The following is a 115343-nucleotide window of genomic DNA, read 5'->3' as shown; positions in this document are numbered from 1 at the left end:
CCACCACTTAAATTTCTTATAAGTTGTTCTTGGCTTGGTGTTTTTATATTTATCTTATCTATATAGCTATTTACTATCTCTTTTTCTTTTTGCTTATTTATTTTAAATAAAGATGATATAGTATTTAATGAAGATATGGTCATATTTTCTCTTATAGATAAATCTAAGATTAATCCATCCCCTTTTCTATCTTCACTAACATAAGCTATTTTATTTTTTAAACCGTCTTTTGAGCTTCTGTTAAATATCTCTTTTTTATTTACATATATACTTCCACTTTCTTTTTTTATATGTCCATATATAGTTTTTGCAAGTTCCGTTCTACCTGCCCCCATAAGTCCTGATATACCGACTATTTCTCCACCTTTTACATCAAAACTTACATTATCTACAAATTTATTTTTTAGATTTTTAACCTCTAGTATAGGCTCTCCTTTTTCACATTCAATTCTAGGGAATTGGTCTGTAAGCTTTCTACCTACCATCATCTCTATCATTTTATCTTCGTCTATATCTTTTATTTCTTCTTGACCTACATATTTTCCATCTCTTAGTACAGTTATATAATCACATATTTCAAATATTTCTTTTAGTCTATGTGATATATATACAATTGCTTTTCCTTCTTCTTTTAACTCATTTATAACCTTAAATAAACTCTCAGTTTCCTTATCTGTTAGTGCATCTGTTGGCTCGTCCATTATTATTATCTTTGCATCTAATGATAAAGCTTTTGCAATTTCGATCATTTGCTTTTGACCTATGCTTAAGTTTTTTACAAGACATTTTGAACTAGTCTCTACATTTAACTTTTGAAGTAACTTTTGACTATCACTATGTAGTTTATTAAAGTCTATTTTAAGTCCATTTTTAGGTTCTCTTCCTAAAAATATATTTTCGCCTATGCTTAAATCATTTACTAAGTTAAGCTCTTGATGTATTATTGCAATTCCTTTATCAGCTGCATCTTTAGGCCCTTTTATATCTTCTTCTTTTCCATTATAGTAAATTTGGCCTTTTGTCTTTTTATATACACCACTTAATATTTTCATAAGTGTAGATTTTCCCGCTCCATTTTCTCCCATCAAAGCCATAACTTTTCCTTCATAAAGCTCTAGATTAACCCCGTCTAGTGCCTTAACTCCTGGAAATTCTTTTACTATATTTGTCATTTTCAAAATAGGTGTTTTCATGTTAAAATACAACTCCTGATTTTAATATTATATTAGCATAAGGACTGCACTCCCCAGTTCTAACAAAAGCTTTACTGTTATTAGTCATCATTTTAAATTCTTCATGACTAACTTCCGTAACTTTTACATTTTCAAATCGTTTTAATATTTCTTTATATATTTTTTCGTTTCTTTCTTTAATTTCACTAGCTATTATTATCTCCTCAACACATAATTCTTCTAGTACTACATCTAAAGTATCTATAAAACTTGGTACTCCATGAGTTAATGCTAGATCTATCTTTTTAACATCATCACTTATCGGAAGTCCACAATCTCCTATAGTTAAACTATCAGTATGACCCATTTTAGATATAGTATATGATATTTCACTATTTATCAGTTTAGTTTTTTTCATAATTTACCCCCTAAAGTTCTCAACTTCTATTAATGTTGGTAGGCTACTTTGAGCACCTTCTTTCATAACTGATAATGCTCCAACCTTTGAAGCAAAATCCATAGCATATTCCATATCTTTGCCAATTGATATTGCCACAGCTAAAGCTCCAGTATAGCTATCACCTGCTGCTGTAGTATCTATAGCTTCAACTTTATATGCCTTTTTAAACATTGATGTTTCTTTATTTATATATAAACTTCCCTTAGAACCTAAAGTTACTATAAGTTCTTTTACACCTTTGTTTATCATTATTTGTGCACATTCATTTATATCATCTTCATTACTTATTGATTTTTGGCTTATTATTTCAAGTTCAGTTTCATTTGGAGTTAATAAATCTACATTTTCTATTATCTCATCTTCTAAAACTACTGCTGGTGCTGGGTTTAATATAGTATACTTACCTAATTCCTTAGCTTTTTTAAGAGCATATTTTATAGTTTCTAATGGAGTTTCAAGTTGAACTACTACTATATCACTATTCTTTATCGCATCTATATTTTTATCTATATCTTCTTTAGTTAATTTATAATTAGCTCCTGGTGCTACTACTATAGAGTTTTGTGCATTCTTATCTACCGTTATAAGTGCTACACCACTTGGACCTTTTTCTACTTGTATGTAATCAGTATTTACATTATCTTTTTTTAATGAGTTTACTAAAGTTTCTCCAAAGCTATCATTTCCAACTTTACCAATCATAGTTACATTTCCATTTAACCTAGCCATAGCTACCGCTTGGTTAGCTCCTTTTCCGCCTGGAACTTCTTTGAAATTACTTCCTAATAAAGTTTGTCCTGCTTTTGGCATCTTTTCTACATTTACAACTAAATCCATATTTAGACTACCTATAACGCATATATTCTTCACAATGTTCCTCCTAATTTTTATAATATATATATCATTTCTATTTTAATATTCATTTTATCTTTCCTATAGAGTATCATATTTATTTATTAAGTGCAACATATTTATATATTTATATATATTTTTTTACATTTTATATCAATTACAACTCTAATTTTATATAAAAGTATATAATTATATTTTAATAATATACTCTTATATAAAAAATTCGCTTAGCTTATGTCCGCCAACAAATTTGTCCGTTACTCAAAATATCATTTTTTACATTTTAAACTTATTAGTATATCTTACTTATTATCAATAGTTTTATAACTAATATAATTTCCTTGTATGTAAAAAATTCGCTGCGCTCATGTCGCCAACGACTTCGTCCGTTGCTCAAAATGTCTTTTTTACGCTCATAAAACTAATTAGTATTACTTAATTTCAATAGTTATCCACAATTTATGAAGTATCATAATTCCCTTAAGCGAAAAAAATGAACTAAAACAATTATGTTTTAGTTCATTTTTACTATCACTATATACTTATTTAAAGCTTTATGCCTTTATTAATCTCTAAATATCCCTTTTATATTTCTTTATTTTACTACTATATTCATGAGTTTAGTTAATTCTAAAGCTTGAATAGGTGTAAAAATTCCACCTGAAACATCTTTTATACTTACTTCTAAACTATCTATATTACAAGTAGTTAAATCTACTTTATCAAGAGAACTTCCTCTAAAAACTGATTTTGTTAAATCTGTAGATTCTAAAATTAAACCTTTACTTTCTATTTCCTGAAATACTGAATTTCTAAAATTAGAATCTTTAAAACATATATTTTTTAATTTAGCATATGAAAAATTTGAATATATCCCTATAGTATCCTTAAATACTACATTTTTCATTAAAGAATCATCGAATCTACTGCCTATTAATTTACAGTTTATAAACTCTGTTCTGTATATACTACTATCTGATATATCTATATTAGATAAATCACAGTTTTCAAATATACAATCTACTATATCTATTTTTTTTAAATCGCACTCCTCAAATATTATATTCTTAAAAACACAGGAATTAAAACTAATTCTTATATTATAGATATCACTTATTACAGTATCCTCTATTATTTTATTTTCTATACTTTCCTCATTTATTATAAGTTCTACTATATTGCTACACTCTTGTAGATCACTATATGTTTTTGGCTTTTCTATTTTATACACAACAGACATTTATATCTCCTTTATATCCTCTAATTCTTTTTCTTTCTTATTGTATTTTTTATTTTTACTACAATACCCATATATATTTTTATATTTATTTATAAATAATATAGATATTATTACCGTCAATAGTTCTGCTAATGGGACTGCTAACCACACTCCATTTACATTTAAATATTTAGGTAAAAAAGTTATTCCACATACTATAAATACAAAGGTTCTTAAAAAAGATATAGCTGCAGATATTTTTCCATTTGAAAAAGCTGTAAACATTGCAGAAGTAAATATATTAGTTCCCATAATTAAAAAACCTATAGCAAATAGCCTAAATCCATTATAAGCAATATTAAAAACATTACTTTTAGATTCTGAGAATAATCCTACTATTATTGGAGATGCTAATATCGCTACTGTAAATAATATCACAGAACTTAACAATATAAATATTATACTATACTTTATTATCTTTTTAAGCTCATGCTCATTTTTATTCCCATAATTGTAGCTTATAATAGGTGCAACCCCTGATGAAAATCCTATATATGCAGATGTTATTAAAAACTCACCATATAAAACTATAGTTATAGCGGCTACTCCATCTGATCCTAAAAGTTTCATCATAACTATGTTAAATAACATTGTAGTTACCCCTGCCGATAAATTCGTAACCATTTCAGATGAACCATTTGTTATTGTAGTTAATATAACGTTAATGTCTAGGCTAGGCTTTACAAAATATAAAGAAGCTTTTTTTCTGCTAAAATATATTATTCCAAGTATTGCTGGTATTAAATTTCCCATACCTGTTGCATATGCCGCTCCTGATATTCCCATATCCATAGGAACTATAAATAAATAATCTAATATTATGTTACTAAATCCGCCTATTAAGGTAAATAATAATCCTATATTTGGCTTCCCTGCAGTTATTGTAAGATATTGAAATAATAAATTAATTATAAACGCTGGAACAAATATTAAAGTTGCTGTTAGATAATCTCTACAATACCCATATAATTTATTATTGCCACCAAGTGTATATATTATCTTTTCCAAAAATGTATATCCAATAAATGATATTAAGATTCCTAAAGTAGCCCCTAAAAGTATTATTAATGTAAAATTCTTTTTAGCTTCTTCAGTTTTCCCTTCACCAATTTTTTTAGCTATAACTGCGCTACTTCCAGTTGCTAACATTACACCAACTGCTATTACCACATTTATAAATGGATATACTATATTTACAGATGATAATGCGTCAGTATTTACAAATCTAGATACAAATATTCCATCTATTATTGTATATAAAGACATAAATACAAGCATTACCACCGATGGTATAGTAAATTTTATAAGTGATAAAAAGCTAAAGCTTTTTGCTATTGAATTATCCATTTTATCCTCCTAAATTTTGTATCTTATCATATTATACAATAAAGTATATGGTTACAATACAGTCAATAGATATTTTAGTAATGAATATAATAAAAAACTACTTAGCATAAATTTATACTAAGTAGACTTTTATTATAATATATTTAATTTTATAGCTTCTAAAACTCCATTATCATCATTACTTTTTGCAATAAATCTAGATACTTTCTTTAAATCATCATGAGCATTTTCCATAGCATAACTGTGATAAGCTGCTTCCATCATCTCCAAATCATTTAGATAATCTCCAAATACCATAGTTTCATTAAAATCTATACCCATTTTCTCTTGAAGTGCTTTAATTGCCATTCCTTTATTGGCGCCTTTATTCGTTATATCTAACCATATCTTCCCAGATATAGATACTTGTAAATCATCTCTATAGTCGTCGTAATATTTATTGCTATTTTCTTGAGCCCCATTAAAGTCACATATAGTAACCTTTAATATATCATCTTCTATTTCATTTACATCTTTTACTACTTCATACTTTTCATAGTATTTTTCTACTTCTTTTATAAATTCTTCATCAGTAGATTCTATATATGCAGAATTTTTACCACAAAGTATTACATTTGAATTTTCTATATTTCTTCCTATATTAACTAATTCTTTAGCTATATTTCTATCTAATGAGTTTATAAATATCTCTTCTCCCTTATAAACTACAATTGTTCCATTCTCAGCTATAAACATCATCTTATCTTTAACATCTTCAAATCTTTTTAACAAATTAAAGTATTGTCTTCCACTAGCAGCTGCAAATATTATATCTTTTTCTTGTAGTTTTTCAAATACATCTATAAAATCATGGTGTATTTCATTATTATTATTTAATAGTGTTCCATCCATATCTGTTGCAATAAGCTTTATCATCTGACTCCTCCTTTGATGCTTTATGTATATTATATCAAATGTATTTGCTTATTTTAATTATAAAATCTAGGTTAATAAATGTGAACACTATTATATAATTTATAGGTTATCTAATTCTTCATATATTCTTATAAATGGTATATCGCCAATTACTGCAATATCCTCTGCATTAAAATAGTGCTTTATATTTGAGTCAAATAATATATTAGATGCTGATTCTATTTCATCATCCCCACTCCATAAAATATATATAATATATGTATCATTTAAAAATCTAATTTTATAGGCACTATCTCCCATATTTATTTTACTTGCTCCAATATTTTTCATTACAGATTTAAATTTTTCTACATTTCCTCCAAATTCTTTAGTTAATCTATTTATACTAGTTCTTAAAAATGCCGGATAATATACATGTCCTCCATCAATTTCTTTAAATGTTATATATTTATTAGTTGGTGGTATTGGATTAGCATTGACTAAAAATCTTATTACTAAAATTTCTAAAGCTATTTTATCTAATTTTTCTCCATTTTCTTTATATATATCTCCACTAGGATATTCTACATATAAAGTAAAATCCATACACTTTACATGAAATATACTGGTGCTTTTATCATAGTATGAATTTGATAGCTTTGCCATAAGAATAGGATCTTTTTTACTAAATTCATTTTTAGCATAGTCTAACGGTATATTATAATTTCCAACTTTATTAAATTTCTCCATGATAATTCCCCCAAAATAATTTATATTACTACTTTCTACATAAAGTAGTTTAAAACCTTTTAATTATACTAACATTTCATACTATATTTAATATATTATTAATAATTAGTGTCTACCTAGTAAATTTGATGTTGTTATTTGTATATATTTTTTACTTATGCTAATATTATTAGTTATCAATAAAGTTTTATTTTAATTTGGAGGTTAAGTATGAAAATACTTTTAATACTAACTCTAATTTCATTTTCTATCTTTTTAATCTCTTATAATCTAGATAAAAGAAAACTTTATAATGGCTTTTTATTTAATATTTCATTATTTATGTTTTTATTAACTGCAACATACATAACCTTCTCTACTTCTAATATATTATTGATGGTTATATTTTTTATATTTTTTATTATAGCAATTTTTATTTTAATATTTGGGATTTATATACTCATAATTGGATTATTTATAAATGCACGAATTGTAATAAAAAGGGAGAGTAGAAGCTTATCTAATCTATTAACATTTTTCTTAGGCTTAGCTTTACTTTTTCATGTAATACTAACTATAATTAATCCTGAAAGATTTTTACCTAGTGATATTAATGCATTTATTGGTGGATTTATTCTTATAGAAATATATTTCTTATTTAGTGTTTTTAACTTCTTAATGATTTCACTATTATATCAACTTAATAGACCTAAGTTAAATCAAGATTTTATAATTGTTTTGGGTAGTAGGGTAATTGGAGATAAGGTTCCTCCTTTACTTGCTAGCAGAATAAAAAAAGCAATTGAATTTTATAACAAGCAAGCTAAAGCATCGACACCACCTAAAATAATATTTTCTGGTGGTCAAGGTAAAGATGAGAAAGTTTCTGAAGCATCTGCTATGCAAAAGTATGCTATAGAAAATGGTATACCTATTTCTGATACAATACTTGAAGATAAATCAACAACAACATTTGAAAATATGAGTTTTTCTAAAAATATAATGGATAAAATTAAGCCAAGTGGATACAAAAGTATTTTTATTACTAATAATTATCACCTATTTAGAGCTGGACTTTATGCCAAAAAAGCTAATTTAAAAAGTGATGGCATTGGTGCAAAAACTGCACTTTACTTTATTCCAAATGCTTTAATAAGAGAATATATTGCTATTGTAGTAATGAATAAAAAACGTCATTTTATAGTTATATCATTTATATTAATCTGTAGCTTTATATTAGCCTTAATAAATTATTTTTTAATAGGTTAAAAATAAATAAATAAAAAAGCAGTATACATAAATTTATGTATACTGCTTTTTTATTTATTTTAATACGTCTAAAACCTTATCATAATTTGGTTCTTCAGTTATTTCTTCTAGATATTCTACATATATAATTTTATCATCTTCATCAACTACAAACACTGCTCTTGATAAAAGACCTAATTCATTTATGTATACTCCATAATTTTGCCCAAATTCTCTATCTTTATAATCTGATATAGTCTTTACATTTTCTATACCAGCTGCACCACACCATCTAGCTTGTGCAAATGGTAAATCCATTGATACTGTATATACCGTAACATTATTTAATTTTGAGGCCTCTGTATTAAATCTTCTTACTTCCATATCACAAACTGGTGTATCTATTGATGGAACAGATAAAAATACTCTTTTTCCTTTAGTATCATCTAATTTTAATGGGTTTAATTCATTGTCTATAACTGTAAAGTCAGGAGCTTTATCTCCAACTTTTAATTGTTTTCCTTTTAATGTTAATGGTGCTCCTTGAAATGTTACTTTCATTATAATTACCTCCTAATTATTTATATAAACCTATATTATTTTTAGTATTTGTTAATATATTTATACCTTTATATTAACTATATAAACAACAAAATATAGCTTTTTATAAATATTAAAGTAATACTTATTTATCTATCTTAGGAAAGACTAATATAGATTTAAATAAATCACCATCTATTTCTACACTAAACTTACCACCTTGAAGATTTACTAAATCTTTGCTTATAGCAAGTCCCAGTCCACTACCTTCTGTGTTTCTTGACTCATCTGCTCTTTTAAATCTTTCTGTTATCTCTGTGGCATCAAAGTTAAGTTCATATGAAGATATATTTTTCATAGTAATGATTACACTTTCATCAGACTCTAATAAATCTATATATACTCTTGTACTAGGTAGTGAGTACTTTGATATATTTGATAATAAGTTTTCAAATACTCTATACATTCTTCTACCATCTGCATATATATTAATTTTTTCACTACTCAATTTTAATCTTATATCTAAGTTAGAATTTGTTAATTTTTCTTCCATTTCTCCTATACTTTGTCTAAGTAGCTGTACTATATCTATATTTTCCATATTAAGCTCTAAATTTCCACTACTTGCTTTACTAGCTTCAAACAAATCTTCGATTAATATTTTTAACCTCTTAGACTTTTGGTCTAATACTTTTATATAATCATTTACATGTTCTGGGGTTACGTCTTCTTTTTTTATTAGCTCTATATAATTTATTATAGATGTAAGTGGGGTCTTTAAATCATGACTTACATTAGTTATAAGTTCTGATTTCATTCTCTCACTTCTTAATTGAGTTTCTATTGATTTTTCTAGTCCTTCTCCAATATTATTAATATTTTCTGCTAAATTAGTGAAACTATCATTTCCCAATAAATCTATTTTGTAATCTAATTCTCCATTTTTTATTCTAGAAGTTCCTTCTATTATATCGCTTAAATAAGCTAATTTTTTAACTATATATAAGGTAAATAAAATCATAGACATAGGTATTCCAAATAAAAGCATAACCTCATTATAGATAAGTTCATACAATAAGACTGACACTACCCCACCTATAAATGTTATACCTATTGATACTATTATTATTCTTTTTATTAAAGGTATTTCTTTAGATGCTTTTAACGCACTGATAACAGTATTTTTTAATATTTTATATAGTTTATATACAATAGTTTCTTTTAATATATATATTTTTTTATCATATTTTTTGCTTCTTCTATTTATAGTGTAAGCTGCATATATAAGTAGATATGCTCCTATTACTGCACATATTTTTTCTATCATATACCTATAACCTTGATAATAAGAAAGTGAAAATGGTACATATAATAAAAAGTCTATAGCCATTAACCATAGTATAATATCTATTGGTACTTTGTTTGATAACTTAGTTAATATACCTTCATCATGGTCTTCATTTATTTTTATTTTTTTATATGTAACTGCTGATATAATAAATACAATTATATTTACAATCATTAAAATTAAACATATATACACTTCTTTTATAGTTTGTGTATATTGGTGATACTCATTATATACCTTATCTGAAATTTCTACATTAGATAATAATTTAGGAAAAGACATATGTACTTCTAAATTTTCTTCTGGTGTAGCATCTAATAACTTACCCTCTATATAATGGGTTGGATTTTCTGATACTTTTTTATTTATTGTTTTTATGTAACTTCTATTTGAATTATTTTTGTCTATTTTTATATTTGTATATTCATCTATATTTTTATCAAATTCATCAAATGTTTTATATTCTGTATTAGTATAATACTCATTAGTTTTAGTATTTTTAACCATAAATTTAATATTTTGTATTTGATTTAGCTGGTTTCTACCATAATTAACCTTATTTAAAAGATCATTTTTAGCTTCTTCTTTAGTAGGCTTTCTTTCCTTAGTTTCTATTATTTCATTTCCATATTCATTTAAACCCTTACTGACATCTTCATAATATGTATTTTCATTTATATAATTACTTATATTTGAATCTACATCTGATACACTTTCCCCCATCCAATACAAAATAGGTCTAAGTACATTAAATTCAAATACATTACTTTTATAAAAATCTGTTTCTAGTATTTGCTTATCCTTATGCATATAACTTGTCCATAGTCCCATATTTTGACTATAGATTGAATACGTTGTTGGTATTACTGTAAGTAGTATTGATAATGAAATCATAGATAACATTAAGAATACATTCTTTAATCTATTTTTTTTCAATTTTATCCCTCATCTCAATTTATTTAAATTATTGCCTATAATATAGATAGTTTTCTCATTATTTTGTATATAACAAAATTTATCAGTGATAAATTAGCTAATATCATAAATAAATTTTGGCTAAAAAATTTAAAACATGTTATTATTCCTATTATTTGTGTAACCATAAATATAGTTAGTATAAGTATTAAATTAAACACTAAACTTTTATTTTTTATAATTTTACCTCTACAATTTTTCAACTTTATATCCAACTCCCCACACCACCTTTAAATATTTTGGCTCTCTAGGATTTATTTCTATTTTTTCCCTTATTCTCCTTATATGAACTGCTACGGTATTTTCCGCATTAAAACTTTGTTCCTTCCATACTTTCTCGTATATTTCATCAATTGAAAATACTATTCCCTTATTAGATAATAAAAGCCTTAATATATTAAATTCAATTGGTGTTAGTTTAACATTCTCTCCTTCTACTAAAACTTCCTTTGTCAATAGATTCATAGAAAGTTCTCCGCTTTTTATTACTTCTTTATCTTCATTTTTATAAGTTCCTAAATTAACATACCTTCTAAGACTTGACTTTACTCTAGCTACAAGCTCTAGTAAATTAAATGGTTTTGTTATGTAATCATCTGCACCAATATTAAGTCCAAGTATCTTATCTGTATCTTCACTTTTTGCTGATATTAATATTATAGGTATATTTTTTTCTTCTCTTATTTTTATAGTAGCTTTTATGCCATCTAATTTTGGCATCATTATATCCATTAAAATAAGATGTATTTTTTCATTTGCTATAATATCTAATGCATCTAATCCATTATAAGCTTTGTATATTTTATATCCTTCATTTTTTAGGTATATATCTATTGACTCAACTATTTCTTTATCATCATCCACTACTAATATATTGTACATATAAATTTTCACCTTCTTTATTATTTTCTTTAATATTATACAATAATTTCACATCCTTTAAATATTAATAATATAAATTCATTTCCTATCCTACAAATATATAATAGAGTATAAATCTTAAAAATTTCTTAACCTAATTCTTAAGATTTTATTACAAAATATGTAAACATAGAGATATTCGGCAAATGCTATTTTACTTTGAAGATATAAACATGTAATCTTTGGTTAATATCTACGGTGTCGCTTCTATGGCAGATTTTGATACTTGTTCTAAGGTAGAATCATTTATATTATTTAGTGCTATAAAGTGAGATGGTTACTCTTATAAGCTATACGATATCTTATAGATCGTAAGGATACCTGCTTGATATTTATTTTCTAATTTCTTTGGTTTAAATGTTATATTGATGGGAATTCCTGTTGGTTAGATAATTGAATTTTTTATAAAGCTTGAAACTAGAAGAAAAGACAGTTATTTATAATCAGTATAAATCCATATTAAATTTTGAAATAGTAAATACTTATAATGAAGAATAAATTGAATTTTTGCTCAAATAATATTATTATAAGTTTATGTCTTTCATCTTAGGAGTGTATATATGTCAACAATATTAAAAAAGTACAGACATAAAATAATCGAATATATAAAGTTCAATATAATAGGTATAAGCAATTTTGTAATATCTCAAGGTATATATCTTACTTTGTTTATTTACTTTAAACTTCACTACCTATTAGCCTATACTATAACTAGTGTTATTAGTATAACAGCATCTTATATATTAAATAGTAAATATACTTTTAAAGAAAAGAAATATTCTTATAAAAAATTTTTCTATTCAATCTTAATATATATATTTGAGTATATATTAAATATGGGAGTTATAGTAATACTTGTAAATGTATTTAAACTTGGAGAAATATTATCACCAATAATTGCTCCAGCTTTTACTACTCCCCCAATATTTCTTCTTATGAGGAAAGTAATAAAAAAATAGTTAGCAATATTGCTAACTATTTTTTGTCCTTCTATATTTTCATATAAATTAAATTATATTTTAGATAAAGCAGATACTATAATCTCTTCCTTAAAAGGTTTTACTATAAACCCTTTTGCTCCATATATTATAGCTTCTTTCATTCTTGCCTCTTGTCCTAATGCAGATACCATTACAACTGAGGCAGATGGATCAATTTTCTTTATTTCTCTTAGTGCTTCTAATCCATCCATTTCAGGCATAGTTATATCCATAGTAACAACTTCTGGCTGTAATTCTTTATATTTTTCAATTGCCATTACTCCATTTTCAGCTTCTCCAACTATCTCAAATCCATTATTTTCAAGCATATTACGTATAGACATACGCATAAATGCTGCATCATCAACTATTAATACTCTTTTCATATTTTTTCCTCCAATTACTTGTTATAAATTTTTTCTATATACAGATGGTCTCACTCTTTCAAAGTCAGTTTGTAGATTAGATAAATTTTCTGACATACCTATTATCAGGTATCCTCCTGGTTTTAATGAATCATATAATTTCTTACATAATTTTTGCTTTGTAGGATTATCAAAATAAATCATAACATTTCTACAAAATATGACATCATACTTAGAACGATTCCAGCCTATATTGTCATTTAAGTTAAAGTATTTAAATTCTACTATGTTTCTTACATTATCTGTAATTTTATAATTTCTATCATTTAATTTCCTAAAAAAGCTCTTAATCCATGCTGGTGGTAGTTTAGCTATTTTGTCTTGTGAATAAATCCCCATTTTAGCTTGATTTAAGACATTATTTGATATATCAGATGCAGTTACAGAAACTTTTAACCTAGGATTTTTAGACATCATTTGTTGAGCTAACATGGCTATACAATAAGGTTCTTCTCCAGTAGATGAAGCTGCTGACCAAATTTTAACTCCTCCTATTGGAGGTTTTTTTAAAGCATGTGTTAAAACTTCATCCCTTAAAAATTCATAATGTTGTTCCTCACGCATAAAATATGTAAAGTTTGTAGTTAACTTTTCTACTAAAACTGCTGCTTGTTCTCCACTTTTATCTTGCATTAAATTGTCTATGTAACTCTTAAAATCTCTAAATCCTAATCTTTTTACCATAAGACCTAATCTAGTTTCTATCAGGGTCCTTTTTTTGTCAAGATTTATCCCATAATTATTATACATAAAGTTCTTTAGTCTTATGAAATCTTTATCTGTTAAGTGCATAATCTATATCCTCTACAATTTTTACTAATGAATCACAATCTAGTATTAATTGAACTTCATTATTTATTTCGCTAACTCCCTTTATAAAATTAGGCTTATCATCACTATCATTTGAATCCATTTTCATACTTTGACCATCAGGAATATGAATAACCTCATTTACTGCATCTACAATTAAACCTATTTTTTCATCATTATTTTCAATTATTATTATACAAGTTCTCTCATCATATTCTTTTGGACTAATTCCAAATCTCATTCTTGCATCCATAACAGGTATTATATTACTTCTTAAGTTTATAATTCCTTTTATATATTCAGGTATAAATGGAACTTTAGTTATAGGTAGCATTTCAATAATTTCTGTAATATATTTTGATGATAAAGCATATTTTTGATTATCTATAATAAATACCATACATAAATCATCAATTTTATTATCTATTATTTCATCATTTGTGCTCATATATAAGGCATCCTCCTTTTTAAATGACTTTTTCACCTTTTCCTACACTTTTGATTTTTAGTTTACTTGTTAATACATCAAAGGTAATAGTTCTACCACAGGTTCCTAAAACATCTTCAGATACAATAGGTATATGTAATTTTTTTAATGTTTCTTTACATGCCTTTACATTTTTTTCTCCAATAGTAAATATACTACTTTCTGCATTTTTAAAAGTAAACATATGAGCTCCACCCGCTATTTTAGCTTTTATAAACATTGGATTTGCTCCTGATTTTTTCATTTCTTCATACAGTAAACTTATTCCAGTATCTGCATATTTAGCTTTATTTACAACTTGTCTCTCATTCTTTGAATCTGATAATAAAATATGAACTAAACCTGCTATCTTTTTTGTTTCGTCATATAATACTATTCCACAACATGATCCTAATCCAATAGTCGTAATTTGGTCTGGAGCCTTAACAATATTAAAATCGGCTATACCAACCGTTATATTTTTCATTTTTTATCTCCTAAACATTAAATCCTAGTGATGCTAATAATTTATCACATGATTCAGCCTTTGGTAGGAAATAATATTTTCCTTCTATTTCATGATTTTCCGTGAAAAAGTCTGTTTCTATACAAAGTATAGAATCAAATACAGGCCCATATAATGACATTGGTAAATTCATAATAGCCATTACCATATCTACACTAAAATATGGAATAGAAGGAGTTACATTTAAATTTGTCATATCCGAAATTGCTGTTAAATACGTTCCACAAAGTATATTACAAACTTCACCAATAGAAGATAATGTTTCACAAACTTTATTATAATCATTTCTATCGCAATCTATTTTACTTCCTGAAAGTCTAGATAATAAATTGAATGCAGAATCTACCTTCATTATCACCATAATAAAACCTTCCATATCTCCTGATAGTTGAAGTACCGTTCCAACAACTAACTCCTCTGGTGATTCATAGCTATCTGTTATATCAGAAAAACCTACCATATCACTTTTAGGAATACCTATATCTACTAACTCATTTAACATAACTGCCAATGAATTAGATGCATTTCCTGATCCTATATTACTTATCTCTCGAAATACATTTAATTTATCACATTCAAATTTCATATATATTATCCTCCAACTATCCTTTTACTTTCGATGTTAATTGTCTTCTTTTTAACTGATTTAATATAATATTTGGCATCATATCTAAAGATGCTTCTTTTAGCACTGCTCCAATTTTCTTAGCAACCATAGGCATACCATATACAACACAAGAGTTTTTATCTTGTCCTATAGTATATCCGCCTTCATTCTTTATACTTAAAAGTCCTCTTGCTCCATCTGACCCCATACCCGTTAAAATAACTCCTATTGAATTATCCTTTGCTTGCTTTGCAACGGACATAAATAAATAATCTACTGACGGACAATGACCACTAATCTTTTGGCCTTTTTTTATATCTAAGATATATTTTCCATTTCTTTTTATAATTCCCATCTGTAATGCTCCTGGGGCAATATAAGCATGTCCACTTAATAGCTCTTCCCCATCTTCACCTTCTTTTACTTTTAATACGCACCCTCTATCTAATCTTTCTGCATATTTTTTTGTAAATATTGGTGGCATATGTTGTGTTATTACAATTGGTGGCAATCCTAGTGGTAGTTGTTTTAATAACTTTTCTACTGCCTCAACACCTCCCATAGAAGCTCCTATGGCAATTATATCTTTATCATTTTTTCTTACTATATTATTTTCTAATAACTTACGTTTATTTTGTATAATACTAGATTGAACTTTTGTTTTCTTGTCTAATTTTGCAATAGATGCTTCCTTTATTTTTGTCGATAAATCATCAAAAAACTGGTTCATCGTATCTGCAGTAGGCTTTCCAACAAATCCTACTGCTCCTGCATCTATAGCTTCGAAGCATCTTCCATCTGCTCCACTTATTACAATAGTTGGTACTGGATGTTGTTCCATTAGTATTTTTAAAAACTCAATACCATTTATACCTGGCATTTCTATATCTAAAGTTAATACATCTGGCTTAAGTTGTATTACTTTGTCTTTTGCTTCAAAAGAATCTTTAGCTGTTCCTACAACTTCTATACCTGAATATTCTTGTAATCTAGTTGACACTACTCTTCTAAATACCATAGAGTCATCTATTACTAAAACTTTTATTTTTTTACTACCTTCCATAGATATCTCTCCTTAGATAACTAAATTACTTGTGTATTATTGCATTTACATCAAGTATTAAACTAATTGAGCCATCTTCTAAAATAGAGCATCCTGACATATAAGATTGAACTTTGTCAAATTGAGTAAGTAAAGTCGGTATTGGCTTTATAACTACTTGTTGTTGACCTAAAATTCCATCTACTATGATACACACATTTCCCATTTCAGACTCTACTAATATCATAATACCTTCATCATTTTTCTCAGAGTTAATACCTAATACATTAGAAACCCTTACTATTTCATAGCAATTTCCTCTTATAATGCTATGTTCTTGCCCATTAGGATTTTTAACTATTTCATAGTCTCCTTGTCTAAATACTTCTTTTATACTTAGCGCTGGTATAATATAAATTTGATCCCCTATATTTACCTTCATTCCATCTACTATCGCTAATGTTAAAGGAATTCTAAGTATAAATGTTGTACCATTTCCTGGCTCGCTATCAATACTTATTGAACCTCTTAACTTACGTATATTGGTATATACAACATCCATACCTACTCCTCTTCCAGAGTATTCACTTACTGCTTCTTTTGTTGAAAAGCCTGGTGCCATTATAAAGTTATATGCTTCTTTGTCACTTATTTCATCTATACTTTTAGTTGTTATTCCTTTTTCAATAGCTTTTTTTACTATAGTTTCTTTATTTAAACCTCTACCATCATCTTTAATTATTATTACAACATCTCCACCAGTATTTTTAGCTTCTAATGTCACAGTAGCTCTTTCTGGCTTAGTTGTATTTTTACGTTCTTCCAAAGTTTCAATACCATGATCCATACTATTTCTAATCATGTGCATTAAAGGATCTGAAATATTTTCTAATATGTTTCTATCTACTTCTGTTTGCTCTCCTATTAAAACTAAGTCTACTAATTTTCCAGTTTTTCTACTCATATCTCTTACAACTCTTTGCATTTTAGTAAAGGTTGAAGATATTGGAACCATACGCATAGACATTACAACATCTTGTAATTCATTAGTTAATTGGTGAAGCCTTCTAGCTTGTTTTTCAAAGCTATCTCTGTCAAAGTTTTCTACTTGAGATTGCTTTTCTACCATTGACTCTGTAGTAACTATTTCTCCAACAAGGTTCATTAATGTATCTATTTTATTAATATTTACTGTTAGATAGCTATTTTTACTATGTGTATGACCTTGATTTTGTTCTTCTTTTTTATCTTTCTTTTGAACTTGTGCTTGTTTTTCCTCTATTATATTTGTACTTTGTTCTTTTGACTCTTCTACTAGCTCTGTACTTTCTTCTTTTGGAGCTTCTATTATTTCTTCATTAATATCACAATTTTTTTCTTCCTTTATTTCTTCTTTTGGAGAAATTATTCCAAATACACTTTCTAACTCTTCATCATTTAATTTATGTATTTCGTATCTATCTAAAAACATTGTATCTTTTATAGCTTCTTCTATTAATGATTGTTCCTGGACTGTTCTCATATATAATATAAATCCGTCTTTAATTATTACATCATCACAGTCTGAATCTAAATCTTGTGGTATATGCTTTACTTCAGAGCATAGGCTTTGTAATATTGTGAGTACACCTAAAGCCCTTATACTTTCCATAGCACATCCTTTTTCAAAGAATACTTTTGCACATAAATAATTTTCATTACTATCTTTAACTGTAATTTTTTCTTCTTTATTTTCCGCTAATTCTTGTATATTTTCATTTGATTTATTATCTATATCATCTTCTTTATTTGTTGCACTCTTTAAAAAATTAATTGCCTTATCATGTAGTTCTTCAATACTTGCTTCTGGAAGAAGACCATCTTGAATATTTAACATTTCTTCTTTCAAGAAATCTATACTCGCTAAAACAAGGTCAACAACTTCATCCCACTGATTACTTGAAAGTTCTAATCCATTACGTATTGCATCAAATATGTCTTCTACACTATGAGTTAGTTTTGTTAAACTATCATACCCCATCATTGCAGACGAACCTTTAATAGTATGCATCGCTCGGAAAATTTCTTCTATATGCTCTTTATCTAACTTCCCACTTTCTGATTGACCTGCAAGTAAAATCTCTTCCAATTGTTCTAATAACTGCATATTTTCATGCACATAAAATTCATTTAAAGAATCTACTCCACTCATATTTCTCTCCTTTATTAAATAAGATAACTCCTTTAAAACTAACTTTTAAAAATGGAAGCTAAAAGCTTCCATTTTTTAAATCATAATTTATGATATATTATTTTTTACTAAAACTCATTCATTTCAAAATAGCTAGCTTCGTCAGTATTAAAGTTTATTGATCTATTTGAACTATTTACATCTTTTAATCTAAAGTTTTCAATAAGTGATTTTAACATTTGTGCTTGACCACTTAATTCTTCACTTGCTGCAGCACTTTCTTCTGAAGTTGCTGAATTTGTTTGCACCACTTCAGAAATTTGTTCAACACCTAATGTAACTTGAGCTATAGCAACAGCTTCTTCTTCTGATGTTTTAGCTATATCATTTACTATAACAGTAGTTCTGTTTGTTGTATCTATTATCTTTTGAAGAGATTGTGCTGTATTATCAACTATTTCAGTTCCTTTATTTACAGCTTCCATAGAATTTTCAATTAATGTAGCTGTGTTCTTTGCAGCTTCTGCTGATTTAGCAGCTAGATTTCTTACTTCATCTGCAACTACAGCAAATCCTTTACCTGCAGAACCTGCTCTAGCAGCCTCAACAGCAGCATTAAGTGCTAGTATATTTGTTTGGAATGCTATATCGTCTATAGTTTTTATAATTCTGCTTATTTCGTTAGACGTAAATGATATTTCTTCCATAGCATTTACCATTTGTTTCATTTGTTCATTACCTTCTTGAACTTGTTTTGCAGAACTGTTAGTTAATGAGTTAGCATTTCTTGCATTGTCAGCTGTTTCTTTTATCTTATCTGATATTTCTATTATTGTTGCTGATAATTCTTGTATAGCACTTGCTTGTTCTGTAGCACCTTGAGCTAACATTTGTGATCCACTTGAAACTTGATTTGATGCTGCTTCAACTTCTTCTGCAGCTGCATTTATTTGTGCTATTGTTTCACTTAAATCATTACTTATTCTTGTAACAGACTTTTCTATATCTTTAAATACGCCTATATATTCAACATTAGTTTCAACATTAAAGTTACCTTTAGCAAGTTCTCCTAGTACACAAACAGTGTCATCTACTATTGATTTTACTTCTTTACTCATATGACGCATACTTTCAGATAATAAACCTAATTCATCTTTTGATTCGTATTCTATATTTATATCAAAATCTCCATTTGCCATTTTATTTGAAGCTTCTTCTATTTCTTCAATTGGCTTTGTTAAAGATTTTGTTATATAAATTGATATAGCAAGACCGACAACTATAGTTAATACACTTACGGCTACAGATGCAATTATTGCATTTTTTACTGTTTCATGGATGTTTTTATTAAATTCAATACCTCTTTGGTTAGATCCTTCGTTTAACTTTACAGCAAGATCTACAGCTTTGTTATAATCATTATAAAATGGAGTATTTTCATCACTCATTTCCATAGCTTTTTTGTAATCACCAGTTCTTGCCACATCATAAATATTTTGACACTCTAATTTATAATTATTTACAGCAGTTCTAACCTCTTCAAGATCACTTTTATCTCCTGTAAATGTTTTAGATATTTTATCTATTCTATTGTTTATACTGTCAAAATTTTCTTTTGCCTTTTGGAAGTAAACATCAGGCTTTTGTCTAAGTACGATATTAACTGTATTTCTTCCGGCAGAAACTAAATCCCTACGTATACCCATAGTTTCATTAGTTCCTACATACGGTCCATTAAATAGCTGAGAATTTAACTCTTCCGCTTCTTTTAATTTCGATATTGTATATATACTTGAAAATGTAGCAAGTAGTAATACAATTATAAATGATATTGCAAGTTTTCTACCTATTTTTAAATCTTTAAACTTTCTCATAATCGTCTCCCTATAATTCATATTAGATAATATAGATTTTAAAATTATACATAAGTATATAAACTATTTTAATTCCTTATAAAATTTTGAGCTTTGATTATATTAATATATGATTCTATGTTATTAGTTTATATTTCATTAATATTAATTCTTGAAGTTCGTGCACGCTAAATCCTAAATATACCTTTAATAAACATACCAAATATATTAAATACATTTAACATATATTTTATACGGATACTTAATTTAATACTTTAGATTTTATATATTATGTTTTTAATAATTACATAATATGAATAAATTTTATATTCTATTTATACGGATAAAAAACAAATACTTTATATATTAAATATTTTTTTATATTTAATATATAAAAATAAAGCATATGAAGCTATTTAATATATTTATAATAGACTCATATGCTTTATTTTTATATTTTTTTTATACTGTAGTCTTTAGATCTCTTACTTTTATATTCATTTAAAAGTAAAGTAAGGGTTTGAATTATTTCATATTCACTAGGTAATATTATTGCACGTCTTGAATCTAATACAAACTTAGTTTCCTTGGTTACAAGAGTATTACTAGATACTTTCTTATTTACACTCCCCTTCATATCCATAAGAAGTTTAGTAACTTCACCCTTTGTAATGTTTTTTAGTATAAGTTTTACTTCTTTTTCAGTCAATAAATTTTCATAGCTAACTTTTTCTAATTCTTCATCGAATAATTCCATTATGGATGATGTACTATTTTTTACATATTTTTTCGTGATAAAATTTATACTTTTTATCATAATAAAAGCAACTATAGACATTGTAATAGCATTTAATAATAGATATACTATTTCATTTGAAATATTTTCTCCAAAATTAGTAGCAATCTGTACAATCATAAACCCTAGTAATCCACCTAAAAAACCTAGTGGTAAATCTAAACTTTTAAAAATCTTATGTTTTGGATTTAAATCATTTTCTTCAATTTCATTATCTATACTATAGTTTTTAGATTTATATAGTTCTACATCCATTAGATTTTCTATTGAAAATATACTCTTTGCAAATTTTAAGTACTCAACTTCATCTGAGTCTTCATCTAGAGTTATCCCATATATAAAGTCTTCACCATAAACTTTTATAGACCTAATTACTGCTTTTTCTAAAGCTTCAATCTTACTTTCTCCATTCCAAATAGATAGTGCATACTCTATACTTCCTGATATGCCAAGTATGTGTTCACATTCTACACTTCCATCTATCTCAAAAAAATCTAAACCTTTAATTTTTCCATCTATAGCTAATTCTTTAGCTTGATTATAACTTATAGTACCTCTTTTTAATATTGCTTTAGGATTCATATCCTTTTGAGCTATACCTTCTTTAATCCTATCTTGAAAATCACTTATAGCTTCCTCATATTTATCAAAAGGTATCTCTATATTAACTGGTGATCCATCTTCATTTACATATCTTAGCATCCCATAATTTAAACAAGCATCTACACACCTTTCCCCCGTACTGCTGTATTTACTTTTTAATATTTTTGCCATGTGCTGCTAACCATCCTTTACTATATAGGTTCTTAGCTTAAAGTTTTTACTAATTCTTCTTCTCCTAATATACTTGTTATTCTTATACCGAAATTTCTATCTACTACTACAACTTGTCCATAACCTATTTTTCTTCCATTTACATATATTTCTACTTCTTGATCTTCGAATGTATCTAATTCTATTAAAGATCCTTTAGATAACTCAAATATATCTTTTAAAGACATCTTAGTTCTTCCAAGTATAGCACTAACTTTTAATTCTATATCTAATACTCTATCAAATTTTTCACTCATATCCTACCCTTCCTTTCTTATAGAGTTTGTTATTATAACACCTTTTTTATTTTTTATAAGTCCAGGTTTACACTTAAATGCTTTAGCCCCTGCAACATACAAATCTAAATCTCCTGCTACTTTTGTATCTAGTGATAAAATATCACCAACTTGTAAGTTTAATAAATCCTCAACACTTATATTTGTTTCACCTAGTCTAGCTACTATATCTACATTTGCACCACAAACATTGTTATAAATTGCATTTGTAAATTCAAAATCATACTCTATATTCTTATTTCTAAATAATATCTTCGTTTCTAGTTGATCTAATATTGGTTCCATGCAACTATAAGGGTTGCAAAAGCGCATTTTTCCGATTTCTTTGTCTCCATACATCATTTTCATATGAGCTATAAGTACTGATTCACTTACTGGATACTTTTTACTAGCACCTGCATTTGAATGTACTCTTAATACTTCTCTTGATTTACAAGTCTCAACTATATATAACCTAGTTAACAATTTTGTGCATAAATGAAAAATTAATTGCTTATCAATTTCTGTTAAATCTCTTTCATAATTTTCAAATACTCCATCTCCACCTAGCATTAAATCTATGTATGTTAATGCTACAGATTTATCAATTTGATAAATAAGATCCTTTACTAGTGGTTGTATTGCATGTTCTACGATAACTGATTTTGGACTTATTGAGTTAATAAATTCTTCATAATTTGTTTGTTCTACTTTTTCAACCTTGCAAGTTATATTAGGTCTTTTTAACTCATATGCTAAAAATAAATTTGTATTTTTGCAATAGTCTTCAGATATAACAGATAAAAATCTCATGTTATCAGTTGAATATCTTTGTGGTTTTTTAAAATCATATGTTTTTACATTTTGTTCCATAAACTGTATATATCTAAAATATATAATTATACATTTTAGAATACTAACTCCTTTCTATAAAAATTTATCTACTTTGTAGATTATTTATCATACTCCACATATCATCAGTAGCTTGTAGCCCCTTACTATTAAATTGGAAACTTCTCTGAGCTATGATTAAGTCTGTCATTTCAGTTTCCATATTTACATTAGACATTTCCACATATCCTTGTAGTATATTTGAATTAGTTACTAACTCAATTTTAGCGCCATCTCTTAAATTAAATAAATTATCACCTGCAGGAATAAAATCTTTATCGCCTTGTACTTTATATAAATTTATCTTACCAACTTCTTCTTTATCTACAAATATTTCTCCCAACTTATTTATGCTTACTTCTCCTTTTGATAAATCAACATCATTTCCATTTATAACTTGTATATCTAATTTATTTCCCTTATCATCAACTAAATCACCATTTGAATCTACATTAAATTCTCCATTTCTAGTATAACTAAATGTACCATTTGGATTTATAACTCTAAAAAATCCATCTCCATCTATAGCTAAATTACTTTTTATTCCTGTATCCTTTATTGCTCCTTGGGATAAGTTTCTAAAAGATTGAGATACTTTTACTCCAGTACCAGTATTGTTATTATTATTGTGTGGATAGTAGCTTCTATCTAATGTTTCATTATACAAATCTAAAAAACCAATGTCTAATTTCTTATACCCTGTAGTCTGCACATTCACCATATTATTTGAAGTTACCTCTATTTTCCCTTGACTTGCAGACATTGCAGATACGCTATTTTTCATTATATTGTACATATTTTATCTCCCTTATCTTACTGTTCCAATTTCATTTGCGACTTTACTAAGAGTAGAATCTATCGTTTGAATAACTTTTTGATTTGCTTCAAATAGTTTTACAGTCTCCATTAATGATGACATTGTACCTATACTATCAACATTTGAACCTTCTAAATACCCTTGTTTGATCTTTATATTATTGGTTTTTATTTCATTTTTACCATTATATAGATTATTTCCACTCTTTGTTAAATCATGTTTATTATCAAACTTAACTATATTAAAATCATACATTTTATTACCATCTATGCTTATACTATTATCTGGATTTATAACTAGCTTTCCATGTCCGACATATATAGGCTCTGAATTATTTGTATTTCTGTTTGTTCCAAGTACATAATCCCCTGATTTTGTTACTAAATACCCTTGATTATCAATATTAAAAGATCCGTTTCTCGTATAAAATGTTTTATTATTATGATCTAATACCTTGAAAAATCCATCACCATCTATAGCAAAGTCAGTATTGTTTTCAGTTGAAATATGTGCACCTTGTTTATGATTTGTAGCATTCTCATCTATTCTTGTACCAAAGCTTAATCCACCTAGCTTTTGTTTATGAGCAATTCCATTTATGTAATTGTCATTATTTGATAGCATAATTTCATCAAAACTTTTCTCAACTAAAGTATCTTCTTTATAACCTACAGTATTTACATTGGCTAAATTATTTGTAACAATACTTTGTTTAGCTTCTAATGCCATCATGGCAGATACAGACGTATATAATCCTCTTATCATTTTTTCTCCCTCCAATTAGTCTATATATTTTAACTTTTTCATAGCTAACTTTAAATTCTTTATGGCTCTACTATTTAATTGGGATACTCTAGACTCAGAAACCCCTAATATTAATCCTATTTCTTTTAATGTTAATTCCTCATAATAGTATAAAGATAAAACAAGCCTATCTTTTTCATTAAGGGTATCTATAGCCTTTGCCATTATTTCTTGTAGCTCATCTTTTTCAACTAAATGTGTCGGAGATAACTCTTCTTTTTCTTTTAAAGTATCTATAAGCTTAACTTCATTTTCATCATCAAAAATTACATTATCAAGATATACGTTGTTTAAATCTAACATTTTTACATTTATATCATTAATTTCATTTTTACTAACACCCATATGATTTGCTATTTCATCTATAGTTGGTTTTCTAAAAAATTTATTTTGCAAAATTTCTACAGCCTTATTATATTCTTTTATTTTGCTCATATACATTCTAGATATAGGTGAGTATTTTCTTATTTCATCAATTATATAAGATGATATTCTTATAGATGCATAAGTTGAAAATTTCACTCCTCTACTTTCATCAAACTTATTAGTTGCGTCTATAAGTCCCATGACTCCATAACTAACTAAATCTTCATATTCCATTCCCATTTTGCTCGTATAGTATTTTGATGCAATATGCTTAACAAGAGGCATATTACTAATTATAAGTTCTTCTTGTTGATGTGACTTCATTATTACATTCCTCCATATTATATATTTACTACACCTTGAGCTTTTATCTGAATATCACTTGGAACTTCATTAAGAGATAATACTGAGACATTTGGAAATACAATCTCAACTAATTTTCTAAAAGGTGCTCTTATCTTTGGTGATACCAGTAATACTGGTCTGTTATTCGTAAAGTTAATTTCTTCTATTGTCATTTGTATACTATTAAATATTTTATTAGTAGTGTCTGGGTCTATAGCTGGATATGTTCCATTTACTGACCTTTGAAGATTATTTCCGATTAAATTTTCTATTTCCATAGATAATGTAGCTACTGTAATAGAGTTATCCTCATCTATTAATTCCGAGCATATGCTTCTACTCATTGCCATTCTTACATATTCGGTTAAAAGTTCTATATCTTTAGTATTTCTTGCATTATCTGCCAAAGTTTCTAAAATAGTTACTCTATCTTTTATAGCAATTTTTTCTTTAAGAAGGTTTTTAAATACCTTTTGAATTTCACCTAATGTCATTAAATCCGGAATTAGCTCTTCAACAACAGCACTATATCTTTCTTTTGTTTCATCTATTATTTCTTTAACTTCTTGTCGTCCTAAAAGTTCATGAGACTTCGACTTTATAACTTCTAATAGATGTGTTACTAAAATTGTAGTAGGATCTACAACTGTAAACCCATATAATTCTGCTTCTTCTGCTTTATCTTTATTTATCCATAAAGCATCAAGGCCAAATGTAGGTTCTTTTGTTTGTATACCTTCTATACTTGAATCTATTCCCATTGGATTCATACAAAGTAACATAGATGGCATTAAATCATATGTTGCTACTGCAATTCCTTTTATTTTTATACTATATTGATTTGAATTTAGCTGTAAATTATCTCTTATTCTTATTGGTTGAACTATTATACCCATATCAATAGCACATTGTCTTCTTACTGATACAATTCTTTGTAGTAAGTCTCCTCCATTACTTTCATCTACTAGGGGAATTAGACCATATCCTATTTCTACTTCTATAGGTTCTACATTTATTAACTTAGATACATCTTCTGCGTTTTCTAAACTAGCTTGAGCATCTTCTTCTTTATATTCTAAGTCATAAGATTCTGCTTCTTTTTCTTTTTCTGCTTTATTTAATAAAAACGAAATTCCTACTGCTCCTATACCTAATGAGAAAAATGATAGTTTTGGAAGCCCTGGTAAAAAACCTAATACTATAAGAACTATTCCTGTCATTCCTATAGCTTTTGGTATAGATATTAATTGTTTTCCTAGTAAATTTCCAAAACTTTCATCTGAGCCTGATCTAGTTACTAATATACCTGCTGATGTAGATATTAATAGTGCTGGTATTTGACTAACTAGACCATCTCCTATTGTAAGTCTAATATATGTTTGCACAGATTCTGAAAAACTCATCCCAAGCATTATAACACCTATAATAATTCCACCTAATACATTTATAGTTGTTATTATTATACCTGCTATAGCATCTCCCTTTACGAATTTAGATGCTCCATCCATAGCTCCATAGAAATCTGCTTCTTGTTGTAATTCTCTTCTTCTAATTCTTGCCGTTTTTTCATCTATTGTACCTGAGTTTAAATCAGCATCTATACTCATTTGTTTACCTGGCATGGCATCAAGAGTAAATCTTGCTGAAACTTCAGAGACTCTACTTGAACCATTTGTTATGACTATAAACTGAATAATTATTATAATTAAAAATATTATTACTCCAACTACATAATTGCCACCTACAACGAAACTTCCAAATGATTCTATTACATTTCCTGCATAACCTTGCCCTAATATAAGTCTTGTAGATGATATATTTAGAGCTAGTCTAAATAAGGTTGTAACAAGCAATATAGTAGGAAATATTGATAGTTGTAATATATTAGTTGAAAAAAGTGTAAGTAATAATATTAGTAATGAAAATGCTATATTTAATGTTAGCATTACATCCAATAGAAATGGAGGTAGTGGTATTATTATCATTAAAACAATGCCGATTATTCCAAATCCTACTATTATATCAAATCTTTTCTTCAAATCTAGTTTTTCCATCTATGACCTCTTTTTAACTATTTGTATTTATTTTTAATTTTATAAACAGCCACTAATACTTCTGCTACTGCTTGATACATTTCTTCTGGTATTTCTTGATCTATTTCTACCTCTTTATATATAAGTCTTGCTAGAGGTTTATTTTCTAAAATAGGTATATCATGTTCCTTGGCTATTTCTCTTATTTTAAATGCTACTACATCAGCTCCTTTTGCAACAACTATAGGAGTTGTATCTTTTCCTCTTTCATACCTTATTGCTATAGATATGTGTGTTGGATTTGTTACTATTACGGTAGCTGATGGAACAGCTTGCATCATTCTCTTACTAGCCATTTCTCTTTGTCTTTGTTTTATCTTTCCTTTTATATGAGGATCTCCTTCAACTTGCTTAAATTCCTCTTTTACTTCCTGTTTAGTCATTTTTAGACTTTTTCTGTAACTATACTTTTGATATACAAAATCAATTACTGCTATTATTACTACTGCTAAAACTATATTTATTAGTAAATCTTTTATTATATTTACTATAGTGTATATAAGGTATGGAAGATGTATGTCTCCACTGTTCATTATTAATTCGAAATTTTTTTTCATAAAACTGTATCCTATTTCAAAAAGTACAGCTATTACAACTATACTTTTAATCAACATTCCTACAGATTTCATAGAAAACATATTTTTAAATCCATTTATTGGATTAAGTTTTGAAAATTTTGGCTTAATGCTCTCAAAGTTAAACATAAACCCTGTTTGCATAACATTTCCTATTACAGAAAATACAATTATTATCAATCCTATTGGTAAAAATAACTTCATAAATGAAATTATTAAATTTACTGTCAAAGTGTGTAATATGTTATAATCCATATTAAATTTAAAATTATTACTTAAATAATGTATTATATTATTTTTAAAATCTGATATCATATAATTTGACATTGTACCAATTATAAATAATATGGCTATTAGGGTTATTGCAGTTGTTACTTCTTTACTTTTAGCTACATTACCCTTTTTTCTAGCGTCTTTCTTTTTCTTTGATGTAGGTTCTTCTGTTTTATCACCACTAGAAGATAAAATCATACCTACAGGTCCAATAGAGCTTAACACTCCATGCTTTACTTTTAAAGTTCCATCTAGTATAGATGGTAATTGATTAAATAAGTTATGAATTTCTTTTAGTATAAATGGCATTCCTATAATAAAAACTGCTATTCCTACTAAAAGTTTAATTGGCATTCCTATAACCATTACATTAAATTGTGGAACACTTCTTGATATTAATCCCATTATTATCTCAGTTATTATTAAGCAAAGTACAATAGGAACTGCTATTTTAAAACCAATTGCAAAATATTCAATAAATACATTTATTACGTAATTGAAATTTCCAATTAGTATAGATTTTCCTACAGGTATTATCTCGAAGCTATGTTGTATTCCTTCTATTAAACTATGATGTCCGTTCATAGTAAAAAATACCAAAATACCTATCCAATACATTATATTTTCTATAAGTGTTGATTGATTTTTACTGTTAGGATCATATATGTTTATCATAGATAATCCTAACTGTTGATCTATTAAGCTACCTACAATTTTTAAGCTATTAAAACACAAACTTGTTATAAATCCTAATACTAATCCTGTTACTATTTCAACTACACTGTAATTTATTAATTGTAAAACTGTAGTAATGTGTACATTTACATGTACCGAAAAAGCTATTATTGTAGACATAAATAATGAAAATACTACTTTAAATATATTTGGTGTTCCTGCAGGAAATATTACATTTATGATAGCAAAAAAGGTTATTATTCTAATAAATATAAATATCAATTTTTTATCCTTTTATATTAGCTATTATACTCATTATTTTTGTTGTAAATTTTATAAGTTCCTGCAACATCCAATTTCCACCTAAAGCTAATGTTAATGCTATAACTATCAACTTAGGTACAAAAGTTAATGTTTGTTCTTGAATCTGAGTAGTTGCTTGAAATACACTTACTAGTAGTCCAACAACTAAAGATAGTATAAGAATTGGGCCTCCCACCAACATACTTGTATATAATGCTTCTTTTACTATACTCATTACCATAGTTTCATTCATAATATTCTCCTCATTATTTAAAGCTTAAAAGTAAAGATTTTATTAATAAATTCCATCCATCTACCATAATAAATAATAGTAATTTAAAAGGTAATGAAATCATAACCGGAGGGAGCATAAACATCCCCATAGACATAAGTGTGCTTGATACCACTAAATCTATTAATAAAAATGGTAAATATATTAAAAATCCTATTTGAAAAGCTGTTTTTAATTCACTTATAGCAAATGCTGGGACTAATATATATAATGGAATATCATCTCTTGTGACTTTTTTTCCATCCATATTAGACATTTCTAAAAATAATTTTATATCTTTTTCTCTTGTCTGCTTTAATAAAAATTTTCTTACAGGTACTTCAGCTTTTTCTATAGCTTCTTTAAATTCAACCTTTTTTTCCATATAAGGTTTTATTGCAGTTTTATTTATATCACTTATAGTAGGTGCCATTATAAATATGGTAAGTGCCATGGCTATACCAATTAAAATCTGATTAGGTATAGATTGCTGTGCTCCTAATGCTGATTTTAAAAATGAGAGTGTAATAATTATTCTAACAAAGCTTGTCATCATAAATATTACAGTTGGCAAAAACATTAAAAATGTTAAAACTATAAATAATTTTATTAAAGGAGCTAAATGTTGCTGATTTTTTAACATCATACTAGCGAAATCTTCCATATTTATTCCTCTTTAAGTTTAATTTATCTATCTTGTATTTACTAAGATTTAAATTATTATAATCTGATTTATTTACTTTAAGGCTTTTATATTTTGATTTATTTCCAAAAAAATTAAATTTCTTATATCTTGGAGCAAACTGCCCTAAGTTTATTTCAGAATCATCTTTTATTTTTTCTATTGAATTTATTTCTTCTTTAGTTAAATCCTTAATTTTATCTACTTTAGAAGGTGATGATACTAATACACATCCCTCATCACCTATCTTTAAAACAAATAAATCTATGTCTTTTTTTAAATTTGTAACTTCTAAAACTTTAGTATATTTTTTGCCTGCAATAGTTGACATACTTGCTTTACTTAATCTTAAAGAAACTACTATTAAGATTAAAATTAGTGGTACAAATATCAATAAATTTATTATATATTGCAACATATTATCCATGATGTTTATTATCACTTCTCCTTTTGCTCAACAATTAAAATATCTACTCTCCTATTTGTTGCCCTGTGTTCTGGTGTATCATTTTTAACTAATGGTTTAAATTCTCCATATCCTTTTGCAGAGAATCTAATAGGATCTAGTTTTTGCTCATCTACGAAATATTCAACTACACCTACAGCTCTTGCAGTTGATAGTTCCCAGTTAGAAGCAAACTCTTTATTATGCATAGGAACATCATCTGTATGACCTTCAACTAAAACGTCATTATCAGTGCTTTTTATTATACTCGTTATTCCATCTAGCACTTTTTTTCTATCTTCTTTTAAATTTGCTTTTCCTGGGTCAAATAATATATTTTCTCCTAATTGTAATACTATACCCCTATCTTCTTCTCTAACTTTTATGTCATCTTTAAGACCTTTTTCATCTATTATTTTATTTAATTTTTTAGATAAATCTTCGTATTTTGATGCTAATTTATCTCCATCTTTTTCTATAGCTACCTTTAGCTGGTCTATATTTTTTAAATCAGTTACTTTTGTACTTCCTTGAAGTGAATTTTTTAATGCAGCAGTTAACTCATTAAGTTTTTGAGTATCTACTGCAGACATTGAATATAGCAATATAAAAAATGTAAGAAGTAAAGTTATTGTATCGGCATATGTGTCCATCCACGCATTTGTATTGACATCATCGCCTTTCTTTTTTTTACGCGCCATCTAAATCTGCTACCTTTTCATTTCCTTCTCTTTTATAATATTTTGCTCTTTCTTTTTCATCTAAGAATGCTATTAATTTTTCTTCTATTACTCTTGTACTTTCTCCATTTTGTATACTGCTAATTCCACAAATCATCATTTCCATAAATACAACTTCTTTTTCACCTTTTCCTTCTATATTAAATCCTATAGGGTTTAATACTGCATTTGAGAATAATGCACCGTAAAAAGTAGTTATTAATGCTTTTGACATACCACTTGCTATTACTTCAGGAGAACCCATGTCTGTAAGCATTTGTATTAGACCTATTAGTGTCCCAACCATACCAAATGCTGGTGCATAAGATCCCCATACTTTAAACATTTTAGATCCACCCGAATAAAGTACTTCTTTTTCTGCTATTTCTGTTTCTAATATTTCTTTTATACTTTCAGTGTCCACACCGTCTATTACTAATTCTAATCCTTTTTTTAAAAATTCATCTTCTATCTGCGAAACTTCCTCTTCTATAGCTAGTACTCCATCTTTTCTTATCTTTTTAGAAATTTCTTTAAACTGGTCTACTAAATCCATCTTGTATAAATTGTTTGATGTTGTACATAACTTAAAGTACTTAGGAATCTTTTTTATATCAGCAACCGAAAATGTTACTAATACTGCAGAAAATGATCCTCCTAATGTTATTGCTAAAGAAGGCATATCTATAAATGGTTTGATTCCAGTCCCACCCATAGATATTCCAAACATTACAAGAGCAAAAGCTAGCACTAGTCCTATTGGTGTTAAAATATCAAGCTTTTTCATTTCTTTATCTTTCTCCTCTTTTATCTCTTAAGGTTTATTATCTCTTGTAATAATTCATCACTAGTTGTTATAACTTTACTAGAAGCTTGGAATGCTCTTGTTGTAACTATCATTTCTGTAAATTCTTCTGATAAATCTACGTTAGACATTTCTATGGCTCCTTGGTTAATTTGACCATGAACAGCTGTCTTTAACGGTTGTCCTGAGTTTGCAGATTCTGAATAAAGATTTCCACCTAATAACTTTAATCCTTCTGGATTTTGAAAAACTGCTATTTTAAGTTTTTGCTGTGTTCCTTTAACTATATTTCCATTTTTATCAACTAATGGCATTTTTGTACCATCCTCTAATAAATAAGATATTTTACCTTCCTTATCTATATTAAAAGATAATACCTTTTTAACATTCTTAGCTCCATCTGGTGCTGGATTTCCATTTGCATCTACTGCCTTTGGTATTTCTATAGGATTTCCATCCTCTCCTAATACTTTATAACCATCAGCTGTTACTAAATTACCATTTAAATCTAGACTAAATGATCCATCTCTTGTATATGCATATTGATTAACTCCTGTTTGAACTGTAAAAAAACCATCTCCATCCATAGCTAAATCTGTTGGTCTTCCTGTTGGTTGTATTGGTCCCTGTATCATATTTTTAAAGATACCACTAACTTTAGTACCTATACCAACTTGTCCAGGGTTTACTCCACCAATTACTCCACCTGGAGCACTTGCATATAAAAATGTTTGGTTTAAAGCATCAGAAAATCTTGCAGATTCTTTTTTAAATGCACTTGTTCCAACATTCGCGACATTATTACCAACAACATCCATCTTAGTTTGGTTTGCTTTCATACCGCTTATTCCTGAGTACATTGATCTTAACATAAAACTAATCTCCCTTAACTTCTAATTTTTTTCATTTATTTTCATTAAAGCTGCATATTCAATAGATGCAACTTCGCCTGTATCTTTATCTTTTACGTCCATATATACAGTCCCATCTTTTATATGAACACCTTCTACCATACCTTTTATAGTTTTATTTTCTGACTTTGTGTTATTTGAACTTTCATCTAATTTTGTGGCATTCATTTCGACTTCCTTACCTATTAAAGATGTCGCAGAATTTAATGCTGAATTAGTTAATAACCCACTAGTCATTCCCATCATTTGTTCCATATTATGATTAAGAGTCATTGTCTGTTCTAGCATAGTAAATTGAGATAATTGTGTTACATATTGAGTGGGATCTTGAGGATTAAAAGGATCTTGATTTTGCATTTGAGCAACTAGCATTTTTAAAAATAATTCTTTGTTATTTTCTTCCCCCGGCATTATTATAGGAGTGTTATTTTCTGTTTTTTGACTTTTTTGATTTTTAGATACTTTTTGACTTCCTATTATATCTTGTTTATTCATACTTACTAATCCACTCATTTTGTATTCTCCTATACTAATATATTTAGATTATCTTCTTCTATATTAGAGATTTCATTTATATCTTCTAACATAATATCTCTTATACGTCTTTGGTTATTTTTCTGTCTTTCTTGCTGGCTATTTTTATTATTAAAATTTTGGTTTAGATTATCTGAAAATACATTTTGATTTTCTGAATTTATATTTATTGATACATCTTTTACTTTTATGTTCATATCATTCAAATGTTTAGTTATATCATTTATATTTTTATTTACCAAGTCAAATATATTATTTTTACTAACAGTTATAGATAAACTATTTTCTTCTCCATGCTTTACAAGTTTTATAGTCATCTCTCCTAATTCTATTGGATTAACTTTAATTTTTATTTCTTCATTACCACTTCTTTTTAAGTAGTTTACTGTTTTTATAATATCTTCATTTATAAATGTTTTTCTAATCTCTTTAACTGAGCTATCATTTAAATTATATGTATTTTCATTTTTTAAAATATTATTTGTATTTAGATTTCCTATGCTTCCTTTATTAAGGATGTCTTCTAACTTACTTATTTGTAGATCATTGTTATCTAAACTACTACTTTGATTTAAGTTTTTTTTATTTATTAATGAATTAATTTCTAATTCTCTATACTTAGTTTCCTTTATTAAGTCATTTTTTTTATAATTTTTAGTATCTTCAAAATCATTATTTAATAATTCATTGCTATTTGAAGTTGGTTTTGATTTGATATTATTACTACTTTTGTTTTCGTTTATATCAAATTTTTTTATTATATTTTCTGTATCATTATTTATTTTCTCTAATAAATCATTTAATTTATCTTTATCATTGTTACTTAATAAATTAGACTTAAATTCAATTTCACCTAAAGTATTTTCTAAAGTTTCTAATCCTTCTTTATTATTTATATTTATTTCTAAATTATTTTTATCTATATTCATAGAATCAAAAATAACTTGTATATTATTGATACTTTCATTTAACCCTTCTACATCTTTACCTTCTTTTAACTCATCATTTACGAAATCATATATGTATTTAAGGTTAAATATTATATTTTGAAGGAGATTAAAATCAATGTCTTTTTTATTAGATTCATCTGTATTGAAATTTAAACTCATATCTTCAAGCTTTGATTCTATTTCGCCAAAAAAACAATTGACTATATCTTTACTTCCTTCTGTTTTTTTTAAAGTATTTTCTTTTGCATTAGTCATTGCTTTTATAGACATATTTAAATTCATATTAATTCACCTTTATGATATATTTGTTCTATTTCTTATATATGCATATAATGCAAATTCGTCATTTTTTAATTGTTCTAATCTATCTTCTTCTTTTTTTAATCTATTAAGTTCGTTTTCTTTAAGGGTTTCTAAAGATTTCCTATCTATTTGTTTTTCTATAAAATCTTTTTTTGCTTTAGAAACATTAATTTCTTCTTTTCTCAAATCTTCACTAGTTAATTTTATAGATTGAGTAAGTGCTGCTAAATAATTAATAGTAATTTTTTGACTAATTATATCTTTAGACATTCCTATATCTGAGTATTTTTTATAAGAATTTTCTAAATTCCTTAAATTATTCTCTATTATTCTTTTTTGATTTTGAGCTTGTGTATATCTTAATTTACTTTCTTCCTCATCTTTTACTTTTATATCTAGCAGTTTTTGAAGTTTGAATTTAAACTTACTCACTTACATCAGTCTCCTTTAGTTGAACATATTAATTAATAACTCTTTGCTTTCATTAAATGGTGTACTATCATTAACACCTTGTTTTAAATAATCATTTACTCTGTCTATATATTTAATAGACATATCTATATTTTTATTTGAACCTTCTTCATAAGCTCCAATATTTATTAAATCTTCAGCTTCTTTATAAGTAGCAAGTATATCTCTAGCAAATGATGCAGCTTTATTATGATTATCATCTGCAATTTCTTTCATAAGTCTACTTACACTGTTTAATATATCTATAGCTGGATAATGATTTTTATGTGCTAATTGCCTAGATAAAACAATGTGTCCATCTAGTATTCCTCTTACAGTATCTGCTATTGGTTCATTAAAATCGTCTCCATCAACTAAAACAGTATAAAAAGCTGTTATAGATCCTTTTTCAGACATTCCTGTCCTTTCCATAAGCTTTGGTAACATAGCAAATACGGAAGGAGTATATCCTTTTTGTGCTGGCGGTTCTCCTATAGCTAATCCAACTTCTCTTTGAGCCATAGCAAATCTTGTTACAGAATCCATCATTAATATTACTTTTTTACCTTTATCTCTAAAGTACTCGGCAATAGATGTAGCTGTTAGTGCTCCCTTTAATCTTACTAAGGGTGATTTATCTGATGTAGCGCAAACAACTACCGACTTCTTCATGCCTTCTTCACCTAAATCTCTCTCAATGAAGTCTAAAACTTCCCTTCCTCTTTCTCCAATAAGGGCTATAACATTTACATCTGCTTCTGCCGTTCTTGCCATCATTCCTAAAGTTGTACTTTTACCAACTCCACTACCTGCAAATATTCCTATCCTCTGTCCTTCTCCACAAGTTAAAAATCCATCTATTGCTCTTATTCCTGTTGGCATTATATTTGTTATTCGAGGTCTTCTCATTGGATCTGGTGGTTCATTAAATAAACTATATCTCTCACCTTGTAAAATCATATTTTCATCTATTGGATTACCTATGCCATCAAGTACTTTTCCTAAAAGTTCATCACTACATTTAACACTAAGTGGTACTCCTTGTGCAATTACTTTGCAACCAGGTCCAATTCCTGTTAACTCACCAAGAGGCATAAGTATTACATCTCCATCTCTAAAACCTACAACTTCACAATTTATAGGGGTATTTAAATTATTGTATACAGAGCATAACTCACCTACAAATCCTTTTATACCTTCGACTTCTATTGTAAGACCTATAACTTTTTTTACTTTTCCTTCAGATATAACAGTAGGCATATCCTTTATCCTACTAAGTATTCTTTCAAAATCTATGTCTATCATAATAGCTCCTCTTTAACCTTATCTATTACAGCATCTACACCTACTATTATTCTTCCTTTTACGTTCTCTATAATAGCATTTCCAATATCTATAGATTCATCTTCTAAAACGAATACGTCGCCTTTAAGTTTATTACATTCTTTTAAACTTAATATTTCATTCTTTAAGCTATCTTTATATAAAGGATTTACTTTTATTACTATATTTTCCTTGAGTTCATACTCTTCAATTACCTTAGTTAATAAAGTATTCATAGATGATTCTGATTTGAATTCATCCCTTAGAACTTGTTGAGCTATACTTATACTAATTTTTAGTATTTCTTCTTTATTTAAATTCATATACTCAGCTACTTTATCTTTGGCTTGTATCAATAATTTACTGGCATTATTTACAATTTCTTCAGACTCTTTTTTTGCCTTTTCTATATTTTCTTCATATGATTCTTTGTATCCATCTTCATATCCGTTTTTAAGCCCTTGATTGTATCCTTCTTCATAAGCTTTTTTTTCTATTTTTTCTCTTTCTAACTTACTTTCTTCAATTATCTGACTTGCCTCAGCTTTAGCTTGATCTATAATGTCATCATATTCTTTTTGAGCTTCTTGTAACTTAATATTTATTTCTTCTTTTTTTTCGCTTAATTTTTTTTCTAAGTCTTCTCTAAGCTTTCTTTCTTCTTCACTTTCAATTTGAGAGAGGTTATTTATTGTTTTTACGCCTTTTAAATTAACATTTTTAGCTTTTATTATGTTACTACATGATAAACTCATCATCTGATCCTCTTGTTAAAGTTATTTCACCCATATCTTCAAGTCGTCTTATAACATTAACTATATTTTGTTGTGCTTCCTCTACTTGAGATATTTTTATCTTTCCTAATAAATCAATTTCCTCTTTAAGAGCTTGTGATGCCCTTTGAGATTGATTTCTAAATATGACATTTGATACTTCCTTAGATGCTCCCTTAAGAGCAAATGCAATATCTTTAACATTAACCTCTTTAAGAATTCTCTGAATAGTAGAATTTTCAAGCCTTACAATGTCGTCAAATATAAACATATTGGCCTTTATATCCTCAGCTAATTCATTGTTTCTTTCTTCTATGTAACTTATAATACTTTTTTCTGTTTTTCTATCTACATTACCAAGTATTTCAACCAAGCTATCAATACCACCAGAACTTTCCATTTCTCTTTGTCCAAGTTTTGATAGTTTCATTTCTACAGCTTCATCAATGGCCTTTATTACACTTGGTGATACTGATGATGTTGATCCTATTTTTAGTGAAACTTCATTTTTAATCTTAGGTGGTAACTCACTTAATATCAAAGCTGCTTTGTCTGATTGTATGTGAGATAAGATTATAGCTATAGTTTGTGTACTTTCACCTTGTATACATGCTAATATCTGCTCTGGTTCAGCTTTTCTCGCTGCCATAAACAGTTTTGTATAAGCATCATATCTAATTCCTTCTATTAATTTATTAGCTCTTTGGTTTCCTAAAGCTCCATTAAGCAGTGATTTTGCATAGTCTATACCACCTTTTAACACAAATTCTTTTCCTTTATTTAGTTCTATAAATTCTTGGAGAATTTCTCTTCTTTCTCTTGCGTTGACAGTGTGTATATTAGCTATTTCTACACCGATTCTTTGTATTTTCTTATCAGATAGATTTTTAACTATATCCGCTGAAACGTCAGTCCCTAATGTCATTAAGAGTACTGCTGCCTTTCTAGCACCAGTAACTCTTCTCACTTTAGGTATATCACCTAAATCAAATGCATTTCCTGATTTAGTACTCTCTACTGATTTAGTAACTTCATTTTCCAAAACAAACTACCACCCTTTACTCATTTAACCAATTATTTATTAATTCTGTAACTTCTTCTATATTTTCTGAAGCGTATATCTTAACTTCTTCCTCTAAAGTCATATTATCTTCATCATCTTCTAAATTGTGTAGCCTATGTTTTTCCATTTCTTCTAGCTTTTGATTTATCATATCTATTTCATTAGATTCATCTATTTCATCAATTTCTTTAGATTTATTCTTTTTCTTAATAACAAATATAGCTATAAGTGCTATTACTATAACTAGTAATAATCCGGCTACTATATATCCTGTTGTTTTTAATAACTTAGCCACTTCATCTTCATCACCTAATGCATTTTTTAGATTCTTTTTAGCATTTGCTTCAAAGTCCATAGCAACAACTACTACATCATCGCCTCTATTTTTTTCTACACCAATGGTATTAGATACCATATCTTTAACGTCTTTAATATCTCCCGCATCTAATTTGCCATCTATAGCAACCGAAGCAGTTATTCTATTTAATTCACCTTGAGCCTTAACAGTTTTAATTTCTGTCTTTCCTACTTCATACTTTATATCTTCACTTTTACTTTCAGTAGTTCCATCATTTACATTGCCTTTATTATTCATATTGTTATCAACAGTACCACCTGTATTTACTGGCTCTGTAGATTTATTTTCACTTTTTGACTCACTTACTATAACCTTGTTAGGATCTATTATCGTTTGAGTTTTTTCATTAGTGTCAAAATTCAAATCAGCATTAACAGTTGCTCTTACTTTTCCCTCTCCAAATATAGGTTCAAGTAATCTAACTATATCTCTTTCTAATCCTTTATCTAGATCTCTTTCTGCCTTAGTTGCAATATCAATCCCATTAGAATTATCGCTAGAATTTGATTTTCCATTTTCATCAAATATTCCTTCTGATAATAAGACCATATTTTGGTTGATTACCTCAACATTTTGTTTCGGTATATTTGGTGTACTTGCGGATACTAAAGATATTATAGATTTAACTTGTTCTTGACTTAATTGTTCTCCTACATTTAAATCTACATAAACGGCTGCTTTTCCAGGTATGCTCTCTTTAGCAAATACAGATTCTTCACCTTCTGTTATATGAACTCTTGCATCTTGTACTTGCGGAAAAGTTTTTATAGTTTTTTCTAGTTCACCTTGAATCATTCTTTGTTTTTTTACCTCAAATTCTTCATCTGTAAGACCTAACGATGATCCTTCATCCATAAGTTCAAATCCTTTAGAACCATTTGAAACTTTTCCAGATAGTTCAAGTCTTAACTTATCTACCTGATCTTTAGGTACATATATACTATCGCCCTCTATTTTCGTTTCAATTTTTTCTTTTTCTAGTTCTTTAGTTATAACAGATGCATCATTTGAATCTAAACCCGAGAAAAGAACATCATATTTATTATCATTTTTATACTTAATTCCAAATATTATAGCTAATATAATTGCAATCACTCCAACTATAATGGCTATTTTCTTTTCTTTTCTCATTTCCTTAAATTTTTCTTTTCTTGTTTTTATAAAATCTTTTATTTTTTCTATTATCTCTTTAAAATTCATCTATCTGCTCCTTATTAAGGAATTACAATTGCACTCTATTAATTTCTTGGTAAGCATCATATAACTTATTTCTAATCTCAATCATAAGTTGCACTGACATTTGAGATTCTTGTGCTGATAGCATAACATCATGCATAGAAACATCTTCACCTTTTATAAGCGCTTCTATCTTTTCATTTGAATTTATAATACTATCATTTACCTTACCTATAGCATTCTTTATAACATCTTCAAATTGCTTGTCTGGCTTTTCATTTCCTTTAACTTTATATGTAGTCTTATTATTAATAGCATTAGAGAATATATCAGAATTAATATTTATATTGCTTATTCCTGTCATTTAACCACCTACTTTCTATCTACCTATCTCTAAAGCTTTAGATATCATATTTTTTTGAGCATTTAAAGTATCTACATTAGATTCGTAAGCTCTCGATGCACTTATAAGATCTGACATTTCAGCTAATAAATCTACATTTGGATATTCTACATATCCATCTTTGTCTGCATCAGGATGATTTGGTTCATATATTTTTCTGAGAGGAGATTTATCTTCTTCAATCTTTTTTGTTTTAACACCTAACATCCCTAATTTTTCATCATAATTTTCTTCAAAGCTAGCTACTTTTCTCCTATATGCTCCTCCATTTTTAGTTCTTGTAGTCTGCATATTAGCAACATTCGAAGATATTATATCCATTCTCATACGTTCTGCTGTCAGACCACTTGCACTAATTCTCATACCACTAAAAACACTCATTTATTTACCTCCCAGATATTATACTTTTTGTCATAGCGATTTTTATATTTGTAAGACTTACTAACGCATTATATTCTAATGTCGTAGCTGCTTGATTAACCTTCTCATGTTCAATATCAACGTTATTACCATCTTCTCTGACCACAGATTCCTTATCAACCTTTAACTTTATACTAGGAATTTCTAGTTTATTCTTTAAAGTATCTTCGAAACTAACATACTTTCTTTTATACCCTGGAGTATTTATGTTAGCAATATTTTCTGCAATGGCATTACTCCTTAAATGTGTAGCATCTAATCCCATTTTCATTAAATTATAGATTTCCATATTACTCTCCTCCATTAATTTTATAAATCAAAAAACCACTCTATAAAGAGTAATTTTGTATACTACATAGCATACTATCATTGCTAGAATTTGATTATTTTAGATATAAAATTAAATCAATATATTTATTATTCGTTTTCTTATATTTAATTTTCTTATCATTTTAATTATAAACTTTTACTTATTTTTTTCTATATAATTTATACTATTACATAATTTTTCCTATAATAAAAAATGTAAGATACATAATGAACTTTGATAATATAATTGAATTATTAGATTTATTAAAATATTATTTCTTCAAAAAAAAATAACTCTAAAGAGAGTTATATAATATCAGCGTCGATAAATAGAGATGCATAATTTGGACACAAACAATCAAAATAATTTATATATTATTCATAATTCTCCAAAATTATAAACCTTATATATCGAAAACAAAAACACACAGTTTTTTGCAACTGGCTAGCATAGTTTCTACTTTAGCTCCTATAGTTTTGCGTCACTAGATTTCTCTAGCTTGCCTATTTTGTTTTTTGTTGTTTTTCGTTCTTTTTTTACACTTTTCGACATTTTTTTCCATACACTAAATATTATAGTATAATTACCATTTAATCAAGTTTTTATTTGTATTTTCTTACTATTTTTTTTCAAACTAATATTAAAAATACATTTAAACTTATTTGTTAAATCACAAAGTGTAATTTTATTTTATATTATATTTTATATTGTATTTTATATTATACGGCTGATATAATTAGAACTTTATATTTTTTATTAAAATAATACAAATTATGTATTAGACAATAAATTCTACATCACTAAAAATTTTTAACTTAAACATCCTTATTCAGATTAATTCCTAAATATTATAAATTTAGATAATATTCCTATTTTTTTCAATTATGACTGTAATTTTATTTATAAATTCAAAATATTAAAACCAGAAAATTAAATACATTTATATCTATATTAGTTCCTAAAGATATTTTTGATATAAATATTGATTTAACACTCAATTATATTAATAAAATTTCTTATGATACTTATCTACCTTATTAATAAATCAAAGCTTATTATACTAATAAAATGTATAGTAAAGTTAGTTTTTACTTAGATAAATTTTATAACATTTGCAATATTAAAATTTATTCTTTCTTTAAAGAAAATTTAATATTGTGTTCATATAATATTATAAAAATTCATGATTTTGAAAAATGATTAAAGACTTTAGTAGTAATTTAACTACTTTTAATTTAGATTTATTTTATGAACTTATCGGGATATGTATAAAACTATTAATTATTATAAATACTCTTATAGTTAAAATTATATACCTGTATTAATTAATACTTAATATTTTTAATAATAAAATACAAAAAGTCTTGTAAAAATAGTTACTTAATATAATAAGTTATTCATGACTTTTTGTATTTAATATCATTGTGAAATTTTAAAAATAATTATTTTCAATACACTGCTTTATATGTTTGTGAACTTGTTCTCCACAACTACCATCAATATTTGAAAGAACAGTATTTAGTGCATTAATTCTATTATCTTTTTTGTAATCTTTTTTATTGACTACTAAATCTATAAATTTATCTACAGTCATTTCATCTTCACCAACTATATAATTAGAAAATATATCAAATACTTTTTCATGATAGTATTCTCTGTTTAATTCTATGTCATATATTAAAACAGGTTTTCCTGTAGCCATATATTCAATTAATACAGAAGACCTATCTGTTATTAGTGCATCAGATATTTGAAAAGCTTCGTAATAACTAGGTGAATTATCAATAATTATATTTTCTGTATTTTTTGCTGAGCTTAATAACTCTTTATATCTTTTATAGCATTCTGGGGCTCTTGATTTAACATATGACAGCTCCAGTGGGTGAGGTCTATATATTAATCCATAGTTTAAATCATTTCTAATTTTATTAAAGACTTCTTCAACTTCATCTAATACTTTATCTCTTCCATTTATAACTTTCATTAAGTTTGTAGTCCATAAAAATACCTTTTTACCTTTAAATTTATTTTTATAATATTCATTTGTAGTATTTGATTTTAGACTACTAACTAAAGCATCAAATTTAGGTGACCCAAGAGGCAATAATTTCTCTCTAGCTACCCCACTATATTCTGCAATGTCTGCAAATGCATGAGATTGTACAACAACTTTATCAAATTCTCTTGTTCCTATAAATGAGTAAAAATCTTTATAAAATGAAATTGGATAAGTACCTAATATTCCATAAGTAACATATACTAGCATATCTGTATATTTTTTTAAATTATAAGAAAAATAGTTGCTATCTACTCTAGTAGCATTATTATATTCATCATATTGATTGTGTATATATATAACATCTGGACTAATTTTTTCTAAATCAAATGTTTTATAATCAGTAATAGGTACATATTTAGGCAACATATCACCTTCATATGTAAATATAGCGTCCATATTCCCATTTCTATTATAAATTAACTTATAATATGGAATTGGTACTACATAACAATTACAATTTTCATCTTCTTTAGCTTCTTTCCAAATACTTTCAAGGCTATTCCACATAGATGCATTGTATGGCATAAAAACAATATTATATTTTTCCTTAATATTTTTATTTATAATATCTATCATATCATTTATCATATTAATAATTTCTTGGCAATCATAAAGTGTATCTGTATCTTTTGTTTTATTTAAATCTTTTAATTTTTCTAATATACTATTTGATAGATTATAAAGTCTACCGTCACATTTTTTAGCATTTTCAAAGCTATTTTTAACTGTATTAATAGCTTGTATACAAATTTCAGACATAAACTCATAGTCTGTATTTAAATTTTTAATTATATAAGAAATCCCTTCTATTGAGGTTTTTAAAATTTCTATTATTCTTTGTTTTTCATTCATTTTTAATCACACTACTTTCTATAAATCCAAGATTTAAATTGTAACTTTAGTTATAAGTTTATTGTTTAACCTCTATTTAAAATAAAATAGTGTCTCTCAGTTTCTTTGTATTGTTTTTTATCAGTTAGAAACATTTCATTTTCTATAATCTTAAATCCATTATTTATAAGAACTTTAAAAACATCTATGTATTCATCAATTGTTCTATATATAACATTATATTCACTATTTAATTCATTAGAGTAAAAATCACCTAGGGTTAATCTTTCTTTTGTAGCAATTGGTGATGCTATATATATCATAGCCTCTTTATCTAAGACTTTAAGTAAATTTTCAAAGCATATGTTAAATTCTTCATCATTTATATACATTATAAGACCTGCTAAAATTACTTTATTAAACGGGGCATTACTTTTTACAACCTCATTATCATATATATTTATAAAATCACATATTTGAAAATCATAACTATTATTACAACCTATTCTTTTTCTCGCTATATTAAGTAAATCTTCTGCAAAATCAGTACCTAAATAGTATTTACTATTTAATACTATCATTTCTGCTAATCTTCCTACTCCACAACCTATATCTAAAACTTTAGAATTTTTATCTATTTTTAATTTAGGTATTATAACCTCTTTTTCATACTCATCTAATAATTTTGCATATTCAGAATCATTATCGTTACATTTTACAGCTTTATAAGGATTATCTTCTGTGTACTTTTCTGCTCTTTTATCCCAAAATAGTTTTACACTTTTTTATTTATATTTATGTTTTCTTTATATACCCTTGTATTTTTTTTCGTCATCCCATTTCTCCTAGTTAAGGTTTGATTATAAATTCATATTTAACCGATTTTATTTGTATCCATTTTTATACCAATCTAAAGCTTTTTTATATTCATTCATATTATCTATTTCCTTTAAATTTACATGAACTACTTTTAAAGGTAAATTAGGTGTTATCATTTTATATACATGGTCATTTCCGCTATTAAGTTTATGTGCATATATTTTAAACAACCCAGTCCATTCATACTTTCCATGTTGTCTTGAAAAACTAACTGCATGTTCAGTTCCATCTATAAATTCAGTATCTATATATACTGGTTCATTAGTATATGGAGAACAAACACCTATTGCTTCTTCATCATCTTCTAATATAAATCTTTCGAGGTCTTCAGGTTTAAATAATACATCTCCATCTAATGATATAATCATCTCATTAGAATGTTTTTTCCCTAGTGATAAACTAGCAGCAGTTTTTGTATTAGTATAATCATGATTAAACACAAAAGTAATATCTTTTCTATATGAGCAAACTACGTCAATAACTTCTTGGGCTTGATATCCTACAACAATTCTTATATCATCAAACTTGTCTAAACATTCTAATTGTCTTATTATTAATGGTTTTCCATCAATATCAATTAATGATTTATTAGTATTTAGACCTAATCTAGTTCCCATTCCTGCGCAACTTATAATAATCGTTTTAGAAACTGACATAATTTCTCCTCCTCATAAAACGCATAGTCACAAACATTTAATACACTCGGAGCTATTGGTCTAACAGCACCAAATCCAATTCCTATATCAGCATACTCTATCATTTTTGAGTCATTACTTCCATCTCCAATAGCTACTACTGGTCCATCTATTTCTTTTATTATATCTTCCTTTTTTATAACATTTACAACTGATTTAATATATTGACCATCCGTTAAAGCCTTTGATGAATAATATATATCATTTAAACCTAACATATCCATGAGTTCACAAATCCAGATATCTAGATTACCAGTTATTATAATACATCTATCTATATTCTCTAAAATAAATTTAATTAATTCTTCATTTAATGTTATATTTTTAACTATATTACGTACTTTTTTTATAGGTATCTCTTTTAATATTTCAATTCGTTTTAGAAAACTTTCTTCAAAAGACAACTTACCTAACATAGTATCTTCTGTTATTTTGCTAATACTTTCATGACATCCAATATACTTTGCCATTTCAGGAAGTATTTCCTGTTTTGTTAATGTTGAATCTAGGTCAAATACAAATTTATATTTACTCAAATTTGAGCCTCCTCTTATGACATAATTTTTGTATATTTTAATTTATAATCATAATTTTTTCTTTTGATTCTAGAACTATGTTTTCGTCTTCACAGTTTTTTACTATTAATTCAAAATATTTAGTGGCATCTTCATATTGTCCTAATATTTCTTTTATGCACCCTATATTAAAAACCACATTATAATTGTATCTATCTAATAAATATGAATTTTTAAACATTTTATCAGATTCTTCGAACTTTCCTTCTAACATTTTTATAATTGCTTTTAAATTTAGTATCTCTGCCTCTTCTTCTTCAAATATACTTTCATATTCATATATATTTTCTTTAGCTCCAATAATATTTCCTACCTCTATGTCATTTTGAATTATCGATTTATATTGTTTTTTAAGACCATTTAGCTCTTCATTTATATCAAATTCATTTTTAAATTTCTCTATTAATATTTCTATTCCCTTTTTGTATTTTTGATTTTTTATTAATAAGTCTTTCATTTTTTTTACATACTCTAATTTATCAGTTTTACTAAGTTTTTGAGCTCTATTTATACTTATAATGAATATTTCATCTTCATTTTTCAATAAATTTAGTAAATCATCATCTTCTAAGTCTGTATTATATAATTGCTTCAAATAATCATAAGTATAAGTTATATACATTAAAAATAAATTTTCATACTTTTTACCAACTAAACCACCATATGTTAACAATGATTTAGATACACAACTATAAATTTGAAGTTTCTTTATGTCTAAAGTATTTAAAGTATTGTCTAAGTAATCATATAAATCAAATATAAAATCTCTTTTATTTGAAACTAAATAATCTATATAACCTTGCATTTTTAAGTTACTTATATTTTTTAATATATCTTCTAATTGTAGATTTTCTTTCATAGCATAATATATTATATCTGCATAATATATTTCTTGCTCTTTTGTTAGTATCTCATTATATTGTTTAATCGTTAATTTTTCACCTAATCTTATTTTATTTAAAGTACCGTAATTTCCATCTATTTTAGAAAGCATTTTATACATTTTAGGCAAATCTTCTTCTTTTATTCTTTTTAGTATACTTTCTAACGCAACTTTAAATTTATTTTGCTGTACTATACAAGATGAAAGATTTTTATATATTTCAATGATTTTTTCTTCTTGATTTAATTTATATAAACTCATAAATATAACTAAGTAAGCTTGTTCTAAAATATTAATATTTATATCATCTATATTATTTATTATCTCTTGATACATCTCTAATTTGTAATAAATATCAATAATGTTAACTTTAGCTTTATCTTGGTGTATCAATGTATCTGCATTACACTCAACAGCATTAGCTTGTGTAGATATATCATAATTTTCTATAAGATATAAATACCTTTTATAATTTTCTAAGCTTCGCTTATATTTTCTTAAATATTTTTGACTTGTCGCTAGGTAATAATATATATCTATATTTTTATTATCATTTTTTATATACTTAGTGCATAAACTTTCACATTTGTCAAACTCATTCATTTCTAAATAAAGCATAGCTAAATCTAATGTTACAAATATTGGTATATATTTAATTTTTGTATACAAATCATACCCTTTTTCCATATAATATATTGCATCTTCATAGTTTTTAGATATAGAATAAGTTTTTCCTAATTGATAGTTAATATATGGGTTATTCGGTTCTTTCTTTATTTCTTTTAATAAAATATTTTTATTTCTATTATCTTTTAATTGTTTGATTTCTTCATTTTCAAATAAATATCCATAGTGATCAAATAAAGCTACATTTTTATATATAGGATGTTTAAATTTTGGTTGTTCGTGTATTGCTCCTTCATATCTAAAATCTTTTGAGTTTTTAAACATTCTAATTAAAGGAGTCATACTATAACTTTTTTTATCTAGCGAAAGTATATTTTTTAGATTTATACTTGCACTATTATATTTATTGAATAAGCTTTTATCAAAGAATTCTTTTAATTTCTCATAATTAATTAACTCTTCATCTGCATCTAATATAAGTATCCAGTCTCCCTTTGCATAACTTATTGATATATTTCTCATATCTGAAAAGTTATCATTCCACTTTGCAAAAAATACTTTATCAGTATATTTTCTTGCAATATCAACAGTCGAGTCAGTTGATCCAGTATCTAGTATTACTAATTCAGAATTTATTTCTTCCATTAAAGGACGTAGTGCGTTCAATGTTTTATCTAAATTTCTCTCTTCATTTTTTACCATCATTACAATACTTAGTAGCATATATTTAATACTCCTTTTAAGTGATTAAATTTAAAAATAAAGAGTAAAGCACATGCTTTACTCTTTATTTTTTAACTTAATAAAGCTATCTTAATAACTGAGTTACACTTTGAGGTTGTTGGTTAGCTTGTCCAACCATAGCTTGTGCTGCTTGATTTAATATGTTTAACTTAGATAAATTAACCATTTCTTTAGCAACATCAACATCTCTTATTCTTGATTCTGCTGCACTTAAGTTTTCTGTAGAAGTTGTTAAGTTAGCAGAAGTATACTCTAATCTATTTTGAGTTGCTCCTAATTTAGCTCTTCCTGTGTTTATGTTTTCTAATGCTGCATCTACCGTACTTACGAAAGCTTGAGCCTTTGTATTATCAGATACATCTATAGTTAAACTTCCTGCAGTCTTAACTAAATCTATTGTATTTATAGTTCTAGTTTCATTATTAGCTCCTGATTGTATTGTAAATGTACCTGCTCCACTTAATAAGTTTTTACCATTGAATTTAGTTTCTTTACCTATTTGGCTCATTTCTTGTTGTAATTGAGTTAATTCTTCTTTTATCTTATCTCTATCAGTTGTAGTTAATGTATCATTTCCTGCTTGAACTCCTAGTTCTCTCATTCTTTGAGCTATATTTCCTGCTTCTTCTAATGCACCTTCTGCTGTTTGTACCATTGATATACCATCTTGTACGTTTCTATCTGCTTGTTGCATTCCTCTTATTTGAGATCTCATTTTTTCTGAAACAGCAAGTCCTGCAGCGTCATCTCCTGCTTTATTTATTCTTAGCCCTGTTGATAATTTTTCCATAGACTTTCCTGATAATGCAGTATTTTTTGCCATTTGGTTAGTCGCTATCATAGCATTCATATTAGTATTTATTCTCATTGTTTTTTCTCTCCTTAGAACTTTACGACATCCTTGTCTTTTATTTATAAAAGTATATCTATATTATATATATCGGCATAATATAGATATACTTTATATTTTTTAATATATTTATAATTTATTTACTTATTTTAAAACTATCTTAATAACTGAGTTACACTTTGAGGTTGTTGATTAGCTTGTCCAACCATAGCTTGTGCTGCTTGATTTAATATGTTTAACTTAGATAAGTTAACCATTTCTTTAGCAACATCAACGTCTCTTATTCTTGATTCTGCTGCACTTAAGTTTTCTGTAGAAGTTGTTAAGTTAGCAGAAGTATACTCTAATCTATTTTGAGTTGCTCCTAATTTAGCTCTTCCTGTATTTATTTGTTCTAATGCTGCATCTACTTTACTTACGTAAGCTTGTGCTTTTGAACTACTAGAAACGTCCATACTAGCTAAAGTTTTAGCTTGTCCTACTAAATCTATAGTATTTATAGTTCTAGTTTCATTATTAGCTCCAGCTTGTATTGTAAATGCTCCTGCTCCACTTAATAAGTTTTTACCATTGAACTTAGTTTCTTTACCTATTTGATTCATTTCTTGTTGTAATTGAGTTAATTCTTCTTTTACCTTGTCTCTATCAGTTGCAGATAATGTGTCATTTCCTGCTTGAACTCCAAGTTCTCTCATTCTTTGAGCTATATTTCCTGCTTCTTCTAATGCACCTTCTGCTGTTTGTACCATTGATATACCATCTTGTACGTTTCTATCTGCTTGTTGCATCCCTCTTATTTGAGATCTCATTTTTTCTGAAACAGCAAGACCTGCAGCGTCATCTCCTGCTTTATTTATTCTTAGTCCTGTTGATAATTTCTCCATAGACTTTCCTGATAATGCAGTATTTTTTGCCATTTGATTAGTCGCTATCATAGCGTTCATATTAGTGTTTATTCTCATTGTTTTTTCCTCTCCTTAGGACTTTACGACATCCTTGTCTTTTGCCTTTTGTATTGTGTATTTTGTACTTGGCCAAGTACCTTACATATATATATATCGTTATAATTTATATTAACTTTATACTTTTTTGTTAAAAATATTTAAATTTTCTTTTTTCGTACTTAGATATGAGGTATTTACTCTATTTGATAGTTTGTGATTTTTTATCTCATCTTTCGTTTTTTCTATACTATCACTAAGCAATATATGTATCTCTCTATCAATTTCTAATATTCCTTCATCGATCATCTGGATTTTAAATGCTTCAAAGTCAAGTACATTACTTAATATTTCTTGTCTTTTATCAAATAAATCACCTATATTAATTAAACTACTACTTTTTAATTTATTTAATATGTCTAATGATACACTTTTATATAATTTGATACTTTCCTTCATTTTTAACACCTAGCCTTAAGCCTGCATAAAATAACTCATCTGTGAATTTAGCTTATTCATACTAGCTTCTAGGTCTGCAAATTTTTTATATAAAGCATTTTCCTTAGTATCCATTTTTCTTTGAAGATTTTTTATCATATCCTCTTGTCGTTTTATTTGTTCTGAGTAAAAATTCTTCACAACAGAAGATGTTCTCTCTAGCCCAGCTTTTCTAGCAAATATAGATGATGATCCTCCTATATTCTTGTTAAGAATATCATTCATTTTTCCCATTATACTAGATTTATCTTTTGCAAATAATTTATAGACTTTATCCGAATTATATTCTAAAGATTTAGTAAATTTATCCTCATTTAATGATATCTGACCTTTTTTATTATAGTCTTGTGGACTAGTTACACCCATTTCACTTAAAACTTTTATATTATCACCAAATATAGCATTTTGCATATCATTTATAAATCTTCTCATCTCAGAATCATTTCGAAGTATACCTTTTTTAGCATTAGCTTCCCATTTCTTTACTTCTTCTTCACTCATATCCTTTTTCTGTTCTTCTGTAAGCGGTTGATAATCTTTCTTAGATTTTTCAGTTATAAGACTATACATTTTATCCATTATTTTATTATAATCTTGTACAAAACCTTTCATGTTATCTAGGGCTTTGGTTGTATCCTTTTTTGAGGTTATCTCAGAAGTTCCTTTATTATAAATACTATAATCTATTCCATCTATTGAGAAATTATTTTTTTGCTCATTTATTACTTTACTAAATCCGTCATCTCCTGAGACTTTGATATAAGAATTACTTCCACTTGCTATACCTGAAAAATCAACCATATCAAAATCTGGTTCATTCTTTGAATTTAATACAAAACTTCCATCTGCATTTGTCTTGTATTTTTTTGTTTTTAGTCCTAAAAATTCTAGAGAATTAGATTTGCTTCCATCTTCAGAAATGATTTCAATATTACTGTTTGATCCTGTGTCAAAAGATTCAATACTAAAACTTCCAGTCATCTTGCTATATGATGCCTTTATTTTTCCATTTCCATTACTGTTAATTTTATCAACTAAACTCTCTATAGTATCACTTGATTCTATTGTTATAGGATTTGAGTATAAAATATTCCCTTTGTCATCTTTTCCAACAGAAATTTTAAATGATTCTCCTATTTTAGCTCCTAAATCCGCTAATTTACTTGACTTGTCTAAATTGTCTTTTGAAGATACAATTTTAGCTGGTTCTGCTATTTTATTAACTTCAAAATTATAATGTATATTATCTGCTCCCGCTCTTGATGTAGCTGACATTACACTACTATTAGAACTTTGAACTGATAATGTATTCCAAGCTTTACTACTCACTATTGAATCTTTAGATGTTACTGAAAAATATTTATCATTTATATTTTTCAAATCTTTCATTACGTCTCTATAAATTTCCTGCTGCCACTTTACTATTTGCTCTTTTTGCTTGACTTTATCAATTTTATTTTGTTCACCAACAAGCATTTGCTTTACAACTGTGTCGGTGTCCATTCCCGTTGCAAGACCTGGTATTCTTATTGTATTTACTCTTGTCATATAAAATTCACCTACTTACCTGTCTTTATTTTTTTGTCTACCTCATACCACATATCTCTAACATCTTCTATCACAGGAAGTACTTCATCTATTATCTTAATATCCTTTTTCATATTGGCTTTAGCAAGTTCGCTCTTTATAAAATCATATATATTATATAAATCTTCCATATATTTCCCAGCACTTTTATCCATAGTTATCATAAGTTCTAAAAATATATCTTGAACTCTAACCAATTCATTGTGAGCTCTAGAAATATTTTTTTCTAATATTGCCATTCTTGCTATTTTTGTATATTTAACTGCTCCATCTAACAACATCAACAATAGTTGTTCTTTAGAAGCCATATTTACTGAATTTTGCTTATATGTATTATATGGATTTGTTGTATACATTATTTTCCCTCTCTTACTTAAATAACTTTGTAATATCTTTAGTATTAATTATAGCCTTAGAATTTTCTTCTTTTATACTTTCGTAAACTTCTCTTCTTAGTATAACCTTATCTTTTGGCGCCTCTATGGCTATCTTTACGCTTCCATCCTCAATTTTTATAATTTTAACTTCTATATCATCTCCGATTAATATAGATTGATCTTTTTTTCTACTAATTACTAGCATTATTTTCACTTCCTGTTAAAGGTTCTTTTATATTATATTTGGTATCCTCTAGTATTAATTGCTTTCCTCTGTTATTATTTATGTTAATAATAATAGGAGCTCTTAAATTAACTGTACTTGTATCTATACTATTACCTAATGTTATTAGGCTTAATACTAGTACATCTTTATAATCTTTTATATTTAATTCATTTATTGTATCCTCATTTAATTCTATTTCATAATCTTTTTTTATCTCAAATGGAGATACACAAACAAATCCTACATTTAAGTCATCCTTAGATATCATGCTAATAAAATTTTTATTTTCCTTAATTTCTTCAAATAGAAAAGTATTATAATTTTCAAATCCAGGTATACCTTTTTCAAATAAAATGTCCATATGATCCTCCTAGCTATTTTAAGTAATCCATTATACTCGGTTGAATCAATCTACTTCCAACTTGAACTGACATTTGGTATATTAATTCAGCTGATTTTAATTCTATATATGCACTAACTTTATCTGTATCTTGAGTTAATGATAATACATCCTTCATGTTCATAATATTTTCATCATTTAGCTCTTTTATTTTTTCTGCAGTATTAACTTTTACACCAAATGATGTTCTTATATCTACTGAATGATTAAACAATGTATCAATATCATCTTTTATAGTGCCTAACACTTGAGCTTTATTAGTTTCTACATCTTTACCATTAACTATATCATTCATAGCAGTAGATAATTTATTTATAGATTCTAATAAATTTTTACCATCTTTGTTTAATAATTCTTTTGCTGATACATTATAATCTATATCTATTCCTTCAGATATAATTGCTTTTAAGTCTTGTGAATTTGATTTAGAATTTAGGGTAAGTTTAGCTACTCCGTCTTTTTCCTCGATAATTATAGGTAAATCTTCTACGTCACTTCCTCCAAACATATGATTACCACCATGACTTGTATTTAATGTTTCACCTAGTTCTTTTATTTTTTCATTCATTTCAGCCCTTATAGATTTCATCTCTTCTGCCGAATAAGTTCCATTACCTAACTTTATTATTTCATCTTTTATATCTCCTAATACAGTTCCTACTTCTTCTAAAGATGAATCTGTATTATTCATCCATCCTACTGCTTCGTCAATATTGTAATTATATTTTTCAGTATATTTTATTTCATTTTTTAAGTTCATTATTTTTATAGCTTTGTATGGATCATCTGATACTTTGTTTATAACCTTCCCTGTACTGATTTGTCTATTAAGCTTGTCCGTTCTTTGAAGATTTTCTTGATTATCATACATATTATTTCTTATCATTGAAGAATTGGCTATTCTCATACTATCCTCCTATCTTTTTAACCCATTTATTACTACGTCTAGTAAAGAATCTATAGTAGATATAACTTTTGCACTGGCATTATATGCATGCTGAAATTGGACAAGATTTACCATTTCTTCATCTAATAATACTCCAGATACATTAGCTCTAGAATTTTCTATTTCATTTATTATTTTATTTTGATTCTTTTCATTTCTTATAACTTCCTGCGCCTCATTACCTAGCTTTTGAACTATATTATTATAAAATTTATCTATGGTAATTTCTGGTTCATTACCAATTTTCATTTTTTTATCTTTAAATCTAAATATTTCACCTGCAACTTTAGATGAAACTGATAATTTATTTGAGTCTGTTAGATAATCATCATTAACTTTAAGTGATGGGCTGCCTTTTTTGTCAAATTCAAAAAAATTAATTCCTAAAACATCATTTATACCATTAGAAATGCCTTCTGATAGATCATCTATACTAGATGTATATTCATTAATTTTATCTACCATATCAATAGAACCTTGTATTTCACCTGAGACATCTCCTATTGCTTTTATATCCTCTAATGTAATACTTGTTCCATCATTTATTTTTTTTTCAATTAAATTCTTAACATTATTATCTTCTAGATTAAATTTATAACTTAATTTATCTAACACTTTATCTTTTTCATCTAGTAAGTCATTTGGTGTTTTTCCACTACCTTCGACAATTCTTATATTTTTATTTAATCCTCTTAATTGGTCAACCATATCGTTTATTTCATTTAAATTTTTATTTATTTTATCATTTGCCTGACTTGATAGTTTTTCCAATTTATTTTTAAGATTACTTATATTAGTCGCTAAATATTTTGCATTTTGAACTACGGTGTTCTTTGATCCACTATCATTAGGATTTTTTGAAATTTCATTCCAACTGCTAAAAAAGTTGCTTAGTGATGATGAAATAGAAGTGTCTGATGGTTCATTAAATATAGTCTCCATATTAGTATAATACTCACTTTTTGTACTTACTTTACCATAATTATGAGACTCATTTCTAAATTGAAAATCAAAGAATGTATTTCTAATCCTTATAATATCTGTTGCTTCAACTCCTGTACCTAGTTGACCTGCACCCATACTACTGTTATATCCAGGGTAACTATAAGCACTTCTGGCACTTTGTTGTACTCTTTGTCTAGAGTACCCTGGTGTATTCATGTTATTTATATTATGAGACGTAGTCTGTATAGAAGTTTGACTTACACTCATACCAGACTTTGCTGTCTGTAAACTTCCTAGTAATCCTGACATAATTTTCCTCCAAACAATTACTTCCCTACTTGGCCATAAGCATTATATGTTCCAATACTTTTTCCTGGCTTTATGCAGTTTATCATCTTCTTTGTAAAAAATAATCTCTGCTTTATAAGAGTTTCATTTGCTTTTTTTTGTAATTCTATCATATTTAATATTTCTTTTATTTCTTTATAAGCTTGTTTTATATTTTCATCATTGCAATCTTCTATATAGTGCTTTACACTAGGCTTAGACTCCATTAAATTTCTTCTCTTTATTTCTAATCTAGCTAATTTTTTAGCAGCTTCATCTAATTCCTTAGCTATTTTATCTATCTTAATAAGATCTTTATTAATTATAAATTCATATTGATTATCTAAAAGATCTAGCATATTTTTTAGGACATTTTTTTCTTCAAAGATTACTATTTTCACCTCTGGAATCAATTATGCTCCCCCCTCATTTTTTCTATTATCTTCTTAGCTAATTCATTAGAATCTATTCTATATTGACCAGATTCTATCTTACTTTTTATTTCATTTACTCTATCTATGTTAACTTCTTCCTTAGATGAATTTACTTTATTTAAATACTTTCCCATTTGTGATATTTCAACTGTGTCACCTTTTTTCGTATTCTTTACATAACTAACATCTACTTTATTATTATTATATACTCTTTCTAAATTTCTAAATTTAACCAAATTTATATTCACAATATTCCTCCTTAGTATTTAGATTAATTAGTATTAATCTTCATCTGCACTTTTTATTTTAGCTAGTCTAACAGCTAGTCTATTGTCCATTATTATACTTTCTCCACTAGCTATCATTTTACCATTTACATTTATATCCAAATTCTCTTCTACTTGTTTATCTAGTTCTATTATATCTCCAACTTTATAGTTTATAATTCTCCCTATTTTTTCACTAGCACTTCCCATAGATACAGTTATATCTAATAGTGCTCCAAATATATCCGTAGCACTATTTAATGGAGTTTTCTCACCTTCTTTTAGCTGCTCAAACTCTATTTCATATACGTCTACATTATCTACTTCATTTTTCATGGTTATCCTCCTTACATGTATATATCTACTAAAAGTCCATTTATTTCATCTATTTTTGAAGCTATACTAATATTTTCTTTTTGCTCATAAATAAGTTCTCTAGTTATAGCCTCTAGCTTTTCATTTATAGTCCTTACCGTAGTAAAATAATTTCTATCCCAAAAGCTATTATCTTTATTTAAACTATATACATAGTCTACGGCTGATTTCAAATAATTCTTTATAGCTTTTTTATAATCTATAATATCACTATAATTTTTGGTAACTACCAATTTTTCTCCTATATTTTTAATCTCTTTCATATATACTTCGAGTTCTTCTTTGTTTTTCAGTCTATTTCTTTGATTAAAATTTTCTTCAAAATCTAGCTTTTCTTTTTTACCCTTACTTTCTATATTAATACTTTTATTTAATCCAATATTCCTTACCTTCATTTTGAAACCTCAATTTTTGTAATTTATATTATCTTGCTTTTGTAATAATACGGATATCCTTATTTTTTCTTAAGTTTTATATAACAATATATATTATATATCCTCTTGATTCAATATTTTTACCAAACTTTCATGCTCCATTGGTTTATGGAAATAGTACCCTTGAATAAAATCACACTCCATATCTTTGAGTAGTTTATATTCAAAATATTCTTCTACTCCTTCTGCTACTACTAAAGTATTGGTTGTATGTATCATATCTATCAAATTTTTTATGAATAAAGGATTATCACTTAAATACTTAACCAAAGACTTATCTATTTTTATTTCATCAACATTATAATTTTTTATATAATCAATAGAATTATATCCTTTTCCAAAATCATCTATGGAAACTTTTATGTCCATGTCTTTCATTTCACCTAGAATTTTTTGTATATTATCTATATTCTCTATATCATCGCTTTCTGTGATTTCGATTGTTAATAAATCTCTTCTAAAATTAGTTTCTTCTAGTGCTTCTTTAATATCTTTTATGAAATCTTTATGTTCTAATTGATAAGGAGAAGTATTCACAGAAAGATGTATTTCTTTACCCAAATTTGTATTTACATAATTTATATCTTCACAAGCTTTTCTCATAACCCATTTCCATAAGGTATTTATATATCCTGAACTTTCTGCAAATTGTATGATTTTATTTGGTTCAATATATCCGTGTTCTTTGCTAAACCATCTTATTAATGCTTCGACTCCATTTATTTTCTTTGTTTTTATATCTATTTTTGGTTGATAATAAAGTGTAATTTCTTCATTTAAGATAGCACTCTCTATAGTGTCTATATTTATGCGTAAATCATGCCTTTCATTATATATTTCAAACTTATTTACACCCTTTTTTATAGAATTTGACATAGATATTGATAATTTAGAAATCGCATCTTTTGTATCAAAATCACCATTTTTATAAATAACAGATGATATATTTGTAGAAATTTTTACAGTTTCAATTCCTATATTTACATTGGAGATCTTATTAATCATCTCTTCAATTATATTTTTAACGTAATTTATATCTGTTTGTTCTATATATACCCCAAAAGTAGATCCAGATAGTCGACATACTATACTACTTGTTTTCATATTCATTAAAATTTTAGCTATTAATTTTAATGCTTCATCCCCATATTTTATGCCAATATTTGAATTTAAAAATTTAATTGACATAACCTTAATGTTTATAAGAGTTCCATTTACCTTTTTTTCTATATAATTAAAAAAATAATTTCTATTATAAGCTTTAGTTAAATGATCATGCTTATTTAAGGAAATTCTCTCCCTACGTCTACATTTATTTAATAAAGTTTTATCTAATTTCAATATCTTTCTGCTTGTTTTCATTTTTATCTCCCAATTAATTTAACATTTAATTTATTAATCAAATCCCTAAATTATATTCGATTAACTATAACTTAATTTATATAGACTTTTGATAGATATTTATAAATTATAAATAAAAAGACTGTTTAAAAACTAACTTTGAACCTTCAATTTTTATATTTCATATATGTTTTAATTTTTTATGCTCTGTAATATTTCATAACTTTAGGTACATAATTTTGGGTTTCTTTTGGCATCTTATAAATATCATTTACAGATCTAACTCCTCTTTTTACCATTCTTGTTGGTCCTCCATTATATGCCATAAGACCCATTTCGATATTTCCATGGTATTTATCTATATATTCTTTTAAATGTCTTGTCCCAGCATCTATATTTTCTTTTATATCAAATGGATTTTTAACACCTAAATCCTTTATATTACAAGGCATAAGTTGCATAAGCCCTTTTGCTCCAGCCGATGATACACAGTTTGGATTAAAATCAGATTCTACTTTTATTACAGCTTTTATTAAATTTTCATCTATACCATATTTGCTCGAAGCAATTTTTACTGCACTTTCTATTTCACTTTTAGTATCTTTATCACTTGCTGTTACACTTACTTTTTTTAAATTTTGAGAACTATTAATGGTTTCTAAACCTAAATTTCTCTCTTTAACTATGCTATTCTCTTGTTGCTTTTTTCTTACTGCATCACTTAAATTACTTACTAAATTATAATTTTCTTCATCTAACAAAGTTAATACTAAATTTAGCATTAACTCATCAAAGGAACTATTTTTTTCGCAGCAACACCCACACTTATTTTGAGTATTAATACTACTATTAGCTATATTGCTAAATAAATTTATACCATTAACCATAATGCCTCCCTGTATTTTTTTATTTTTAATAATACGGTATTTTTTATCAATTCTTTATATATTAATTATCTGTATAAAAATTAAAGAGTTAGATTTTATAAATCTAACTCTTACTAATTTAAATTTTAATTTTTTCTTATATCATCTTTTCCAACAGGAAATATTATTCTTATTTCTGTTCCTTCTTGCTGTTTTGATACTATATTTATCCCTAAACCTAACTTATCACAAAGTTTTTTGCATAGATAAAGTCCTATACCAGTTGACTTTCCAAATATTCTTCCATTTTCACCTGTAAATCCTTTTTCAAAAACTCTATCTATATCCTTTTCATTTATCCCTACTCCATTGTCTTTTATACTTAATATTATATTATTTTTATTTTTTACTGCGTTTATTGATACTTTTCCTTCACTTTCTTTTGAATACTTTATAGCATTATTTATAATTTGATTTAATATAAATTCAACCCATTTTTCATCACTGTATACATTAAAATTAATTTCTTTTATATCTATCCCTATTCTTTTATTTATAAAATCACTTGCATTTTTCCTTATTACGCACCTAATTATTCTTTCAAGATTAAATTTTTTTATTATATAGTCTTTACTAACATCATTACTTCTTGAGTAATATAGAACTTGATCTATATAATTTTCTATTTTTTTTACTTCATACTTCATACTATTTGGTATATTGTCTTCATGATTTTCCATTATAAGCATTAACGATGCTATAGGTGTTTTTATTTCATGTACCCATGTTTCTATGTATTCTTTATACTCACTTTGCATATTTTTAAAATACTTAACATGTTCTTGCATATTGCGATTGCTTGATTTTAAAATATTATATACCAATTTACCCTCTATAAATTCTGGCTCACTTATTACTTCAGATATTAAATATTTCTTATCTAAGTTTTCACTTATACTTACAAGTTCATCATAATATTTTTTATGCTTTATCATCTCCATTAATATATATATACTAATTGGTGTAAACCATATTAAAAACACCATAGTTATAATGCTTATATTAACTTTAACAAATAACATTATACTTGCTGTGATTAAAAATAGTACTATATTCACTATAAAAAATAATGTCCTCTGCTTTAAATATTCATATACACTCATTTTGCTCTCCTAACATATTGTTATTTATTATTTTGTCCTATCTTTTATATTATATATCAACTTAAGCCTCTTAATATATTTTAATAAGTAAGTTATCTAATCATATAAATTAATAAATTTAAATCAATACATAAAAATAGCATCTTTTTAATTAAAAAAGATGCTATTTCTTTAAGTTTTAATTTGGAGTTTTATATTAATTATCTTATATAGCTAATTTAAGGTATCCACTTGGATGGAAGTAGTATATATTTGATGTATTCTTATCAACAAAAAATCCTAAATCAGTATCATAATCTGGGAAGAATACATATCCACTTAAACCTTTTTCTTTTAACGCATTAAAGTTATTTTCATCACCTTCGTAAGTATAGTTTACACCTTGATTATACATTTGTATTAATTCTTTAGCTTGTTCTTTGTTTAATACTTCTATAACTTCAACTTTACTTTCTTCTTTTATATCTGATTGTACTTTATCATTTGAAACTACTTTGTTTTCTTCTTGAACTTTATTGTCCTCAATTTTATTATCTTCAACTTTTTTATCTTCAGATACTTGTGGTTTTTCTACTACTTGATTATTTTCAGTAGTTTTAGTTTCTTCTTTAGTTACTACATTTTCTTTGTTATCTATTTTACTTTGTTTTTTATCTATGTAATCATTTTGATTGTTTAATTTATTATTTGTAACTATTTCTTGTTTTTCAACTTTTTTTACTTCCTTTTGTAAATTATCTTTATTTTCTTGCTTTGTTACTTCTTCTTTAGCATTGTTATTTATATTTTCAACTACTTCTGTAGCAGGTTTTTTATTAGAATTTTGTGCAAATATTATGTTGTTTATTGGACTCATAAATAACATTCCTCCACATAATACTGATAATGCTGTTATAGCTCTTTTCATTTAGATCACATCCTTTTCCTTTATATAAATTTATGTAAATTTTTGTTTTATTTCTTTCTATGTATTTATATTACCATAGTAAAATAATATATAACAGTTACACCGCTGTTACTTTAGATTACAAATTCGTAATTAAAGTTACAGCGGTGTAACCTTTGTTAAAACATGTTTTTAAATAATTAAAAAGGGTATGCAAATTTGCATACCCTTTATATATTATAATTTTAATGAAGCACCTTCCCAGTCTTTTATAAAGCTCTCTATTCCTTTATCTGTTAAAGGATGTTTAGTCATTTGCTTTATAACTTTAAGTGGAACTGTTGCTATATCTGCTCCTAATCTTGCAGCTTGTGATACGTGTATTGGATTTCTAACACTTGCAACTATTATTTGTGTATCTATATCATTTTGTGCAAATATATCCACTACTTCTTCTATTAATTCAAGTCCATTTTGACCTATGTCATCAAGTCTTCCAACGAATGGGCTTACATATGTAGCTCCTGCTCTAGCTGCTAAAAGAGCTTGAACAGAACTAAATATTAAAGTTACATTAGTTTTTATCCCTTTTTGAGATAATATTTTAGTAGCTTTTAGTCCTTCTTCTGTCATAGGTAATTTTATTACTATATTTTTATGTATTTTAGATAGTTTATCAGCTTCTTCTACCATTCCTTTTGCATCTAAGCTTATAACCTCTGCACTTATAGGCCCGTCTACTATTTCTGTTATTTCTTTTACTACTTCTATAAAGTCTCTTCCTTCTTTAGCTATTAATGATGGGTTTGTTGTAACACCACATATTACACCTAAATCATTTGCTTCTCTTATTTCTTCTACATTGGCTGTATCTACGAAAAATTTCATATTAGCCCTCCTAAAACTTATTTATATATTTATATTATTTTTTGTTTATATATTATAGTTAATATTATTTACTAGTCATAATTAAATATTCTAATAAGTAATATCATTTATATAATATACCATATTATACATATTTTTTCACGTTAATTAATTATTTAACTTCTTATATTTTATTATATAAATCTAAAAATCCTACATATTATATATTCTCTAATTGTAAGTAATAAAAAAGTATAGGACAAATAACATATTAAATACTTTATCCTATACTTTTATATTATAATCTAAATTAAATTTCTATTTTATTTTAAATATTATATTATCTAAATTTTATAACTCCATTTTCTATAGAATCAAGTATTGCTAATGATTCAAGTCTTATACCTTTACTTAATAAAAGTTCTCTTCCTTCTTGGAATCCTTTTTCTATAGCTATACCAACTCCTACTAAATTAGCTCCTGCTTGATCTACTAAATCTTTAAGACCAATTGCTGCTCTCCCATTTGCTAAAAAATCATCTAGAACTAGTATATTTTCACCTTCATTTAAATATCTTTTAGATACTTTTACACTATATTCTTTTCCTTTTGTAAATGAATATACTTTTGTTTCATATACTTCTTTATCTAAGTTCTTAGATTCTACTTTTTTAGCAAAAACCACAGGCACATTTCCAAAATGTTGTGATGCTATTGAAGCTATTGCTATTCCTGAAGCTTCTATTGTTAATATTTTATCTATTTTTTCATCTTTAAATCTATTTTTAAACTCTTTTCCCATTTCATTTAAAAAAGCTATATCTAATTGATGATTTAAAAAGTTATCAACTTTTAATATATCATTTCCTTCTATTCTTCCATCTTTTAATATTTTCTCTTGTAGTAATTCCATATTTATCCTCCAAACATTATGTTTAACTCTGATCTAATAAAAAACTCCTCTCTATTTATAGACAGGAGTTAATAATCTAGTTAAATATATAGAAATAGTCATTATGTAAATATTAAAATTACTAACAATGATTATATTACTAAATAAAACTATACTTTATATTAAGCTCCTGTAGTCAAGCTATTTACGGTAGCTATGTAGAAACATTTGAACCATATCTTCAAAAATATACAGGTAGTTTTTTATGTATCTATTTATTTATATAATTATATTATATATATTTACTTTATTCAATATAGTTTTATTTAAATTAAACACTTTCACTAGCATCTAAGCTATATTCTAATTTTAATAATATAAATATTTTTACTTCTCCTTTTCTTTCAAAAGTATTGTAATCTTTTAATAATTATCCATTAACTTCTTTATATAAGGGTCTTAGCTCAATTTATTTAAAAGTCACCACTTTTCTCCAATTTTGATTTAGAACTTGAGTTATAGTACCTTCTTCATATCTAGTTAATGTGTTTGTAGTTTTTATTTTATATGTTAATTCTATATTGCCTACTTTTTCATTAAATATTAATATAAACTATAAAATTATATTAATTAAAACTATAGGTCCTGTACAACCCATACCACTTTCTGCATATATATCATTTTCCCATAAATCTATGATTGCATCATCTAAATCCATAATATCTATTCCACTTATTTGTTCTGTAACTATTTCTTTTTTAGGCATTTTAACTTCTTGTTTTACTTTTATTTCTTTTTTTGTAGATTTAGATATTATATCATTTAATTTAGCTTTTTTAGTATTTCAAATTCATTTTTAGTTAATTCACTTATACTTCCTTTTACTATATCATAATCATACTTTATTGCATTTTTTACTACTGGAGCTCCTGATGCTCTAGATAATATAAGCATTTTTCAACTTGTCTAGCACCATCAACATTAAGTATACCTACCTTTGGATTTCTTATCCCTATGCTTTTTGCAGTAGCTATACCACATATTGCATTTCTAACCATAGACTCTATTCTATTAGTTGCACTAGTTCCTGTTGTTGCAAGTATCATTTCTTTTCCTTTGCCTGGTGTTATAACTCTGCCTACTGTGGATACACCTATAGGAAAGTTATAATGCATTGTAACACAAGCATCTATATATCCGCTATCTAATAACTCTTCCATTTTTTTATAAATTTCTTTTTCACAACTTACTTCTACAACTTCAAAGTCAGTATCTACTTTTTTACCTATTAAAACTATATCAAATAAGCTAGACTTGGCTAAATTAGCTCCATTTACTAAATTATCTTTTCCATGTTCACTTCCTAATGTAGTCAGTCCTATTCTTATTTTTTTACCAAATTCTCCACTTTCTATTGCATCAGCTATCTCTAGAAGAGTTTGCCCTATTATCTTTTTAGCTATAATATTACTTCCTATTCTTCTATCATATCTAATGCTAATTTTCTTAGGGACTCTGCTATTACCTTTTTAGCTTTTTCTTTAGATACTCCATTATTTTCTTCACTTATTCCTATATTTCTCTAAGCGCATCAACACCATATACATACGTATCATGAAGCAATCCTTGAGTTTGAAGCATATAAACATATGCTACTTTTGGAAGGTGTGGATACTCTTTTATTGATTCTAAAAGTGGCTTAGTTTCATAAACCTTAACTTCATCAGGAGTTAAATTTCTAGCAGTTTCCCCTAAATATGCTGCAGCTTTAAATCCTATCATTCTTACTGCTTTTTCATGGTCATGTTGTTTTAATCCATCTACTGGTTCTGCTATAACAACTATATTGTTAAGATTAGAGAAAGGGCAATATTTTGCCCCAGGTCCTGTCATATCGATAATACCTTCTTGTAATCCTACTATTTTACCAGTAGTAACAACAGTACACCCATAAATTGCATGAGTTTTTCCACTTCCAACAATTCAATCTTAGATATTATTCCTGGGAATATTCCTCCATTACCTTCTACTTTAACTCTTGGCTCTATAACATCTTTTACTGGTACTATTCTTACACTTTCACCTGGATGAGCTAGTTCTATATCTATAGACTTTATATGCTCGTACCCACCAATTTCTTTAAGCATCTCTTCCTTATTGATGTATAATGTAGCATCTTTAACTTTAGTTACTTCCCAAACTGAATATCTCTTATAAAAATTTTACCTAACTCAAGGCGCATGCTTGCACCCCCTAATTATTTAAGTTTTAAAAAACTAAAATTTATATTTCTCAACTAACTCAATATATAACCTTTAATATTTATTAAACTAGTTGTAAGTAACTACTTTATATAAATATTAAAGGTATTTCTTTATCATTTCTTCTATATTAATCTTAGTTGCATCATATTTTGTAACCTCATCTATTTTTTGACCATCTTTGTATATAGCTATTGTTGGAAGTCCTAATATTTTTTCTTTTATAGCCAATCTTCTAGCTTCTGTTGTATCTAGTTTACAGAATTTAAAATTTTCCTTATATTTATTAGCAAGTTCTTCAACCTCTGGAAGCAATGCTTTACACGGTTCACACCCTTCACTCCAAAAATCTACAACAACTATACCTTCATGTTTTAAAACTTCTTCTTCAAAGGTGTTTTTATCTAAAATTATCATTCAAATTCCTCCTTTATAATTAAATAGTTGATTTTTCTAAATTCCATTCTTTACTTTCTATATATTTTTCAGCACTTATTGTAGCTATAGCTCCATCATTAGTAGCTGTTACTACCTGTCTTAAGGCTTTAACTCTGCAATCTCCTGCTGCAAATACCCCTTCTATATTAGTCTTCATATCTTCATCTGTTATTATATAGCCATTTTGGTCTGTATATATTTTATCTCTAAATATCTCTGTTTCTGGTTTTAGTCCTATGAATACAAATACCCCCATTGTTCCATCTTCTTCATCTGCTTCATATTCACTTAATTCACCTGTTAGAATATTTTCAAATACAACTTTTTTTAATATTCCATCACCGCATAATTCTTTCACAGTCGTATTGTGTACAAATTCTATATTAGGATTGTTTTGTGCTTTTTCTGCTATTGATTTGGCACAAGTTAGCTTTTCATTTTTATTAACTATTGTTACCTTTCTAGCAAATTTTGTTAAAAAAATCCCTTCTTCAACTGCGCTATTTCCTCCACCTATTGCAAATACTTCTAAATCTGTGAAAAAATCTCCATCACACGTTGCGCAATATGATACTCCCTTACCTGTTAGCTCTTTTTCTCCTTTAACACCAAGCTTTCTAGGTGTAGACCCAGTAGCAATTACTACAGCCTTTCCTCTATATTCGCCTTTTTCACCTTTTAATACTTTTATATCAGATTCTAAATCTACATCTATTATATTATCTTTTTTCATTTCTGCCCCAAAACTTTTGCATTGTTCCACCATTCTTGCTATTAACTTAGGTCCACTAGCATTTTCTACTGAACCTGGATAGTTAGCAACATCATGAGTTGTTACTATTTGTCCTCCAGTTTTTCCTTTTTCAAGTATAAGAGTTTTTAACTTTGCTCTTGCACCATAAAGTCCTGCCGAAAGCCCTGCAGGCCCTGAGCCTATTATTATTAAATCATATATATTTCCCATAAATTTCTCCTTTATATTTATTTTTTTAACATTTTTATAAAAAAATATTTTATTATTTTGTCACATACAAATATTATTTTTAATTTCTATAATATATATTGAATTCTTTCTAATGTATTACTTAAGATATCTAAGTCTATAACTCTAAAGTCATCTATTACATTATATGTCCAATTAGGTGTTTGTTTATTATTTTGAAATTTATTAGAAATGTATATTGCTTCTTCAATTAATAGTACTGAATTTGTATCTAACTTGTTTGATTTTTTTAATATTATACTTCTGTATGGAGTTTCATTTGGCTTTATACTGGAATACAGATAAAAGTTCGTAACCTTTGTGAATTAGATTTCTACTTTCTTTTAAAATTTCTAGATATATGTCATTTATATATTTTACATTTTTGTGCTTTATTTTGTTTTTGACAATAGTATTATTGGTTATTATTATTATAAAAATCCTCTCCTTTTTAAGTCTATTTAATAAAAAACAGAGAAAACAAATCCCATTTGTTTTCTCTGTTAATATAATCTTCAGAGTTCCATCTGAATATAGTATTTTTACCTGAGAATTTCATTTGATTAAATTAGGATTTAATCAAACTTGTACCTTCGGTCACTTCTTTTTAGAAGTAATCTCCTATATCCTTCAACCGGAATGTTTAATTTTTTTATACTTTCTAAGTTAAGAAAAGAAACTTTCAATTTAAATTCCAATATATTTTTCTATAAATATTGCTACATATTTCTACCGTATATATATTATAAAGCTTTATCATCTATACTATCTAAATAATTTTTAATAACATCTATAATACTTTCTACACATCCATCTTCAAATGGAGATTTTAAATCACCTATCTTTACTATTTCTAAGAATGACTTTGTTCCTCCAACTCTACATATGTCTAGATAATTTTCCCATCCATTGATTCTGTCCACCCTCATTTTTTTCCAAAACTGTAATGCACATATCTGAGCTAATGTATAATCTATATAATAAAATGGATTTTTAAATATATGTCCTTGCTTAAACCACCAAGTTCCTTTTTCTAAAAAATCATTATCTTCAAATATTCTATGTGGTAAATATTTTTTCTCTAGTTCTCTCCAAATATTTTTTCTTTCTTCTTTAGTCATATTAGGCTGTTCATATATATAGTGCTGGAATTCATCTACTACTATTCCATATGGTATAAACTTAATAGCTGATGATAGATGAGTAAATTTATATTTCTCTGTATCTTCTTTAAAGAATAATTCCATCCAAGGCCAAGTTATAAATTCCATACTCATAGAGTGTATTTCACAACTTTCATAAGTTGGGAAGTTTATTTCTGGCATATCAATCCAAGTTGACATATAAAGCTGAAAAGCATGACCTGCTTCATGAGTTAATACATCTATATCATCTAATGTTTGATTAAAGTTCGAGAATATAAATGGAGATTTATAATCTGGTATATATGTACAGTATCCACCTGCTGCTTTACCTTTTTTAGTTACTAAGTCCATAAGTTCATTTTCTAGCATGAAATTAAAGAATTCTTTAGTTTCATTTGATAGCTCAGAATACATTTTTCTTCCATTTTCTATTATGTATTCGTCACTTCCCTTAGGTGTTGCATTCCCACTTAAAAACTCAAGGTTTTCATCTACATATGTAAGTCTATCTACACCTATCCTTTTAGATTGTCTTTCGTAAAGACTATTTGCTACAGGTACAATATAATCTAAAACTTGTTTTCTAAAGTTTTTTACCATGTCTTTGTTGTAATCAGTTCTCATCATTCTTATATATCCTAATTCTACAAAGTTGTCAAAACCAAGTTTTATAGCCATATTATTTCTTACTTTAACTAATTTATCAAATACTTCATCAAATTCATTTTCTTTTTCTTCAAAGTAATTGTAATATGCCTTAGATGCCTTTATCCTCATATCTCTATCTTCACTTGACATAAATTTTAAAAGTCCAGATAGGTTTCTTTCTTCTCCTTCAAAATGAATTTTAGCAGATGCTAATAGTTTTGTATATTTAGAACAAAGCTTATTTTCCTCTTGAAGGTCTTTTATTATTTCGCTACTAAAAGACTTTAAATTAAAGCTTGCTATATTTATAAACTGTCTTCCAAAATCTTTTTGAATATCTTCTTTAAATTTTGAGTTTACTACTGATTTATAAAAAAGTGAATTAAGTTCTTCATATAATGGAGAATATTCGTCCCAATACACTTTTTCCCTTTCATAAAACTCATCTTCAACATTTATACTATGTCTTATAGAACATAATGTACTCATAGTTTCTATATTATTTCTAATGCTATTTAGTTTATCAATATTTTGTCTTTGCTCTTTGTAAGTTTTTGAATTTTCTATATTATTTATTATTTCTATTATTTGATTTTTACTTTTTTCATAATTTGGTCTTTCATATTCAAAATCTGAAAACTTCATTGAAATATCTCCTTTATTTATATTTATTTTTAATATTTATATTATAGCATACACTCTTTTTTAATTTTCTCTATATAAATTCTGCATATATTGATATAATTATAACTATCTTTATGTAAATATCATAGGAGGATTATATGTATAAATTAATAGCACTAGATATTGATGGCACTTTATTAAATACCGAAAAAAAAATAACTAAGGAGGTTTTTGACTCTATCCAAGAAGCTAAACAAAATGGGAATAAAGTAGTTTTATCTACTGGTAGACCACTACCTGGTGTAACTCCACTACTTGAAGAACTTAATTTAACTGATGAAGGGGACTATGTTATATGCTTTAACGGAGCTGTTGTTCAAGAAGTTAAAACTAAAAAAGTTATATCTAATATAGAAATGAATTATGATGATTTTAAATCTATATATGAACTTTCTAAAAAACTTAATACTTATCTTCATATAAGTACACCACTTGATGTTGTAACACCTAACAAAAAACCTAGTAAATACACTGTTTTAGAATCTGATTTAAATAAAATACCTTTAGTTTATAAACCAGAAGAAGAAATAGATGAAACTATGACATTTTGTAAGGTTATGATTGTTGACGAACCTGAAAAATTAGAAGAAATAATAAAAAATGTACCTCAAGAATTTTTTGATAAATACACAGTTGTTAGATCTGCTCCATTTTTCCTAGAGTTTTTAAATAAAAAAGCTAATAAAGGAAATGCGCTTAAAGCTTTATGTAAAAATATAGATTTATCTATAGATAAAGCTATAGCTGTAGGTGATGAAGAAAATGACAAGCATATGATAGAGTATGCAGGGCTTGGTGTAGCAATGGGTAATGCTCGCGATAGCATAAAGAATATTGCAAACTATATAACTAAAACTAATAATGAACATGGAGTTGCACATGTTATCAATAAATTTTTACTAAATAAATAAGTATTAATATTAATCATGTAATATAATTCTTTCTTTGTGGATATAAGTCGCTTTATGTAAACTAACTTATATCCATTCTTTATATATTCATATGCGTTTAAGTTCTTGTATTACATTATTTTTTATTATTAAATGTTATATCTTTGAGTTTAAATTCTCTTTATTTTGTTATCTTCCTAGACAATGTAGCTGTCCAAATACCAACCATAGTAACACCTAAAAGCATTTCTATTGCAGATAATAAAGTACTAAAAAATCCTACTGGAGTTATATCTCCATATCCAACTGTTGTAAAAGTTACTATACTAAAATACAATGAATTAATGAAGTCTTTATTTATAGAAGATACATCTATATTTCCCATTAATGCACCTTTATAATTTATAAATTCTCCACCTATATTAAGACCTGTTATCATGTATAATATAGCAAATACCAATACAATTTCTAAAGATGTTATAAGCGCATATGTTGGACGTTCTCCATAACCACAAAGTGCCCAGTATATTATGGACTTTAACTTAGCTATTCCTTTTAAACCATCTTTCTCTATTAATTTAGCTATATAATAATATTCTCCACCTATGTTTAATAATCTATTAGCTTCAAATTTTGTTGATATATCCTTATATACCTTGTATATATCTATACACTCATTCTTATCTTTTTTCTTTAAGTCAACTTTATCTATAAATGTATGCTCGTCAAATTTACTTAAATAATAATCTTCAAAAGATATATCTAAATGCTTTGGACGTAATATTTTAATAGCACTTAAATCACTGTCACAAATTATAACCTCTTTCATTATGCATTTATTAAATATAGAACCATTTAGATTACTTTCCTTTATATATACATTTTTTAAACTCATGCTTTCAAATTTTGTTTTTTCTATATTACTATTAGTAAATCTAACATCTCTAAACTTACATTCATCTTTAAATATATTTATATCATCTTTTTCATTATAGAATTTACAATCTTTAAATATTACATTTTCAAAATCACATTTAAAAAACACATTTCCTATAAATATACAACTTATAAATTCTATATTTTCAAACCTACATTCTTCAAATTCACAATACAATACTCTTAAGTTTTTTAACTTTTTTTCATTTCTTTCTTTACTAGAAAATTTACCAATACTTTTTTTGTGTATTCTTAAATTATATAGCTTTTCTTCATCATATATATTATATAAATCACTATAATCTTTATTTTGAGTTTCTATTGTATATATTTGTTCTTTTTCTATTTTAAAATTTAACTTATTTATATATTTCATTTCTTTCTTCATTTTTTCAAGTTCGTTGTATGAATCTTCTCTTACTTTCTCAAAATTATAAGTTCTCATTTCATCACCCTAGTTTTAATTAATATAACATAATTACTTTATTTTTTTATAAAACCCTTTATTTATAGAATATATATCACTATTTTTTAATATATCTTATAAAGAGTGTTTATCAATGAATTCTAAGTTTCACTATATATTGTTTATTAAAGTATATAAATTATTGGAGGTTACATATGAATAAAAGTGTTGAGAAACTTAAAGAAGTATTACCAAAGAAATGTTGTTCTTATTGTACTCATCTTTCTCTATATGGTCCTGATGAAAATTACAAATATAATATAAAATGTATATTGCTAGATTCACTACCTAACCTATATAATGATTGTGATTATTTTGAATGTGAATATTCTAATCTAACTAGCTTTGACTTAGATAATCTGTATAGTGAATATTTAGAGGCATGCCTTAAAGTTAAGTATAAGGAATACTTAAATAGCATACATTGGCAAATATTTAAAGATTATGCGCTTAGAGAAAATGATTATACTTGTTCTATTTGTGGACAAGAACACAACTTAGATGTGTATCATATTAATAAAAATTTAGGCAGAGAGACTCTAGAGGATGTTGCAGTTTTATGTGACAATTGCCTAGAATAAATATATACCTTAAATGGATTAAATCTTTAATTTTTTCACATACTAAATTAGATAAAATTCTAGGAGGTATATTAATTATGAATGGAAATTTAGTATGTTTAGCATCTACATGTTTTTATAATAAATGCAGTAGTTGTTATGCTAACGGTATAAATATCTCAGGTTCTATAGCATCAAATACAAATGGTACCCACTGTCTAACTTTTGAAGATAGAAAAAATGCAACTTTGACTAACTCAACTAGTAATGAAGACTATGCTAAAACTCACAATATAGCTTGCCAGGCCAAAGAATGCAAACATAATGACGAAGGCTCTTGTGTTGCATTAAATGTTCAAATAAACAACGAAAATCAAAGTTGTGAAACATTTTGTCCTAGATAATAGCTATAAATAGATTAACTATAATTATTAAGTTGTAATATATAAGTTATATTTTCTTTTATTTTTCACATACTAACCTAGAAGATAATTTTAGGAGGAATGTAATTATGAATGAAAATTTAAATTGTTCTGCAACTAACTGTGTGTATAATAATAGCAAAAAATGCTATGCTGGAGGCATAAATGTTGCTGGTAGTAGAGCAGATTCTACATCTCAAACTACTTGTTCAACTTTTGTCGAGGGTTCTTTTGGATCTTTTACAAATAGTACTAATGATGAATATATAACACCTGAAAATATAATATGTCAGGCTGAGAAGTGTAAATATAATGTTAGTAAAGCATGCAAAGCTGAAAAGGTTCATATAAACTCACAGGATGCAAGTTGCGAAACTTTCATATCTAAATAATTATATTTTAATATTTACTTAATCTAAAAATCACTGGATAAGTATCCAGTGATTTTTTCTATAGTTTCAGTAAAAACGCATTAATATGTATTAAAATTAAAATTTACTTAAGTTTATAACACATTTATGCATTAGCTAATATTTCTTCTTTATACTCTCTTGCAGTTTCTTCATTATTTAAAACTCTTAATGTGCCAAGTGCTAATGAATCTAATTCATTTTCTCCTGGCATTATTTCTACATTAGATATAAACTCTACTCTTCTCTTTATATGTTTTGTTACAAGCTTTGAGTAAGCTATTCCACCTGTCAATATTATTGAATCTACTTTTCCTTCTACAACTGTCGCTAATTCACCTATTGCTTTAGATACTTGATAACACATAGCATCATGTACTAATTTAGCTTCTTTATTTCCTTCTTCCATCATTTTTTCCACTTCTCTAACATCTACTGTATCTAAATAAGAAACTATTCCACCTTTTCCTCTTATCATCTTTAACATTTCTTTATGTGTGTAATTTCCAGAAAAACATGTATTTATTAATTTTTTACAAGGAATCCTACCTGATCTTTCTGGTGAAAATGGTCCTTCATCATCTGATACAATGTCAATCATTTTTCCTTTTTCATGAATACTTACAGTTATGCCCCCACCTAAATGAGCAACAATTAGATTAAGTTCATTGTATTTTTTATTATTGTCTTTTGCAAACTTTATAGCCATAGCTCTAGAGTTAAGTGCATGGCTTAAGCTCTCTCTATCCATATTTTTAATTCCCGATAATCTAGCTATATCATTTAACTCATCAACGGCTACTGAGTCATATATGTATGCATTTACTCCTATAGATTTAGCTATTTCATAAGAAATTATAGCTCCCAAATTAGATGCATGTTCAATAACTGGTCTGTTAACTAATCTATCTATCATTTCATCATTTACTAAATATGCTCCTGATTTAACTGGAGGAAGCAATCCCCCTCTTCCTACAACAGCACTTAAAGTGTTTATATCTATATTATTTTCAGCTAGTACATTTAATACTTCTTGTTTTCTCATTTCAAATTGGTCTTGTATTCTTTCATACTTTGCTATTTCTTCTGATTTATGATCTATTCCTTTTGATAAAATTTGATTTTCATCATCATATACTGCTATTTTAGTTGATGTAGACCCCGGATTTATAGCTAATATTCTATAATTCATAATAATCCCCTTTTCCCTTTTTTTAAGTTATATATTAAATATGTTCTAATTTATCCCTAGTTTTAATGCATATTTAAATTAAGCTATTATAAGTACTAACTTATAATAGCTTAATTTTTATTTATATAATTTGTGTGCTTTTTGATTTTTAAGCTAAAGCTTCCTTACTTACTAGTTTCATCCCTTCATTAAATGCTTTTATATTTATATCAACAAATTTTTCTTTTACATTGTCTTTTATTATTTGTTCCCAATTTATATCTTCTAAGTTCATAGATTTAACTAATGCCCCTAAAAGAATTATATTCATTACTTTAGCATTTCCAATTTCTAGTGCTTTTTCTGCTGCATTTAATAAGCTTCCATTTAATCTATCTAATTCTTTTTCTATTTCTTCTTCTTTGTATTCAGCCTTTCCTGTAAGTATTGGCATAGAATCCATTCTATAGTTATTGTATATTATTTTTCCCCCTGGCTTTAAATACTCTAACCATCTTAAAGCTTCCATTTTTTCAAAAGAAACTAATATGTCAGCTCCACCTATTTCTATAACTGGAGAATATACTTCAGATCCATATCTAACTTGAGAGGAAACAGAACCTCCTCTTTGGCTCATTCCATGTATCTCACTCATTTTTACATCATATCCAGCTTCCATAAGCCCTGTAGTTAATAATTTACTAGCAAGTATAGTTCCTTGCCCACCTACTCCAACTAAAAGTATACTTTTTGTCATATTAGTTTACCTCCTTAGCTAATCCATTATTAGATATTGCATCTTTAGGACATACTTGAGAACATACATTACATCCTACACATTGATTTTTATCTATATTTACTTTCTTTTCATCCTTGTCAAATGATATAGCAGGACAACCTGTTTTCATACATATCTTACATCCTATGCAAGCATCTTTATCTATATCACATTTATTTGTAAATGGATTGTTAAATTCTTCTATGTCTTCTTTAGAGAATCTCTTAAGTACACATGGCCATCTAGTTATTATTACTGAAGGTTCATCTAATTCAAATGCCCAATCTAGCGTCTCTTTTACTTCTTTTAAGTTATTTGGATCTATTGTTCTAACTTGCTTAACACCACAAGCTCTAACTAAACCTTCTATATCAACTATTTCAGTAACCTCTCCTTGTAATGTATACCCTGTTCCTGGGTTTTGTTGATGCCCTGTCATTCCAGTTATTCTATTATCTAATATTACAGATATTGAATTACCTTTGTTGTATACTACATCTAATAATGAGTTTATTCCTGTATGGAAGAAAGTGGAGTCACCAAGTACACCAACTACTCTCATTTCGTTATCTTTTTTCATATTAAATACTTTTTGAGCTCCATGACCTGCACTTAAACTAGCTCCCATACATACTACTGTATCCATAGCATTATATGGAGGTGCAAATCCTAATGTATAACATCCTATATCTCCTGATACTAATACATTTTTTCTCTTTCCTAACTCATAGAAAAATCCCCTGTGTGGACATCCTGCACATAGACCTGGAGGTCTTGGCACTACTAATTCCTTATTATATTTTATTGTATCGTTTGTTTTCCCAAATACAGCTTTTCTAAGAACATCTGGAGTCATTTCTCCCATTTTAGGGAATAAGTCTTTACCTATACAATCTATACCAGCTGCTTTTAGTTGATCTTCTATAAATGGATCATTCTCTTCTATTACATATATTTTTTCAACATTAGATGCAAACTCTTTTATTCTTTCTATAGGTAATGGATTTGTAAATCCTAGCTTCATATATGATGCATCATTTTTAAATACTTCTTTAGCAAACATATAACACATTCCTGATGCTATTACACCTACTTTGCTATCATTCATTTCACAATAATTTAAAGAAGTATTATTAGAATATTCTTCTAGTTTTTCTAATCTTTCTTCTACTGAATGTCTAAGTACTCTTGCATGTGCTGGTACTGTTAATGTTTTTTGAGGATTTTTAACATAATCTTTTATTCCAACTTCTACTCTATCACTGCACTCTACTATTCCCTTTGAGTGACATAATCTAGTTGTAACTCTATATAATACTGGAGTATCAAATTCTTCACTTACTCTATATGCTTCTTTTATCATATCCTTAGCTTCTTGGCTATTTGATGGCTCAAATAAGGCAATTTTTGCAAATTTAGCATAATTTCTGTTATCTTGTTCATTTTGAGAAGAATGCATTCCTGGTTCATCAGCAGAAACTAATATCATTCCCCCATTTACTCCAGTATATGCAAATGTAAATAATGGGTCTGCTGCAACGTTAAGTCCAACATGTTTCATAGATGCTATTGTTCTAGCACCTGCAATAGATCCTCCTATTGCAGCTTCAAGTGCAACCTTTTCATTTGGTGCCCACTCAGCTACTATTGAATCTTTATATGTAGCTATATTTTCTAATATTTCTGTACTTGGAGTTCCAGGATAAGCAGATGCATATTTTACACCAGCTTCATACGCTCCACGAGCTATGGCTTCATTACCAGTCATTAGTTTTTTCATATTAAATTCCCCCATATATCTTAGTTTTAAATCTATTTCCCTTATATTTTTAACTAATTTATATATAATACATTTAGTATTATTATCTATTTTCTACCAACTTCTGACTTTTTACATATTCAAGCGCATTTTTGATTATACTTGGTGCTATCTTACATTTATTTTCATTTACTGCACAAACAGCAAATCTAAGCCCTGCTTTTAAAGGTACCATATATACATTATCTTTAGTTAATTCCTCGCATACTTCTCTTGAATTTTCACAAGGTATACTTACAAAAAATCCATCTCTATATGGAAGTATATCAAGCCCTACTTTTTCAGCTTCTTCTACAAATGCATTAGCTCTTCTTTTTAGCATTTCCTTATACGTATTTTTTTCCTCATTGTATTTCTTAAACTTCTCTGAATTATTTACTATATTGGAAAGAATTGCCATAGCTCCTCTATTGCAATTTGACCAATTTGCTCTGCAAGAGTGTACACAAGCATAGTAGAATTCTTCTGCTACATTTTCACTTGAAGTTATACAAACTGCTGCTCCCATTCTCATACCATAAGCTGTAAATCCTTTAGACATACTAAATCCTACTATAACCAATACATTTTCTGGTAGATTTGAGAACTTTTCAAAGAACATTCTACTAGCATTATCATCACTAGCAAAATCAATATATGCTATATCAACAAACAATATTATTTTCTTTTCTTTATTTTGAGCTACTTCTTTTGATAATCCTATTATTTTATCCCATTCATTATCTGATATGCTGTATCCTGTTGGGTTATGTGCTGGTGTGTTTAGAATTGTAAATATTCTTTCTTGTTTATCTGCTATTCTTAAAAATTCTTTTTTAAATGATTTGAAGTTGAAATTATTATTTTCATCAAATAACTCATAAGTTCCTACCGTTCTTCCTATTTCTTCTGTAATGCTTACATATGGACTCCAAAACCAATCTGATGTTAATACTTCATCACCTGGATTTGTATAATTCCAAGTAGCTAATTTTATAGCTCCACTTCCTCCTGGAGATGCTACTGCTCTTATATAACTATTTGGCATGTAATCTTTAAAAACTACTTTTTTAACAGCTTCAAGATAATCTGGCTGACCTTCAAGTGCTGCATAAGCAGATATTTCTGCATTTTCTAAGTTTTTATACTCACTATAAACTGTATCTAAAGTTATTAATCTTCCATAGTCATCCATTAATGCTCCTATAGTAGCATTTATAACATTTTCTCTTCCTATATTCTTTTCAGCTCTTTGAGCTCTCCCTGATAAATCAAATATTATATCTTTCTCTCTTGGCCATATAGAATGCTTAGCCGCCATACTTTGCATAATATTCCCACCACCCTATAATTATTTACTTTCACCCTTAATATAAAGCAACACTTGTGCCAAATATTCAAATATTTGAATTAATTTACTATAATAAACTAATAATTAATATAAACTAATAAAAAACAATTTTTTTTAAGTAGGCTTGTTTTTTATTAGTTTCATACTTATGTGAATCTTATTATCTATAATGACTTACCTTCGATGATAATTTTTTATGTTAATAAATCTTAACATTAGTTACTATTTTTTAACACATTAATCATTATCTTTATATTTTTTCCAAAGAGCTGTTCTGCTTATCCCTAAGATACTTGCCACCTGTGTTTTGTTTAATCCTTGAGATAATAATATATTTATAATCTTTGTTTCAACATATTTATTTATCTCTTTTATATCAATACCTATTTTTTCGTAATTTATATTTTCAAATTGACTATTACATGTATTCAAGTTATATTCATCCACTTTATTATCTTCATCTTCCACATATAATATTTCTATTTTACCTGTTAATACATATTTTTGTGCTACATTCTTTAGCTCTCTAATATTTCCCAACCAATTGTGATTATTTAATAGATTAACCTCTTCTTGCTTTAGCTGAAAGTTATCACTGATAGAAGATAGATTTGAAAAACCACCTTCTTCTATCATTTTTCTCACAAAATATTCAAACAAAAATACTATGTCTTTTTTTCTTTTTCTAAGTGGAGGTATATTTATCTCTAGGCTACTTAATCTATAAAATAAATCAGCTCTAAAAGTTTTATCTTTTATTTTTTGTCTTAGATTTTCATTAGTAGCAGCCATTATCCTTATATCTAGAGGTATCACCCGATCTGACCCCATTCTCATTATCTTTTTTTCTTCTATAACCCTAAGTAATTTAGTTTGTATATTTATAGGTAAGCTATTTATTTCATCTAAAAATATACTCCCTCCATGAGCAAGTTCAAAAAGCCCTGGCTTCCCACCTTTTTTTGCTCCTGTAAATGCTCCTTCTTCATATCCAAATAATTCACTTTCTAATAAACTTTCTGATATAGTGGCGCAATTTATAGCCACAAAAGGTTTATCTTTTCTTTGACTAATATTGTGCATACTTTGTGCTAACACTTCTTTTCCACAACCACTTTCTCCATATAATAAGGTCGTAAATTCTGTTTTACCAATCTTTTTAGCCATTTCTACAAGTTCTTTACTTATTTCATCTTTGAATATATAATCATCAAATGTATATTTAGCACAGAGCCCCTTATTATTTAAATCCATACGTATTTTTCTTTCTAAACTTTGTATATTAGTTATATCTTGAAGTATTCCAATTATTCCTTGAACTTGTCCATCAACTATTATGGGTACTGACCTTGTGTTTACTGTCAATTTATTTATATTTCTTATCTTACGCTTATGACTCTCATTTTTAATCATAGCCTCTACTAACCAATCCATACAAGGAAATACATCTTTTATATTTTTCTTATATACTTCTTCCTTTTTTGTATTTAATATTTTCTTTGCACTTTCATTAAATAGTATTATTTTGCCTTTTGTATCTATAGCTATTATTCCATCTTTTACTCCATCTAGTATATTTATAAGCATTTGATTGTTAAATTTCTCATTTGATAATGAACTTATTATATTTTTAGCGTATTCTATAGCCTCTGTTATAGATTCTTCACTAGCATTTATAAATACATTATCTATGTTATACTGTCTAGCAAAAGAACAAGCTATTCCACTTCCAACTATAACTATACCTTCTTTTTTATCGATGTATTTTAATACCTTGCTTCTTATTTCATATTTAGATTTGAACCATTCTTCCTTTATACGTATATTTATTACATCCTTTAAACTTATATAATCAAAATCTACTTCATCATACCCTAATATAAGAACTATTTCCTTTTTATATGTACTAGCTAATTTTATAGCTTTTAGTAAATCTATAGATTTCATATTTAAAGGTATTATGGGTACATTTACAGTATCTAATATAAGCTTATATCCTCCACCTCTACCTATTATTACTTGAGCTCCTTTGTCAACTAATATCTTTCCTTGTTCTTCTAATAAATCTAATTCTATAATATCTATTATAATTTCTTTATTTTTTATTTCCCTTGGGTAAAGTGTTTCTATTTTTTCTTTTAACTCTATATTTGACGCTATAACCCCTATTACATTTTCCACCTTTAGTTCCCCTTTTATCTCATTTTAAAAATTTATATTAATTATATCATATTAAATTTCTATTAATTAATATAATTTAAAGTATACTTATTTAAATATATAAACTTAGTAATAAACTATAAAGTATGGAGGTTTTGTTTATGCAATATAAAAATAGCCTATTTAATATGCCCTCTGACAAGGGCTCGTTAACAGTTAGAGGTGTAAGTTCTTTAAATATAGAATCTGATATGGCAAAAATTAATGTTAGAATCTCTTCTCAAGATAAGAGCTTAGAAATAGCAAAAGATAAAAATAGCGAAATTTTAAACAGACTTTTATATAGTCTTTCTGATTATGGTGTTTCAAAGGATGATATTTTTAGTAAAGACATTTCTGCTACTCAAAATTATGATTATGAAAAAAATACATTAATTTCTTATACTGTAACTCAACTTATAACTATAATAGTTCATGATTTAAGTAAAGTTAATGATATTTACTCTTTAGTAGTTGAAAATGGTGCAAATGATGAAATATATATAGATTTTTCTTTATCTAATCCTAATGAATACTATAATAAAGCATTAAAAAAAGCTACTCAAGATGCTAAAGATAAAGCTAGTATTTTAGCTAAAAGTTTTTCTCTTAATTATAATCCCATACCTTGTAAAGTTACTGAAATAAGTTCTCAGCTAAATAATATTAATTATTCATCTAAATCATCTATCACAAATGTAGTACCTGGTATAGTTAAGATAACAGCACAAGTAGATGCATCCTTTTTAACTTATTGTATGTAATAAAAAAAGTCTACCAGATCAATGGTAGACTTTTTTTATTTATACTATACAGTTTTCTATTTGTATTATATAATCTTGGCAGTTTTCACATATTATTATACTAACTATATAACTGTCATCAACTTTACCTGCTCTTAATAATTTGTTAAAACTTAATCCTTCATAACTTTTATCTATATCACTTATAACAAACTTTCCATTTTTAGTGAATATATAAAAATGATATTCTAAAAAACCAAAAAACTTTTGCTTTTCCTTAACTCCTTTTAGACATTCTGGGCAAGCTTCTTGGTAATATTCCATATCAAAATCTATTTCACTGCCATTAGATAACATTTCTAATATATTTTCTAATTTTATGCCATCTACGGGCTTTTCTTCATCATTTAATAAACCACTACAGTTATCTAAACTTAATACATATTCTTTATCTTCATAATTAAACTTATACTCTTTCATATTACACCTCTTATTTACCTATTTCAGATACAAAAGTTACTTCTTTAGTTAATGCATCTTCATATTCTGCATCATTTATATATCCAAGTTCATGCATTTTATAAAGTATTGTTTCTTGTCTTTTCTTTGCTTGTACAAATTGACCATATTTTGCTGGACTATTAGTTATTCCTGCTAACATAGCGCATTCAGCTAAGTTTAAATCTTTAACATCTTTACCAAAATACACTTTAGCACCTTTTCCTACCCCATAGGCTGATTTACCTAAATATATATTATTTAAGTATATACCTAATATTTCATCCTTAGATATGTTTTTATCCATGGAAGTTGCATTAAACATATCCTTAAGCTTTCTTTTTATAGTTTTATCATCACTTGTAAGTAAGTTTTTAGAAATTTGCATTTCTATAGTGCTTCCGCCCTGAGTTGTATCTGTTAGTAAATTATGTACTACAGACCTTACTAAAGATATAGTATCTACACCATTATGTTTATAGAATCTTTCATCTTCTATAGATACAATAGCATCTTTTAAATACTTTGGTATATCATTATTATCTACCACTTCACTACTTATATAATTTTGCTCTAATAGCTCTTTAGTTACTTTAGGTGAGCCTTTGACCACTGTAAATACATAAATACTAGAAACTATTGATACTAAAGCTAATACTAATAACATTGCTATTAGTAAATTTTTAAATAATTTTAATAACTTTTTATTTTTTTTCCTCTTGCTTTTTTTAGCTCTTGAACGAGAACTATAAGTACTACTTCTTGTTCTTCTATTTATAGTGTTTTCATTTTTTATTTTTTCACTTACACTTCTATTATTAAATACTTTATTATCCGTTTTATTTGTTGTTTTACTTGTACTTGAGCTTACTCTTTTCCGTCTTATTTTATTATCATCATTATTATAACTCATAAAACCTCCTTATTTATAAAGTAATTATACATTGTTATACAAAATAAATCAAAGAACAAATTTGTAAGATTATGACTATACTTAGTTTATGCAACTTTATATATTATTTGTATATTATTTGGCTAAAAAAAATGATTTTTGGAAATTATATAATATATATAATAGCAAAGGAGATTTTGTTATAGCTTATTTTATACATGATACTTGTATAGGTTGCGGCACTTATGAACCAGAGTGTCCTGTTGATATTCATCAACCTATGGAATAATACATAAAAAAAAGAAAAGCAACGCTTTTCTTTTTTACTTTATATTTATGCTATGTACAATTTGTTCTTTACTTTTATCTTCTATATTATTTAACTCTAATTTTATAGGATCTTTAGTATTATGAAGTGTTATTCCCATTTTTATATCTTTATCTTCTCCACCTTTTATATTTCCTATAAATCCTTGTATATCTTCATTAGCTGTTGAAACAAAATACTTAACTGGTTTTCCGCCTTGATATGGATATACATCTATATTAGATAATTCTATGTCGTATTTACTATTATTTCTAACATTCATACTTATTATAGCAGAAGAATTGTAAACATCTCCTACACTTATTTTTTCCTCTACTATATTTATATCCTCTATGCTTATTTTTATATCATCTTTTTCTACATTATTTATTAATATATCTTTATTTAGTATATTGTTTTTTTCTATACATATTGATGTATTTGACATAGCTATAAAAAATAATAAGGTTAAAAGCAAACATTTAGATTTTTTCATATATACCTCCTAGATTTTTATAGTTTATCCAGAAGATGTATTTTTATACATTTTTATTTAAACTAAATTTAATTTTTAATTAAATTTAGTTTAAATAAAAATTTTATAAAACTTTTTTTAAATTTACTATTGCTTTTTTTGTCGAATCTTGTTATTATAAATACAAGGTTATTCCCCTAATAACCGATTATTTACTCCCCAAATAAAATATATTCCCTAATAAACCCCTTTTTATAATATATTTTACCCCTTTTTAATGACCTTACTTGATCGGTTTAAAGTAAGGTCATTTTTTTATTCTTTATAATACTTCTTATAAGCTTATATCCCTTAGCCTTTGTGTCTACTGTATAAATTTTCCCATCACTCAATACTTTCCATACTGTATCTTCTTTGTATAACCTTATATAAGTATTGTAGTTTTTATCTTCTAGTTCCCATACAAAGTCATTTTCTTCTAATTTTTTATATCTCCAATCTAAGTTTCTACTTACACTAGATAAATCATTCATTATTTCTAAAACATCTTCATACCTATCCCTTGGATCTATCATAAGACATTTTTCTATTATATTTATAATTTCTCTTGGTACATGAGGCAAATATTTTTTTCTTATAGGGAACTTCCCTTTAGCGCATGCTATTTTTAAACTATTTAAGTCCTTATATTTTCTGGCTTGATTATTATATTCTTCATTTCCATTACACATTCTATATAATGTAGTACCTATTTGATATATATCAATTTTTTTATCTATTATAGAATTTGTACACTGCTCTGGAGCTATATGCTTATAATATACATTTCTAAGCCTTGCATTTCCTGAATTATTTAAATACAATGCCGAACCAAAATCGGTTAGTATTGCATTATCATTATCACTTATAAGTACATTATTTGGCTTTATGTCACAATGTATTATACCCAAAGAATGGATATATTGTATTGCTGATAAAAAGTCTAATGAATACTTTATAACTTCTCTAATGGTTAAGCTTTTATTCTCTAATAAATTATATAAAGATCCTCTTTCTAGGTATGGCATTGTTATATATATATTATTTTCATCTTGAGATGCTGTATTTATATTCATTATATTTGGATGATTGCACCTATATATCTTCTTAGATTCGTCAAAGTATTTATCTGCAGATTTTAATTTTTTTTTACTTATTTGCTTTAGTATAAATTTACATCCAAGCTGAGTATCTTCTACTAAATATAAATTTGAATTAACCCCTTCAGATTTAATCTTTTTTATTACCTTTAAGTTAACATTTGGATTTATTTGCATATTTCCACCCCACAATTAAATAGAAGTTCCTCTACTATACCTTCTATCTTTATTAACTGTATAGTATCTTCATTTTCTGATTCATTTTTATTTATATAGGATTTATTAATATCATGCTCTTTTATAATAGTACTTACTAATTTTTTTATATAATTTAATCTATTCCCGATATCAAAAGACTTCGGTATAATTAATTTATTTTTAACGATATATATCTTCTTATTTCTTATTTTTTTAAATATTGAAAACTCTATCTCACTTACAGATATATTAAATTCTATAAAATTCATATGTCTAACCCCCTAAAGGTTTTTTAAGATACTATATACTATGAGTTTTAATAAAAATTAACCACTAAATATAATTAGTTTTAAAAATTTTTTATTTTGAATGATATAAATTTATGTCTTATATGAAAATAATTTAAATCATAAAATTCTAACAAAAAAGCAAACTATATTTAAATAATAGTTTGCTTTTTTGTTCATTTTATTTTTAAAAATAATTTAGCTGTAGCTAATGTATCACTATCTGCTCTATGTGCATTTTTATTTTCTATTCCATAATATGCACATGCTGTTTCTAATTTTTTATTTTTGCCTTTATAGTCCTTATTAGCCTTTAACATTTCTAATGTACATATATGGTTAGTTATAGGTTCTAAATTTAATTTATCTAAATAATAATTTAAAAATTTTAAGTCAAATTTAGCATTATGAGCTATTATAGTCCTATTTCCTATATATTTTCTAAATCTAGGTAAAACTTTTTCTATAGGGTCTTCATTTTTAACCATATCATTAGTTATGTTAGTTATATCTGTTATAAATGGCGGTATATCTGAAGTTGGTTTTACAAACCTTGAATAATTCCTAATTATTTCGTTATTTTTTATCTCAGTTATTCCGATTTCTATTATTTCGCAACCCTTATATGGGTCAAGACCCGTGGTTTCTAAATCCACAACTACATATTCTTCCATGTGTAAAACTCCTTTTAGATTCTTGTTTATCTAATCATATATTATATGATAACATGTATTATGTTTTAGCACAAAATTTGCTAATATTTATTTAAATGTACAACTTAATTCATTTATTTCTAAATAAAAAAATAAGTATCTATTAAATTATTTTTTAATAGATACTTATTTTTTATTACTCTATGTATGGCATAGGATTTGTATGCTTTCCATTTATTCTTATTTCAAAATGTAAATGTGGCCCTGTTGATCTTCCTGTATTTCCTATTTTAGTTACTGCTTGTCCTTTTTGAACCTTCTGTCCAACAGATACTAGTAATTGATCGTTATGTGCATATAATGATACCTTTCCATTATCATGTTGTATCATTACAGTATTTCCATAACTTCCTTTAGGTCCTGAATATATAACTGTACCACTATCAGTTGCTACTGCTGGGGTTCCTTTTGGTGCGGGTATATCAATACCTGTATGTATCTTTTGAACATTTAATACTGGATGAAGCCTATATCCATATGGAGAGCTTATTCTAGTATGTCCTGGGACTGGCCAAGATCCACTTGATATTATTGCTCCATTTAAATTTTCATCAATTGATGCAGCACTTTGTTGTGCTTCTTGTGCTTGTTTAGCTGCTGCTTCTGCTGCTAATTTTTCAAGTTCATTTTGTAAATTATCTTCTTCAGTTTCTAGTTCTCTCTTTAAAGCTTCTAGTTCACTTTTATCAGATTGTACCTTTTCATTATTTTCTACTAGAGATATTTTTAAATCTTCTTGCATTTTCTTTTTATAATTTAAATCTTTTTCTTTTTTCTCTACTTCTGATTTATTTTCATCTAATTCTTTTAGTATCTTCTGATCTTGTTCTACAACTTGCTTAACTACATATATGTTATTGAAAAAATCTGATATAGAAGTACTACTTAATATAACCTTAATATATCCCATAGAATAATTATTGTTTATTGCTTTTAATCTTTTACCTAGAGCTTCTTCATTTTTACTTATATTTTCGTTTAGTTTTTCTATTTCAACTTTAGTAGTTTCTATTTCACCATTTAAATTTTCTATTTTATCATTAGTTTCTTTTATATTTCCTTCTATTTCTTTCACTTTAAAATCTAAATCTCTTATTTTAGATTCTAAAGTTGTTTGCTCTTCTCTGTTTTTGTTTAATTTATCATCTACACTCTTTTGTTTAGTTTCTATATTTTTATCTTCAGTATCTGCATATATATATGTTGTTCCAAATACTAAAGAGCATACTGTTAGCACTGTCAATATTTTTTTCACTCAATCGTCCCCCTATTACTTTATACTTTTAAATGTCTTTTAACTGATATAACACTTCCTAATACCCCTATAACTACTCCTGTTATAAGCAGCGTCGATATTAGTGAAGATGATATAGAAGCCAATGGAAGGACTGCACCCGACATAATATTGTTTATTGGATTTATAAATTGCTTTAAATTTTCTACTATATATCCATACATAACCAAACATATACCAATAGCTAAAGTAGCTCCTACTAATCCAATAAAAAAGCCTTCTACTATAAATGGAGATACTACAAATAAGTTACTACCACCTACATATTTTATAATTTGTATTTCTTCTTTTTTACTATATACTCTACTTTTTATCGTATTAGATATTATTACTAGGCATATTAATAGTAAGCCCCCTATTAAAATTGACCCAAATTTCTTAACTGTACTTGATATACTTAAGAAATTTTGTATTATATCTTGAAAATAAGTTATCTCTGTTACACCTTCTAACTTAGATATCTCTCTCGATATTTGCTTTATATTCTCTGGATTATCTATTGTAACAAGGAAGGAATCCTCTAAAGGATTTTGTACACCTTCAAGTAGATATGCTTCTTCTCCAAAACTTCTTTTAAGATCGTTAAAAGAAGCTTCTTTTGTTTTAAACTCAACACCTTTAACACCATTTATATCTTTAATTTTATTTTTTAATTCTATTCTCGCATCATCATTAGTGAATTCTTCTATAGATACCCTAACTTCATTTATTTCATCTTGTGCATATTTTATAAATTGGTTTATATTTAATACTATAGTTAAAACTATTCCTAGTATTATTAAAGATGCAGATATAGAAATTGTAGATATAATAGTCATAGTTTTATTGTGAAAAGCACCTTTTATTCCTTGCTTTAGACTGTATAAAAATTTAGACATTAATTTCATATTTTTCCCTCTTTGTATCTTTAATTATTTTTCCTTCTTTAAGCTCTATGACTCTCTTTGGAAATAGCTTTAATATTTCTATATCATGTGTTGCCATTATGACGGTAATACCTTCTTCATTTATTTCATTTAATAATTTTAAAATTTGAATAGAATTATGTATATCTAAATTTCCCGTACATTCATCTGCAATTATTATAGATGGTTTATTGACTATAGCTCTAGCTATACCAACTCTTTGAGATTCCCCACCTGATAATTCATGTGGATATTTACTATGTTTTTCAGCTATGCCAACTCTTTTTAACACTTCCATAACTCTTGGTCTAATTTCTTTGGCATTTGTACCTACAACCCTAAGCGCTAATTCTACATTTTCATAGACTGTTTTTTCATTTAATAGTCTAAAATCTTGAAATACTATTCCTAAATTTCTTCTGTAATTATGTACTTTGCTTGCTTTTATTTTAGTTATATCTTCCCCTAAAACAGAAAGTCTTCCTGATGATATTTTTTCTTCTCTAGTCAATAATTTAAGTAAAGTAGACTTTCCTGCTCCTGAATGTCCTACTAAAAACACAAATTCGCCTTGTTTTATTCCTAAATTTACATTATCTAGTGACTTATTACCATCTGAATAAAATTTATCTACATTAGTAAATTTAATCATTTTCATCACTCCAATTTTGCTTTTGTTGCCCTATTTTTTATTTACTATACCATTATACACAATTTAGCATTTTTTTGTAACCTTTTTGTAACTTTAATTGCAAATTTTTATCATTTAATATCAAAAAACTTCGCATATCTAATTTTTTATAGATATGCGAAGTTTTTTAATTCTTTTTCTTATTTTTAGTTTTAACTTGCGCTAGATATACAAGCCCATTACCTTGAATAGTTCTTGGATAGTTAATAGATTTTGTATGCTTTATAAGTTGAGCATATAATTCAGTTTCACTTAAATCTCTTTGAAATTCTTCCCTTGACCAGTTTTTAAGTAAAGCTAAGCTTCCTGTCACATGCGGTGTTGCCATACTTGTTCCACTTAGTACTTCATATTTGTTATTTGGATAGGTTGAAAGTATTTCTACCCCCGGCGCAATTACATCTATAACTAAATTTGCATTACTAAAACTAGCAGGATTTCCTTTTTTATCAACTGCACCTACTGATATTACTTCTTCATAAGCAGCTGGATATGAATATTCAAAACTATCAGCATTTCCATCACCACTATTTCCAGCTGCACATACTACTAATATTCCTTTTTTGACAGCTTCCTTTACTGCCCTTTCTAATTTATCTGAACTTCCACCCATTCCAAGTGACATAGATATTATATCTACCTTTTTTTCCACAGCATAATTTATGGCATTAACTACCCAACTTAATTTTCCTAGTCCATTACCTTCTATAGCTTTTAATACATATATCTGTGCACTAGGTGCTATACCTACTATATTATTATTTGGATTATTTGCCACAATAGTACCTATAACATGAGTACCATGTCCTACTCTATCAGTTACAATATTTGGATTTTTATTATCTTCATTTGTAAAATTTCTAACTTCTACTATATTATTTTTTAAGCTTTCATGATATATATCACATCCTGAATCTATTACTGCTATACGTACTCCACTTCCTTTATTAGATTCTTTCCACATATCTCTAGCTTTTATCATATCCACTCCGTATTGGTTGATTGTATTTTTTCCTCTTGAGTTTGATTCTATTTTAAATGGCAACAATTTAATGTTTAAATCTTCAGGTTTATTTTTCATATATACCACCCCAAAATTTATTCTTATAATTAATTATATATTTTTGAAGTGATAATGTGATTCTGTTCTTTATCATTTTCGAGGTAGTTTTCTATATTATTTAATAAATATTTTTCATTTATTTCACTTGCATCTATATTATGTAGGTATCTTTTATTTTCATTACATATATATACACCTTGTGTTATAATATTTTCTTCTATAATTACTTCTAAAATAATATTATTACTTAAGTAGTAGGTTCCTACCTTACCTTTTTTATCTTCTTTAAATTCGCCTACATATTTATATAACTCACAAGTGTATGTTCCTACTCCATGTTTTTTACCTTCTTTAAACTCTCCTTCATAAGTACTTTTATCTTTATATGTATATCTTCCTCTTCCATTTATAATATCATCCTTAAATTCACCTTCATATATTTCACCATTTCTATATTTCATCATACCCTTGCCTTTTTTTAATCCATATTTATACTGACCTTCATATATATTCCCATATTTATCTATGTAGCATCCATGACCATGATATATATTGTCTTTAAATTCACCATTATATTTGCTTCCATCTACAAATTCATATCTGCCTTGTCCATTTTTTTTGCCTTCTACAAAATCCCCTTCATAAATCTGCATATTTACATCAATAAGCCTTCCTTGCCCATGTTTAAGGTTATCTTTCCACATTCCATTATATTTGCTTCCATCTTTACAATATAAAATTCCCTTTCCATGTCTTTTTCCGTCTTTAAAATATCCTTTATATATGTCTTTGTTTTTATAAGTATAAGTTCCTATTCCTTCTATCTTATTTTCTTTAAAATCACCACTATACGACCCTTTATCATGATAAGTATATTTACCTATTCCATGCATTTTATCATCTTTCCAAAGCCCTTCATATCTATCTTTATTCATGTATATACATATACCAAAACCCTCTCTTTTTCCATCTTTGATCTCCCCTTTGTATACATCCCCATTATCATATTGCATAGTTTTCTCTTTACTTGATATACTAGAGTTTTCTATTTGTCTTATATTTTCTTTTACTTTCTTTGTATCTACATTGCTTCTGTCGTCTATCATTAAACTATTTCTTGTATATCCTCTTGTATGTCCTTTATTTTTAGGCTTGTTATATTTTGCTTTTAATATAATACTTACACCATAAAATAATATAAATATTGATGATAAAGATATAAATACCTTAAATATTATAGAAAAATAATTACTTATTTCTTCCACAAAAACTCCTCCTATTTCCTTTTTTGGTTTCTTATAATTTATATTTATTCTTGTACATATTTATTCATATTAAAAAGTTGTTGATATTTAATTTTATCAACAGCTTTTTTCTAGTATATAGTCAAATTCTATTTCTTCATACTTTAAATCATCAGAAAATAAGTTTATTATACTATTTATTTCTTCTACGTATTCCTCTTGCTTTAGCTTATAAAGCATTAAATCGTCTATTAAATCTTTCATATCAAAATATATATTCTCAAGTATATAAAAATGCCCAGTTCTAATATCTTTTAACTTATCTATTGTGTCCATTTTTCTACTTATATCTCTTATTATATCTATATTGTATATGTCTATGTTATTTATAGATTCCAAATACAAATATACAGTTTTTATAACTTCTATGGATATATCAAATTTGCTAGCCTCTTTTGGATTTTTATAGTATATATTTGTGTATTCATCAAAAACTTTTTCTAAGTTTTCATTTAATATTATAAATGGTGGTCTTATAAAATCTTTTATTATTAGTATGTCCCTTATCCCTTCATTTTTTTCTAAAACTTCATCTAATACATATAAATTATATGCATCATATAAAGGATCATGTGCGTCTCCTTTAAATTCTACGTTTGCACATTCGAGTAAATTTTTTAACGAAACATAATTCATACATTTTATCCCGCATTCTAAATATTTGTCCTTTATATCTACGAATAAACCTTTTATATTATTTATAAATCTTGGGTGATTGTTTTTTTGAGCACTCTTTTTATCTGTATTATTAAAGCAAGTTAAATCTAGATTTCCAAAGGTATATATACCCTCTATTTGAGAAAATGTACCTAACCATTTTTTAAATTTTCTCATAACTTCTTCATATGTTGGAGCATCTTTAACATCATCTTGCTTTATATGAGTTAATTCTTCTATATGTGGATATATTTCTTGGTTAGTTACAGGCTTTATTAATGACTTAAATTCTTCTATATTACCTGTATCCGTATCATATTGTATAGCTCCAATTGCAATTATATCTGCATTTAGCATATCTCTTTTATTTCTTACACTTGGCATATTCATTTCAAAGTCTATATAAACTCTTTTCAATCCAAACTCCCACCTTCTAAATATCTTTACTTATATTTTATCATTTTATGCTATTTTTTCACTATACATTTATAAAATTTTCGCTTTTCTTGCTTATTCAAATATATTTCATAAAATCAAAAATAAAAGGAAGAATAAAAATTCTTCCTAAATCTATAAATATATTATATTTAATTATACTAAAAATAAATAATGTAAACTTTAAAGAATTTCTAGTTGGTCTTCAAAACTTTCCATAAATGAATGCTTTACTCCATCTTTTTGCCATCCAAGTACAGAATCTATATTTACATTTTCCGCTGCTTTAAATATTGATTTTTCTACATCCTTAAAGTTTTCTCCAAGGCTTTTGATTAAATCTTTTATTTCATATCTCTTATTACCAGTCTTTTTAGCCGCTACCATACATGCACAATTTAGTGGCCATATACCACTATTTTGTATAAATCTTACTATATGCTCTTCTCTTATATAATAAAGTGGTCTTATTATTTGTATACCATCAAAGTTTGTTGAATGTAGTTTAGGTAACATTGTTTTAAAATTAGCCGAACATAGTAGGTTAAGCATTGTTGTTTCTATAACATCATCATAATGATGTCCAAGTGCTAACTTATTACACCCTAGTTCTTCAGCTTTAGAGTATAGTGCTCCTCTTCTCATTCTTGCGCACATATAACATGGATAATCTTTAGCTATTTCATCTGCTATTTCAAATATTCTTGAGTCAAATAAGTGTATTGGTATATCTAAGTACTCACAGTTATCTACAAGTAACTTTCTTATGTCTTCATGATATCCTGGATCCATAGCTATAAACTCTAATTCAAAGTTTACTTGTCCATGTCTTTTTAACTCTTGAAACATCTTAGCCATAAGTAGACTATCTTTTCCTCCAGATATTGCAACAGCTATTTTATCGCCTTCTTCTACTAGATTATAATCTCTTATAGCTTTTATAAACTTTGACCATAAATGTTTTCTATATCTTTTTATTATACTTCTTTCTATATCTTTTAATGGTTGTCTTTCATCAAAAGGTACTATTATCTCACAGCCTTTTCCCGCTAAGTTGCTCATACTATCACCTCTTATTTATATTTTGGTTATATCTATAATTCATTTTCATTAAATTTCAAATTTAGACTATTTTTAATAAAACATGCAAATTATTTTATCATATATTAAGCTAATAATTCAAGTAATCTACTCATTTATTTTAATGTGTATTTTTGCCTTAAATATAGTTTATGTATTTATTAGTAACACTTTTTTACAACTACAATGTATTATTATTAAGTTCATTCTCACTTTAAGACAGGAGGTTTAATTATATTCAACTCCACTAAGAGAAAAAGGAGGTGGAGATTAATTATGAGTGACTCTAGAAATGAATTAATGCAAAGAATTTAAGAGCTTTGTTTTGTATGTGTAGATATGAATCTATACTTAGATAATAACTCTTGTGACAAAAATGCAATTACTACTTTCAATTCTCTATGTAATCAATTTTTAGAAGCAAGATGCTTATATGAAAATAAGTATGGACCTTTAACTAGTTTTGGATTTTCACCTAGTAAATATCCTTTTAGATAGGTAGAAAGCCCTTGGTCTTGTGAAAAAGAATTTAACGACTAATAATTAAGGAGGATTTAATTTATGTAGATATATCAAAAAACACTAGAACATCCTGTTAATCTTAAAACTAAAGATATAACTATGGCTAAATATCTTATAATTCAATTTGGCGGACCTAATGGAGAATTAGCAGCGGCTCTAAGATATCTTAGTCAAAGATATACTATGCCTACAGGGAAATCTAAAGCACTTTTAACTGATATTGGAACAGAAGAATTAGCACATGTTGAAATTGTAGCTACTATGGTTTATCAACTAACATATGACGCTACTCCTGATGAGTTAGAAGAAGCAGGTCTTGGTTCTCATTACGCTCAAAATGGATTTGGTATATATCCAACAAATGCAACTGGAAATCCATTTAGTGTTTGTCCTATTGCTGTTATTGGAAATGCTGTCACTGACTTACATGAGGATATGGCCGCTGAACAAAAAGCTCTAGCTACCTATTATCAACTTATAAACCTAACTGATGATGCTGATATAATAGAAGTTTTGAGATTTTTAGGTCAAAGAGAAATTACTCATTATCAAAGATTCGGAGAAGCTTTAATAGACGTTTATGATTTTGTAGAAAGTAAACATACATTTTAATCTATAAGTTTGTTTTTTTAATGTCTAAGGCAATCTTTTGATTTGCTTTAGACATTTTTTATGTATAATATTTTTTAATTTAGAGCTTTATAATTTAACTTATAATAAAAAGGAGCTAAACTCTATTTTGTTTGAGATAGCTCCTTTTTAATCGGATTCATTATCTATATTCACTTTATTTCTCCTTTTGATATATAATATTACTTATGCTTTAATTATTATTCATTTTTATGTTCAGGTATATAATCATATTCCATTTCCTTTTCATATTCAAATATCATCAAATCTATGTTTCTCTCCATTTTTTACCTCCATTTTTTATTTATATAAATTATATTAATTGATTTAGCAAGATAATTTTTATTTTATTCTTTACTTAATTTAAACTTGAAAAATCCTTTTTGATTTATTCACTTCCACTATCTGGAGTATAATCATATTCTATTTCTTTTTCATATCCAAACATTACTAATTCTAATCTATCGTCCAAATTAATATCCCTCCTTCTTTTTATAATACATTAAATATGAAGGATTAATTTTAAATATTTCATATTTAATGTATTATATGCAAGATATTTAGAAATATTTCCTTTTTTTGAATTTAATTATTTTAGATATTTGAAAGTATCCTTATCTTTACATCTTCACTTAATGTTATAAAATTTGCTATATTTTCTATGTCTTCTACTATATATAAATGAAAATAATCGCTTAACTCTTTCAGAGACCTATACTCTTTTCTATCAAAAAAATATAGATATAAATTATTTATATATCTCAAATAACATTTGTGTATTTTTATTTCAGCATAAACATGACTTGTACTTTTCCTTGCCTCTTGAAATAATTCTTTTAACTTCATATATGCACATTGAGAGTCTTTAGGTATATATTTATCACTTAGAATTTCATTTAAGGCTGATTCAATATTTGGTATTGCTCCTTTATTTATAAATACATCTAAATAGTAGTCATCTTTTCTGTATTTGAATTTATAAAAATCTGTTACTACACCCATAGAAACACTCCTTGTTAATCTATAAATTTAACTTACACTATATATTATTTTCAATATATTAGATTATTTATTCATCAAAAATCTTTTCTACTTAAAATATTAGATTTTTTTATTTTCAAATTTATTCATCTGCATATATTCACAAACTATCAATTATTTTATGCTTAATATAAGATTATTGCATAAAAAAATAGATGTTTTATTAATAATACATCTATTTTTTATATAATGAGAAAATTTTTAAGTTATTTATAAGACTCTTCTTGCATTTACATATGCATTATTATAATAATTACTTAATTCAGATATAACTACTTTTCCTTTACTCGATGATGCATGTATCATTTTATTATTACCCATATATATCCCAACATGACTTACACTTCCATCATTTGAACCACTTGTATCAAAAAATATTAAATCTCCTTTTTGAAGATTATTTTTATTTACATATTGTCCAAATTTTGATTGATCTTTTGATACCCTTGGTATATTTATCCCCGCAGAATTTTTAAATACATATTGAGTAAATCCTGAGCAATCAAAACTATTAGGCCCTTCTGCTCCCCATACATATGGCTTTCCTAGTAATGTTTGTGCTAAATTTATTACCTTGTCGGCGCTTTGAGATGTTGTTCCACCACCATTAGATATATCTGCTGTTAAATACGCGCTTGATACATATCCTATTTGTCCATTATATTTTATCTTTGCCCATCCATTTGATTCTGATATTACTCCTACCTCAGCACCATATGGTATTGAACCTATTTTTGAGTGACTTGTGCTTGGTCCTTTTCTAATATTTAGTGAGCTTGCATTTACTTTTCTATTATATTTTACTTTTTCTTCACTTGGTGTAGTTGAAGCTTCACTGCTCTTTAAATATTGACTTGATACATATCCTATTTGTCCATTATAACTTACCTTTGCCCACCCATTTGACTCAGATATTACTCCTACTTTTGTTCCATTAGGTATTGAATCTATCTTTGAGTAACTAGTCCCCGGACCTTTTCTAACATTTAAGGAACTTGCATTTACTATCTTATTGTATTTTATAGTATTATCTGATGTATTTCCTTCAGAAGAGTTTGAAACGTAATCTCCATGTACGTATCCTACTTTTCCATTATACTTAACATTTACCCATTCTCCACTTTTTCCTATGTACTCTACTTTGTCTCCTTTATAAAACTTACCAATTGAACTATAGCTAGTACTTGGTCCTTTTCTAAAGTTTACTGAATTTCCAGTTATCGTTTTATATTCTATGTTTGATTGTTGTATAGTATCAGCATTTGCTACTGTAACTGACATTGGAAGTAATATTGATGTTACTACCAATCCCATTTTTATACTTTGCTTATTCATATTTTATTACTATAGCTTAGAGGCTATAGTATACTCAACTCCTCTCCTTAATTGGTGTTTATACCCTAGCTTTAAATTTCATTTTATAATACTTTTTTATTTTATATTTTAACGTTTTGCCCATGCTAATATTATTTCAAATTTGTAAGTTTTTGTCTATATTTTTCGATAACTGTTATATATTTACAATTTATATATATATTTTTCTTCTTATAAAATTTTCTTAACATTTAAATCTTATATATCATTTTTAGCTTATAACAAATTGGCATAAAAAAAGAACCTTAAAATAAGGTTCCTTTAAATAAATATGACCTAATATCCAGTTGATCCAAATCCACCATTTCCTCTTTCAGTGTCATCTAAATCACTAACTTCTAATATATTTATATCATATATAGGTTTAACTACCATTTGAGCTATCTTCATATTTTTATTTACTGTGAAATTTTCTTTACCATGGTTTATAAGTATTACACCTATTTCGCCTCTATACCCTTCATCTATAGTTCCTGGTGTATTTAGTACTGTTACAGAATGTTTAAGTGCTAATCCACTTCTTGGTCTAACTTGAGCTTCTGTATTTTTAGGAAGTGCTATACTTATTCCTGTTTTTATAAGTTTAGATTCTGAAGCAGGAATAACCACTTCTTCTATAGAATATAAATCCATACCAGCATCTCCCTTGTGAGCGAAATTTGGTATTATTGCATCGTCATGTAATTTCTTTATTTTTAATGTATACATTTTAATGTCTCCTTTTATAATTTAATTAAGGGTTATTTTAATATTGTATTAAAATACATTAAATTTAAAATACTAATTCTAGGAGGAACAAATATGAATTTATTACATGCCCCTTGGATAAAAAAAAAACTTGAGGTTATTTACAATAAGAGTATAAACGGTAATCTCTATATTATGTATAATGATATTAAATTTTTAAATTATACTCCAACTACAACTAGTATTTTGATTAATCTATTAGAAGATTATAACATAAATATAGACATAAATAATAAACTTTATCTATATTTACCATTTAACTTAAATATCTTTTTAAAAGATTTAATAATTAATCTAAAATCACTATATAAAAATAACTTATATATAATACTCTGTGGATATAGTGAAGAATTAAATAATTTAAATCAAGATAATAATTTAAGTAATATTTATTATAAGTATCCAGAACTTAAAGGTCTTATTGATTATTTATTAATTACTGATAAATCAAAATGCTATGAAATATTTACAGCACTATATGATACACAAGGTATTTATATAAGTCCAGATTCATCTTTAACTATATCTTGTGTTACCTTAAATAAACTATGTGATTTAGAGGTAAGTGACTACAACCACATCTCTTTTGTTGAGATAATAGATAATGAAGATAGCAACTATTATTTTAACTCATATATAAAGGGGCTTACTAATCATAATAACAATTTTAACTATTATTTATAAAAGACTGCCTTGCAGTCTTTTATTTTTTTATGATAATATATTTAAGTTACAAATGTAGTATTTAAGCACCTTGAAAGGAGTTTTACATGAAACTTATACTAGCAGAAAAGCCATCTGTGGCTAAAACTATCGCATCTTTTTTAGGAGCTAAAACTCGTCTTGATGGTTATTTTGAAGGTAATGGATATATAGTTACTTATGCTGTTGGGCATTTGGTGAGTCTATATGATGTCAAAGACTATGATAAAGATAAATACTCTGGTTCTTGGAAAATGGCTAATTTTCCATTTATTCCACCAGAAAAGTTTAAGTTCAAAGTAGATAGTTCTAAGAAAAAGCAATTTAATACAGTAAAAAAACTGTTACATAGAGATGATATTGAATATGTTATAAATGCAACAGATAATGATAGAGAAGGCGAATTAATTTCTTTTTTAATATTTTTATTATCTAAGAACAAAAAACCTGTAAAAAGAATTTTAGTAAACGAATGGACACCAGAAGATATAACTAGGGGTCTTAATAATTTAAAAGATGATAATGAAATGAGAAATTTACAATCAGCAGGTTACACTAGACTTATAACTGACTGGCTAATAGGTATAAATTTTACATCAGTTGCCACATTAAAGTATGGTAACGGTAAACTACTAAATATAGGTCGTGTAATACTACCTACAGTCAAATTAGTTTATGATAGAGATATGGAAATTAAAAATTTCGTACCAAAAACCTACTATGAAATAGAAGGAAATTTCAAATGCCAAAATGGAAAATATAAAGGTAAGTATATAAAAGGAAAAGAAAGTAAATTTGATACTATAGAAGATGTTAATAAAATTATTAATAGCATAACTTCTAATCAAGGTAAAATACTTGATAAAAAAGTTACAATGTCTAAAGAATATGCACCTAAACTTTTCAGTTTAACTTCACTACAAGGATATATAACTTCTAAACATGCTAATTTCACTTCAGATAAAGTTTTAAGCGTGTGTCAGTCTCTTTATGAGGGTAAAGGTAAGGGTGGTTATATTACTTACCCTAGAACCGATTCTATTTATTTAGAAGAAAGTTTAGCAACTAAAGTGTCTCAAGCTTTAGATAAATTAAAGGCAACAGTTCCTTATAGTGACAAAATCAAATTTACTAAAACTAGAAGGGTTTTCGATTCTTCTAAGGTAGATAGCCATAGTGCAATCATACCTACTTATATAATACCTACTAATCTAACACCTGATGAACTTATAGTATATAACGCCATCAAAGATAGATTCATAGCAAACTTTATGCCTCCTGCAGAATATGAAAATACTGAAATTAAAACTGATGTAGATAAAAATATATTCTTAACTAAGGGTAAAGTACTTAAAACTAAAGGATACTTAGAAGTATACAATAAGGAAGAAAAAGATGATTTACTCCCTATGGTAAATAAGGATGAAATAGTTGATGTCATAGATATTAAACCGATAACTAAACAAACTACACCACCTAAGCCTTATACAGAAGATACCTTACTTAAAGCTATGAAAAATTGCGGTAAAAATGTACCTGATGATGATACTACAGTTTTATCGGGTTATTCAATAGGTACATCTGCTACTCGTGCTGATGTATTAAAAAAGATATCACAAGTAGGATATGTTAATAAAAAAGGTAAGTCTTATTCTGTAACTGATTTAGGTAAAAATTTAGTTGAAATATTCCCAGTAAAAGAGCTATTTGATGTTGATTATACTGGAAAATTAGAAAAAAGTCTAAGTGATATCCAAAAAGGAACTTTCACTAGAAAAGAGTATTTAACCAATATATTTAACTTTATATATAAAAATGTTGAGCTAATAAAACATGATAGCCCTAAAAGCATAAGTACAGAAAATTATGTTTATAATCCTAAAACTAAAAAATTTACTAAAAATATATCTAATACTAAATCTTCTAATAAAAGTGGTGCTAAGAATGATTCTCCTTCAAATGAATCTCTTGGGAAATGCCCTATATGTGGTGGCGATGTTGTTGAGATTCCTAAAGGATATATATGCAACAACTACAAAGAATGTAAATTTGGTATATGGAAAAATGATAAATTTCTAGAATTTTATAAGAAAAAACCTAACAAAACAATGGTTAAAGGTATATTAAAAAATGGTCAAGCCAAAGTTAAATCACTAACAAGTAAAAATGGTACTAAATTTGATGCTATACTTAAATATTCCAAAAAGGCTAATGGTTACTTTGGATGGGATATTGAAATAAAAAAATAATTACTTAAGTGTAACTAATATATAATAATTTACATACTTATATATTAATAAATGTTTTCTTTTCATGTATTAAGTCCTATCTTAAAGAAACCAATTTATGTAAACTTCAATTCTTTCCAAATAAAGGTTGCTCTAAATGCAACCTTTATTCTTTTTCATTTAGTTTATCATCTATTTTACATCTTGCCATTTTTATAAATTCTGTTAAAGTATAATTTTTTAACTTACAGCCACATTTTGGGCAATATTCAAACTTTTTAGATACTAATGCTCTGCAACTTGTTTCTGGGCATCTTATTTTTTCGTTTACTTCTGATACTTTTAGCCCACATCTAGGGCATATACTTCCTGGTCTTGATGATACTTCCTTTGAGCATCTTGGACACTTAATCATACAATCCCCTCCTTACTTATTTATACATCTTATAAGTACATTAGTATATTGTATGATAAATTTATTTTACTGTGATATATGTTAAAATCATATTTTAGTTAGTATGATTAAATCATACCATTTTTAGTATCTTCGCAAAGCTCTTTACTTGCGCTAATTAAAAAACTATGCATAAAATTTGTATTTTGTTTCCTAATAAATTTATATAGTTTGCATCTATATTGTTAATAATTATAATAAGGCATTATTGTGTATAAAAATACAGGTTTGTGATATAATCACAAACCTGTATTTTTATAGATATTTTATTAAATTTATTTATTTTTCATTTTTTATTACTGCTTGTGCTGCTGAAAGTCTAGCTATTGGTACTCTATATGGTGAACAAGATACATAGTCTAATCCAGCTTTGTAACAAAACTCTATTGATGAAGGTTCTCCACCATGTTCTCCACATATTCCAAGCTTTATATTTGGCTTAACGCTTTTACCTAGTTTAGCTCCTAGCTCTATAAGCTTTCCTACTCCTCTTTGATCTAACACTTCAAATGGATCTTTTTCTAGTAACTCTCTATTTACATATTCGCCTAAGAATTTACCTGCGTCATCTCTTGAATATCCAAATGTCATTTGCGTTAAATCATTAGTACCAAAGCTGAAAAAGTCAGCTTCTTTAGCTATTTCATCTGCTGTTAAACAAGCTCTTGGTACTTCTATCATTGTACCTATTGTATAATCTATTTTCATATTTTCTTTTTCTAATATATTATCTATCGTTTCTTTTATATCTTCTTTTATAACTTTTAATTCTTTAGCTTCTCCAACTAAAGGTATCATTATTTCAGGCATTACTTTTATACCTTCTTTAGTAGCTTCTATTGCACCATTAATTATTGCTTTAGCTTGCATTATATATATCTCAGGGAAAGTTATAGCAAGTCTACAACCTCTATGCCCAAGCATTGGGTTAAATTCATCTAGATCTACTATTCTTCTTTTTATTTCACTAACTGAAACTTTCATTGACTCTGAAAGGCTTTTTATAGTTTCATCATCATGTGGTAAGAATTCATGTAGTGGTGGATCTAATAATCTTATGTTTACAGATTTACCATCCATTACTCTAAATATATCTACGAAGTCTTTTTGTTGCATTGGAAGTAATCTTTCAAGTGCTACTAGTCTTTGTTCTAATGTTTTAGAAAGTATCATCTCTCTTACTGCTGGTATTCTATCTTCGTCAAAGAACATATGCTCAGTTCTACATAATCCTATACCTTCGGCTCCAAACTTTATGGCAGCCTTAGCATCTCTTGGATTATCTGCATTAGTTCTTACCATTAAAGATTTATATTTATTTGCCCAATTCATTAATTTTTCGAAATTTCCAGTTAAAGATACTTCAGTTTTTTCTACCTTACCTATATATACACATCCACTAGAACCATCTAAAGATATATATTCTCCTTCTTTTATAACTACATCTTCAGCTCTTATTTCTTTGTTATACTCATCAACCTTTATGTCTGAACATCCTGCTACACAACATTTACCCATTCCACGAGCTACAACTGCTGCATGAGATGTCATTCCACCTCTTGCTGTAAGTATACCTTCTGCACATACCATACCTTCTATATCTTCAGGTGAAGTTTCAAGTCTTACAAGTATTGATTCTTCTCCCCTATTTTTAGCATCTACTACATCTTCTGCATTAAAGTATACTTTTCCACAAGCAGCACCAGGTGATGCTGGAAGTCCTTTTGCTATAACTGTTGCTTCATTTAAAGATTTACTTTCAAATCTAGGATGAAGTAATTGATCTAATTGCTTAGGCTCAATTCTCATTATAGCTTCTTTTTCATTTATTATACCTTCTCCTACTAGGTCTACAGCTATATTTATAGATGCACCAGCTGTTCTTTTTCCACTTCTAGTTTGTAATATATATAATTTTTCATTTTCTATAGTAAATTCTATATCTTGCATATCCTTGTAGTGATTTTCAAGTATAGAAGTAATTTTCATAAATTCATCATAAGCCTTTGGCATCACTTCTTTTAGTGAAGATATGTCCTTTGGTGTTCTTATACCTGCAACAACGTCTTCACCTTGTGCATTCATTAAAAATTCTCCAAATATTTTATTTTCACCAGTTGAAGGATTTCTAGTAAATGCTACTCCAGTTCCACTAGTTTCTCCCATGTTTCCAAATACCATTGATTGTATATTTACTGCTGTTCCTAAATCACTTGGGATATCATTTAATTTACGATATACTATTGCACGTGGATTATTCCATGATTTGAATACTGCTTTTATAGCTAACATTAGTTGTTCTTTTGGATCTTGTGGGAATTGACTTTTTATTTCTTTTGTATATATTTCTTTATATTTTTTTACTAATTCTTTTAAATCTTCTACATTAAGTTCTGTGTCTAAAGTGTATCCTTTAGCTTCTTTTATTTTATCTAGGGCATTTTCAAATTTATATTTTGGTATTCCCATAGCTACATCAGAAAACATTTGTATAAATCTTCTGTAACTATCATATGCAAATCTTTCATTTTGAGTAGAATTTGCTAAAGCTACTACACTTGTATCATTTAAACCTAGATTAAGTATTGTATCCATCATTCCTGGCATTGAAAATACTGCACCAGAACGAACTGATAATAATAGAGGATTAATTTCGCCTCCTAATGTTTTTCCTTGCTTTTCTTGTAATTCTTTAAGCTTTTCTTCTATTTCATTTATTATATTATCACTTATAGTCTCATTATTTTTGTAATAATCATTACAAGCATCTGTGCTTATTGTAAAACCTTGTGGCACTGGTAGACCTATATTTGTCATTTCTGCTAAGTTAGCACCTTTACCACCTAAAACATATCTCATGTCTTTGTTACCTTCTTCAAAACTATAAACATATTTAGCTTCCATTATTTAACCCCCATCATTTTGTATTTTGGTTAGTTTAATATAATTAGCCTTTATGCATCTTAGTTAGTTTAATATAAGGTTTTATTTACTATAAATAACTTGTATTAAATTAACTAAGATGTTTTTAAGGTTTTTCTCTTTAAATTTAACTATCTATCACTATCTTTGTATATGTTTAATCCATTTTCTTTGATAATATCAAGAATTATTCCAGCTGTTTCTTCTATTGCTTTACTTGAAACATCTATTACTGGACATCCTATTTTTTTCATGACTTGTTCTGAGTAGTCTAATTCTTGTAGTATTCTATCTAAGTTAGCATAGTTTGCATTACTTGATAGTCCTAATGCTTTAAGTCTTTCTGCTCTTATTTGATTTAACTTCTCTGGAGTATTAGTAAGTCCTATTATTTTTTTATTATCTATTTCAAATACCTCTTTAGGTATAGGTATTTCTGGAACTAAAGGTACATTTGCTACTTTTATGTTTTTGTTTGCTAGATACATACTAAGTGGTGTTTTAGAAGTTCTAGATATCCCTACTAAAACTATATCTGATTTAAGTATACCTCTTGGGTCTTTACCATCATCATACTTTACTGCAAACTCTATAGCTTCTACTCTTTTGAAATAGCTTTCATCTAACTTTCTGATTATACCAGGCTCTCTTTTAGGTTTCATTTTAGTTTTATTTGCTATTTCTTTTAAAATTGGTGTCATTAGGTCTATATTACTTAAATTTTCTTTTTCACAGAATTTTTTAGTAACATTTAAAAGATTTTCGTCTACTAATGTATATACTATTATAGCATCTTCACTTTTTCCACCTTCTAAAATTTCTAATAAAAAGTTTTCATCCATAACATATGGGAATCTTCTTATTTCACACTCTTCACTAATTTTAAATTGAGAAATAGCAGCTTTTGTTACTTGTTGCGCAGTCTCACCTACTGAGTCTGATATAACATATATAATTAAATTTTTCATTTATTCCTCCTTAATTGTCAGCTAATTCTAGGAAAAATTTTGTTATATTAGTCTTAGATATCCTTCCTACTACCCTTAAGTTGTTTTTGTTATTTTCATCACGTTCAACAACAGGAATAGAATCAACTTCGTGTTCTATTATCTTTTTAGCTGCCAATACTATATCCTCATCTTGATTTATAGTAACTATGTTGGGCATCCTAGTCATTATCATGCCTATTGGCATATGATTTATATCACTAGCACCTATAGTAGCTTTAAGTAGATCTTTTCTAGAAACCACTCCACATAGTATGTCGTCATTATCTATTATGAATATACTTCCTACATCTGATAAGAACATATTGACTATAACTTCATATATACTCATATCTTTTTTTACTAATACAGGTAGACTCATGATGTCTCTTACTTTTTTGTCTTTTATGTTATTGCCTATTAAATTTAATTCGCTAACTCCAGAGTAAAAATATCCAACTTTAGGTCTTGCATCTAATATTCCTGTCATAGTTAATATGGCTAAGTCAGATCTTAGTGTAGCACGAGTTACGTTTAAATGAGCAGCAATGGCTTCACTTGTTATAGGCTCATTCTCTTTTACTATATCAATTATCTTTAATTGTCTATCATTAAGTTGAATAATAGTCACCCTCTTCCTTATGTGCTATACTTTATATTACTTTTTCTTTATATAGTATATTATATACCCATATATATGTAATTGTAAATCTTTTTGTTATACAATTCGCATACTTTTTATATATTTATTATATACTATTTATTCTTTTGTATATATTAATGGTTTATATACTAAATAATGTAGCTAAATTGTTTATACTAAATCTATTATAATATAACATTGTATATATTAAATAGTTTTAATATATATTATTGATATTTTTTTAATTATTTTAATATTTATTATTTGTATTTTTTCCAAATAAATTATTTTGAATCTTTTTAGGAAAATGTTATTTAAAATAATATAGGGACTAAAAGTGTCCTCTTAGCCCCCGATATATTATTTATAAACTATTTTTGATAAATCACATATACTTAACATTGTATCATATATTTGTTTTAAAAGTCCTAGTCTATTGTTCTTTATAGCTTCATCCTTATCCATTACCATAACAGAATCAAACATATTATCTATTGATGGTCTTAGTGATGCAAATGCATCTAATGACTCACTATATCTCTTTTCACTTAATAAAGATTTTACGCTTTCTTTAACATTTTTAAATTCATTGTATAAAGCCTTTTCAGCATCTTCTACTAATAACTCTTCCTTCACTTCGCTAGAAGTAGCTTTTTGAGCTAATGTAGAAACTCTATTAAATGCTGTTAGCATTTCAACTAACTCATCTTTTTGTAGCCAATTATTAAGTTCTTCTGCTCTTATATACATATCACTTACATTGTCTATGTTTGCACTTAATACTGCATCTATAACATCATATCTTATTCCTAGTTCTCTAAATAAGTTCTTGATTCTTTCATTGAAGAATTCCATCATTTCATTAGCTACAGTTTGCTTGTCAAATTCTAAGTTTGTATAATTTTCTAAAGATATATCAACTAATGATTTTAGACTTATATCTAACTTTCTATCCATTAGTATATTTATAACACCTAATGCTTGACGTCTAAGTGCATATGGATCTTGAGATCCTGTTGGATGTATTCCTATTGCAAAAAATCCTGCTATAGAATCTAATTTATCAGCTATAGATAAAGCTATACCAGCATTAGTTTGTGGAAGTATATCTCCTGCAAATCTTGGTAAATAATGTTCAAATATTGCTTCACTAACAGCTTCATTTTCTCCACCAACTTTTGCATACTCTCTTCCCATTATCCCTTGAAGTTCAGTAAATTCAAATACCATTCCTGTTACTAAGTCAGCTTTACATAATTTAGCTGCTCTTTTAGTATCAGCTTCATCTTGACTTAATCCTAATAAATCAAGTATCTTAACGCTTAATTTTTCTATTCTTAAAGATTTGTCATAAACTGTACCAAGTTTAGCTTGGAATACAACACTCTTTAATTTTTCTATGTAACTTTCTAAGTCTTTTTTAGTGTCTTCTTTGTAGAAGAATAATGCATCTGCAAGTCTTGCTTCTAAAACTTTTTCGTTACCTTTTTTAACATTCTCTATTTTATAGTCATTACCGTTTCTTACAGCTATAAAGTTTGGTAATAATTTCCCATCCTTTAATACTGGGAAATATCTTTGATGTTGCTGCATTGGAGTTGTTACAACTTCTTTAGGAAGTTTAGCGTATTCTTTGTCAAACTCTCCATAAAAAGCTGTTGGATATTCAACTAAATGAGTTACTTCTTCTAGTAAATCTTCGTCAAATTCAATTTCTCCACCTAAAGTGTTAGCAACATTTATGCATTGTTCCTTTATTATAGCTTTTCTCTTATCTTGATCTAATATTACGAAGTTTTCTTCTAATTTAGTTAGATAATCTTCTAAAGAGTTAACTTCAAATTCACTTTGTCCTAAGAATCTATGTCCTTTAGTTACATTTGAAGATATTATACCTTCTAAGTCTATTTCTAGTACCTTATCATTTAGTAATGTAACCATCCATCTTATAGGTCTAGCAAATCTCATGTTTTTTCCACCCCAACGCATAGCCTTAGGGAATACTACCATCTTAACTGCTTGTGGTAATATAGTTTTTAATACTTCACTAGTCTCACAACCAGCTTGTCTTATTGTTCCAAATATATATTCATCTTTTCCAACAGTTTTAAATATTACGTCTTCTTCTTTTAAACCTTTACTTTTCATAAATCCAAGTGCTGGCTTTGTGAAATTTCCATCAGCATCTATTGCTATTTTTTTAGATGGACCTTTTACTTCTTCTTCTAAATCAGTTTGCTTATCACTTATACCTTCAACTATAAACGCTAATCTTCTAGGTGTTCCATAAGCTTTTATATCATCAAATTTTATTCTATTTTCGTTAAATAATTTTGTTAAGTTACCTTTGATTTGGTCTAATGTAGAACTTACAAATCTTGATGGTAATTCTTCAACTCCAACTTCAAATAAAAGATAGTTATTCATATTATTTTCCCTCCTTTATAAGCGGGTATCCCATTTCTTCTCTTTGCTTAACGTAAGCTGAAGAAACATTTCTAGCCATTGTTCTAACTCTTCCTATAAATGATGCTCTTTGACTTACTCCAACAGCTCCTCTAGCATCTAAAGTGTTAAAGGTATGAGAACATTTTAACACATAATCGTATGCTGGTATTACAAGTCCTCTTTCTATAAGTCTAGTAGCTTCTTTTTCATATGTATCAAATAAATTAAATAACATATCTGCATCACATTCTTCAAATGCATATACAGAGTTCTCATATTCAGCTTGTCTAAATACATCTCCGTAAGTTAACTCATCATTCCACATTAGGTCATAAACACTATCTACTTCTTGTATATACATAGCAAGTCTTTCTAGTCCATATGTTATTTCTCCGGTTTCAAGTTCACACTCTATACCTCCAACTTGTTGGAAGTAAGTAAACTGAGTTATTTCCATACCGTCTAACCAAACTTCCCATCCAAGTCCCCAAGCTCCAACTGTAGTTGATTCCCAGTTATCTTCAACAAATCTTATATCATGTTCATTTGGATCTATACCTATTTCTTTTAAACTATTTAAATATAATTCTTGTATGTTATCTGGTGATGGTTTTAATATAACCTGGAATTGATGATGTTGGTAAAGTCTATTTGGATTTTCCCCATATCTACCATCCGCAGGTCTTCTTGATGGCTCTACATAGCAAACCTTCCAAGGCTCTGGTCCTAATGATCTTAAAAGAGTATTAGGGTTCATTGTACCTGCACCTTTTTCAACATCATAAGGCTGCATCATGATACATCCTTGCTTTGCCCAATAGTTTTGCAATGTAAGTATCATATTTTGGAAATTCATATGAATACCTCCTATAAATTTTTAATTTTATGTATATTGTTAAAACTATAATTTTTAGTTTAAGTCTTATTATAAGTTTTAAAATATAAATTCCTATATGCTTAACAAAGCCTTTCGAATTAACGAAAGGCCTTTAGTATATTTCAACTTTTAGAATAACAAATACTTGAATTTTTGTCAATCTTATTGAAAAATCATAATTTTATCTCTATTTGTTGTTATCTAAATTTGAATTGTCATATTCATTTATAAGCTCATCTGTTATGTCTTTGTCGTCTTTTTTGCTTTCCACTACAGTATCTTTTATCCCTTTAGCAGTATTACTTAGCATTTGCTTTAACATACTTAACTTTTCTTCATTTAATTCCCCTAAATCAACTATTGAACCATCTTGTTCATTTTGAATCATTATGTTATATTTTCCTATAACTGCAGCTGAAAGTCCAACTAATGTTACCAATGGACCAAGTGCTAAACCTACTACTCCTACTGTAAGAGGTATATTCATTATATTTTTACCATTTTTTTCTACTATAACTCTTATGACGCTACTTTTTTGAAGTAAATCTTTTACTTTATTTTTAAGTTCTTTCATATCTTCACTATCTTTTGAAAATACTTGTTCTACATTCTTTTTAACCTTTTTACTTTTACCACTAAAGCCTATCTGTCCTTCTAGAGATATTATCGCTTCTATAACATCTCCATTAGTTTTTGTTAATGCACTTTTAGCTTGTTCATACGTAGCACCTGGTACTCTTTGTATAACAGCATCTAGTTTTTCTATTGTAATATTTTCATTCACCATTATCCACTCCCTTATAATTATTCTAAACTTACTCATTCAAATCTTCTTTTGAAGATTTTTTCATTTCTCTTAACATGTATAAAGATTTTTGATTTATATTATCTACATGTACCGCTAAGTATTGTTTTAGTATTTTTTCTAGTTCATATATGATATATTTAGATACTTTAGCTTTGGAACATCTTAATATATCGTTTGATAATATATATTCCATTAATTTTAACGTTGTTACATCTATACTTATGTTGTCTTGTACATTTTCACTACAACTACTACATAATGCTCCACCTTCGTATACATTAAATACTGGTGATTTTAAGTCTCTAGTACCACATATTGAGCACCTGTTTATTATTGGTCTAAGACCTATATAATCTAAAAATTTTAATTCAAATACATGTGTTACAAATTTCTTGTCTACATCAACTTGAGTATATAGATATAAAGTTTGTGCAAGTAGTATAAATAACCTATTGTTAGTTTGATTTTCTAAGGTTGAGTTTTCTACTAACTTAGTTATATAGGTAGCATAAGAAAATGCATCTATATCGTAGGATATATCATAAAAACTTTTTATAATATCACTTTGACTTACCCTATACATACTTCCTTGTTTTCTTAATGTATAATTACAATAAGCAAAAAGCTGCGAAGATGAAAGTAGAGCGCTCTTGTTTTTTTTAGCTCCTTTTGCTAATGCTGATACTTTTCCAAGCTTTCTTGTAAATAGAGTTAATATAACATCGTTTTCTTCATATCTTACTGCCTTAAGTACTATCCCCTGGGTGTTCAATACTATCATAGTCTGTTTCTATCTCCCTCATAGTTTCTACTTCTTCATTTAGTGTTTTATAATCTTTTAAATATAAATAGGCTTCTATGTTTCCAGTCTTTTTAAAAATTTCCCAACATAAATTGTTCATTTTTAAAAAACCCCCTTCTTACAGTTATATTTATATTTTAAGTAAGAAGAGGGTAAATCATACATTAAGTTATTAAACAATTTTTGCCAAAATCAAAGTTGTTATCATTAAATATATAGCAATTCCTACTATATCAAGAAGTGTTGCTATTATTGGTGCTGATATTATTGATGGATCAACATCCATTTTTTTAAATAAAAATGGCATAAATGCACCTATCATAGCTCCAACTATCATGTTTATAAATAGAGATAAGGATACTACTAACACTATATCTATGTCTCTCATAAATATAAATATTACTATTCCTATTAATATACTACATATTATTCCTGTTATAAGACCTACCATACCTTCTCTTATAACATTTTTAAATTCTAAATCTTTATTCGAAAGAACCATAACAGCAAGTGCTGATGACTGTGTTCCAATGTTTCCTCCCATACCTATAACAACAGGTATAAAAAATACTAAAGATGCATAAGTTGGGTTCATTATAAAATCCAAATTAGAAAATATTACCATAGATAATAATCCACCAAGTAAAGTTATTATAAGCCATGGAATTCTCGCTCTAACTGATGATATTATTTGTTCTTTTGATGTTGGATTAACTTTTTCTACAAAGTCTCTTTCTTGTTCCGAAGTACCTGCAAATTTATACATATCTTCACTTGCTTCTTCTTCCATAACATCTATTATATCATCCACTGTTATTATTCCTTTAAGTCTTTTTTGTCTATCTATTACTGGTATTGCTATTAGATTATACTTAGATACTAATCTTACAGCCTCTTCTCTATCTTCATCTACATATACAGATATTATGTTTTCACTCATTAGATCTTCTATAATACTAGAATCTCTAGCTGTTATTAACTCTCTTAGAGATAGTACTCCCACTAGCTTTTCAGCATTATCAACTACATATATATAATATATTGTTTCTGCTTCCTCAGCATGACTTCTCATATGTTCAATTGCTTCTTTAGCAGTCATGTCTTTATTTACTTCTATGTATCCAGTGGTCATTATACCACCTGTAGACTCTTCTTCATATATTAAAAGTTCTTTTATATCATCTGCATCTTCTTTACTTAGAAGTTCCATTATATTTTCTATCTCGCCTTCTTCAAGCTGACTTAAAATATCTGCCATATCATCCAAAGACATTAATTCTAAGATATTTTTTCTATGATCAATATCTATCTTAGATAAAGTACTACTGAAAAACTGAGCATCACTTTCTTCTAATATAGATGCTGCTACATCAAGGGGAAGTACTTCAAATAATTTTATTTTCATATCTTCCTCTAAATGTTCCATAATATCAAAGATATCAATTGTATGATATTCTTCTAATAATTCTCTTAATTCTAGTATTTTATTATTTTCAATTAAACTCTTGACTTCGCCCAACAAATCCTGGGAAGCATCCTGTTTCCTATCCATATAATCCACCTTTATTATTTATCAGTATATCCAAAGTTACTCACATAATTTTGTAAGTTTCTCCAGTTTTCTTTTACCTTTACCCATAATTGAAGATTTGCCTTAGAACCTAATAATAGTTCCATATCTTCTCTTGCTGATTTCCCTATACCTTTTAATTTTCTTCCATTCTTACCTATTATTATACCCTTATGAGATTCTCTTTCACAATAGATAACAGCTGATATATCAACAATTTCTTTATCTTTTCTTGATTTCATTTTTTCTATTTCAACTGCAACTCCATGAGGAACTTCATCATGAACATAGTGTAATACTTTTTCTCTTATAAGTTCAGCTACTAACACTCTTTCTGGTTGATCAGTTATCATGTAGTCTGGAAAGTACTTTGGTCCTTCTTCTAAGTAAGTTTTTATTACTTTTGTAAGCTCTTTTATATTTCTTCCCTTAAGTGCTGATATTGGCACTATTCCTTTAAACACATTTTCTTTGTGATACATTTCCATTAATTCAAATAGTTCATCTTCTTGTAATTGATCTATTTTGTTTAATACTAATATAACTGGTCTCTTTACATTTCTTAATTCTTCTATTATTTTTCTGTCTCCAGGTCCTATCTTTTTAGAATCATCCACAACAAATAATACTAAATCAACATTTTTAAATGCATCAGTTGCTGATTTAACCATGAATTCTCCTAATTTATTTTTAGGTTTATGTATACCTGGCGTATCTAAGAAAACTATTTGAGCTTCTTCATCCGTATATACTGCTTGTATTGTATTTCTTGTAGTTTGAGGTTTATCACTCATTATAGCTATTTTTTCTCCAACCACATTATTCATTAAAGTAGACTTACCAACATTTGGTCTCCCTACTATACTAACAAATCCTGATTTAAACATATAAATGTCTCCTGTCTTTTCTTTTGTTTTATTTATGATTATCTACAAAGTCTATTCCTGAGAAATAGTGAGGAACTAACTCTTTTATAGTTGTTTCCTTTATAGTTCCTTCAGAATAACCTGTTATTATTCTTATATCTAACCCAAATTCTATTATAACCTGTCTGCATATTGCACATGGGTATGTTGATTCATTTTTTTCAGAGTTATCACTAGCTACTGCTATTGCTTCTATATCTCTATGTCCTTCTGATATAGCTTTAAATATTGCTGTTCTCTCAGCACAGTTAGTAGCTCCAAAAGATGCACACTCTACATTACATCCTGTGAATACTTTTCCATCTTTAGTTAAAAGAGCTGCTCCAACTCTAAACTTTGAATATGGAGAATAAGAATGTTTTCTCGCTTCTTCTGCTATTTTTAATAATTCTTTATTATTCATAATATATGCCTCCTGATATATCTTATAAGTCTATATTATAAAATATATATAATAAATATTCTTATTTCCGTATTTTATATTTAATATATTTATTTAGTACCTTACATTATAACACAAAATTGATAATTTAAGACTTATTTTTTAATAAAATACTCTTAATTTGAGTACTTTAATATATATTTTATATTATTTACAATATATTTTTGTATCTGCCTAATTTCTGCTTTTTAATTCAATATATCTATTAATATAATCAATATACATAACTTACTCATAATATAGGTAGTTAAAATGAAATATAAAAAGAGCCTCCCTAAAAAGATTAAAAGAAGACTCTTATATATTTAATAAAACCATCCTATTTGATATACTGCTAACCCCACTAAAACTCCTAATATTGATCCTGCTACTGTTTCCCAAAATGTATGTATCTTTCCTTCAATTCTACTTTGTGCAACTAAAAACGCCATTAAATATGATAGCGTGGATTGTATAAGTCCACCTGTCATCATAGTTATCATTGTAGCCATTGCAAATGCTAATGCTGAATGTCCGCTTGGCATACCCCCCTTTAATGGTGTTCCTGTATTTGTCAAGGTTTTTACTACTACAACTGCTATTAAAACTACTACTATACATATTAAAGTTATATGAAGTTCTGACCTTCTTATAGAGTTTATCAAGTTTTCAGCCGGTTTTGATATTTTATCATAAAACACTAAATAGCCTACTACAACTGAATTTAAAGTAGCTATTAATACTCCTCCAGCTGCTACGTCTTTTGATATTTTAGCTAATGGATGATGTTCTTCTGTTACCATGTCTATAGCTTTTTCAATAGCCGTATTAAACATTTCTGATATTACAACTAAGCTTATCGCCATAATTAAAGCTATCATCTCCATTCTAGAAGGCTTAAAAAACATACTAGCTACGAGTACTATTACAGCAACACAATAATGTATTTTCATATTTCTTTCCGACTTAAATGTATATAATATACCTTCTATAGCTACATTAAATGCCTTAACTATTCCCTGACGTTTTTTTGTCCCCTTCATAAACTACTCCCTTGTTATACTTAACTTATTTAGTATATGTTCTTCCTTTTGTCTCATTTCTTTTGTATTTTCGTCAGTATCATGATCATATCCTAAAAGATGGAACATGCTATGACATACTAAAAAACATACTTCTCTTTCAAAGCTATGATTGTATTCTATACTTTGTTCAAAAGCTCTTTCTAAAGATACTACTATATCACCTAGTGATTTTTCTTCTAATTCTATATCAAAATCATCTTCACTTATCATTGGAAAAGATAACACATCTGTTGGTCTATCTATTCCTCTAAATTGCTTGTTTAACTCATGTATTTCTTTGTTGTCTACAAAAGATAAACTAACTTCATAATCATCGTCATATCCTTCATAGTCCAAACATTCTAATATGATATCTTTTATTTTCTCTATTAATTCTTCATTTATGTCCATTTTATCTTGTCTATTATCCATTATTAATTCCATTTTATTCACTTCTTCCTTAGTTATTTTCTTTTACTTTTTTTTATCTTTTTTGCTTTCTTTCTTATCTAATTCCTTATTGTCAAATCTATCATAAGCTCTTATTATTCTTTGAACTAATTCATGTCTTACTATGTCTTTGTCTGTTAATCTTATACTTCCTATTCCTTCTACTTTATCTAGTACTTTTATAGCATGAAGTAATCCACTTTTACTTTTTCTAGGCAAGTCTGTTTGAGTTAAGTCACCATTTACTACTGCTTTAGAGCCATATCCTAGTCTTGTTAAAAACATCTTCATTTGTTCTGGAGTAGTGTTTTGAGCTTCATCTAGTATTATAAAAGCATTATCTAATGTTCTACCTCTCATAAATGCTAAAGGTGCTACTTCTATAGTTCCTCTTTCTAAATATTTGCTAAACTTTTCAGGACCTAGCA

Annotated in this window: 118 protein-coding genes, 3 pseudogenes and 3 riboswitches (2 of these 124 only partly in view); of the genes and pseudogenes, 12 read left to right on the top strand and 109 right to left on the bottom strand. The window is 26.9% G+C overall.

Features of this window, described 5'->3' with window-relative positions; translation table 11 throughout:
• The 7 genes from rbsA to I2H23_RS01465 all read right to left on the bottom strand — a co-directional run.
• Positions 1-1193, bottom strand: partial view of a ribose ABC transporter ATP-binding protein RbsA gene (gene rbsA, locus I2H23_RS01495; RefSeq protein ID WP_166505020.1) — the 5' portion only. The gene continues 301 nt to the left of window position 1, outside the view; 1193 of the gene's 1494 nt are visible here — the first part of the coding sequence; its start codon is at positions 1191-1193; its stop codon lies beyond the left edge, outside the window.
• A 1-nt stretch (position 1194) separates the two neighbouring features.
• Positions 1195-1590, bottom strand: a complete 396-nt coding sequence (rbsD, locus tag I2H23_RS01490; protein WP_166505019.1) for a D-ribose pyranase — start codon at positions 1588-1590, stop codon at positions 1195-1197.
• A 3-nt stretch (positions 1591-1593) separates the two neighbouring features.
• Complete coding sequence (gene rbsK / locus I2H23_RS01485; RefSeq protein ID WP_195580906.1) at positions 1594-2502, bottom strand: ribokinase; 909 nt, start codon at positions 2500-2502, stop codon at positions 1594-1596.
• 577 nt (positions 2503-3079) lie between these two features.
• Positions 3080-3724 (bottom strand): pentapeptide repeat-containing protein, encoded by a 645-nt coding sequence (locus I2H23_RS01480; RefSeq protein WP_195580905.1) that lies wholly within the window; start codon positions 3722-3724, stop codon positions 3080-3082.
• Positions 3725-5110 (bottom strand): MATE family efflux transporter, encoded by a 1386-nt coding sequence (locus I2H23_RS01475; RefSeq protein WP_195580904.1) that lies wholly within the window; start codon positions 5108-5110, stop codon positions 3725-3727.
• Positions 5111-5242: 132 nt separating this feature from the next.
• Positions 5243-6025 carry an HAD family hydrolase gene (locus I2H23_RS01470; protein ID WP_195236897.1) on the bottom strand — a complete coding sequence of 261 codons (783 nt, stop codon included), beginning with the start codon at positions 6023-6025 and terminating at the stop codon, positions 5243-5245.
• A gap of 99 nt (positions 6026-6124) precedes the next feature.
• Complete coding sequence (locus tag I2H23_RS01465; RefSeq protein WP_166505015.1) at positions 6125-6754, bottom strand: DUF3786 domain-containing protein; 630 nt, start codon at positions 6752-6754, stop codon at positions 6125-6127.
• 210 nt (positions 6755-6964) lie between these two features.
• Here I2H23_RS01465 and I2H23_RS01460 point away from each other — a divergent pair, with 210 nt between their 5' ends.
• The gene (locus I2H23_RS01460) at positions 6965-8002 is read left to right on the top strand and encodes a YdcF family protein (RefSeq protein ID WP_195580903.1); all 1038 of its coding nucleotides are present in this window, start codon (positions 6965-6967) and stop codon (positions 8000-8002) included.
• A 54-nt stretch (positions 8003-8056) separates the two neighbouring features.
• Here the strand turns inward: I2H23_RS01460 and tpx are convergent, their stop codons facing one another.
• The 3 genes from tpx to I2H23_RS01445 form a co-directional block, all read right to left on the bottom strand.
• Positions 8057-8542, bottom strand: coding sequence for a thiol peroxidase (tpx, locus tag I2H23_RS01455; RefSeq protein WP_195580902.1), 486 nt, complete (start codon positions 8540-8542; stop codon positions 8057-8059).
• Between the two features lie 124 nt (positions 8543-8666).
• Positions 8667-10805 carry a sensor histidine kinase gene (locus I2H23_RS01450; protein ID WP_243248167.1) on the bottom strand — a complete coding sequence of 713 codons (2139 nt, stop codon included), beginning with the start codon at positions 10803-10805 and terminating at the stop codon, positions 8667-8669.
• Positions 10806-11033: 228 nt separating this feature from the next.
• Positions 11034-11726, bottom strand: coding sequence for a response regulator transcription factor (locus tag I2H23_RS01445; protein WP_195236892.1), 693 nt, complete (start codon positions 11724-11726; stop codon positions 11034-11036).
• 599 nt (positions 11727-12325) lie between these two features.
• On the opposite strand from I2H23_RS01445, the gene I2H23_RS01440 reads away from it, so the two are divergent.
• Positions 12326-12724 carry a GtrA family protein gene (locus I2H23_RS01440; RefSeq protein WP_092926839.1) on the top strand — a complete coding sequence of 133 codons (399 nt, stop codon included), beginning with the start codon at positions 12326-12328 and terminating at the stop codon, positions 12722-12724.
• 53 nt (positions 12725-12777) lie between these two features.
• On the opposite strand, the gene I2H23_RS01435 is transcribed toward I2H23_RS01440, so the two are convergent.
• From I2H23_RS01435 to I2H23_RS01130, 62 genes and pseudogenes are all read right to left on the bottom strand, one after another.
• Positions 12778-13131: a response regulator gene (locus I2H23_RS01435; protein ID WP_092926840.1), complete on the bottom strand. Its 354-nt coding sequence runs from the start codon at positions 13129-13131 to the stop codon at positions 12778-12780.
• A 21-nt stretch (positions 13132-13152) separates the two neighbouring features.
• Positions 13153-13962: a CheR family methyltransferase gene (locus I2H23_RS01430; protein ID WP_092926841.1), complete on the bottom strand. Its 810-nt coding sequence runs from the start codon at positions 13960-13962 to the stop codon at positions 13153-13155.
• Positions 13946-14428 (bottom strand): chemotaxis protein CheW, encoded by a 483-nt coding sequence (locus tag I2H23_RS01425; RefSeq protein ID WP_092926842.1) that lies wholly within the window; start codon positions 14426-14428, stop codon positions 13946-13948. The genes I2H23_RS01430 and I2H23_RS01425 overlap by 17 nt, the downstream gene beginning before the upstream one ends.
• Before the next feature lie 19 nt (positions 14429-14447).
• Positions 14448-14933 (bottom strand): chemotaxis protein CheD, encoded by a 486-nt coding sequence (locus tag I2H23_RS01420; protein ID WP_092926843.1) that lies wholly within the window; start codon positions 14931-14933, stop codon positions 14448-14450.
• 10 nt (positions 14934-14943) lie between these two features.
• On the bottom strand, positions 14944-15558 hold the full coding sequence (locus I2H23_RS01415; protein ID WP_195580901.1) for a chemotaxis protein CheC: 615 nt from the start codon (positions 15556-15558) through the stop codon (positions 14944-14946).
• 16 nt (positions 15559-15574) lie between these two features.
• The gene (locus I2H23_RS01410) at positions 15575-16642 is read right to left on the bottom strand and encodes a protein-glutamate methylesterase/protein-glutamine glutaminase (protein ID WP_092926845.1); all 1068 of its coding nucleotides are present in this window, start codon (positions 16640-16642) and stop codon (positions 15575-15577) included.
• A 25-nt stretch (positions 16643-16667) separates the two neighbouring features.
• Positions 16668-18812, bottom strand: coding sequence for a chemotaxis protein CheA (locus I2H23_RS01405; protein ID WP_195580900.1), 2145 nt, complete (start codon positions 18810-18812; stop codon positions 16668-16670).
• Positions 18813-18919: 107 nt separating this feature from the next.
• A complete protein-coding gene (locus tag I2H23_RS01400; RefSeq protein ID WP_240276099.1) occupies positions 18920-20665 on the bottom strand; it encodes a methyl-accepting chemotaxis protein in 1746 nt (581 codons plus the stop codon).
• 430 nt (positions 20666-21095) lie between these two features.
• Positions 21096-22214: a hypothetical protein gene (locus I2H23_RS01395; RefSeq protein WP_166505008.1), complete on the bottom strand. Its 1119-nt coding sequence runs from the start codon at positions 22212-22214 to the stop codon at positions 21096-21098.
• Between the two features lie 32 nt (positions 22215-22246).
• Positions 22247-22510 (bottom strand): flagellar motor switch protein FliN, encoded by a 264-nt coding sequence (gene fliN, locus I2H23_RS01390; protein ID WP_092926849.1) that lies wholly within the window; start codon positions 22508-22510, stop codon positions 22247-22249.
• 3 nt (positions 22511-22513) lie between these two features.
• On the bottom strand, positions 22514-23401 hold the full coding sequence (locus I2H23_RS01385; RefSeq protein ID WP_092926851.1) for a flagellar motor switch protein FliM: 888 nt from the start codon (positions 23399-23401) through the stop codon (positions 22514-22516).
• A 64-nt stretch (positions 23402-23465) separates the two neighbouring features.
• The gene (locus I2H23_RS01380; RefSeq protein WP_092926853.1) at positions 23466-24215 is read right to left on the bottom strand and encodes a flagellar hook-basal body complex protein; all 750 of its coding nucleotides are present in this window, start codon (positions 24213-24215) and stop codon (positions 23466-23468) included.
• A gap of 12 nt (positions 24216-24227) precedes the next feature.
• Positions 24228-25001, bottom strand: coding sequence for a flagellar hook-basal body complex protein (locus I2H23_RS01375; protein WP_166505006.1), 774 nt, complete (start codon positions 24999-25001; stop codon positions 24228-24230).
• Between the two features lie 15 nt (positions 25002-25016).
• Positions 25017-25730, bottom strand: coding sequence for a sigma-70 family RNA polymerase sigma factor (locus I2H23_RS01370; protein WP_092926857.1), 714 nt, complete (start codon positions 25728-25730; stop codon positions 25017-25019).
• Positions 25731-25747: 17 nt separating this feature from the next.
• Positions 25748-27805, bottom strand: coding sequence for a flagellar biosynthesis protein FlhA (flhA, locus tag I2H23_RS01365; RefSeq protein ID WP_195580899.1), 2058 nt, complete (start codon positions 27803-27805; stop codon positions 25748-25750).
• A 17-nt stretch (positions 27806-27822) separates the two neighbouring features.
• Positions 27823-29649, bottom strand: coding sequence for a fused FliR family export protein/FlhB family type III secretion system protein (locus tag I2H23_RS01360; protein WP_166505004.1), 1827 nt, complete (start codon positions 29647-29649; stop codon positions 27823-27825).
• A 4-nt stretch (positions 29650-29653) separates the two neighbouring features.
• Positions 29654-29923: a flagellar biosynthesis protein FliQ gene (fliQ, locus tag I2H23_RS01355; RefSeq protein ID WP_092926863.1), complete on the bottom strand. Its 270-nt coding sequence runs from the start codon at positions 29921-29923 to the stop codon at positions 29654-29656.
• Positions 29924-29936: 13 nt separating this feature from the next.
• Positions 29937-30605, bottom strand: a complete 669-nt coding sequence (gene fliP / locus I2H23_RS01350) for a flagellar type III secretion system pore protein FliP (protein ID WP_092926865.1) — start codon at positions 30603-30605, stop codon at positions 29937-29939.
• Positions 30589-31041 carry a flagellar biosynthesis protein FliZ gene (locus I2H23_RS01345; protein ID WP_195580898.1) on the bottom strand — a complete coding sequence of 151 codons (453 nt, stop codon included), beginning with the start codon at positions 31039-31041 and terminating at the stop codon, positions 30589-30591. The genes fliP and I2H23_RS01345 overlap by 17 nt, the downstream gene beginning before the upstream one ends.
• Before the next feature lie 20 nt (positions 31042-31061).
• Positions 31062-31769: an OmpA family protein gene (locus I2H23_RS01340; RefSeq protein ID WP_195236884.1), complete on the bottom strand. Its 708-nt coding sequence runs from the start codon at positions 31767-31769 to the stop codon at positions 31062-31064.
• Complete coding sequence (locus I2H23_RS01335; RefSeq protein ID WP_092926871.1) at positions 31759-32574, bottom strand: motility protein A; 816 nt, start codon at positions 32572-32574, stop codon at positions 31759-31761. Before I2H23_RS01335 ends, I2H23_RS01340 begins: the two co-directional genes overlap by 11 nt.
• A 20-nt stretch (positions 32575-32594) precedes the next feature.
• The gene (locus I2H23_RS01330) at positions 32595-33464 is read right to left on the bottom strand and encodes a flagellar hook-basal body complex protein (protein ID WP_166505001.1); all 870 of its coding nucleotides are present in this window, start codon (positions 33462-33464) and stop codon (positions 32595-32597) included.
• Between the two features lie 21 nt (positions 33465-33485).
• The gene (locus I2H23_RS01325) at positions 33486-34016 is read right to left on the bottom strand and encodes a flagellar hook assembly protein FlgD (RefSeq protein WP_195580897.1); all 531 of its coding nucleotides are present in this window, start codon (positions 34014-34016) and stop codon (positions 33486-33488) included.
• A gap of 11 nt (positions 34017-34027) precedes the next feature.
• Positions 34028-35269 (bottom strand): flagellar hook-length control protein FliK, encoded by a 1242-nt coding sequence (locus I2H23_RS01320; RefSeq protein ID WP_195580896.1) that lies wholly within the window; start codon positions 35267-35269, stop codon positions 34028-34030.
• Between the two features lie 12 nt (positions 35270-35281).
• Positions 35282-35722, bottom strand: a complete 441-nt coding sequence (gene fliJ, locus I2H23_RS01315) for a flagellar export protein FliJ (RefSeq protein ID WP_166504998.1) — start codon at positions 35720-35722, stop codon at positions 35282-35284.
• 15 nt (positions 35723-35737) lie between these two features.
• On the bottom strand, positions 35738-37045 hold the full coding sequence (gene fliI / locus I2H23_RS01310; RefSeq protein ID WP_092926881.1) for a flagellar protein export ATPase FliI: 1308 nt from the start codon (positions 37043-37045) through the stop codon (positions 35738-35740).
• Positions 37042-37821, bottom strand: coding sequence for a FliH/SctL family protein (locus tag I2H23_RS01305; protein WP_207741679.1), 780 nt, complete (start codon positions 37819-37821; stop codon positions 37042-37044). Before I2H23_RS01305 ends, fliI begins: the two co-directional genes overlap by 4 nt.
• On the bottom strand, positions 37802-38878 hold the full coding sequence (gene fliG, locus I2H23_RS01300; RefSeq protein ID WP_195580894.1) for a flagellar motor switch protein FliG: 1077 nt from the start codon (positions 38876-38878) through the stop codon (positions 37802-37804). Before fliG ends, I2H23_RS01305 begins: the two co-directional genes overlap by 20 nt.
• A gap of 16 nt (positions 38879-38894) precedes the next feature.
• Positions 38895-40457, bottom strand: a complete 1563-nt coding sequence (fliF, locus tag I2H23_RS01295) for a flagellar basal-body MS-ring/collar protein FliF (protein WP_166504997.1) — start codon at positions 40455-40457, stop codon at positions 38895-38897.
• A 22-nt stretch (positions 40458-40479) separates the two neighbouring features.
• A complete protein-coding gene (gene fliE, locus I2H23_RS01290) occupies positions 40480-40797 on the bottom strand; it encodes a flagellar hook-basal body complex protein FliE (protein WP_166504996.1) in 318 nt (105 codons plus the stop codon).
• Between the two features lie 15 nt (positions 40798-40812).
• Positions 40813-41217, bottom strand: a complete 405-nt coding sequence (flgC, locus tag I2H23_RS01285) for a flagellar basal body rod protein FlgC (protein WP_166504995.1) — start codon at positions 41215-41217, stop codon at positions 40813-40815.
• 4 nt (positions 41218-41221) lie between these two features.
• Positions 41222-41545, bottom strand: coding sequence for a flagellar basal body protein (locus tag I2H23_RS01280; RefSeq protein ID WP_166504994.1), 324 nt, complete (start codon positions 41543-41545; stop codon positions 41222-41224).
• A 453-nt stretch (positions 41546-41998) separates the two neighbouring features.
• Positions 41999-42080, bottom strand: a riboswitch (cyclic di-GMP riboswitch).
• A gap of 918 nt (positions 42081-42998) precedes the next feature.
• Positions 42999-44477, bottom strand: a complete 1479-nt coding sequence (locus I2H23_RS01275) for a CDP-glycerol glycerophosphotransferase family protein (RefSeq protein ID WP_195580893.1) — start codon at positions 44475-44477, stop codon at positions 42999-43001.
• Between the two features lie 65 nt (positions 44478-44542).
• On the bottom strand, positions 44543-45067 hold the full coding sequence (locus I2H23_RS01270; RefSeq protein WP_240276285.1) for a class I SAM-dependent methyltransferase: 525 nt from the start codon (positions 45065-45067) through the stop codon (positions 44543-44545).
• Between the two features lie 273 nt (positions 45068-45340).
• The gene (locus I2H23_RS01265; RefSeq protein WP_166504992.1) at positions 45341-45991 is read right to left on the bottom strand and encodes an NTP transferase domain-containing protein; all 651 of its coding nucleotides are present in this window, start codon (positions 45989-45991) and stop codon (positions 45341-45343) included.
• The gene (locus I2H23_RS01260) at positions 45964-46566 is read right to left on the bottom strand and encodes an HAD-IB family phosphatase (RefSeq protein WP_166504991.1); all 603 of its coding nucleotides are present in this window, start codon (positions 46564-46566) and stop codon (positions 45964-45966) included. The genes I2H23_RS01265 and I2H23_RS01260 overlap by 28 nt, the downstream gene beginning before the upstream one ends.
• Before the next feature lie 37 nt (positions 46567-46603).
• Entirely contained in the window at positions 46604-48838 is a 2235-nt protein-coding gene (locus tag I2H23_RS01255) for a glycosyltransferase (protein ID WP_195580892.1), read from the bottom strand.
• Positions 48839-48923: 85 nt separating this feature from the next.
• Entirely contained in the window at positions 48924-49727 is an 804-nt protein-coding gene (locus I2H23_RS01250; RefSeq protein WP_166504989.1) for a flagellin N-terminal helical domain-containing protein, read from the bottom strand.
• 137 nt (positions 49728-49864) lie between these two features.
• The gene (locus I2H23_RS01245; protein ID WP_166504988.1) at positions 49865-50671 is read right to left on the bottom strand and encodes a flagellin N-terminal helical domain-containing protein; all 807 of its coding nucleotides are present in this window, start codon (positions 50669-50671) and stop codon (positions 49865-49867) included.
• A gap of 117 nt (positions 50672-50788) precedes the next feature.
• Positions 50789-51109, bottom strand: coding sequence for a hypothetical protein (locus I2H23_RS01240; RefSeq protein WP_195580891.1), 321 nt, complete (start codon positions 51107-51109; stop codon positions 50789-50791).
• Positions 51110-51124: 15 nt separating this feature from the next.
• Positions 51125-52696: a flagellar filament capping protein FliD gene (gene fliD / locus I2H23_RS01235; RefSeq protein ID WP_195580890.1), complete on the bottom strand. Its 1572-nt coding sequence runs from the start codon at positions 52694-52696 to the stop codon at positions 51125-51127.
• 11 nt (positions 52697-52707) lie between these two features.
• Complete coding sequence (fliS, locus tag I2H23_RS01230) at positions 52708-53091, bottom strand: flagellar export chaperone FliS (RefSeq protein ID WP_195236873.1); 384 nt, start codon at positions 53089-53091, stop codon at positions 52708-52710.
• Positions 53092-53104: 13 nt separating this feature from the next.
• Positions 53105-53317 carry a carbon storage regulator CsrA gene (csrA, locus tag I2H23_RS01225; protein WP_092926915.1) on the bottom strand — a complete coding sequence of 71 codons (213 nt, stop codon included), beginning with the start codon at positions 53315-53317 and terminating at the stop codon, positions 53105-53107.
• A complete protein-coding gene (fliW, locus tag I2H23_RS01220; RefSeq protein WP_195580889.1) occupies positions 53304-53699 on the bottom strand; it encodes a flagellar assembly protein FliW in 396 nt (131 codons plus the stop codon). Before fliW ends, csrA begins: the two co-directional genes overlap by 14 nt.
• Positions 53700-53712: 13 nt before the next feature.
• Entirely contained in the window at positions 53713-54645 is a 933-nt protein-coding gene (locus I2H23_RS01215; RefSeq protein ID WP_195580888.1) for a flagellin N-terminal helical domain-containing protein, read from the bottom strand.
• Between the two features lie 9 nt (positions 54646-54654).
• Positions 54655-55938: a flagellar hook-associated protein FlgK gene (flgK, locus tag I2H23_RS01210; protein ID WP_195580887.1), complete on the bottom strand. Its 1284-nt coding sequence runs from the start codon at positions 55936-55938 to the stop codon at positions 54655-54657.
• A gap of 17 nt (positions 55939-55955) precedes the next feature.
• Positions 55956-56369 (bottom strand): flagellar protein FlgN, encoded by a 414-nt coding sequence (locus tag I2H23_RS01205; protein WP_195580886.1) that lies wholly within the window; start codon positions 56367-56369, stop codon positions 55956-55958.
• Entirely contained in the window at positions 56366-56638 is a 273-nt protein-coding gene (flgM, locus tag I2H23_RS15405) for a flagellar biosynthesis anti-sigma factor FlgM (protein ID WP_092926926.1), read from the bottom strand. Before flgM ends, I2H23_RS01205 begins: the two co-directional genes overlap by 4 nt.
• 33 nt (positions 56639-56671) lie before the next feature.
• The gene (locus tag I2H23_RS01195; protein ID WP_092926928.1) at positions 56672-56992 is read right to left on the bottom strand and encodes a FliM/FliN family flagellar motor switch protein; all 321 of its coding nucleotides are present in this window, start codon (positions 56990-56992) and stop codon (positions 56672-56674) included.
• An 11-nt stretch (positions 56993-57003) separates the two neighbouring features.
• On the bottom strand, positions 57004-57426 hold the full coding sequence (locus tag I2H23_RS01190; RefSeq protein WP_092926930.1) for a YaaR family protein: 423 nt from the start codon (positions 57424-57426) through the stop codon (positions 57004-57006).
• Positions 57427-57519: 93 nt separating this feature from the next.
• Entirely contained in the window at positions 57520-58827 is a 1308-nt protein-coding gene (locus I2H23_RS01185) for a GGDEF domain-containing phosphodiesterase (RefSeq protein WP_166504980.1), read from the bottom strand.
• A 179-nt stretch (positions 58828-59006) separates the two neighbouring features.
• A complete protein-coding gene (locus I2H23_RS01180) occupies positions 59007-59693 on the bottom strand; it encodes a lytic transglycosylase domain-containing protein (protein WP_092926934.1) in 687 nt (228 codons plus the stop codon).
• Positions 59694-59818: 125 nt separating this feature from the next.
• A complete protein-coding gene (locus I2H23_RS01175; protein ID WP_195580885.1) occupies positions 59819-60835 on the bottom strand; it encodes a sensor histidine kinase in 1017 nt (338 codons plus the stop codon).
• 205 nt (positions 60836-61040) lie between these two features.
• Entirely contained in the window at positions 61041-61742 is a 702-nt protein-coding gene (locus tag I2H23_RS01170) for a hypothetical protein (RefSeq protein WP_092926938.1), read from the bottom strand.
• Positions 61743-61958: 216 nt separating this feature from the next.
• Positions 61959-62609: a fructose-6-phosphate aldolase gene (gene fsa, locus I2H23_RS01165; protein WP_092926940.1), complete on the bottom strand. Its 651-nt coding sequence runs from the start codon at positions 62607-62609 to the stop codon at positions 61959-61961.
• Between the two features lie 319 nt (positions 62610-62928).
• Positions 62929-63501, bottom strand: coding sequence for a xanthine phosphoribosyltransferase (locus tag I2H23_RS01160; protein WP_092926942.1), 573 nt, complete (start codon positions 63499-63501; stop codon positions 62929-62931).
• A gap of 152 nt (positions 63502-63653) precedes the next feature.
• A riboswitch (purine riboswitch) is annotated at positions 63654-63755 on the bottom strand.
• 338 nt (positions 63756-64093) lie between these two features.
• Positions 64094-64943 (bottom strand): annotated as a pseudogene (locus tag I2H23_RS15635) (glycine/sarcosine/betaine reductase complex component C subunit alpha).
• A 124-nt stretch (positions 64944-65067) separates the two neighbouring features.
• Positions 65068-65722 (bottom strand): annotated as a pseudogene (locus tag I2H23_RS01150) (glycine/sarcosine/betaine reductase component B subunit); the annotation flags it as partial.
• A gap of 118 nt (positions 65723-65840) precedes the next feature.
• Positions 65841-66158 carry a thioredoxin TrxA gene (gene trxA, locus I2H23_RS01145; RefSeq protein WP_092926943.1) on the bottom strand — a complete coding sequence of 106 codons (318 nt, stop codon included), beginning with the start codon at positions 66156-66158 and terminating at the stop codon, positions 65841-65843.
• A gap of 19 nt (positions 66159-66177) precedes the next feature.
• Complete coding sequence (gene trxB, locus I2H23_RS01140) at positions 66178-67143, bottom strand: thioredoxin-disulfide reductase (RefSeq protein WP_195580884.1); 966 nt, start codon at positions 67141-67143, stop codon at positions 66178-66180.
• 86 nt (positions 67144-67229) lie between these two features.
• Positions 67230-67418, bottom strand: coding sequence for a GrdX family protein (locus tag I2H23_RS15630; protein ID WP_242871363.1), 189 nt, complete (start codon positions 67416-67418; stop codon positions 67230-67232).
• Between the two features lie 267 nt (positions 67419-67685).
• Positions 67686-67795: riboswitch (glycine riboswitch) on the bottom strand.
• Between the two features lie 109 nt (positions 67796-67904).
• Positions 67905-69599 carry a M3 family oligoendopeptidase gene (locus tag I2H23_RS01130; RefSeq protein ID WP_092926947.1) on the bottom strand — a complete coding sequence of 565 codons (1695 nt, stop codon included), beginning with the start codon at positions 69597-69599 and terminating at the stop codon, positions 67905-67907.
• A 137-nt stretch (positions 69600-69736) separates the two neighbouring features.
• Between I2H23_RS01130 and yidA the strand changes: the two genes are divergently transcribed.
• Positions 69737-70549, top strand: a complete 813-nt coding sequence (yidA, locus tag I2H23_RS01125; protein ID WP_092926949.1) for a sugar-phosphatase — start codon at positions 69737-69739, stop codon at positions 70547-70549.
• Positions 70550-70709: 160 nt separating this feature from the next.
• On the opposite strand, the gene I2H23_RS01120 is transcribed toward yidA, so the two are convergent.
• On the bottom strand, positions 70710-71909 hold the full coding sequence (locus I2H23_RS01120) for an ion channel (RefSeq protein WP_092926951.1): 1200 nt from the start codon (positions 71907-71909) through the stop codon (positions 70710-70712).
• 176 nt (positions 71910-72085) lie between these two features.
• Between I2H23_RS01120 and I2H23_RS01115 the strand changes: the two genes are divergently transcribed.
• From I2H23_RS01115 to I2H23_RS01105, 3 genes are all read left to right on the top strand, one after another.
• Positions 72086-72511, top strand: coding sequence for a hypothetical protein (locus I2H23_RS01115; protein WP_092926953.1), 426 nt, complete (start codon positions 72086-72088; stop codon positions 72509-72511).
• Between the two features lie 77 nt (positions 72512-72588).
• Positions 72589-72894 carry a DUF1540 domain-containing protein gene (locus tag I2H23_RS01110; protein ID WP_195580883.1) on the top strand — a complete coding sequence of 102 codons (306 nt, stop codon included), beginning with the start codon at positions 72589-72591 and terminating at the stop codon, positions 72892-72894.
• 107 nt (positions 72895-73001) lie between these two features.
• Entirely contained in the window at positions 73002-73304 is a 303-nt protein-coding gene (locus I2H23_RS01105; RefSeq protein ID WP_207741678.1) for a DUF1540 domain-containing protein, read from the top strand.
• 124 nt (positions 73305-73428) lie between these two features.
• On the opposite strand, the gene buk is transcribed toward I2H23_RS01105, so the two are convergent.
• The 5 genes from buk to I2H23_RS15270 form a co-directional block, all read right to left on the bottom strand.
• Complete coding sequence (buk, locus tag I2H23_RS01100; RefSeq protein WP_195236866.1) at positions 73429-74514, bottom strand: butyrate kinase; 1086 nt, start codon at positions 74512-74514, stop codon at positions 73429-73431.
• Positions 74515-74662: 148 nt separating this feature from the next.
• Positions 74663-75250 (bottom strand): indolepyruvate oxidoreductase subunit beta, encoded by a 588-nt coding sequence (locus tag I2H23_RS01095; protein WP_195580882.1) that lies wholly within the window; start codon positions 75248-75250, stop codon positions 74663-74665.
• Between the two features lies 1 nt (position 75251).
• Positions 75252-77051 (bottom strand): indolepyruvate ferredoxin oxidoreductase subunit alpha, encoded by a 1800-nt coding sequence (gene iorA, locus I2H23_RS01090; protein WP_195580881.1) that lies wholly within the window; start codon positions 77049-77051, stop codon positions 75252-75254.
• Between the two features lie 82 nt (positions 77052-77133).
• Positions 77134-78399, bottom strand: coding sequence for a pyridoxal phosphate-dependent aminotransferase (locus I2H23_RS01085; protein WP_207741677.1), 1266 nt, complete (start codon positions 78397-78399; stop codon positions 77134-77136).
• A 258-nt stretch (positions 78400-78657) separates the two neighbouring features.
• Complete coding sequence (locus tag I2H23_RS15270; RefSeq protein WP_092926967.1) at positions 78658-80601, bottom strand: sigma 54-interacting transcriptional regulator; 1944 nt, start codon at positions 80599-80601, stop codon at positions 78658-78660.
• 140 nt (positions 80602-80741) lie between these two features.
• Between I2H23_RS15270 and I2H23_RS01075 the strand changes: the two genes are divergently transcribed.
• Positions 80742-81383 (top strand): SIMPL domain-containing protein, encoded by a 642-nt coding sequence (locus tag I2H23_RS01075; protein ID WP_176698701.1) that lies wholly within the window; start codon positions 80742-80744, stop codon positions 81381-81383.
• Between the two features lie 39 nt (positions 81384-81422).
• Here I2H23_RS01075 and I2H23_RS01070 read toward each other — a convergent pair whose 3' ends face one another.
• Both I2H23_RS01070 and I2H23_RS01065 read right to left on the bottom strand, forming a co-directional pair.
• Positions 81423-81842: a DUF3785 domain-containing protein gene (locus I2H23_RS01070; protein WP_092926971.1), complete on the bottom strand. Its 420-nt coding sequence runs from the start codon at positions 81840-81842 to the stop codon at positions 81423-81425.
• Positions 81843-81852: 10 nt separating this feature from the next.
• Positions 81853-82773: a biosynthetic peptidoglycan transglycosylase gene (locus I2H23_RS01065; RefSeq protein WP_092926972.1), complete on the bottom strand. Its 921-nt coding sequence runs from the start codon at positions 82771-82773 to the stop codon at positions 81853-81855.
• Positions 82774-82891: 118 nt separating this feature from the next.
• On the opposite strand from I2H23_RS01065, the gene I2H23_RS01060 reads away from it, so the two are divergent.
• Positions 82892-83041: a hypothetical protein gene (locus I2H23_RS01060; protein ID WP_176698702.1), complete on the top strand. Its 150-nt coding sequence runs from the start codon at positions 82892-82894 to the stop codon at positions 83039-83041.
• Between the two features lie 34 nt (positions 83042-83075).
• On the opposite strand, the gene I2H23_RS01055 is transcribed toward I2H23_RS01060, so the two are convergent.
• From I2H23_RS01055 to I2H23_RS01005, 11 genes are all read right to left on the bottom strand, one after another.
• Positions 83076-83555 carry a hypothetical protein gene (locus I2H23_RS01055; RefSeq protein ID WP_092926973.1) on the bottom strand — a complete coding sequence of 160 codons (480 nt, stop codon included), beginning with the start codon at positions 83553-83555 and terminating at the stop codon, positions 83076-83078.
• Between the two features lie 275 nt (positions 83556-83830).
• Entirely contained in the window at positions 83831-84850 is a 1020-nt protein-coding gene (locus I2H23_RS01050) for a serine/threonine-protein kinase (RefSeq protein WP_092926975.1), read from the bottom strand.
• Positions 84841-85140, bottom strand: coding sequence for a hypothetical protein (locus I2H23_RS01045; protein ID WP_195580880.1), 300 nt, complete (start codon positions 85138-85140; stop codon positions 84841-84843). Before I2H23_RS01045 ends, I2H23_RS01050 begins: the two co-directional genes overlap by 10 nt.
• A 194-nt stretch (positions 85141-85334) precedes the next feature.
• The gene (locus I2H23_RS01040; protein WP_092926979.1) at positions 85335-85832 is read right to left on the bottom strand and encodes a 3'-5' exonuclease; all 498 of its coding nucleotides are present in this window, start codon (positions 85830-85832) and stop codon (positions 85335-85337) included.
• Between the two features lie 175 nt (positions 85833-86007).
• On the bottom strand, positions 86008-87126 hold the full coding sequence (locus tag I2H23_RS15555) for a murein hydrolase activator EnvC family protein (RefSeq protein WP_195580879.1): 1119 nt from the start codon (positions 87124-87126) through the stop codon (positions 86008-86010).
• Between the two features lie 20 nt (positions 87127-87146).
• Positions 87147-88052 carry a permease-like cell division protein FtsX gene (ftsX, locus tag I2H23_RS01030; RefSeq protein ID WP_092926983.1) on the bottom strand — a complete coding sequence of 302 codons (906 nt, stop codon included), beginning with the start codon at positions 88050-88052 and terminating at the stop codon, positions 87147-87149.
• Entirely contained in the window at positions 88036-88722 is a 687-nt protein-coding gene (gene ftsE, locus I2H23_RS01025) for a cell division ATP-binding protein FtsE (protein ID WP_092926985.1), read from the bottom strand. The genes ftsX and ftsE overlap by 17 nt, the downstream gene beginning before the upstream one ends.
• 166 nt (positions 88723-88888) lie before the next feature.
• Positions 88889-89842 carry a S8 family peptidase gene (locus I2H23_RS01020; RefSeq protein ID WP_195580878.1) on the bottom strand — a complete coding sequence of 318 codons (954 nt, stop codon included), beginning with the start codon at positions 89840-89842 and terminating at the stop codon, positions 88889-88891.
• A gap of 29 nt (positions 89843-89871) precedes the next feature.
• The gene (locus tag I2H23_RS01015; protein ID WP_195580877.1) at positions 89872-91089 is read right to left on the bottom strand and encodes an MORN repeat-containing protein; all 1218 of its coding nucleotides are present in this window, start codon (positions 91087-91089) and stop codon (positions 89872-89874) included.
• Between the two features lie 96 nt (positions 91090-91185).
• A complete protein-coding gene (locus I2H23_RS01010; protein WP_195580876.1) occupies positions 91186-92202 on the bottom strand; it encodes a 3'-5' exonuclease in 1017 nt (338 codons plus the stop codon).
• 201 nt (positions 92203-92403) lie between these two features.
• Positions 92404-93282 carry a tRNA 2-thiocytidine biosynthesis TtcA family protein gene (locus tag I2H23_RS01005; protein ID WP_195580875.1) on the bottom strand — a complete coding sequence of 293 codons (879 nt, stop codon included), beginning with the start codon at positions 93280-93282 and terminating at the stop codon, positions 92404-92406.
• 348 nt (positions 93283-93630) lie between these two features.
• On the opposite strand from I2H23_RS01005, the pseudogene I2H23_RS01000 reads away from it, so the two are divergent.
• Both I2H23_RS01000 and I2H23_RS00995 read left to right on the top strand, forming a co-directional pair.
• Positions 93631-93798: pseudogene (locus I2H23_RS01000) on the top strand (spore coat protein CotJB); the annotation flags it as partial.
• A gap of 69 nt (positions 93799-93867) precedes the next feature.
• Positions 93868-94434, top strand: a complete 567-nt coding sequence (locus I2H23_RS00995) for a manganese catalase family protein (RefSeq protein ID WP_271932896.1) — start codon at positions 93868-93870, stop codon at positions 94432-94434.
• Positions 94435-95046: 612 nt separating this feature from the next.
• On the opposite strand, the gene I2H23_RS00990 is transcribed toward I2H23_RS00995, so the two are convergent.
• From I2H23_RS00990 to dut, 3 genes are all read right to left on the bottom strand, one after another.
• Positions 95047-95454, bottom strand: coding sequence for a hypothetical protein (locus I2H23_RS00990; RefSeq protein ID WP_195580874.1), 408 nt, complete (start codon positions 95452-95454; stop codon positions 95047-95049).
• A gap of 249 nt (positions 95455-95703) precedes the next feature.
• Positions 95704-96828: a C40 family peptidase gene (locus tag I2H23_RS00985; RefSeq protein ID WP_195580873.1), complete on the bottom strand. Its 1125-nt coding sequence runs from the start codon at positions 96826-96828 to the stop codon at positions 95704-95706.
• 315 nt (positions 96829-97143) lie between these two features.
• Entirely contained in the window at positions 97144-97575 is a 432-nt protein-coding gene (gene dut, locus I2H23_RS00980; protein ID WP_092927005.1) for a dUTP diphosphatase, read from the bottom strand.
• A 93-nt stretch (positions 97576-97668) separates the two neighbouring features.
• Here dut and I2H23_RS00975 point away from each other — a divergent pair, with 93 nt between their 5' ends.
• Together I2H23_RS00975 and I2H23_RS00970 are read left to right on the top strand one after the other, a co-directional pair.
• Positions 97669-98298 carry a hypothetical protein gene (locus tag I2H23_RS00975; RefSeq protein ID WP_195580872.1) on the top strand — a complete coding sequence of 210 codons (630 nt, stop codon included), beginning with the start codon at positions 97669-97671 and terminating at the stop codon, positions 98296-98298.
• A gap of 86 nt (positions 98299-98384) precedes the next feature.
• Positions 98385-100565, top strand: a complete 2181-nt coding sequence (locus I2H23_RS00970) for a DNA topoisomerase (RefSeq protein WP_195580871.1) — start codon at positions 98385-98387, stop codon at positions 100563-100565.
• A 145-nt stretch (positions 100566-100710) separates the two neighbouring features.
• Here the strand turns inward: I2H23_RS00970 and I2H23_RS00965 are convergent, their stop codons facing one another.
• From I2H23_RS00965 to I2H23_RS00895, 15 genes are all read right to left on the bottom strand, one after another.
• Positions 100711-100959 carry a zinc ribbon domain-containing protein gene (locus I2H23_RS00965; protein WP_092927011.1) on the bottom strand — a complete coding sequence of 83 codons (249 nt, stop codon included), beginning with the start codon at positions 100957-100959 and terminating at the stop codon, positions 100711-100713.
• A 318-nt stretch (positions 100960-101277) separates the two neighbouring features.
• Positions 101278-103902, bottom strand: coding sequence for a pyruvate, phosphate dikinase (gene ppdK, locus I2H23_RS00960; RefSeq protein WP_092927013.1), 2625 nt, complete (start codon positions 103900-103902; stop codon positions 101278-101280).
• Positions 103903-104051: 149 nt separating this feature from the next.
• Positions 104052-104888, bottom strand: a complete 837-nt coding sequence (locus I2H23_RS00955) for a pyruvate, water dikinase regulatory protein (protein ID WP_195580870.1) — start codon at positions 104886-104888, stop codon at positions 104052-104054.
• Positions 104889-104898: 10 nt separating this feature from the next.
• Positions 104899-105537 carry a helix-turn-helix transcriptional regulator gene (locus tag I2H23_RS00950; protein ID WP_092927017.1) on the bottom strand — a complete coding sequence of 213 codons (639 nt, stop codon included), beginning with the start codon at positions 105535-105537 and terminating at the stop codon, positions 104899-104901.
• Positions 105538-105909: 372 nt separating this feature from the next.
• Positions 105910-107976, bottom strand: coding sequence for a glycine--tRNA ligase subunit beta (glyS, locus tag I2H23_RS00945; RefSeq protein ID WP_195236851.1), 2067 nt, complete (start codon positions 107974-107976; stop codon positions 105910-105912).
• Position 107977: 1 nt separating this feature from the next.
• Positions 107978-108853, bottom strand: coding sequence for a glycine--tRNA ligase subunit alpha (gene glyQ / locus I2H23_RS00940; protein WP_092927021.1), 876 nt, complete (start codon positions 108851-108853; stop codon positions 107978-107980).
• A gap of 208 nt (positions 108854-109061) precedes the next feature.
• Positions 109062-109697, bottom strand: coding sequence for a DUF4342 domain-containing protein (locus tag I2H23_RS00935; RefSeq protein ID WP_242871345.1), 636 nt, complete (start codon positions 109695-109697; stop codon positions 109062-109064).
• The gene (gene recO / locus I2H23_RS00930; protein WP_195580869.1) at positions 109690-110463 is read right to left on the bottom strand and encodes a DNA repair protein RecO; all 774 of its coding nucleotides are present in this window, start codon (positions 110461-110463) and stop codon (positions 109690-109692) included. The genes I2H23_RS00935 and recO overlap by 8 nt, the downstream gene beginning before the upstream one ends.
• Positions 110429-110584, bottom strand: a complete 156-nt coding sequence (locus tag I2H23_RS00925; RefSeq protein WP_092927025.1) for a YqzL family protein — start codon at positions 110582-110584, stop codon at positions 110429-110431. Before I2H23_RS00925 ends, recO begins: the two co-directional genes overlap by 35 nt.
• Positions 110585-110656: 72 nt before the next feature.
• The gene (mgtE, locus tag I2H23_RS00920) at positions 110657-112036 is read right to left on the bottom strand and encodes a magnesium transporter (protein WP_195580868.1); all 1380 of its coding nucleotides are present in this window, start codon (positions 112034-112036) and stop codon (positions 110657-110659) included.
• A 14-nt stretch (positions 112037-112050) separates the two neighbouring features.
• Positions 112051-112941 (bottom strand): GTPase Era, encoded by an 891-nt coding sequence (gene era, locus I2H23_RS00915; protein ID WP_195580867.1) that lies wholly within the window; start codon positions 112939-112941, stop codon positions 112051-112053.
• A 28-nt stretch (positions 112942-112969) separates the two neighbouring features.
• The gene (gene cdd / locus I2H23_RS00910) at positions 112970-113383 is read right to left on the bottom strand and encodes a cytidine deaminase (RefSeq protein ID WP_092927031.1); all 414 of its coding nucleotides are present in this window, start codon (positions 113381-113383) and stop codon (positions 112970-112972) included.
• Positions 113384-113727: 344 nt separating this feature from the next.
• Positions 113728-114444, bottom strand: coding sequence for a diacylglycerol kinase (locus I2H23_RS00905; protein ID WP_092927033.1), 717 nt, complete (start codon positions 114442-114444; stop codon positions 113728-113730).
• 3 nt (positions 114445-114447) lie between these two features.
• A complete protein-coding gene (ybeY, locus tag I2H23_RS00900; protein ID WP_195580866.1) occupies positions 114448-114909 on the bottom strand; it encodes an rRNA maturation RNase YbeY in 462 nt (153 codons plus the stop codon).
• 30 nt (positions 114910-114939) lie between these two features.
• Positions 114940-115343, bottom strand: the 3' portion of a protein-coding gene (locus I2H23_RS00895; RefSeq protein WP_195580865.1) for a PhoH family protein. The gene runs 589 nt beyond the window's last position; 404 of the gene's 993 nt are visible here — the last part of the coding sequence; the start codon falls outside the window, past its right edge; its stop codon occupies positions 114940-114942.

This window comes from Romboutsia sp. BSD2780061687b_171204_C1, assembly GCF_015560225.1.
Taxonomy (GTDB): domain Bacteria; phylum Bacillota; class Clostridia; order Peptostreptococcales; family Peptostreptococcaceae; genus Romboutsia_C; species Romboutsia_C hominis.
This window is presented reverse-complemented; position numbering and strand designations above follow the sequence as displayed.

Coding starts and splice junctions, on each gene's coding strand:
- rbsD (WP_166505019.1), bottom strand. CDS start 1,590: ATGAAAAAAACTAAACTGATAAATAGTGAAATATCATATACTATATCT.
- I2H23_RS01480 (WP_195580905.1), bottom strand. CDS start 3,724: ATGTCTGTTGTGTATAAAATAGAAAAGCCAAAAACATATAGTGATCTA.
- I2H23_RS01475 (WP_195580904.1), bottom strand. CDS start 5,110: ATGGATAATTCAATAGCAAAAAGCTTTAGCTTTTTATCACTTATAAAA.
- I2H23_RS01470 (WP_195236897.1), bottom strand. CDS start 6,025: ATGATAAAGCTTATTGCAACAGATATGGATGGAACACTATTAAATAAT.
- I2H23_RS01465 (WP_166505015.1), bottom strand. CDS start 6,754: ATGGAGAAATTTAATAAAGTTGGAAATTATAATATACCGTTAGACTAT.
- I2H23_RS01460 (WP_195580903.1), top strand. CDS start 6,965: ATGAAAATACTTTTAATACTAACTCTAATTTCATTTTCTATCTTTTTA.
- tpx (WP_195580902.1), bottom strand. CDS start 8,542: ATGAAAGTAACATTTCAAGGAGCACCATTAACATTAAAAGGAAAACAA.
- I2H23_RS01445 (WP_195236892.1), bottom strand. CDS start 11,726: ATGTACAATATATTAGTAGTGGATGATGATAAAGAAATAGTTGAGTCA.
- I2H23_RS01440 (WP_092926839.1), top strand. CDS start 12,326: ATGTCAACAATATTAAAAAAGTACAGACATAAAATAATCGAATATATA.
- I2H23_RS01435 (WP_092926840.1), bottom strand. CDS start 13,131: ATGAAAAGAGTATTAATAGTTGATGATGCAGCATTTATGCGTATGTCT.
- I2H23_RS01430 (WP_092926841.1), bottom strand. CDS start 13,962: ATGCACTTAACAGATAAAGATTTCATAAGACTAAAGAACTTTATGTAT.
- I2H23_RS01425 (WP_092926842.1), bottom strand. CDS start 14,428: ATGAGCACAAATGATGAAATAATAGATAATAAAATTGATGATTTATGT.
- I2H23_RS01420 (WP_092926843.1), bottom strand. CDS start 14,933: ATGAAAAATATAACGGTTGGTATAGCCGATTTTAATATTGTTAAGGCT.
- I2H23_RS01415 (WP_195580901.1), bottom strand. CDS start 15,558: ATGAAATTTGAATGTGATAAATTAAATGTATTTCGAGAGATAAGTAAT.
- I2H23_RS01410 (WP_092926845.1), bottom strand. CDS start 16,642: ATGGAAGGTAGTAAAAAAATAAAAGTTTTAGTAATAGATGACTCTATG.
- I2H23_RS01405 (WP_195580900.1), bottom strand. CDS start 18,812: ATGAGTGGAGTAGATTCTTTAAATGAATTTTATGTGCATGAAAATATG.
- I2H23_RS01400 (WP_240276099.1), bottom strand. CDS start 20,665: ATGAGAAAGTTTAAAGATTTAAAAATAGGTAGAAAACTTGCAATATCA.
- I2H23_RS01395 (WP_166505008.1), bottom strand. CDS start 22,214: ATGGCAAAAATATTAAAAAGTAAATACAGCAGTACGGGGGAAAGGTGT.
- fliN (WP_092926849.1), bottom strand. CDS start 22,510: ATGAGTGAAAAATTTGATAGAGTATTAGATATAGAATTAAAAGTTAGT.
- I2H23_RS01385 (WP_092926851.1), bottom strand. CDS start 23,401: ATGGAACAAAATGTAAAAACATATGATTTTAAAAAACCACAAAGATAT.
- I2H23_RS01380 (WP_092926853.1), bottom strand. CDS start 24,215: ATGTACAATATAATGAAAAATAGCGTATCTGCAATGTCTGCAAGTCAA.
- I2H23_RS01375 (WP_166505006.1), bottom strand. CDS start 25,001: ATGATAAGAGGATTATATACGTCTGTATCTGCCATGATGGCATTAGAA.
- I2H23_RS01370 (WP_092926857.1), bottom strand. CDS start 25,730: ATGAAGTCACATCAACAAGAAGAACTTATAATTAGTAATATGCCTCTT.
- flhA (WP_195580899.1), bottom strand. CDS start 27,805: ATGGAAAAACTAGATTTGAAGAAAAGATTTGATATAATAGTAGGATTT.
- fliQ (WP_092926863.1), bottom strand. CDS start 29,923: ATGAATGAAACTATGGTAATGAGTATAGTAAAAGAAGCATTATATACA.
- fliP (WP_092926865.1), bottom strand. CDS start 30,605: ATGGAAGATTTCGCTAGTATGATGTTAAAAAATCAGCAACATTTAGCT.
- I2H23_RS01345 (WP_195580898.1), bottom strand. CDS start 31,041: ATGTTGCAATATATAATAAATTTATTGATATTTGTACCACTAATTTTA.
- I2H23_RS01340 (WP_195236884.1), bottom strand. CDS start 31,769: ATGGCGCGTAAAAAAAAGAAAGGCGATGATGTCAATACAAATGCGTGG.
- I2H23_RS01335 (WP_092926871.1), bottom strand. CDS start 32,574: ATGAAAAAGCTTGATATTTTAACACCAATAGGACTAGTGCTAGCTTTT.
- I2H23_RS01330 (WP_166505001.1), bottom strand. CDS start 33,464: ATGTTAAGATCAATGTACTCAGGAATAAGCGGTATGAAAGCAAACCAA.
- I2H23_RS01325 (WP_195580897.1), bottom strand. CDS start 34,016: ATGAGTGGATTAGTAAGTATGAATAAACAAGATATAATAGGAAGTCAA.
- I2H23_RS01320 (WP_195580896.1), bottom strand. CDS start 35,269: ATGAATTTAAATATGTCTATAAAAGCAATGACTAATGCAAAAGAAAAT.
- fliI (WP_092926881.1), bottom strand. CDS start 37,045: ATGATAGACATAGATTTTGAAAGAATACTTAGTAGGATAAAGGATATG.
- I2H23_RS01305 (WP_207741679.1), bottom strand. CDS start 37,821: ATGATGAGTTTATCATGTAGTAACATAATAAAAGCTAAAAATGTTAAT.
- fliF (WP_166504997.1), bottom strand. CDS start 40,457: ATGAATTTTAAAGAGATAATAGAAAAAATAAAAGATTTTATAAAAACA.
- fliE (WP_166504996.1), bottom strand. CDS start 40,797: ATGACAGGAATAAGCAATATAAATATTAATTCTGATATATTCTCTAAT.
- flgC (WP_166504995.1), bottom strand. CDS start 41,217: ATGAGTGTTTTTAGTGGTATGAGAATTAGTGCAAGTGGTCTGACAGCA.
- I2H23_RS01280 (WP_166504994.1), bottom strand. CDS start 41,545: ATGGAAATCTATAATTTAATGAAAATGGGATTAGATGCTACACATTTA.
- I2H23_RS01275 (WP_195580893.1), bottom strand. CDS start 44,477: ATGAATGAAAAACAAAGAATAATAGAAATTTTAAAAACCTCAATAGAA.
- I2H23_RS01265 (WP_166504992.1), bottom strand. CDS start 45,991: ATGTCAGTTTCTAAAACGATTATTATAAGTTGCGCAGGAATGGGAACT.
- I2H23_RS01255 (WP_195580892.1), bottom strand. CDS start 48,838: ATGCTACTAAGTATTGTAATGATGGTAAAAAATGAAGAGAGAAATTTA.
- I2H23_RS01250 (WP_166504989.1), bottom strand. CDS start 49,727: ATGAGAATAAATACTAATATGAATGCTATGATAGCGACTAACCAAATG.
- I2H23_RS01245 (WP_166504988.1), bottom strand. CDS start 50,671: ATGAGAATAAACACTAATATGAACGCTATGATAGCGACTAATCAAATG.
- I2H23_RS01240 (WP_195580891.1), bottom strand. CDS start 51,109: ATGAAGGAAAGTATCAAATTATATAAAAGTGTATCATTAGACATATTA.
- fliD (WP_195580890.1), bottom strand. CDS start 52,696: ATGACAAGAGTAAATACAATAAGAATACCAGGTCTTGCAACGGGAATG.
- fliS (WP_195236873.1), bottom strand. CDS start 53,091: ATGTATACAACAAATCCATATAATACATATAAGCAAAATTCAGTAAAT.
- csrA (WP_092926915.1), bottom strand. CDS start 53,317: ATGCTAGTAATTAGTAGAAAAAAAGATCAATCTATATTAATCGGAGAT.
- fliW (WP_195580889.1), bottom strand. CDS start 53,699: ATGGACATTTTATTTGAAAAAGGTATACCTGGATTTGAAAATTATAAT.
- I2H23_RS01215 (WP_195580888.1), bottom strand. CDS start 54,645: ATGAGAATAGCCAATTCTTCAATGATAAGAAATAATATGTATGATAAT.
- flgK (WP_195580887.1), bottom strand. CDS start 55,938: ATGTCAGGATTACTAGGAAGTTTACAGACAGCAAAGTCTGGTATGAGT.
- I2H23_RS01195 (WP_092926928.1), bottom strand. CDS start 56,992: ATGAAAAATGAAGTAGATAATGTAGACGTATATGAAATAGAGTTTGAG.
- I2H23_RS01190 (WP_092926930.1), bottom strand. CDS start 57,426: ATGAAGGTAAGGAATATTGGATTAAATAAAAGTATTAATATAGAAAGT.
- I2H23_RS01185 (WP_166504980.1), bottom strand. CDS start 58,827: ATGAAAACAAGCAGAAAGATATTGAAATTAGATAAAACTTTATTAAAT.
- I2H23_RS01180 (WP_092926934.1), bottom strand. CDS start 59,693: ATGGTTAATGGTATAAATTTATTTAGCAATATAGCTAATAGTAGTATT.
- I2H23_RS01175 (WP_195580885.1), bottom strand. CDS start 60,835: ATGAGTGTATATGAATATTTAAAGCAGAGGACATTATTTTTTATAGTG.
- I2H23_RS01170 (WP_092926938.1), bottom strand. CDS start 61,742: ATGAAAAGAGCTATAACAGCATTATCAGTATTATGTGGAGGAATGTTA.
- fsa (WP_092926940.1), bottom strand. CDS start 62,609: ATGAAATTTTTCGTAGATACAGCCAATGTAGAAGAAATAAGAGAAGCA.
- I2H23_RS01160 (WP_092926942.1), bottom strand. CDS start 63,501: ATGGAATTACTACAAGAGAAAATATTAAAAGATGGAAGAATAGAAGGA.
- trxA (WP_092926943.1), bottom strand. CDS start 66,158: ATGATAATTTTAGATAAAAACACCTTTGAAGAAGAAGTTTTAAAACAT.
- trxB (WP_195580884.1), bottom strand. CDS start 67,143: ATGGGAAATATATATGATTTAATAATAATAGGCTCAGGGCCTGCAGGG.
- I2H23_RS01130 (WP_092926947.1), bottom strand. CDS start 69,599: ATGAAGTTTTCAGATTTTGAATATGAAAGACCAAATTATGAAAAAAGT.
- yidA (WP_092926949.1), top strand. CDS start 69,737: ATGTATAAATTAATAGCACTAGATATTGATGGCACTTTATTAAATACC.
- I2H23_RS01120 (WP_092926951.1), bottom strand. CDS start 71,909: ATGAGAACTTATAATTTTGAGAAAGTAAGAGAAGATTCATACAACGAA.
- I2H23_RS01115 (WP_092926953.1), top strand. CDS start 72,086: ATGAATAAAAGTGTTGAGAAACTTAAAGAAGTATTACCAAAGAAATGT.
- I2H23_RS01110 (WP_195580883.1), top strand. CDS start 72,589: ATGAATGGAAATTTAGTATGTTTAGCATCTACATGTTTTTATAATAAA.
- I2H23_RS01105 (WP_207741678.1), top strand. CDS start 73,002: ATGAATGAAAATTTAAATTGTTCTGCAACTAACTGTGTGTATAATAAT.
- buk (WP_195236866.1), bottom strand. CDS start 74,514: ATGAATTATAGAATATTAGCTATAAATCCGGGGTCTACATCAACTAAA.
- I2H23_RS01095 (WP_195580882.1), bottom strand. CDS start 75,250: ATGACAAAAAGTATACTTTTAGTTGGAGTAGGTGGGCAAGGAACTATA.
- iorA (WP_195580881.1), bottom strand. CDS start 77,051: ATGAAAAAACTAATGACTGGTAATGAAGCCATAGCTCGTGGAGCGTAT.
- I2H23_RS01085 (WP_207741677.1), bottom strand. CDS start 78,399: ATGCAAAGTATGGCGGCTAAGCATTCTATATGGCCAAGAGAGAAAGAT.
- I2H23_RS01075 (WP_176698701.1), top strand. CDS start 80,742: ATGCAATATAAAAATAGCCTATTTAATATGCCCTCTGACAAGGGCTCG.
- I2H23_RS01070 (WP_092926971.1), bottom strand. CDS start 81,842: ATGAAAGAGTATAAGTTTAATTATGAAGATAAAGAATATGTATTAAGT.
- I2H23_RS01065 (WP_092926972.1), bottom strand. CDS start 82,773: ATGAGTTATAATAATGATGATAATAAAATAAGACGGAAAAGAGTAAGC.
- I2H23_RS01055 (WP_092926973.1), bottom strand. CDS start 83,555: ATGAAAAAATCTAAATGTTTGCTTTTAACCTTATTATTTTTTATAGCT.
- I2H23_RS01050 (WP_092926975.1), bottom strand. CDS start 84,850: ATGCAAATAAATCCAAATGTTAACTTAAAGGTAATAAAAAAGATTAAA.
- I2H23_RS01045 (WP_195580880.1), bottom strand. CDS start 85,140: ATGAATTTTATAGAATTTAATATATCTGTAAGTGAGATAGAGTTTTCA.
- I2H23_RS01040 (WP_092926979.1), bottom strand. CDS start 85,832: ATGGAAGAATATGTAGTTGTGGATTTAGAAACCACGGGTCTTGACCCA.
- ftsX (WP_092926983.1), bottom strand. CDS start 88,052: ATGAAATTAATGTCTAAATTTTTATACAGTCTAAAGCAAGGAATAAAA.
- ftsE (WP_092926985.1), bottom strand. CDS start 88,722: ATGATTAAATTTACTAATGTAGATAAATTTTATTCAGATGGTAATAAG.
- I2H23_RS01020 (WP_195580878.1), bottom strand. CDS start 89,842: ATGAAAAATAAACCTGAAGATTTAAACATTAAATTGTTGCCATTTAAA.
- I2H23_RS01005 (WP_195580875.1), bottom strand. CDS start 93,282: ATGAGCAACTTAGCGGGAAAAGGCTGTGAGATAATAGTACCTTTTGAT.
- I2H23_RS00990 (WP_195580874.1), bottom strand. CDS start 95,454: ATGGGTGTAGTAACAGATTTTTATAAATTCAAATACAGAAAAGATGAC.
- I2H23_RS00985 (WP_195580873.1), bottom strand. CDS start 96,828: ATGAATAAGCAAAGTATAAAAATGGGATTGGTAGTAACATCAATATTA.
- dut (WP_092927005.1), bottom strand. CDS start 97,575: ATGTATACATTAAAAATAAAGAAATTACATGACGATGCAATAATACCA.
- I2H23_RS00975 (WP_195580872.1), top strand. CDS start 97,669: ATGAATTTATTACATGCCCCTTGGATAAAAAAAAAACTTGAGGTTATT.
- I2H23_RS00970 (WP_195580871.1), top strand. CDS start 98,385: ATGAAACTTATACTAGCAGAAAAGCCATCTGTGGCTAAAACTATCGCA.
- I2H23_RS00965 (WP_092927011.1), bottom strand. CDS start 100,959: ATGATTAAGTGTCCAAGATGCTCAAAGGAAGTATCATCAAGACCAGGA.
- ppdK (WP_092927013.1), bottom strand. CDS start 103,902: ATGGAAGCTAAATATGTTTATAGTTTTGAAGAAGGTAACAAAGACATG.
- I2H23_RS00955 (WP_195580870.1), bottom strand. CDS start 104,888: ATGAAAAATTTAATTATATATGTTATATCAGACTCAGTAGGTGAGACT.
- glyS (WP_195236851.1), bottom strand. CDS start 107,976: ATGAATAACTATCTTTTATTTGAAGTTGGAGTTGAAGAATTACCATCA.
- glyQ (WP_092927021.1), bottom strand. CDS start 108,853: ATGAATTTCCAAAATATGATACTTACATTGCAAAACTATTGGGCAAAG.
- I2H23_RS00935 (WP_242871345.1), bottom strand. CDS start 109,697: ATGAGTAAGTTTAGAATAATTATAAGGGAGTGGATAATGGTGAATGAA.
- recO (WP_195580869.1), bottom strand. CDS start 110,463: ATGATAGTATTGAACACCCAGGGGATAGTACTTAAGGCAGTAAGATAT.
- I2H23_RS00925 (WP_092927025.1), bottom strand. CDS start 110,584: ATGAACAATTTATGTTGGGAAATTTTTAAAAAGACTGGAAACATAGAA.
- mgtE (WP_195580868.1), bottom strand. CDS start 112,036: ATGGATAGGAAACAGGATGCTTCCCAGGATTTGTTGGGCGAAGTCAAG.
- era (WP_195580867.1), bottom strand. CDS start 112,941: ATGTTTAAATCAGGATTTGTTAGTATAGTAGGGAGACCAAATGTTGGT.
- cdd (WP_092927031.1), bottom strand. CDS start 113,383: ATGAATAATAAAGAATTATTAAAAATAGCAGAAGAAGCGAGAAAACAT.
- I2H23_RS00905 (WP_092927033.1), bottom strand. CDS start 114,444: ATGAAGGGGACAAAAAAACGTCAGGGAATAGTTAAGGCATTTAATGTA.
- ybeY (WP_195580866.1), bottom strand. CDS start 114,909: ATGGAATTAATAATGGATAATAGACAAGATAAAATGGACATAAATGAA.